Source organism: Nocardia sp. NPDC050435 (genome assembly GCF_040655395.1).
Taxonomy (GTDB): domain Bacteria; phylum Actinomycetota; class Actinomycetes; order Mycobacteriales; family Mycobacteriaceae; genus Nocardia.
This window is the reverse complement of record NZ_JBFAJW010000014.1, coordinates 1-114,607: the sequence shown is the minus strand read 5'-3', so window position 1 is coordinate 114,607 and position 114,607 is coordinate 1. Positions and strand designations below refer to the sequence as shown.

The 114,607-nt window shown below is 69.7% G+C and carries 104 protein-coding genes and 1 pseudogene (1 of these 105 cut by a window edge); 56 read left to right on the top strand and 49 right to left on the bottom strand.

What is annotated here, in order from left to right:
• A protein-coding gene (locus AB0I43_RS35220; RefSeq protein ID WP_356975968.1) for a cation:dicarboxylase symporter family transporter crosses the window boundary here: on the top strand, positions 1-158 show its 3' end. The gene continues 1,231 nt to the left of window position 1, outside the view; the window shows 158 of its 1,389 coding nt (coding positions 1,232-1,389); its start codon lies off the left edge, out of view; the stop codon is at positions 156-158.
• A 248-nt stretch (positions 159-406) separates the two neighbouring features.
• On the top strand, positions 407-976 hold the full coding sequence (locus AB0I43_RS35215) for a Uma2 family endonuclease (RefSeq protein ID WP_357433398.1): 570 nt from the start codon (positions 407-409) through the stop codon (positions 974-976).
• A gap of 13 nt (positions 977-989) precedes the next feature.
• Here AB0I43_RS35215 and AB0I43_RS35210 read toward each other — a convergent pair whose 3' ends face one another.
• Positions 990-1,208, bottom strand: coding sequence for a DUF4287 domain-containing protein (locus tag AB0I43_RS35210; RefSeq protein WP_356975964.1), 219 nt, complete (start codon positions 1,206-1,208; stop codon positions 990-992).
• 136 nt (positions 1,209-1,344) lie between these two features.
• A complete protein-coding gene (locus tag AB0I43_RS35205; protein WP_356975963.1) occupies positions 1,345-1,752 on the bottom strand; it encodes a DUF4267 domain-containing protein in 408 nt (135 codons plus the stop codon).
• A gap of 117 nt (positions 1,753-1,869) precedes the next feature.
• Between AB0I43_RS35205 and AB0I43_RS35200 the strand changes: the two genes are divergently transcribed.
• Both AB0I43_RS35200 and AB0I43_RS35195 read left to right on the top strand, forming a co-directional pair.
• The gene (locus AB0I43_RS35200) at positions 1,870-2,457 is read left to right on the top strand and encodes a TetR/AcrR family transcriptional regulator (protein WP_356975961.1); all 588 of its coding nucleotides are present in this window, start codon (positions 1,870-1,872) and stop codon (positions 2,455-2,457) included.
• 63 nt (positions 2,458-2,520) lie between these two features.
• Positions 2,521-3,993: an NAD(P)/FAD-dependent oxidoreductase gene (locus AB0I43_RS35195; RefSeq protein ID WP_356975960.1), complete on the top strand. Its 1,473-nt coding sequence runs from the start codon at positions 2,521-2,523 to the stop codon at positions 3,991-3,993.
• Between the two features lie 3 nt (positions 3,994-3,996).
• Here the strand turns inward: AB0I43_RS35195 and AB0I43_RS35190 are convergent, their stop codons facing one another.
• The 7 genes from AB0I43_RS35190 to AB0I43_RS35160 all read right to left on the bottom strand — a co-directional run bounded on the left by AB0I43_RS35190 (position 3,997) and on the right by AB0I43_RS35160 (position 10,281).
• Positions 3,997-4,917 (bottom strand): cation diffusion facilitator family transporter, encoded by a 921-nt coding sequence (locus tag AB0I43_RS35190; protein WP_356975958.1) that lies wholly within the window; start codon positions 4,915-4,917, stop codon positions 3,997-3,999.
• A 48-nt stretch (positions 4,918-4,965) separates the two neighbouring features.
• Positions 4,966-6,183, bottom strand: coding sequence for a mannose-6-phosphate isomerase, class I (manA, locus tag AB0I43_RS35185; RefSeq protein ID WP_356975956.1), 1,218 nt, complete (start codon positions 6,181-6,183; stop codon positions 4,966-4,968).
• On the bottom strand, positions 6,183-7,403 hold the full coding sequence (locus AB0I43_RS35180) for a tobH protein (RefSeq protein ID WP_356975955.1): 1,221 nt from the start codon (positions 7,401-7,403) through the stop codon (positions 6,183-6,185). Before AB0I43_RS35180 ends, manA begins: the two co-directional genes overlap by 1 nt.
• 156 nt (positions 7,404-7,559) lie before the next feature.
• The gene (locus tag AB0I43_RS35175; protein ID WP_356975953.1) at positions 7,560-8,936 is read right to left on the bottom strand and encodes a phosphomannomutase/phosphoglucomutase; all 1,377 of its coding nucleotides are present in this window, start codon (positions 8,934-8,936) and stop codon (positions 7,560-7,562) included.
• Positions 8,937-9,027: 91 nt separating this feature from the next.
• Entirely contained in the window at positions 9,028-9,423 is a 396-nt protein-coding gene (locus AB0I43_RS35170; protein ID WP_356975952.1) for a DUF3499 domain-containing protein, read from the bottom strand.
• A 65-nt stretch (positions 9,424-9,488) separates the two neighbouring features.
• Positions 9,489-9,962, bottom strand: a complete 474-nt coding sequence (locus AB0I43_RS35165; protein WP_356975950.1) for a metallopeptidase family protein — start codon at positions 9,960-9,962, stop codon at positions 9,489-9,491.
• 85 nt (positions 9,963-10,047) lie between these two features.
• Positions 10,048-10,281 (bottom strand): WhiB family transcriptional regulator, encoded by a 234-nt coding sequence (locus AB0I43_RS35160; protein ID WP_194815746.1) that lies wholly within the window; start codon positions 10,279-10,281, stop codon positions 10,048-10,050.
• A gap of 534 nt (positions 10,282-10,815) precedes the next feature.
• Between AB0I43_RS35160 and cofD the strand changes: the two genes are divergently transcribed.
• The 5 genes from cofD to ahcY all read left to right on the top strand — a co-directional run bounded on the left by cofD (position 10,816) and on the right by ahcY (position 16,937).
• Positions 10,816-11,784, top strand: coding sequence for a 2-phospho-L-lactate transferase (gene cofD, locus AB0I43_RS35155; protein WP_356976194.1), 969 nt, complete (start codon positions 10,816-10,818; stop codon positions 11,782-11,784).
• Positions 11,781-13,127 (top strand): coenzyme F420-0:L-glutamate ligase, encoded by a 1,347-nt coding sequence (locus AB0I43_RS35150; RefSeq protein WP_357433395.1) that lies wholly within the window; start codon positions 11,781-11,783, stop codon positions 13,125-13,127. The genes cofD and AB0I43_RS35150 overlap by 4 nt, the downstream gene beginning before the upstream one ends.
• Positions 13,128-13,268: 141 nt before the next feature.
• Entirely contained in the window at positions 13,269-13,787 is a 519-nt protein-coding gene (locus AB0I43_RS35145) for an NUDIX domain-containing protein (RefSeq protein WP_356975946.1), read from the top strand.
• A gap of 534 nt (positions 13,788-14,321) precedes the next feature.
• Entirely contained in the window at positions 14,322-15,395 is a 1,074-nt protein-coding gene (locus AB0I43_RS35140; RefSeq protein ID WP_356975944.1) for an alkane 1-monooxygenase, read from the top strand.
• 75 nt (positions 15,396-15,470) lie between these two features.
• Positions 15,471-16,937 (top strand): adenosylhomocysteinase, encoded by a 1,467-nt coding sequence (ahcY, locus tag AB0I43_RS35135; RefSeq protein WP_356975943.1) that lies wholly within the window; start codon positions 15,471-15,473, stop codon positions 16,935-16,937.
• 507 nt (positions 16,938-17,444) lie between these two features.
• Here the strand turns inward: ahcY and AB0I43_RS35130 are convergent.
• The gene (locus tag AB0I43_RS35130; RefSeq protein WP_357433394.1) at positions 17,445-17,690 is read right to left on the bottom strand and encodes a hypothetical protein; all 246 of its coding nucleotides are present in this window, start codon (positions 17,688-17,690) and stop codon (positions 17,445-17,447) included.
• Positions 17,691-17,767: 77 nt separating this feature from the next.
• On the opposite strand from AB0I43_RS35130, the gene AB0I43_RS35125 reads away from it, so the two are divergent.
• The 6 genes from AB0I43_RS35125 to raiA all read left to right on the top strand — a co-directional run bounded on the left by AB0I43_RS35125 (position 17,768) and on the right by raiA (position 24,658).
• Complete coding sequence (locus tag AB0I43_RS35125; protein ID WP_356975940.1) at positions 17,768-18,415, top strand: dTMP kinase; 648 nt, start codon at positions 17,768-17,770, stop codon at positions 18,413-18,415.
• Between the two features lie 69 nt (positions 18,416-18,484).
• The gene (mtrA, locus tag AB0I43_RS35120) at positions 18,485-19,171 is read left to right on the top strand and encodes an MtrAB system response regulator MtrA (RefSeq protein ID WP_209898210.1); all 687 of its coding nucleotides are present in this window, start codon (positions 18,485-18,487) and stop codon (positions 19,169-19,171) included.
• Between the two features lie 98 nt (positions 19,172-19,269).
• The gene (gene mtrB, locus AB0I43_RS35115) at positions 19,270-21,003 is read left to right on the top strand and encodes an MtrAB system histidine kinase MtrB (RefSeq protein WP_357433392.1); all 1,734 of its coding nucleotides are present in this window, start codon (positions 19,270-19,272) and stop codon (positions 21,001-21,003) included.
• Positions 21,000-22,817, top strand: a complete 1,818-nt coding sequence (gene lpqB / locus AB0I43_RS35110; RefSeq protein WP_357433390.1) for an MtrAB system accessory lipoprotein LpqB — start codon at positions 21,000-21,002, stop codon at positions 22,815-22,817. Before mtrB ends, lpqB begins: the two co-directional genes overlap by 4 nt.
• A 226-nt stretch (positions 22,818-23,043) precedes the next feature.
• Positions 23,044-23,685 carry a ComF family protein gene (locus AB0I43_RS35105; protein WP_357433389.1) on the top strand — a complete coding sequence of 214 codons (642 nt, stop codon included), beginning with the start codon at positions 23,044-23,046 and terminating at the stop codon, positions 23,683-23,685.
• Between the two features lie 283 nt (positions 23,686-23,968).
• On the top strand, positions 23,969-24,658 hold the full coding sequence (gene raiA / locus AB0I43_RS35100; RefSeq protein ID WP_357433444.1) for a ribosome-associated translation inhibitor RaiA: 690 nt from the start codon (positions 23,969-23,971) through the stop codon (positions 24,656-24,658).
• A gap of 52 nt (positions 24,659-24,710) precedes the next feature.
• On the opposite strand, the gene AB0I43_RS35095 is transcribed toward raiA, so the two are convergent.
• Genes AB0I43_RS35095 through AB0I43_RS35085 form a run of 3 tightly spaced genes read right to left on the bottom strand, consistent with a single transcriptional unit; the run spans position 24,711 to position 26,391 of the window.
• Positions 24,711-25,220 carry a hypothetical protein gene (locus AB0I43_RS35095; protein WP_357433387.1) on the bottom strand — a complete coding sequence of 170 codons (510 nt, stop codon included), beginning with the start codon at positions 25,218-25,220 and terminating at the stop codon, positions 24,711-24,713.
• A 54-nt stretch (positions 25,221-25,274) separates the two neighbouring features.
• The gene (locus AB0I43_RS35090; RefSeq protein WP_357433385.1) at positions 25,275-25,700 is read right to left on the bottom strand and encodes a hypothetical protein; all 426 of its coding nucleotides are present in this window, start codon (positions 25,698-25,700) and stop codon (positions 25,275-25,277) included.
• Positions 25,701-25,707: 7 nt separating this feature from the next.
• Complete coding sequence (locus AB0I43_RS35085) at positions 25,708-26,391, bottom strand: helix-turn-helix transcriptional regulator (protein ID WP_357433383.1); 684 nt, start codon at positions 26,389-26,391, stop codon at positions 25,708-25,710.
• A gap of 377 nt (positions 26,392-26,768) precedes the next feature.
• On the opposite strand from AB0I43_RS35085, the gene AB0I43_RS35080 reads away from it, so the two are divergent.
• Positions 26,769-28,061: an acetyl-CoA C-acyltransferase gene (locus AB0I43_RS35080; protein WP_357433381.1), complete on the top strand. Its 1,293-nt coding sequence runs from the start codon at positions 26,769-26,771 to the stop codon at positions 28,059-28,061.
• A 65-nt stretch (positions 28,062-28,126) separates the two neighbouring features.
• On the opposite strand, the gene secA is transcribed toward AB0I43_RS35080, so the two are convergent.
• The gene (secA, locus tag AB0I43_RS35075) at positions 28,127-30,958 is read right to left on the bottom strand and encodes a preprotein translocase subunit SecA (protein ID WP_357433379.1); all 2,832 of its coding nucleotides are present in this window, start codon (positions 30,956-30,958) and stop codon (positions 28,127-28,129) included.
• Between the two features lie 356 nt (positions 30,959-31,314).
• Here secA and AB0I43_RS35070 point away from each other — a divergent pair, with 356 nt between their 5' ends.
• The 6 genes from AB0I43_RS35070 (at position 31,315) to bluB (ending at position 38,147) form a co-directional block, all read left to right on the top strand.
• Positions 31,315-32,715 (top strand): wax ester/triacylglycerol synthase family O-acyltransferase, encoded by a 1,401-nt coding sequence (locus AB0I43_RS35070; RefSeq protein ID WP_357433377.1) that lies wholly within the window; start codon positions 31,315-31,317, stop codon positions 32,713-32,715.
• A 7-nt stretch (positions 32,716-32,722) separates the two neighbouring features.
• Positions 32,723-33,259 (top strand): hypothetical protein, encoded by a 537-nt coding sequence (locus tag AB0I43_RS35065; RefSeq protein ID WP_356976191.1) that lies wholly within the window; start codon positions 32,723-32,725, stop codon positions 33,257-33,259.
• Positions 33,260-33,348: 89 nt separating this feature from the next.
• On the top strand, positions 33,349-34,485 hold the full coding sequence (locus tag AB0I43_RS35060) for a ferredoxin reductase (protein WP_357433375.1): 1,137 nt from the start codon (positions 33,349-33,351) through the stop codon (positions 34,483-34,485).
• A 127-nt stretch (positions 34,486-34,612) separates the two neighbouring features.
• Entirely contained in the window at positions 34,613-36,064 is a 1,452-nt protein-coding gene (locus AB0I43_RS35055; RefSeq protein WP_356975924.1) for a fatty acid desaturase, read from the top strand.
• A 102-nt stretch (positions 36,065-36,166) separates the two neighbouring features.
• Entirely contained in the window at positions 36,167-37,420 is a 1,254-nt protein-coding gene (locus AB0I43_RS35050; RefSeq protein WP_356975922.1) for a fatty acid desaturase, read from the top strand.
• A 76-nt stretch (positions 37,421-37,496) separates the two neighbouring features.
• Positions 37,497-38,147 (top strand): 5,6-dimethylbenzimidazole synthase, encoded by a 651-nt coding sequence (gene bluB / locus AB0I43_RS35045; RefSeq protein ID WP_356975921.1) that lies wholly within the window; start codon positions 37,497-37,499, stop codon positions 38,145-38,147.
• Here the strand turns inward: bluB and AB0I43_RS35040 are convergent.
• Positions 38,141-38,350: a hypothetical protein gene (locus AB0I43_RS35040; protein ID WP_356975920.1), complete on the bottom strand. Its 210-nt coding sequence runs from the start codon at positions 38,348-38,350 to the stop codon at positions 38,141-38,143. The two genes, bluB and AB0I43_RS35040, sit on opposite strands and share 7 nt — an antisense overlap.
• Positions 38,351-38,493: 143 nt before the next feature.
• Between AB0I43_RS35040 and AB0I43_RS35035 the strand changes: the two genes are divergently transcribed.
• Positions 38,494-38,871 carry a nuclear transport factor 2 family protein gene (locus AB0I43_RS35035; RefSeq protein WP_356975918.1) on the top strand — a complete coding sequence of 126 codons (378 nt, stop codon included), beginning with the start codon at positions 38,494-38,496 and terminating at the stop codon, positions 38,869-38,871.
• Between the two features lie 35 nt (positions 38,872-38,906).
• Here AB0I43_RS35035 and rsgA read toward each other — a convergent pair whose 3' ends face one another.
• The 3 genes from rsgA to AB0I43_RS35020 form a co-directional block, all read right to left on the bottom strand.
• Positions 38,907-39,905, bottom strand: a complete 999-nt coding sequence (gene rsgA / locus AB0I43_RS35030; protein WP_356976189.1) for a ribosome small subunit-dependent GTPase A — start codon at positions 39,903-39,905, stop codon at positions 38,907-38,909.
• Positions 39,902-41,212 carry a 3-phosphoshikimate 1-carboxyvinyltransferase gene (gene aroA, locus AB0I43_RS35025; protein WP_356975916.1) on the bottom strand — a complete coding sequence of 437 codons (1,311 nt, stop codon included), beginning with the start codon at positions 41,210-41,212 and terminating at the stop codon, positions 39,902-39,904. Before aroA ends, rsgA begins: the two co-directional genes overlap by 4 nt.
• Positions 41,213-41,294: 82 nt before the next feature.
• A complete protein-coding gene (locus tag AB0I43_RS35020) occupies positions 41,295-42,794 on the bottom strand; it encodes an aldehyde dehydrogenase family protein (RefSeq protein ID WP_356975915.1) in 1,500 nt (499 codons plus the stop codon).
• 172 nt (positions 42,795-42,966) lie between these two features.
• Between AB0I43_RS35020 and AB0I43_RS35015 the strand changes: the two genes are divergently transcribed.
• The gene (locus tag AB0I43_RS35015) at positions 42,967-43,725 is read left to right on the top strand and encodes an SOS response-associated peptidase (RefSeq protein ID WP_356975914.1); all 759 of its coding nucleotides are present in this window, start codon (positions 42,967-42,969) and stop codon (positions 43,723-43,725) included.
• Positions 43,726-43,775: 50 nt separating this feature from the next.
• Here AB0I43_RS35015 and AB0I43_RS35010 read toward each other — a convergent pair whose 3' ends face one another.
• Together AB0I43_RS35010 and ybaK are read right to left on the bottom strand one after the other, a co-directional pair.
• Positions 43,776-44,072 carry a hypothetical protein gene (locus AB0I43_RS35010; RefSeq protein WP_356975913.1) on the bottom strand — a complete coding sequence of 99 codons (297 nt, stop codon included), beginning with the start codon at positions 44,070-44,072 and terminating at the stop codon, positions 43,776-43,778.
• Between the two features lie 103 nt (positions 44,073-44,175).
• Entirely contained in the window at positions 44,176-44,700 is a 525-nt protein-coding gene (gene ybaK / locus AB0I43_RS35005) for a Cys-tRNA(Pro) deacylase (RefSeq protein WP_356975911.1), read from the bottom strand.
• A gap of 203 nt (positions 44,701-44,903) precedes the next feature.
• Between ybaK and AB0I43_RS35000 the strand changes: the two genes are divergently transcribed.
• The 4 genes from AB0I43_RS35000 to AB0I43_RS34985 all read left to right on the top strand — a co-directional run bounded on the left by AB0I43_RS35000 (position 44,904) and on the right by AB0I43_RS34985 (position 47,851).
• Positions 44,904-45,539, top strand: a complete 636-nt coding sequence (locus tag AB0I43_RS35000; protein ID WP_356975910.1) for a sigma-70 family RNA polymerase sigma factor — start codon at positions 44,904-44,906, stop codon at positions 45,537-45,539.
• 8 nt (positions 45,540-45,547) lie between these two features.
• The gene (gene rsrA / locus AB0I43_RS34995; RefSeq protein WP_356976188.1) at positions 45,548-45,811 is read left to right on the top strand and encodes a mycothiol system anti-sigma-R factor; all 264 of its coding nucleotides are present in this window, start codon (positions 45,548-45,550) and stop codon (positions 45,809-45,811) included.
• Positions 45,812-46,101: 290 nt separating this feature from the next.
• Positions 46,102-46,317, top strand: coding sequence for a biotin/lipoyl-binding carrier protein (locus AB0I43_RS34990; RefSeq protein ID WP_356975908.1), 216 nt, complete (start codon positions 46,102-46,104; stop codon positions 46,315-46,317).
• Positions 46,318-46,336: 19 nt separating this feature from the next.
• On the top strand, positions 46,337-47,851 hold the full coding sequence (locus AB0I43_RS34985; RefSeq protein WP_356975906.1) for a histidine kinase N-terminal domain-containing protein: 1,515 nt from the start codon (positions 46,337-46,339) through the stop codon (positions 47,849-47,851).
• A 130-nt stretch (positions 47,852-47,981) separates the two neighbouring features.
• On the opposite strand, the gene AB0I43_RS34980 is transcribed toward AB0I43_RS34985, so the two are convergent.
• Both AB0I43_RS34980 and AB0I43_RS34975 read right to left on the bottom strand, forming a co-directional pair.
• Positions 47,982-48,236 (bottom strand): WhiB family transcriptional regulator, encoded by a 255-nt coding sequence (locus tag AB0I43_RS34980; protein ID WP_011211115.1) that lies wholly within the window; start codon positions 48,234-48,236, stop codon positions 47,982-47,984.
• A 253-nt stretch (positions 48,237-48,489) separates the two neighbouring features.
• Entirely contained in the window at positions 48,490-49,434 is a 945-nt protein-coding gene (locus tag AB0I43_RS34975) for a diacylglycerol kinase family protein (RefSeq protein ID WP_356975904.1), read from the bottom strand.
• Positions 49,435-49,507: 73 nt separating this feature from the next.
• On the opposite strand from AB0I43_RS34975, the gene AB0I43_RS34970 reads away from it, so the two are divergent.
• On the top strand, positions 49,508-49,948 hold the full coding sequence (locus AB0I43_RS34970; protein ID WP_356975902.1) for a hypothetical protein: 441 nt from the start codon (positions 49,508-49,510) through the stop codon (positions 49,946-49,948).
• Here the strand turns inward: AB0I43_RS34970 and AB0I43_RS34965 are convergent.
• The 6 genes and pseudogenes from AB0I43_RS34965 to AB0I43_RS34940 all read right to left on the bottom strand — a co-directional run.
• Positions 49,912-50,598 (bottom strand): endonuclease V, encoded by a 687-nt coding sequence (locus AB0I43_RS34965; RefSeq protein ID WP_356975900.1) that lies wholly within the window; start codon positions 50,596-50,598, stop codon positions 49,912-49,914. The two genes, AB0I43_RS34970 and AB0I43_RS34965, sit on opposite strands and share 37 nt — an antisense overlap.
• Positions 50,599-50,653: 55 nt before the next feature.
• Complete coding sequence (locus tag AB0I43_RS34960; protein ID WP_356975898.1) at positions 50,654-51,151, bottom strand: GNAT family N-acetyltransferase; 498 nt, start codon at positions 51,149-51,151, stop codon at positions 50,654-50,656.
• Positions 51,148-51,759 (bottom strand): acid phosphatase, encoded by a 612-nt coding sequence (locus AB0I43_RS34955; RefSeq protein WP_356975896.1) that lies wholly within the window; start codon positions 51,757-51,759, stop codon positions 51,148-51,150. Before AB0I43_RS34955 ends, AB0I43_RS34960 begins: the two co-directional genes overlap by 4 nt.
• A 50-nt stretch (positions 51,760-51,809) precedes the next feature.
• Complete coding sequence (locus AB0I43_RS34950; protein WP_356975895.1) at positions 51,810-52,256, bottom strand: nitroreductase/quinone reductase family protein; 447 nt, start codon at positions 52,254-52,256, stop codon at positions 51,810-51,812.
• Positions 52,257-52,303: 47 nt separating this feature from the next.
• Entirely contained in the window at positions 52,304-53,539 is a 1,236-nt protein-coding gene (locus AB0I43_RS34945; RefSeq protein WP_356975893.1) for a PQQ-binding-like beta-propeller repeat protein, read from the bottom strand.
• A gap of 1,266 nt (positions 53,540-54,805) precedes the next feature.
• A pseudogene (locus AB0I43_RS34940) lies at positions 54,806-56,326 on the bottom strand (DEAD/DEAH box helicase); the annotation flags it as partial.
• Between the two features lie 388 nt (positions 56,327-56,714).
• Here AB0I43_RS34940 and AB0I43_RS34935 point away from each other — a divergent pair.
• Together AB0I43_RS34935 and AB0I43_RS34930 are read left to right on the top strand one after the other, a co-directional pair.
• Positions 56,715-57,767 carry an alpha/beta fold hydrolase gene (locus tag AB0I43_RS34935; RefSeq protein ID WP_356975891.1) on the top strand — a complete coding sequence of 351 codons (1,053 nt, stop codon included), beginning with the start codon at positions 56,715-56,717 and terminating at the stop codon, positions 57,765-57,767.
• 50 nt (positions 57,768-57,817) lie between these two features.
• Positions 57,818-58,519, top strand: coding sequence for a ferritin-like fold-containing protein (locus tag AB0I43_RS34930; RefSeq protein WP_356975890.1), 702 nt, complete (start codon positions 57,818-57,820; stop codon positions 58,517-58,519).
• Positions 58,520-58,527: 8 nt separating this feature from the next.
• Here AB0I43_RS34930 and AB0I43_RS34925 read toward each other — a convergent pair whose 3' ends face one another.
• The 3 genes from AB0I43_RS34925 to AB0I43_RS34915 form a co-directional block, all read right to left on the bottom strand.
• On the bottom strand, positions 58,528-59,130 hold the full coding sequence (locus tag AB0I43_RS34925) for a sortase (protein WP_356975889.1): 603 nt from the start codon (positions 59,128-59,130) through the stop codon (positions 58,528-58,530).
• A complete protein-coding gene (locus AB0I43_RS34920; RefSeq protein WP_356975888.1) occupies positions 59,123-60,775 on the bottom strand; it encodes a hypothetical protein in 1,653 nt (550 codons plus the stop codon). Before AB0I43_RS34920 ends, AB0I43_RS34925 begins: the two co-directional genes overlap by 8 nt.
• 166 nt (positions 60,776-60,941) lie before the next feature.
• Positions 60,942-61,790: a helix-turn-helix transcriptional regulator gene (locus tag AB0I43_RS34915; RefSeq protein ID WP_356975886.1), complete on the bottom strand. Its 849-nt coding sequence runs from the start codon at positions 61,788-61,790 to the stop codon at positions 60,942-60,944.
• A 101-nt stretch (positions 61,791-61,891) separates the two neighbouring features.
• Between AB0I43_RS34915 and AB0I43_RS34910 the strand changes: the two genes are divergently transcribed.
• Positions 61,892-62,431, top strand: a complete 540-nt coding sequence (locus AB0I43_RS34910; RefSeq protein WP_356975884.1) for a YceI family protein — start codon at positions 61,892-61,894, stop codon at positions 62,429-62,431.
• Positions 62,432-62,532: 101 nt separating this feature from the next.
• Positions 62,533-62,760: a DUF3107 domain-containing protein gene (locus tag AB0I43_RS34905; RefSeq protein ID WP_356975883.1), complete on the top strand. Its 228-nt coding sequence runs from the start codon at positions 62,533-62,535 to the stop codon at positions 62,758-62,760.
• A gap of 70 nt (positions 62,761-62,830) precedes the next feature.
• Here AB0I43_RS34905 and AB0I43_RS34900 read toward each other — a convergent pair whose 3' ends face one another.
• Positions 62,831-63,523 (bottom strand): TetR/AcrR family transcriptional regulator, encoded by a 693-nt coding sequence (locus AB0I43_RS34900; protein ID WP_356975881.1) that lies wholly within the window; start codon positions 63,521-63,523, stop codon positions 62,831-62,833.
• Between the two features lie 314 nt (positions 63,524-63,837).
• Here AB0I43_RS34900 and AB0I43_RS34895 point away from each other — a divergent pair, with 314 nt between their 5' ends.
• From AB0I43_RS34895 to AB0I43_RS34885, 3 genes are all read left to right on the top strand, one after another.
• The gene (locus AB0I43_RS34895) at positions 63,838-64,842 is read left to right on the top strand and encodes a DUF3152 domain-containing protein (RefSeq protein WP_356975879.1); all 1,005 of its coding nucleotides are present in this window, start codon (positions 63,838-63,840) and stop codon (positions 64,840-64,842) included.
• Between the two features lie 114 nt (positions 64,843-64,956).
• Complete coding sequence (moeZ, locus tag AB0I43_RS34890) at positions 64,957-66,141, top strand: adenylyltransferase/sulfurtransferase MoeZ (RefSeq protein ID WP_356975878.1); 1,185 nt, start codon at positions 64,957-64,959, stop codon at positions 66,139-66,141.
• A 54-nt stretch (positions 66,142-66,195) separates the two neighbouring features.
• Complete coding sequence (locus AB0I43_RS34885) at positions 66,196-67,047, top strand: TIGR02569 family protein (RefSeq protein WP_356975876.1); 852 nt, start codon at positions 66,196-66,198, stop codon at positions 67,045-67,047.
• Between the two features lie 76 nt (positions 67,048-67,123).
• Here the strand turns inward: AB0I43_RS34885 and AB0I43_RS34880 are convergent, their stop codons facing one another.
• Together AB0I43_RS34880 and AB0I43_RS34875 are read right to left on the bottom strand one after the other, a co-directional pair.
• Positions 67,124-68,599 carry an MFS transporter gene (locus AB0I43_RS34880; protein ID WP_356975874.1) on the bottom strand — a complete coding sequence of 492 codons (1,476 nt, stop codon included), beginning with the start codon at positions 68,597-68,599 and terminating at the stop codon, positions 67,124-67,126.
• A gap of 197 nt (positions 68,600-68,796) precedes the next feature.
• Positions 68,797-69,468: a FadR/GntR family transcriptional regulator gene (locus tag AB0I43_RS34875; RefSeq protein ID WP_356975872.1), complete on the bottom strand. Its 672-nt coding sequence runs from the start codon at positions 69,466-69,468 to the stop codon at positions 68,797-68,799.
• Between the two features lie 182 nt (positions 69,469-69,650).
• Between AB0I43_RS34875 and AB0I43_RS34870 the strand changes: the two genes are divergently transcribed.
• The 10 genes from AB0I43_RS34870 to AB0I43_RS34825 all read left to right on the top strand — a co-directional run bounded on the left by AB0I43_RS34870 (position 69,651) and on the right by AB0I43_RS34825 (position 79,164).
• On the top strand, positions 69,651-70,823 hold the full coding sequence (locus AB0I43_RS34870) for an MFS transporter (protein ID WP_356976187.1): 1,173 nt from the start codon (positions 69,651-69,653) through the stop codon (positions 70,821-70,823).
• A gap of 248 nt (positions 70,824-71,071) precedes the next feature.
• Complete coding sequence (locus tag AB0I43_RS34865; RefSeq protein WP_356975870.1) at positions 71,072-72,520, top strand: nitrate/nitrite transporter; 1,449 nt, start codon at positions 71,072-71,074, stop codon at positions 72,518-72,520.
• A gap of 29 nt (positions 72,521-72,549) precedes the next feature.
• Positions 72,550-75,087, top strand: a complete 2,538-nt coding sequence (gene nirB / locus AB0I43_RS34860) for a nitrite reductase large subunit NirB (protein WP_356975868.1) — start codon at positions 72,550-72,552, stop codon at positions 75,085-75,087.
• Between the two features lie 64 nt (positions 75,088-75,151).
• Entirely contained in the window at positions 75,152-75,553 is a 402-nt protein-coding gene (gene nirD / locus AB0I43_RS34855) for a nitrite reductase small subunit NirD (protein ID WP_356975866.1), read from the top strand.
• Positions 75,550-76,791, top strand: a complete 1,242-nt coding sequence (locus tag AB0I43_RS34850; protein WP_356975864.1) for a uroporphyrinogen-III synthase — start codon at positions 75,550-75,552, stop codon at positions 76,789-76,791. Before nirD ends, AB0I43_RS34850 begins: the two co-directional genes overlap by 4 nt.
• The gene (locus AB0I43_RS34845; RefSeq protein ID WP_356975862.1) at positions 76,788-77,564 is read left to right on the top strand and encodes a sirohydrochlorin chelatase; all 777 of its coding nucleotides are present in this window, start codon (positions 76,788-76,790) and stop codon (positions 77,562-77,564) included. Before AB0I43_RS34850 ends, AB0I43_RS34845 begins: the two co-directional genes overlap by 4 nt.
• A 37-nt stretch (positions 77,565-77,601) precedes the next feature.
• Complete coding sequence (locus tag AB0I43_RS34840) at positions 77,602-77,940, top strand: TfoX/Sxy family protein (RefSeq protein ID WP_356975860.1); 339 nt, start codon at positions 77,602-77,604, stop codon at positions 77,938-77,940.
• 88 nt (positions 77,941-78,028) lie between these two features.
• Positions 78,029-78,481 (top strand): VOC family protein, encoded by a 453-nt coding sequence (locus AB0I43_RS34835; RefSeq protein WP_356975858.1) that lies wholly within the window; start codon positions 78,029-78,031, stop codon positions 78,479-78,481.
• Between the two features lie 63 nt (positions 78,482-78,544).
• Positions 78,545-78,766: a type II toxin-antitoxin system VapB family antitoxin gene (locus AB0I43_RS34830; protein ID WP_356975856.1), complete on the top strand. Its 222-nt coding sequence runs from the start codon at positions 78,545-78,547 to the stop codon at positions 78,764-78,766.
• Positions 78,763-79,164, top strand: a complete 402-nt coding sequence (locus tag AB0I43_RS34825) for a PIN domain nuclease (protein ID WP_356975854.1) — start codon at positions 78,763-78,765, stop codon at positions 79,162-79,164. Before AB0I43_RS34830 ends, AB0I43_RS34825 begins: the two co-directional genes overlap by 4 nt.
• A 6-nt stretch (positions 79,165-79,170) precedes the next feature.
• Here AB0I43_RS34825 and narI read toward each other — a convergent pair whose 3' ends face one another.
• From narI to AB0I43_RS34805, 4 genes are read right to left on the bottom strand one after another with little or no spacing between them, the layout of a single operon-like run.
• Positions 79,171-79,932, bottom strand: coding sequence for a respiratory nitrate reductase subunit gamma (narI, locus tag AB0I43_RS34820; RefSeq protein WP_356975853.1), 762 nt, complete (start codon positions 79,930-79,932; stop codon positions 79,171-79,173).
• Positions 79,929-80,609, bottom strand: coding sequence for a nitrate reductase molybdenum cofactor assembly chaperone (gene narJ, locus AB0I43_RS34815; RefSeq protein ID WP_356975852.1), 681 nt, complete (start codon positions 80,607-80,609; stop codon positions 79,929-79,931). The genes narI and narJ overlap by 4 nt, the downstream gene beginning before the upstream one ends.
• Positions 80,606-82,318, bottom strand: a complete 1,713-nt coding sequence (narH, locus tag AB0I43_RS34810; RefSeq protein WP_356975850.1) for a nitrate reductase subunit beta — start codon at positions 82,316-82,318, stop codon at positions 80,606-80,608. Before narH ends, narJ begins: the two co-directional genes overlap by 4 nt.
• 2 nt (positions 82,319-82,320) lie before the next feature.
• Positions 82,321-86,001, bottom strand: a complete 3,681-nt coding sequence (locus AB0I43_RS34805; protein WP_356976186.1) for a nitrate reductase subunit alpha — start codon at positions 85,999-86,001, stop codon at positions 82,321-82,323.
• Between the two features lie 536 nt (positions 86,002-86,537).
• Between AB0I43_RS34805 and AB0I43_RS34800 the strand changes: the two genes are divergently transcribed.
• Positions 86,538-86,690 (top strand): YdeI/OmpD-associated family protein, encoded by a 153-nt coding sequence (locus AB0I43_RS34800; protein ID WP_356975848.1) that lies wholly within the window; start codon positions 86,538-86,540, stop codon positions 86,688-86,690.
• 13 nt (positions 86,691-86,703) lie between these two features.
• Positions 86,704-87,507, top strand: coding sequence for a helix-turn-helix transcriptional regulator (locus AB0I43_RS34795; RefSeq protein ID WP_356975846.1), 804 nt, complete (start codon positions 86,704-86,706; stop codon positions 87,505-87,507).
• A gap of 55 nt (positions 87,508-87,562) precedes the next feature.
• Here AB0I43_RS34795 and mtnC read toward each other — a convergent pair whose 3' ends face one another.
• From mtnC to AB0I43_RS34775, 4 genes are all read right to left on the bottom strand, one after another.
• Complete coding sequence (gene mtnC, locus AB0I43_RS34790) at positions 87,563-88,243, bottom strand: acireductone synthase (RefSeq protein ID WP_356975845.1); 681 nt, start codon at positions 88,241-88,243, stop codon at positions 87,563-87,565.
• Positions 88,240-88,815, bottom strand: a complete 576-nt coding sequence (locus AB0I43_RS34785) for a cupin (protein ID WP_356975843.1) — start codon at positions 88,813-88,815, stop codon at positions 88,240-88,242. Before AB0I43_RS34785 ends, mtnC begins: the two co-directional genes overlap by 4 nt.
• 22 nt (positions 88,816-88,837) lie before the next feature.
• The gene (gene mtnA / locus AB0I43_RS34780) at positions 88,838-90,451 is read right to left on the bottom strand and encodes an S-methyl-5-thioribose-1-phosphate isomerase (RefSeq protein ID WP_356975842.1); all 1,614 of its coding nucleotides are present in this window, start codon (positions 90,449-90,451) and stop codon (positions 88,838-88,840) included.
• A gap of 81 nt (positions 90,452-90,532) precedes the next feature.
• Positions 90,533-92,839, bottom strand: a complete 2,307-nt coding sequence (locus AB0I43_RS34775) for an arylsulfatase (RefSeq protein WP_356975840.1) — start codon at positions 92,837-92,839, stop codon at positions 90,533-90,535.
• Between the two features lie 287 nt (positions 92,840-93,126).
• Between AB0I43_RS34775 and AB0I43_RS34770 the strand changes: the two genes are divergently transcribed.
• Genes AB0I43_RS34770 through AB0I43_RS34755 form a run of 4 tightly spaced genes read left to right on the top strand, consistent with a single transcriptional unit; the run spans position 93,127 to position 98,259 of the window.
• A complete protein-coding gene (locus AB0I43_RS34770; RefSeq protein ID WP_356975838.1) occupies positions 93,127-94,716 on the top strand; it encodes an ABC transporter substrate-binding protein in 1,590 nt (529 codons plus the stop codon).
• Positions 94,713-95,672 (top strand): ABC transporter permease, encoded by a 960-nt coding sequence (locus AB0I43_RS34765; RefSeq protein ID WP_357433373.1) that lies wholly within the window; start codon positions 94,713-94,715, stop codon positions 95,670-95,672. Before AB0I43_RS34770 ends, AB0I43_RS34765 begins: the two co-directional genes overlap by 4 nt.
• Positions 95,669-96,535 (top strand): ABC transporter permease, encoded by an 867-nt coding sequence (locus AB0I43_RS34760; RefSeq protein ID WP_356975834.1) that lies wholly within the window; start codon positions 95,669-95,671, stop codon positions 96,533-96,535. The genes AB0I43_RS34765 and AB0I43_RS34760 overlap by 4 nt, the downstream gene beginning before the upstream one ends.
• Positions 96,532-98,259: an ABC transporter ATP-binding protein gene (locus tag AB0I43_RS34755; protein WP_356975833.1), complete on the top strand. Its 1,728-nt coding sequence runs from the start codon at positions 96,532-96,534 to the stop codon at positions 98,257-98,259. Before AB0I43_RS34760 ends, AB0I43_RS34755 begins: the two co-directional genes overlap by 4 nt.
• Before the next feature lie 161 nt (positions 98,260-98,420).
• On the opposite strand, the gene AB0I43_RS34750 is transcribed toward AB0I43_RS34755, so the two are convergent.
• The 6 genes from AB0I43_RS34750 to AB0I43_RS34725 all read right to left on the bottom strand — a co-directional run bounded on the left by AB0I43_RS34750 (position 98,421) and on the right by AB0I43_RS34725 (position 103,585).
• On the bottom strand, positions 98,421-98,768 hold the full coding sequence (locus tag AB0I43_RS34750; RefSeq protein ID WP_356975831.1) for a DUF1330 domain-containing protein: 348 nt from the start codon (positions 98,766-98,768) through the stop codon (positions 98,421-98,423).
• 80 nt (positions 98,769-98,848) lie between these two features.
• The gene (locus AB0I43_RS34745; protein WP_357433371.1) at positions 98,849-100,612 is read right to left on the bottom strand and encodes an NTP transferase domain-containing protein; all 1,764 of its coding nucleotides are present in this window, start codon (positions 100,610-100,612) and stop codon (positions 98,849-98,851) included.
• A gap of 173 nt (positions 100,613-100,785) precedes the next feature.
• Positions 100,786-101,538, bottom strand: a complete 753-nt coding sequence (locus AB0I43_RS34740; RefSeq protein WP_356975827.1) for a VOC family protein — start codon at positions 101,536-101,538, stop codon at positions 100,786-100,788.
• A gap of 27 nt (positions 101,539-101,565) precedes the next feature.
• Complete coding sequence (locus tag AB0I43_RS34735) at positions 101,566-101,874, bottom strand: MGMT family protein (RefSeq protein ID WP_356975825.1); 309 nt, start codon at positions 101,872-101,874, stop codon at positions 101,566-101,568.
• On the bottom strand, positions 101,875-102,660 hold the full coding sequence (locus AB0I43_RS34730; RefSeq protein WP_357433369.1) for an alpha/beta fold hydrolase: 786 nt from the start codon (positions 102,658-102,660) through the stop codon (positions 101,875-101,877). It lies immediately after the preceding gene.
• Between the two features lie 37 nt (positions 102,661-102,697).
• Positions 102,698-103,585 (bottom strand): LpqB family beta-propeller domain-containing protein, encoded by an 888-nt coding sequence (locus AB0I43_RS34725; RefSeq protein WP_357433367.1) that lies wholly within the window; start codon positions 103,583-103,585, stop codon positions 102,698-102,700.
• 234 nt (positions 103,586-103,819) lie between these two features.
• Between AB0I43_RS34725 and AB0I43_RS34720 the strand changes: the two genes are divergently transcribed.
• Positions 103,820-107,452: an ATP-dependent DNA helicase gene (locus AB0I43_RS34720; RefSeq protein ID WP_357433442.1), complete on the top strand. Its 3,633-nt coding sequence runs from the start codon at positions 103,820-103,822 to the stop codon at positions 107,450-107,452.
• A 120-nt stretch (positions 107,453-107,572) separates the two neighbouring features.
• Positions 107,573-111,964 (top strand): UvrD-helicase domain-containing protein, encoded by a 4,392-nt coding sequence (locus AB0I43_RS34715; RefSeq protein WP_356975820.1) that lies wholly within the window; start codon positions 107,573-107,575, stop codon positions 111,962-111,964.
• Here AB0I43_RS34715 and AB0I43_RS34710 read toward each other — a convergent pair.
• Positions 111,927-112,322 carry a hypothetical protein gene (locus AB0I43_RS34710; RefSeq protein ID WP_357433365.1) on the bottom strand — a complete coding sequence of 132 codons (396 nt, stop codon included), beginning with the start codon at positions 112,320-112,322 and terminating at the stop codon, positions 111,927-111,929. The two genes, AB0I43_RS34715 and AB0I43_RS34710, sit on opposite strands and share 38 nt — an antisense overlap.
• A gap of 177 nt (positions 112,323-112,499) precedes the next feature.
• On the opposite strand from AB0I43_RS34710, the gene AB0I43_RS34705 reads away from it, so the two are divergent.
• Together AB0I43_RS34705 and nudC are read left to right on the top strand one after the other, a co-directional pair.
• Positions 112,500-113,564, top strand: a complete 1,065-nt coding sequence (locus AB0I43_RS34705) for a potassium channel family protein (protein ID WP_356975816.1) — start codon at positions 112,500-112,502, stop codon at positions 113,562-113,564.
• Positions 113,565-113,617: 53 nt separating this feature from the next.
• Positions 113,618-114,517 (top strand): NAD(+) diphosphatase, encoded by a 900-nt coding sequence (gene nudC / locus AB0I43_RS34700; protein WP_356975815.1) that lies wholly within the window; start codon positions 113,618-113,620, stop codon positions 114,515-114,517.
• Positions 114,518-114,607 lie beyond the last annotated feature (90 nt).

The window sequence follows — 114,607 nt, the reverse complement described above, 5'->3', positions numbered from 1 at the left end:
CCTGGACCAAGACCATCGACCCCGCCCGCGTCCAAGCGGTGCTGAACAAGGAGATCCCGTTCGACGAGCAGACCATGGTCGACGACCACGGCCCCGCCGACGAGACCCCCGAAGACCCCAAGCCGGGTGCACCCGAAAAATCCCTGCAACCGGCTTGACCCGGCCCTGACGCCCTGGCCATAAGCCGGGGCGACAGGGCAGCACCGAGGACCGGCCGCTCTACCGGCCCCCGGTGCCCCAACCACGAAGGGCCCGCGAATCCCGCGGGCCCTTCCTGGTTTTCCGGGCATACCGGACCACTTCCGGCAGGGTGGCCTAAGCCGCAGCTTTGGGCTATACGCTTTCGCTCTCAGGCACTTGTCTCGTGGGAGACTCAAGCCGGTCCTGGAACCAGTGGGGAGGAGGAATGGTGACTACCGTGCATTCACCCGATCATCTGCTCAGCCTCGAAGAGTGGGACGCACTGCCCGAAGACAACAGCCGTCACTACGAGCTTGTCGAGGGGGTGCTTGTTGTGTCACCGAAACCGAAGCCGCACCATCAGCGAGTCGGTGGGAGGCTTTTCGGGCAGTTGGACGCGCAGCTCAACGATGCATGGGTCGTCGTTCCGGAATGCGAGGTTGTCGTCGATCGGCGATCGCCGGCTACGGTTCGAGTGCCCGACCTCGTGGTGGTTCGCGCAGAAGTGTTCCGGGACAATCCGGCTCGTTTCGACCCCGCCGATGTCCTCGTCGCGGTCGAGATCTTCTCGAAAGGTACCAAGCGTGCCGATCGCGTCACCAAATACTTCGAGTACGCCGAGGCTGGTATCCGCCATTACTGGCTGATCGATCCGGAGGCACCGCTCAGTCTCACCGCATACCTACTGGTGGATGGTGAATACGAGCGGGTAGGCGAAAGCGCCGCACCGATGACCATCGAACTCGACGGCTTCCAAGTGCTCCTGGATCTGCCGATGCTGGACCCGGCGGCGTAACTTCGGAACAACCTCAGGAGGCCCACTTCTCGGGGTTGAGGTAGTGCTGGGTGAGGGCGGTGGCGTGGCCGTGACCGAAGCCGTGTTCGGTCTTGAGCCAGGCGACGAGGTCTTTGAAGGTGGTCAGGTCGGTATCGGCCATGGCGGATTTCCACTCGGCGATGGTGCGGCCGTACTTCGCTTCGATGGAGGGGAAGTAGGACGCGGGGCCGTGGGGCTTGGTGGCTGCCATGGGGTTCTCCTTGCTCGTGCTGGTTACCGATCTTGACGGAGTCGCGCCCGAGAAATCATCGCGCACACCGGGTTTGTGGCTCAGGACACAGCGACGGCGCCGACCCTGGGGTCGGCGCCGTTCGGAAAGCGCTGGGTCAGGCGGCGATCGGGGCTCGCGCGGTCCGGTGCTCCCGGATCAGCAGCGCGCCGGTGAGCGCGACGAACACGGCGGTCAGGCCGTGCACGAACAGGGCCGTGGTGGTGGAGCCGTCCCAGCGGAACACGGTGAGCATGTCGCCGAGCGGCGCCAGCGCGACCGCCAGCGTGGCGATCCCGAGGGCGTAGCGCTGCTTGGTGGCCAGCAGGACCAGGCCCACCACGCCGAAGGTGGCGTCGCGTACGCCCTTGAGGTTGAGGAACGCGGTGGCCTCGCCGTCCGGCCAGGCCGGCATGCCCATGCCGGGGGCGATGGTCTCGGGTGCGATCAGGTAGTTGATCCCGACGTAGAGGATGAACAGCGCCCAGGTGGCGGAGAAGACGGTGGCGAGACGAGAGACGTTCATGGTGACTCCTGGTGTGCCGCACCGACATTCCCGGTGCTCATTTATCTAGCATCGCTAGCTTCGGGAGCAACTGTAAACGAGCGTAGATAGTTTGTCTAGCGCTGCTAGTATTTCTGCATGAGCACCCAAGCCCGCAAGGAACGCGAACGCGCCGAACGCCATCAGCGCATCATCGACACCGCCCTGGAACTGGCCGAAACACACGGCTGGGAGGCGGTGACCGTGCGCAAACTGGCCGAGCGCATCGAATACAGCCAGCCCGTCCTCTACAGCCACTTCGCCGGCAAACAGGCCATCGTCTCCGCCGTCGCCGAACAGGGCTGCGCGGTCATGGCGACGGAACTGCGGGCCGCGCGCGAGGCCGCCGCCGACCCGGAGGCGGCGCTCGGCAATATCGCCCGCGCCTACCTGCGCTTCGCCTCGGAGCACCCCGCCCGCTACGACGCCATGTTCGTCCTCAAGACCGACCTGAACTTCGGTCCCGACGCCCCCCAGGCGCTGCGCGACGCCTTCGCCGAGATCCAGGCGCCGTTCCGCCCCTTCTATCAGGGGCCCGAACTCGCGGCGCGGACCGAGGTGGCCTGGTCCTCGATGCACGGCATCGCCACCCTGGACCGGGCCGGCCGACTGGTCGACGCCCTGCGCGAGCAGCGGCTGCGGGTCCTGATCGGCGAATGGCGCGCCGCTGTAGGCGCATCCGCCTGATCCGGCGCTGTGCGGTCGATTACGGCCGCCGACCACGGCCCGATTCAGCGGTAGCGTGGGGTCATGGCTGATGTCGCAGTGGTCGGATCCGGACCCAACGGCCTCGCCGCGGCGGTGATCCTGGCGCGGGCGGGGCTCTCGGTGGAGGTCTTCGAGGCCCAGCCCACCGCGGGCGGTGGTTCCCGCACCGCCGAGCTCACGCTGCCGGGCTTCCACCACGATGTCTGCGCGGGCGCACACCCAATGGCCTTGGCGTCGCCCTTCTTCCGGGCCTTCGACCTCGCCGCGCACGGGGTCGACCTGCTCACCCCCGAGGTGTCCTACGCCCATCCGCTCGACGGCGGCCGCGCGGGCCTGGCCTGGCGCGATCTGGATCGCACGGTGGCGGGCCTGGGCCGTGACGGCGCGGCCTGGCGCAACTTGTTCGCACCGCTGGTGCGGCACTGGGAGGCGGTCGTCGACGTCGCGATGGGTGATCTGCGCCGCCTGCCCCCGCCCGCCGAACTCGGCACCGCCGCCAGTTTCGGCCTGCGCGTGCTCGAGCAGGGTTCGCCCCTGTGGAACAGGCGTTTTCAGGACGACGTCGCCCCCGCCCTGCTCACCGGCGTCGCCACCCACGCCATCACCCCGCCCCGCGCCATCCCCGCCATGGGCGCGGGCATGCTGCTCGGCACGCTCGCGCACGCGGGCGGCTGGGTGCTGCCGCGCGGCGGCAGCCAGGCCATCCCGAACGCGCTCATCGCCGAACTCGAACGCCTGGGCGGCAAGGTCTACACCGGCCAGCGCGTCGACTCGCTCGACGAATTCGCCACGGCGCGTGCGGTCCTCTTCGACACCTCACCCGCGGAACTGCTCCGGATCGGCGGTGCCACCCTGCCGCGCCGCTACGCCAACCAGCTCGGCCGGGTGCACTACGGCGGCGCCGCGTGCAAGGTGGATTTCGCGCTGTCCGGCCCGGTGCCCTGGCGTGCCACGGACTGCGACCGCGCGGGCACGCTGCACCTGATCGGCACCCGCGAGGAAGCCATGGTGGCCGAGCGCACCGTGGCCGCGGGCCGGCACGCCGAGTCGCCCTACGTGCTGGCCATCCAGCCCGGCGTCGTCGACGACACTCGCGCGCCCGCGGGCAAACACACGTTCTACACCTACGCCCACGTCCCCAACGGCTCCACCCGCGACATCAGCGACCAGGTCATCGCGCAGGTGGAACGCTTCGCGCCCGGCTTCACCGATCTCATCCTGGACAAGCACGTCTGGACGGCCGCCGAGCTCCCCGCGCACAACGCCAACTACTTCGGCGGCGACATCTCCGCCGGCGCGATGAACCTGCGCCAGACGGTCTTTCGCCCGGTGGCGCGCTGGAACCCCTACGCCACACCGGTTTCCGGGCTCTACCTGTGCTCCTCGGCGACACCGCCCGGTCCGGGCGTGCACGGGATGAACGGGCTCAACGCCGCCCGGCACGTGCTGCGGCGCGAGTTCGGCATCCGGACGGATCCGCTGGAGCTGCTGGATCCCGGCAGGCAGGGGGCCTGACGATCACTCGCGTTCGGGCCGGGCGATCTCCGGCTCGAGATACATCACGTCCACGTTCGGCAGGGCCGTCCGCACCCGTGCCTCCGCGTCGTTGATCGCGTCGGCCACCTCGGTGACGTCCAGGAACGGCGTCATCCGGACCTTCGCGGCCACCATCAGCTGATCCGGCGCCAGGTACTCGGTGCGCATGCGCAGCACTCGCTCGATTCGATTGCCGTCGACCAGCAGCTCCCGGATCGCCGCGTCCTCGGTCGCGGTCGCACCCTCGCCGATGAGCAGGCTCTTCATCTCCACGATCAGCACCACGGCGATGCAGCCGAGCAGGATGCCGATGCCCAGCGTGCCCAGGCCGTCCCAGATCGGATCATCGGTCAGCACCGTCAGGCCGACGCCGGCGAAGGCGAAGCTCAACCCGATCAGGGCGCCGCTGTCCTCGAGCAGCACCACGGGCAGCTCGGGATTGCGCGATTCCCGGATGAAATGCCACCAGCTGCCCCGCCCCTTGAGGCCCCGGGATTCCCGCATGCCGGTGCGCAGGCTGAAGCCCTCCAGGCAGAGCGCGACCACCAGGATCGCGATCGCCACGAACGGCTTCTCCAGATGCTCGGGGTGCCGAATCTTGTTGATGCCGTCGTGGATCGCGGTGAGCGAACCCAGCGTGAACAGCACCAGCGCCACCACGAACGCGTAGAAGTAGCGGTTGCGCCCGTAACCGAAGGGGTGCTTGGCGTCCGGCTCCTGCTCGGAGCGCTTCTGCCCGAGCAGCAGCAGGCCCTGATTACCGGTGTCGGCGACCGAGTGGATGGCCTCGGCCATCATCGAGGACGAGCCGGTGATCAGCGCGCCCACGAACTTCGCCACGGTGATCCCGGCGTTCGCGCCCAGCGCCGCGAAGATCGCTGTCCTGCTGCCACCGGCTGACATTCCGCCAAACTACCGGCGCCGACGGCGAACCGGCCGCCGACACCCCGATCAGGCCGACCCGCCGACGCAGGCGCAGAACACCTGGGCGTCGCCGTCCACCGCGCCGGCGCGGATCTCCCCGTCCGAGGCCGAGATCCAGGCCGCGGCGCCGCGTTCGAGCCGCAACTCGTCGGTGCCCCGGCGCAGCAGCACCGTGCCCGCCGTGCAGAGCACGATGCCCGGCCCGGCGTCGGTGAGCGGCAACTCCTTGCCCGCGGGCAGGTCGAAGCGGCGCAGCGCGAACTCCGGGGCGGGTGTGCGGTAGTGCAGCGAGCCGTCGGCGGCGTATTCGGGCAGCACCACCGGCAGATCGATGGGCTCGAAATCCAGCACCCGCAACAGTTCCGGCACGTCCACGTGTTTGGGGGTGAGGCCGCCGCGCAGCACGTTGTCGGAGTTGGCCATGATCTCCACGCCGAGACCGCGCAGATAGGCGTGCAGGTTGCCGGCCGCGAGGAACAGGCCCTGCCCGGGCTCCAGGGTGAGCCGGTTGAGCAGCAGCGCGGCGAGGACGCCGGCGTCGCCGGGGTAGGCCTCGGCGAGCTCCAGCGCCGTCTGCACCTCGGCGAGGAACTCGCGCTCGCCGCGCCCGTGCAGGTAGCGCACGCAGCCGTCGAGCACCGCGGGCAGCAGCGATTCCAGCACGTTCTGCGGCAGCGTGATCCAGGTGGTGAACAAGGTGCGCAGACCAGCCGAATCCGGCTGCGCCGCAAGCAGGTCCGCGTACGGCATGAGGCCCGGAACATCGAGCGCCCGGAGCAGCGCGACGGTGCCGAGCGGATTGCGGAAACCGGCCAGGGCCTCGAACCGGTCCAGCGCGACCACCAGTTCCGGCTTGTGGTTGTCGTCGCGGTAGTTGCGCATCGGCGAATCCAGGGGCACCCGGGTGCGGTTCTCCCGCTCCCAGCCCGCCGCGGCCTGCTCCGCGCTCGGATGCGCCTGCAGCGACAGCGGCTCCTCGGCCGCCAGGATCTTCAGCAGGAACGGCAGCTTGCCACCGAATTCGGGTGCGGCCGAGCCGAGTTCGCGTTCCGGGTCGGCGGCCAAGTGCTCCAGCAGCGAGCGGGTGGACTCGCCGAGCCGCACCTGCGCCGGGTCGGCGGGGTGCGCGCCGAACCAGAGTTCGGCCTCCGGATGAGCCGACGGGACCGGTCGGCCGCACAGTTGCGCCAGCGCGGTGCGCGAACCCCAGGCGTAGGAACGCAGTGCACCAACGAGTTCGTGCACTAGTAGCGTCCCCCGTCGAAATGCTCACCGGTGCTCGCCGCGGCCTCGCCGCCGAGCAGCCGCAGGTAGGCGGCGGCCATCTCCAGGCGCAGCGACAGCACGGCCAGTTGTTCGAGTTCGGTGCCGTGCCCGGAGCTGCCGCCCGGCCGCTCCGCGCCCGGATCGTCCGGCTTGGCGGCGGCCGGCACGCTCGGATCGGCCAGGGTGGCCTGCAGCAGATCGACCTCGGCGCTCACCAGATCGGCGTCCACCAGGCCGGAACCGCCGCCGAACACCGCGATCCGGCGGCGCGCGGCGGATTGGTCCGGGTCGGCGCTGAGCACGAACACCCGCACCCGCTGCACCGGCGCCGGGCCGTCGAGTTCCTCGTCGTGGAACAGCGGATCGAAATCGGGGCCGGCGTTGCCGGCGGCGGCCGTGAGACGCGGCAGCGCCGCGACCGCCTCGGACAGCCCGGCCGCGGCCGACACCCGGCCCGCGGTCTGCAGCAGCACCTCGGCACCGTGCGCGGCCAGTTCCGTCGCGGCGGGGGAGTCACCGGCCAGCACGATGCCGCGCTCCTGCATGCGGGCGGCGAGGGTCTTGGCCGGATTGTGGAAGACATCGCTGTGCGGGCCGTCGCGTAACGCCTCGGCGTCCAGCACGTCGGCGAGCGCGGTCAGATCGGGGACGGCGTTCGCGGTGCGCGACGGATCGACCAGGCGCAGCACGGCGATGCCGGCGGCGAGGAAGCGCAGCATGCGGTTGTGCGCGAGCACCTGCACGCGCGGTTCCAGAATCGCGGCGCGCCCGGCCGCGGCGGCCCGCAGCGGACCCTCCAGCGGCGCGGCGACCACCACCTCGGCGCCCCGGCGCACGGCCCGGTCCACCGAATCGATCAGGCGCGGATCACCCGCGTCGTCGCCGGCCACCAGCACGACATCGAGCGGACCGACCCACGGCGGCAGGGTGGTGGCGGACACGATGGGCAGGCCGGCGCGGTCGCCGAGCGCGGCGATCAGCAGGCCCGCGGCGCGCGCGGCCCGGCCGGAGCCACAGACCAGCACCACACTGCGGGGGCGCAGCCCGGCGAGCCGGGCCAGCACATCCTCACCGACGGCTGCCGCGGTCGCACGGACCTGCGCGCCGCCGGAGGCGGCCGAGCGCAGGGCACCGCCGGTATCGGCGGCTTCGAGCGAAGCGGCATCGTCGAGGTCGAGCACCGGTGTTCCAGCGATCATCGGGCGTCCCACCTCCCCTCATCGCGCTGCTGTGATTCCACTATTCCAGTCCGGCGCGGACGACGCTCCGGATCTCAGCTACAAGCTGAACCGTCCGCCCTCCGGCCTCGGAGTGCTGCCGGATCGCATCACCCCTGTGTAATTCCACTATTCCAGTCAGCCTCGGACGATGCTCAGGATCTCAGTCACAAGTGCGTCTACTTCCTCGGGCGAACGCGCTTCCACATTGAGCCGGAGCAACGGTTCGGTATTCGACGCGCGCAAGTTGAACCAGGCGTCGTCGGCGAGCTGGACCGTCACGCCGTCGAGCCGGTCCACCGATTTCGCCCGATCACCGAAGGCCTCCAGCACAGCCATCGTCCGCTCCTTCGCGTCCGCCACCGTGGAGTTGATCTCACCGGAGGCCGCATATGTTTCATACGAGGCCATGAGCTCGGAGATCGGCCGGTCGGATTCGCCCAGCGCGGCCAGTACGTGCAGGGCCGCGAGCATGCCGGAGTCGGCGCCCCAGAAATCGCGGAAGTAGTAGTGCGCGGAATGCTCGCCGCCGAAAACCGCTCCGGTGGCGGCCATTTCCTGCTTGATGAAGGAGTGCCCGACCCGGGTGCGCACCGGCGTGCCGCCCAGCCGGGTGACCAGCTCGGGCACCGCGTGCGAGGTGATCAGATTGTGGATGACGACCGCGCCCGGCTCCTTGCTCAGCTCGCGCTCGGCGACCAGGGCCGTGATCGCCGACGGCGACACCGGTTCGCCGCGCTCGTCGACGACGAAGCAGCGGTCCGCGTCGCCGTCGAACGCCAGGCCGATATCGGCGCCGGTGGAGCGGACCAGGGCCTGCAGATCGACCAGGTTCTTCGGATCCAGCGGGTTGGCCTCGTGGTTGGGGAACGAGCCGTCCAGCTCGAAGTAGAGCGGCACGATCTTCAGCTGCGCGAGGGTGCCCAGCACCTCGGGCACGGTGTGCCCGCCCATGCCGTTGCCCGCGTCCACCGCGATGGTGAGCGGGCGGATGTCGTCCAGGTCGACCAGGCCGCGCAGATAGGCCGCGTAGGCGGCGAGCAGGTCGAGTTCGGTGGCGGAACCGCGGGCCCCGTCGTAGCCGGGCACGCCGTCGGTGACCTCGGCGGCGATGGTGGCCAGGCCGGTGTCCTGCCCGACCGGCAGCGCGTTGGCGCGGCACATCTTGATGCCGTTGTACCGGGCGGGGTTGTGGCTGGCGGTGAACATGGCGCCGGGGCAGGCCAGGTGACCGGAGGCGAAGTACAGCTGGTCGGTGGAGGCCAGGCCGATGTGCACCACGTCGAGACCCTGGTCGAGGACGCCGTCGGCGAAGGCGGCGGCCAGGCCGGGGGAGGATTCGCGCATATCGTGGCCGATGACCACGCGGGTGGCGCCCTCGGCCCGCATCAGTCGCGCGAACGAGGCGCCGACATCCTGGACGAACCGCGCGTCGATCTGTTCTCCGACAACACCGCGGACGTCATAGGCCTTGATGACCGCGTTCACGAACTCGGCAGAGCGGGCGACTGTCATGCGCACCACCCTAGTGTGCACAGCCGCACCGGAACTCAGCTGGGCGGCGTTGGGTGCGCGGAGACCGGCCGGCCCGGGTGGCGCGGGCGGATCAGCTCGGCGGGTCCGGCAGGACTCGCAGGTGGCCACGCCGGCCGGTGCGGGTGGCGCGGGGCTGCTGGGGAGCGGTGTAGTCGCGGTAGCCGCGATCGGCCGCCGGTTCCGGCGGCCGGCGGCGTAGGCCGGCCTCGCGCACTGCCTCGGCCAGCGCGGTCAGGTCGTCGTCATCCGGTGTGCTGGAGGAGAATCCGCCTTCGTGCCGGACCAGCTCCCACCCCTTGGGGGCGGTAATCCGGGACCCGTGGGTTTCACACAGATCCCAGGAGTGCGGTTCGGCGACGGTGGCCAGCGGGCCGACGACTGCCGTGGAGTCGGAGTACACATAGGTGAGCGTCGCGACGGCCGGGTTCTTGCAGCCGGGTCGGCAACAACGACGCATGGGGATCACGCCGAGAAGAGTAACCCCCCTGGCGCTTTCGCGGGCTCGGACACGCGGTAGATCACCGATTCGGGCTATTCCGGATCGATGATTTCCGGGTCGACGCCGAGGTAGGTGGCGATCTGCTGGACCAGCACCTCGCGCAGCAGGTCGACCAGGTCATCGGGGTCGCCGGCCCGCAATTCCAGCGGCTTGCGGAACAGCACCACCCGCGCGCGCGTGGCGGCGCCGTGACGATCGACACCCGCCGGGATCAATCGGGACAGCGGCACCGGGCCGTCGGCCACCACCTCGTCCGGCCAGGTCACCGAATCCGGATGCAGCGGACGAATTTTCGGCACGTCGTCGACGGCGATGTCGAGTTTGGTGAGGCGGTCGTGCCAGCGGCTGTCCAGGGGTGCGAAGGCCTCCAGCACGAGCCGGTCGAACTGCTGGCCGCGGGTACGCCAGGCCGGCACGGTGGGGGGCAGCATCGGCCCGCGCACACCACGGCCGCGGCGGATCACCGACCGGGCGGTCGGAGGTCGACGGTTGCGGGAACGTGCCATGCAGAGAAACTTACAGCGAACTCGCGCCGACCTCGTCAGTCGAGGTCGGCGCGAGTTCGAGTGAATCGGTACCGCGGGGGACTAACTAGCCGATGCCACGTTTCAGGCGGCGACGCTCCCGCTCGGAGAGCCCACCCCAGATGCCGAAGCGTTCGTCGTGGGCGAGCGCGTACTCCAAGCACTCGTCCCGAACCTCACAGCCCATGCAGATCCGTTTCGCCTCGCGGGTCGAGCCGCCCTTCTCGGGGAAGAACGCCTCCGGATCGGTCTGCGCGCACAGGGCACGTTCCTGCCACTGTTCTTCGATGGTCTCGAACATCTCGTCGAAGCCCGTCACGATCAGGCTCAGCCGCGGCGCTGCCGTGGCTTCCGGGGCCGAGGCTTCGTCACCGGCGTGTTCGATTCGGTCGATGTCTGCGCAGACGCCATGAACTGCGCCTGCTGTGGAATCGGTGGGCGTGACCATATCGTCGGCCATCGCTCAGCCTCCTCACTGTGTGTTAGCGCAGAATGATTCTTTCCGTCGGGCCAACACGCACACCGACGGCACTACCCCGCGACGTTGTCCCGCGGACATCCCCGAGCTCGTCACCCCAGTGCGAACATGCGTTCGAAAAGCTGTCCGCGCCTTGAGGTCTCGCGCGAACCCGGAATGACATGCCTGTGATTAGACACGCCGGACGTGTCGATGGTCAAGCTGCCGACACTATTCCGTTACTATCTGCCGCCGTTTTCTGTCCTGATCTTGGTGTTGGCCATAGCAAATGGTTGGCAAATAGGTAGTTGCGGTCGGGCGCGTCGGTTACGCCTAGGCTGTGCGGATGTGACTGCACAACAAGCGGACCGCACCCCGGTGCGCGCGCCCAAGATCGCCGTCCTGGTCGGCGGGGTGGGTGGCGCGCGCTTCCTGCAGGGCGTCCGGGAACTGCTGCCCGACGCCGATGTCTCGGCCATCGTGAACGTCGGCGACGACGTCTGGATGCACGGCCTCCGAATCTGTCCCGACCTCGATACCTGCATGTACACGCTGGGTGGCGGCATCGATACGGAGCGCGGCTGGGGCCGGGTCGGCGAAACCTGGCATGCCAAGGAAGAGCTCGCCAAATACAACGCCCAGCCGGATTGGTTCGGTCTCGGCGATCGAGATATCGCCACGCACTTGATTCGAACTGAAATGCTGCGTGCCGGATACCCGCTTTCGGCGGTCACCGAAGCCCTCTGCAATCGCTGGCAGCCGGGTGTCAAACTCATCCCGGCAACCGACGATCGATGTGAAACACATGTCGTTGTGAGTGATCCGGAGAACCCTGGCGAACGTCGCGCGATCCATTTCCAGGAGTGGTGGGTGCGCTATCGAGCGAACGTCGAAACGCACGGATTTGCCCCAATCGGGGCAGATGAAGCAAAACCGGCCCCAAATGTGACGGAGATCATAGCGGGGGCAGATGCCATCTTGCTGGCACCGTCGAACCCGGTTGTCAGCATCGGATCCATCCTCGCAGTGCCGGGCATCCGCGGCGCGCTGCGCACCACCGAGGCGAAGGTAATCGGCGTGTCGGGAGTCATCGACGGCAAGCCGCTGCGCGGCATGGCCGACGAGTGCCTGTCGGTGATCGGGGTGGAGACCACCGCCGAGGCGATCGGCCGGCACTACGGCGCCCGCTCGGCCACCGGCATCCTGGACGGCTGGCTGATCCACAGCACCGACACCGCCGACGTACCCGGCGTCGAGGTGCGCAGCGTGCCGCTGCTCATGACCGACCCGCCCACGACGGCCGAAATCGTCCGGGAGGCACTGGATCTCGCGGAGGTGAAGTGGTGACGGCGGTAACCGATCACGCGGCGGGCGAACTGCGGATCCTGCCGATCACCGGGCTGCCGGAGTTCCGCCCGGGCGCCGACCTGGCCGCCCATATCGCCGAGTGCGCCCCGTGGCTCGCCGACGGCGACATCCTGGTGGTCACCAGCAAGATCGTCGCCAAGGCCGAGGGCCGTATCGTCGCCGCGCCGACCGATCCCGAGGAACGCGACACCGCCCGCCGGGCCCTGGTCGACCAGGAGGCCGTGCGCGTGCTCGCGCGCAAGGGCCGCACCCTGATCACCGAGAACAAGCTCGGCATCGTGCAGGCCGCCTCCGGCGTCGACGGGTCCAATGTGGAGCAGGGCGAATTGGTGCTGCTGCCCGCCGACCCCGATGCCAGCGCCAAGGCGTTGCGCGCCGCGCTCGCGGAGCGGCTGGGCGTGGACGTCGCCGTCGTCATCACCGACACCATGGGCCGGGCCTGGCGCAACGGCCAGATCGACGCGGCCATCGGCGCGTCCGGGCTGCGCGTGCTGCACGACTACGCGGGCGCGGTGGACGGTCAGGGCAACGAGCTGCACGTCACCCAGATCGCCCTGGCCGACGAGCTCGCCGCCGCGGCGGATCTGGTCAAGGGCAAGCTCGGCGGGCTCCCGGTCGCGGTGGTGCGCGGGCTGGCGAGCGCCGACGACGGATCGACCGCGCGAGATCTGCTGCGCGGCGGCACCGACGATCTGTTCTGGCTCGGCACCGCCGAGGCCATCGAGCAGGGCCGGCGGGAGGCCATTTTGCTGCGGCGCTCGGTGCGCCGATTCGCCGACACCCCGGTCGATCCCGAACGCATCCGGGCCGCGGTGGGGGTGGCGCTGACCGCGCCCGCGCCGCACCACACCCGGCCGGTGCGCTTCGTCTGGCTGCGCGACCCGGCTCGCCGGGCCGCGCTGCTGGCCGCGATGGCCGACAAGTGGCGGGCCGATCTCAGCGGCGACGGCCGCACCCCGGACAGCGTCGAACGCCGGGTCGCGCGGGGGCAGATCCTGTTCGACGCCCCCGAGGTGATCATCCCGTTCTGCGTGCCCGACGGGGCGCACGACTATCCGGACGAGCGCCGCCGTGCCGCCGAGAAGACGATGTTCACCGTCGCCGTCGGCGCCGCGGTGCAGGGGCTGCTGGTGGCGCTGGCCACCGAGGGCATCGGCAGCTGCTGGATCGGGTCCACCATCTTCGCCCCCGAGGTCACCCGCGAGGTGCTCGGGTTGGCGGCGGACTGGAACCCGCTCGGCGCCATCGCGATCGGGCATCCGCTCGAGGAACTGGCGCCGCGCCCGGTGCCGGGCCCGGGGGCGGGGCTGGTCGAGTTGTGAGAACACGTCCGGCGGGCGCTTGAAACCCGCTGGACGCCGCCCGTGTTCGGTCGTTCCGCGCCCTCCGCCCCGTGGTTCGCCTGGACCGTCGATATCCGTTGTCGTCCCGGTGCACTCCGGGCCGGGCCGGGAAGGACCCCGATGACCGCCGAGTCCCTGCACGCCTCCGCCACGAAACTGCTCGAGACCTGGTCTCCGGGAACGGCTCCCGAGCAGTCACTGCGTGAGGCGCTGCTCGCGTTCCTGGGTTCCGCGCCGCGCGGGTGCCTGCGGGAGCACGCCCCCGGGCACATCACCGCGTCCACCGTGGTCTTCTCCCACGACGGTCGCGAGGTGCTGCTGACGCTGCACCCCCGGGTGGGCAAGTGGATTCAGCTCGGTGGGCACTGTGAGGCGACCGACGAGACCGTGGCCGACGCGGCCTACCGCGAGGCGACCGAGGAGTCCGGGATCCCGGGGCTGGTGCTGGACCCGGAACTGTATGGCGTGCAGGCCCATTCGATCACCTGTTCGCTCGGCGTCCCCACTCGGCACCTGGATCTGCTCTTCCGCGTGACCGCGCCGGCGGGCGCGGTGCCCGTGCGCAGTCACGAGTCGACGGATCTGCGCTGGTGGCCGGTGGACGCGCTGCCGCCGAATGCCGAAGTACTGCTGCGCTGATCGCTCCGGGGGCGGGCGTCCCCAAACATGTTGAGACCAAATCGTTGTACACGTGTTTCGCTCCGATGCCCGTCTGTTGCTCGGGGATTCGCCGCGGCCCGGACCCGGGCTGCGGGGCCGGGCGATACCCGGCGAGGAGCGCGTTTCGTGACCTCGCAGGCCGAGGCTCGCGGCCTGCGGCGGCTCCGCCCGGACGGCGGCGCAGCCCGATCGGCGCTGGTCCTCGCCCTTGACCCAAGGCTTTTGAAGTCAGGGCACCCTTGGTTAGCCGAGCGTGTGCCGTGACCCGGATCACATGTGCCCCAGCTTAAAAACCGACCGCCGTGGTTGTAACTGCTGCCACGTTTCCCCGCGAAGGGCTCCTGTAACAGACGTAAAGTCTGCAAGTATTCTCATGCGTCGGAGTTAGGGTTCATATTTAGCGGGGCAAACGTGCAATCGGCTGGCAAACCTGCGGGGTCTCCGGACCCCAAGCGCCACTTGTGGGTTCTGGGCCTCATCGCACCCGCCTCCGCCCTCCTGCCCTCCCAGCTGGTGCTTCACACGCAGCAGCCGGTGTTCTGGTGGATCGGGCCGATCATCGTGCTGATCGTCATCCCGCTGCTGGATTGGCTGGTCGGCGAGGACGGCAGCAACCCGCGTGACGAGGACTACGAGCTACTGTCCAACGATCGCTACTACCGTTGGTGCACCTACCTTTTCCTACCCATCCAGCTGATCGGGCTGGGCATCGCCTGTTTCATGTGGGCCGGCAATGACCTGAGCGTCGTCGACAAGCTCGGGCTCGCCGCGACGCTCGGCTTCGTCAGCGGAATCGGCATCAACGCCGCGCACGAACTCGGCCACCGGGTCGAGCACCTGGAGCGCTGGCTGGCGAAAATCGCGCTCGCACAGTCCTGCTACGGACATTTCTTCGTCGAACACAACCGCGGCCACCATGTGCGGGTGGCCACCCCCGAGGACCCGGCCAGCGGCCGGCTCGGCGAATCGCTCTGGGAGTTCCTGCCGCGCAGCGTGCTCGGCGGCTTCCGCTCGGCCATCGGCCTGGAGGGCGAACGCCTGGCGCGCAAGGGCAAGCGCTGGTGGAGCCCGCACAACCACATCCTGCAGGCCTGGTCGATGTCGCTGGTGCTCTTCGCCGGACTGCTCGCCGTGTTCGGGCTGGGCGCCCTGCCGTACCTGCTGCTGCAGGCGGTGATCGGCGCGGCCCTGCTCGAAACCGTGAACTACGTCGAGCATTACGGCCTGCTGCGCGAACGCCGGCCGAACGGGCTCTACGCGCGCTGCTCGCCGCGCGACAGCTGGAACAGCGACCGGCTCGTCACCAATATCTTCCTGTTCCACCTGCAGCGGCACAGCGACCACCACGCCAACCCGGGCCGGCGCTACCAGACCCTGCGCAGCTCCATGCAGGCGCCACAACTGCCCGCCGGGTACGCCTCGATGATCGTGCTCGCGGCCGTTCCGCCGCTGTGGCGCGCGGTCATGGACAACCGGGTGCTCGCGCACTACGACGGCGATATCAGCCGCGCGAATATCCAGCCCCGCAAGCGCCGTCGGATCATCGCGGCGCGGGCCCAGGGCCCGGAGGCCGCGGCCGAGGCGTGACCGCCCGACCAGGTGCCCACGTGAGCGCCGTCTCCGACTAGCCTTGTCCCCGGAACTGTCGACCAGGAGAGGCTGATGACGACCTCAGAACTTACCGCCGATGTGCGCAACGGCATCGATTACAAAGTGGCCGATCTGTCCTTGGCCGAGTTCGGCCGCAAGGAGATCCGCCTCGCCGAGCACGAGATGCCCGGCCTGATGGCCCTGCGCCGCGAATACCACGATGTCCAGCCGCTCAAGGGCGCGCGGATCTCGGGTTCACTGCACATGACCGTGCAGACCGCGGTGCTGATCGAAACCCTGGTCGCGCTCGGCGCGCAGGTGCGCTGGGCCTCCTGCAACATCTTCTCCACCCAGGACCACGCCGCCGCCGCGATCGTCGTCGGCCCGCACGGCACCGTCGAAGAGCCCAAGGGCACCCCGGTTTTCGCCTGGAAGGGCGAGAGCCTCGAGGAGTACTGGTGGGCCGCCGAGCAGATGCTCACCTGGCCCGAGGAACCGGCCAACATGATCCTCGACGACGGCGGCGACGCCACCATGCTGGTGCTGCGCGGCGCGCAGTTCGAGAAGGCCGGCGTGGTCCCGCCCGAGGACGAGGATCACTCCGCCGAGTACAAGGTCTTCCTCAACCTGCTGCGCGCCAGCCTCGAGGCCGACAAGTCCAAGTGGACCAAGATCGCCGAGAGCGTCAAGGGCGTCACCGAGGAGACCACCACCGGCGTGCTGCGGCTCTACCAGTTCGCCGCCGCGGGTGAGCTGGTGTTCCCGGCGATCAACGTCAACGACTCGGTCACCAAGTCCAAGTTCGACAACAAGTACGGCACCCGCCACTCCCTCATCGACGGCATCAACCGCGGCACCGACGTGCTGATCGGCGGCAAGAAGGTGCTGATCGCCGGCTACGGCGACGTCGGCAAGGGCTGCGCGGAATCGCTTGCCGGGCAGGGCGCGCGGGTGCAGGTCACCGAGATCGACCCGATCAACGCGCTGCAGGCGCTGATGGACGGCTTCGACGTGGTGACCGTCGAGCAGGCGATCGGTGAGGCCGACATCGTCATCACCTCGACCGGCAACAAGGACATCATCACCCTCGATCACATGAAGGCGATGAAGGATCACGCGATCCTGGGCAACATCGGCCACTTCGACAACGAGATCGATATGGCCGCGCTGGAGCGTTCGGGCGCCACCCGGATCGTGATCAAGCCGCAGGTCGACGAGTGGACCTTCAAGGAGTCCGGCAAGGCGATCATCGTGTTGTCCGAGGGTCGTCTGCTGAACCTGGGCAACGCCACCGGGCATCCGTCGTTCGTGATGTCCAACAGCTTCTCCAACCAGGTGATCGCCCAGATCGAGCTGTGGACCAAGCCGGAGAACTACGACAACGAGGTCTACCGCCTGCCCAAGGCGCTGGACGAGAAGGTCGCCAAGATCCATGTCGAGGCTCTGGGTGGCACGCTGACCAAGCTCACCAAGGATCAGGCCGAGTACATCGGTGTGGATGTCGAGGGCCCGTACAAGCCCGAGCACTACCGGTACTGACCTCTCGCCGATCGCTATCGAGGTCGGCGCCGGTCAAGTATCATCGAGTTCGTCACGCAAGTGATGTCGAGCGGTGGGGACCGCCCTGCATAGACGATCCCCACCTGATGGAGAACTAGCTAACCCATACTCGACGGACTAGCACCAGCGCCCCGGCGATTGCGGCAGCAACTGTGAGGATGATGCCGTAGTCGACCGGGGCCTTGCTTTTCCGTCGTCGATGCTTAGCCATTCCATCACCTCCTCCCTCGGCGCGACGTGGCTCGGACTAGCGAGTGCCACGCCGCCCCTCGGTGGGAGGTGGCATCACCCTACGCGGGCAATCCGACAGAAATAGCGAATCCGCATGAATTGCTCTGTGGGCCAGGTACGCTCGGAGCGCATCACGAAAGTGATGTGGATGGGACTCTTTCGCCCGGCGATGTTCGGCCGTCCCATCACCTCCTTCGGCGCGGTGTGGCCTGGACCAAAGCTTCGCTGCCACACCGCGCCTCGGTGTCGCAGCGCCTATCCGGCGTGAACGCCGTTGCGCGCGATGAGGTTTCGCCCGGCGTCGGGTGGCAGGCAGGTGGTCCCCGGGGAGAACACGCGCAGTAGGTTGCAGAGGCGGAAGCTGGTGGCGGGGCCGGAGCCGGGGTAGGTGGAGCCGGTGAACAATCCGACGGGGGCGGGTTCGGCCGCGGCGGAGGGGGTGGCCCAGAACAGGGTCGCGGCGAGGGCGAGACCGACCGCGCCGGCGGTGCGAGCGTGCATCACAGCATTCAAGCAGGCGAGCCGGTCCTGGCGAGGCCCCGAATTACGGCGGCTTGTGCGCCTGTAATCTCCTGGCCATGGGTGTCCTGGTGGCGGTGGAGGGTCTCGACGGCGCGGGCAAGCGCACGCTGATCGAGGCGACGTCCGCGCGGCTACAGGCGGGCGGGTCCCGGGTGGCGACCTTGGCTTTTCCCCGGTACGGCCGGTCGGTGCACGCCGACCTGGCCGCCGAGGCGCTCCGCGGCGCGCACGGCGACCTGGCCGCCTCGGTGAATGCGATGGCGTTGCTGTTCGCGCTGGACCGGGCCGACGCGCAGGCCGAACTGACGAAACTGTTGCTCGACAACGACATCGTCATCCTGGACCGCTATGTCGCCTCCAACGCGGCCTACAGCGCGGCGCGGCTGGAGCAGCCGGCCGGGGGCGAGATCGTCCGCTGGACAGCCGAATTGGAGTTCGCGCGTTTCGGCCTGCCGCGCCCGGACCTGCAGGTGTTGCTGGACGTGGATACCGAGCTCGCGGCCGAACGCGCCCGCAAGCGCGGCGAACTCGACGCGAACCGCGCGCTGGACGCCTACGAACGCGACGGCGGTCTGCAGCGGCGCACCCTCGAGGTCTATCGTGAGCTGGCCGAAAGCGCGTGGCACGGTCCGTGGTGGAGAATACGATCCGATGACGATCCGGCATCGCTGGCCGTGCGGTTGACCGAATTGGTTGCCGGATAAGGTTGGATGTGCGGCGGGTTCGCACCAGTGTTGGCGTGCCGCCCCGTTCCTGGCCTGGGAGATGACAACATAGTAATTATGAAGCCCAAGATTCTGGTCGTCGACGACGATATGGCACTCGCTGAGATGCTCACGATCGTCTTGCGCGGGGAAGGGTTCGACCCGCACGTGGTCGGCGACGGCACACAGGCCCTGGCGGCGGTTCGCGAGATCCGCCCCGATCTCGTGTTGCTGGACCTGATGCTGCCCGGCATGAACGGCATCGACGTGTGCCGCGTGCTGCGTGCCGATTCCGGCGTTCCGATCGTGATGCTCACCGCCAAGACCGACACGGTCGACGTGGTGCTCGGCCTGGAGTCCGGCGCCGACGATTACATCGTCAAGCCCTTCAAGCCGAAGGAGCTCGTCGCCCGCGTGCGCGCCCGGTTGCGGCGCACCGAGGAGGAGCCGGCCGAGCTGCTCTCCATCGCCGATATCGTCATCGATGTGCCTGCGCACAAGGTGACGCGCGGCGGTGCGCAGATCTCGCTGACGCCGCTGGAGTTCGACCTGCTGGTCGCCCTGGCGCGCAAGCCGCGCCAGGTGTTCACCCGTGAGGTCCTGCTGGAGCAGGTCTGGGGTTACCGGCACGCCGCCGATACCCGTCTGGTGAACGTGCACGTGCAGCGTTTGCGCGCGAAGGTCGAGAAAGATCCGGAGAACCCGGAGATCGTGCTGACCGTCCGCGGGGTCGGGTACAAGGCCGGACCTCCGTGACAGATAACCCGGAGCGCCCGGGCGACACTGCGGGGGGAGAGCGGTCGCCCGAGGCGCCTGGACTCGCCGCGCGCGTCGAACGATCGCTGGCACCGGCGGTGGCCTGGCTCAAAGAGGCAGGCACCGGGCTCGGTCATGTCTGGCGGCGCTCGTTGCAGCTGCGCGTCATCGTCTCGACGCTGACGCTGTCGCTGATCGTCATCACCATCCTCGGCGTGGTGCTGACCAGTCAGATCACCGATCGCCTGCTGGACGCGAAGATCAACGCGGCGGTCGAGGAGATGGATCGCGCCCGCAATACCGTCGAGGCGCAGCTGACCGGGGTGCACGATGCCGGCAGTCAGCAGCAACGTCTGAACGATGCCCGCAACGCCCTGTCCAATCGGGCGGGCGGCTCCGGCTCCTCGGGGGCGGCAGGCAGTTTCGATTCCGCGCTGGTCATGATCGGGGGCACGCCGCAGCAGCCCATCTCCGCCGGGCCGATCCAGGAGGTGCCTGAGGAACTGCGCCGGTTCGTCCAGCGCAACCAGGTCAGCTACCAGTTCGCGATGGTCTCCGATCCCGACGGCTACAACGGCCGCGCCCTCATCATCGGCAGCCCGAGCGCCGAGGTGCCGACGCTGGAGATCTACCTGATCTTCATGCTGTCCAGCGAGGAGCGCAGTCTCTCGCTGATGCGCGGCACGATGATGATCGGCGGTCTCGTGCTGCTGGTTCTGCTGGCCGCGATCACCGCGCTGGTCACCCGCCAGGTGGTGCTGCCGATCCGGTCGGCGGCGCGCATCGCCAGCCGGTTCGCCGACGGCCGCCTCAAGGAGCGCATGCTGGTGCGCGGCGAGGACGACATGGCCCGGCTGGCCCAGGCGTTCAACGAGATGGCCGAGAGTCTGTCGAATCAGATCACCCAGCTCGAGGAGTTCGGCAATCTGCAACGCCGGTTCACCTCCGATGTCAGCCACGAGCTGCGCACCCCGCTGACCACGGTGCGCATGGCCGCGGATCTGATCCACGGCAGCAGCGACGATCTCGATCCCGCCCTGGCCCGCAGCTCCGAACTCCTGGTCACCGAACTCGACCGGTTCGAGGGCCTGCTCAACGATCTGCTCGAGATCAGCCGGCACGACGCAGGCGTGGCCGAGTTGCAGGTGGAGTCGCTGGACCTGCGCATGTGCGCGCGGGCCGCCATCTCCACCGTCCGGCATCTGGCCAAGGACACCGGCGTCGAGGTCGTGGTCGACCTGCCCGAGGAACCGCTGGTCGCCGAGGTGGATCCGCGCCGCGTGGAACGGGTGCTGCGCAATCTGCTCGCCAACGCCCTGGACCACAGCGAGGGCAAGCCGGTGCTGATCCGGATGCGCGGTGACGTCGAGGCCAACTCGGTCGCGGTGGTGGTGCGCGACCAGGGTGTCGGCCTGCGGCCCGGCGAGGAGAAGCTGGTCTTCAACCGGTTCTGGCGCTCGGATCCGTCGCGGATGCGGCGTTCCGGCGGCACCGGCCTCGGTCTGTCGATCAGCGTCGAGGACGCGAATCTGCACGAGGGCCGGCTGGAAGCCTGGGGTGAGGCCGGCGTCGGCGCGAGCTTCCGGCTCACCCTGCCGCTGGTGCGCGGGCGCAAGCTCGGTCCGAGCCCGCTCCCGCTGGAGCCGCTGCAACGCAAGCCCTCGCTGCCGGTGGAACTCGACGCCGACGACAACGCCGATGTCGCGAGCCAGCCGTTCCATGTCGTGGAACCCGCCGCCAACGGTCATGCCGCGGACCCGGCCCAGCCCACGGACGGTGCCCCACCGCCCGGTCCCGACGTGCTCACCGAACCTGGAGACAAACAGGTATGACTGCGTCCACGCGATCCCGGAGAAAATCCCGGCTGCCGACGCTCGTGGCCGGCGCGCTGGCGGCGCTGACGGTGCTGTCGGGCTGTGCCAGCCTGCCGGAGAACTCCTCGCCGCAGGCCCTGGGCACGATCAACCGGGAGCCCACCAGCGAGGGCCCGCCGCAGCCCGCGGCCGATCGCGATCCGGACCTGCTGCTGCGGGATTTCCTGCAGGCCAACGCCGAACCCGCCAACCGGCATGTGGCCGCGCGGCAGTACATGACCGCGGCAGCCTCCACCACCTGGGACGACGAGACCAGCACCACCATCGTCGAGCGCCCCGACACGCTGCGGGAATCCCGCACGCCGGACAAGGCCACCTATGTGATCCGCGCGCGCAAGGTGGCCGAGTTGTCGGCGGACGGGTCCTACCGTGCGATCGAGGGCTCGCTGCTGGAGAACAAGATCGAGATGAGCAAGGTCGACGGGCAGTGGCGCATCGATGAGCTGCCCGACGGCGTGGTGATGGACGAGTCCGCCTTCGCCAAGACCTACCGGCGCTACCCGCTGTACTTCGTCGATCCGACCGGCAGCGTGCTGGTGCCGGATCTGCGCTGGATCGCCGCGCCCAAGAACGAGCTGGCCGCCCGGCTGCTGCAGCTGATGAGCGGCGGCAGTCAGCCCGCGCTGGCGCCGGTGATCCGCAACGAACTCACCGCCCCGGTGACCTTGCGCGGCGACATCACCAAGGCCAACGGCGACCCGGAGGAGGTCGGCGTCGGATTGGGCGGCGTGCGCATCGATTTCGCGGGCGCCGGGAACCTGAGTCCGCGTGATCGCGAACTGCTGGCCGGTCAGGTGGTGCTCACGCTGGCCGGAGCCGATGTGCTCGGCCCGTACATGCTGCTGGCCGACGGGAAACCCCTGGACGAGCGCTTCGCGGCGACGGGCTGGTCGGTCGCCGACGTGCAGCAGCTCAGCCCGGCGGTGCAGGCCCAGAACCGAATCGGCTTGCACGCGCTACGTGGCGGGGCGCTGACGCAGGTCACCGACACCGGTGTGGTCAACGCGCCCGGCTATTTCGGCACCGTCAACAATCTGCAGTCCGCGGCGATCTCCTCGGACGGCCAGATCGTCGCGGCGGTCGCCGAGTCCGGCCGGCCCGCCCCGGAGGCGCAGCGCACGCTGATGGTCGGCAGCTACGGCGGCACCGCCTTCCCGATCGCGGAGGGCGCCACCATCAGCCGCCCGTCCTGGAGCTCGGACGGCAGCGCGGCCTGGGTGGTGATCGATGGCGAGAAGGTGATCCGGGCGGTCAACGACCGCGCCACCGGGACGGTCTCGCCGCAGGAGGTCGACATCTCGGCGCTGAAGGCGGCGCAGGCGGATCCGATGCTGCGGCTGCCGATCACGGAGTTGCGGATCTCCCGGTCCGGGGTGCGCGCCGCGCTGATCGCCGACGGCAAGGTCTATGTCGCGGTGGTGGAGCGGCGGCCCAACGGCACCTTCGCGCTCACCTCGCCGCTGGCGATCGCCGCCGGGCTGAGCACCCGCGCGGTCTCGCTGAGCTGGCTGACCGCCGACACGATCATGATCGCCCGCGAGGGCAATATCGATCCGGTGAGCACCGTCTCGATCGACGGGTCCCAACTGACCTCGCAGATCAGCCAGAACCTCACCCCACCGATGCGACTGGTCAGCGCCTCACCGCAACACCAGTACGTCGCGGATTCGCGCGCGGTGCTGGAGCTCACGACGATTCCCGATGGCGGCGAATCGTATTGGCGCGAGGTGCCGGGGCTGGGTTCCAGCGCGGTGCCGGTGCTGCCGGGTTAGCCACGGCGACCGGTCCAGTGCTCGAGCGGGCGGACAAGTTGAGGCCCCGCGCCGTCTTGTGCCAGGTGCTCTTCGTGGCGGAGCCCTCTCCAGGTGACGTCCGATGCCGCTGGTGCCGTCTCGTGGCGGGCGTTGGTTGTGGCGGGACCAACGCCGGGCGATGTCCGATGCCGGTGCGTCGCCCGGCCTCGTGGGACCTGTCGGTGCCCGGGCGCAGACTCGGGCGATGGGGACGCTGCTGGATCTGATCCTGCCTGCCGCCTGCGCGGGGTGTGACCGCCCGGGCACCGGCTGGTGCGCGGCCTGCGCTGCCGAGCTCGGCCCGCCGGTGCGGGTGCGTCCGCGCACCGATCCGGGGGTTCCGTGCTGGGCGCTGAGCCCGTATTCGGGCCCCGCCCGGCGCGCGGTGCTGGCTGCCAAGGAGCGGGGGCGGCGGGATCTGTCCGACCCGCTCGGGCGGGCGCTGGCGGACGGGCTGACCCGGCTGCGATCCGAGCGCCGGATGCTGGTTCTGGTGCCCGCTCCGAGCCGCTCCGCGGCGGCCCGGCAACGCGGTGGCGACCCCGTGGTTCGCGCCGCGCGGGCGGCCGCGCGATGGCTGCCGGATTGCCGGGTGGCGCCCGTGTTGCGGGTGTGGCGGGGCGTCCGGGATTCGGTGGGGTTGACACCCTATGAGCGAAGACACAATCTGCGCGGCCGGATCTCCGTGGCGAGGGGCGGCGCCGATTTCGCCGCTTTGCCGGAAAAAGCCGAGGTAGTGCTGGTCGACGACGTGCTGACCACCGGCGCGACGGCCCGGGAGTCGGTGCGCGCGCTGGCCGCCGCGAGGGTCGTGACCCGGGCCGTTTTGGTGACATGTACTGCTTGACTCCGGGAAATTTGCGTGAACAGTGGCGCACTGGGCAATGTCGTATTAGCGTCGCGAACACACACCCGAACCGGAAGTTTGGAGGTGGCGCCTCGAACAATCATCGTGCCGCGCGATTCCCGCGCGATTTCCCCGCGAACGATGGAATCAGACACTGCTCGGCACGGCTCAAACCCGCCGCACGTGAGTCAACAGGTGCGGCCAGATCCGGGAGGTACGCGTGACGACTTCTTCACGACCTTCAGTGAAAGATGCAGATCCCACGGTGCGAAACGGCGCCGCTCTGGACACCACCGAATCCGAATCCGCGGCGGAGCGACCACGCGGTCCCCGGGCGGAGGTCGTGGTCAAGGGCCGCAACGTGGAGGTACCAGATCATTTTCGAATCTATGTCGCGGACAAACTTTCCCGACTCGAACGCTTCGATCCCTCGATCTTCATCTTCGACGTAGAGCTTTTCCACGAGCGCAACCGCCGGCAGCGCAAGGCGTGCCAGCGCGTGGAGATCACAGCGCGCGGCAAGGGCCCGATCGTCCGGGCCGAGGCCTGCGCCGACAGCTTCTATGCCGCACTGGAGTCGGTGACGGACAAACTGGAGAGCAGGCTGCGCCGCACCAAGGATCGGCGCAAGGTGCACTACGGCGAGAAGACGCCGGTCTCGGTCGCCGAGGCCACCGCCGATCTCATCGATGAATCGCTGTTCGCGCGCTCGAACGGCCATGTTGCGCACGACCATCCGGAAAGCAAGCGCGCCGAGGACCCCCAGGATGGTGCGGAGTACCAGCCCGCCGGGCCGGGTCACGTGGTGCGCACGAAGGTACACACCGCGACACCGATGACAGTCGACGACGCCCTCTACCAGATGGAACTCGTCGGCCACGATTTCTTCCTGTTCCAGGATCGAGAGACCGACCGACCGTCGGTTGTCTATCGTCGGCACGCGTTCGACTACGGCCTCATCCGGCTCGCGTAGATACGTCCGTGTTTCACCCGGCCGGAGGGGATCCGGCCGGGTGCCGTGACATTCAGCGGCCGCGGAAAAAGGTGCGATGCAACAGCGATTCGCGCCGCGGCGGCCGCATCGCCTCCAACATCACCAGATCCGCGAACGACTCCGCGTCGCGCTCCCGGGCAGTCCCGTAATCGGTGCGGCCGAGCACGTGCGTGATCGATTCCGCCGAAATCGACGGCAGCAGTTCGGTGATCGCCGAAAACGAGTGCGGCGCCTCGGAATCGGCGTTTTCCGGGCCGTGGCCGAGCAGCATGTGCCCGAGTTCGTGGGCGATGATGTGCTCGGCGTGCCACTGGGTGGTATCCGCGCCGTAGACGATGACATCGCTGTCGCGCTTGGCGATCCACAGGCCGCTGCCGGTGCCGCACCCGCTGCCGGCCAGCACGGCCGTGTCCACCGGATGCAGGGTGATCTCCCGGCCGCGATACTCCGCGACCGCCTCGAGATACCCGTGCAGGTTCCAAGGGTGGGGTATCGGTACGTCCCGGGAGACCTCCCGGAACCGGTCGTCCAAGCCCGGCATGTGTTGCGTTCTCCTACAGCAGTCTGCGATCCCGCCCCGTTGCAGGAACAGATGCTACCCAGTCGACCCAGACACCCGCTCGGTGTGCTGAATCACCTCGGCCAATCGGGCCGGATCGACGTCGGATCCGCGCAGGGCGATGCTGGCGACATTCGCGTCGCGCATGGTCGCGAGCAGTTCGAGTTCCCGGTCGATCGCGAGGGCCGCCGGCCCGGAGGTGGTGAGGTAATCGGGCTTGACGCCGAAGCAGTGCGCGAGCGCGGTCAGCACGTCGGCGCCGATGGCGACGGGGTCGCAGGCGTCGAAGACGCCGTCGCGCATGCGGTCCAGATGCTCGGGCGGAATCGGGCGCAGCAGTGCCCGGCTGACCTGCTCGGCGACGGAGGCGGTACTGCGCTCCGGCGCCGAACGCGGATGCATCGTGGCGAACAGGCGATTGATCTTGCGGCTCAGCGATAGTCGCGCGCGGTCTTCGGTCATCGTCTGTCTACCTTTCCATCCCACGGGCGTTGGCCGCCACCCAGCGCGCGTGGAAGCGCGCCTCGGTAGCGGCGTCCACGTCCGCGGAACGGCCGGCCAGCCAGCGCCGATAGCGGCGCTCGCGCACCTCGTCCGGGTCGCTGACCTCGGCGGGAATCTCCAGCAGGTGCGAGAACGCCATGGCCACCAGCGGATGCAGGTCGCGGCCGGGCCCGCCGTTGCGTTCCAGCATCATGGTCGCGTATCGCGCGGACAAACGCGAGACCACGCCGTTGAGCTCGGCGACGGCGGTGAGCACCGCGGGTTCGGTGACGCCGGTGAGCTCGACCGCGTCGTTCAGCCGGCCCGCCGAGGCCAGTAAACCGGTGAGGTCGGAGATGTCGAAGCGGATCGAATCGGGGCCGGCCACCACCGATTCCACGCCGGCCTCGGGCGCCGTCTCTCGCGCCGTGGGCGTGCCGCCGGCGTAGGTGCGCGCGGCGCTGCCCGGCAGCCAGCGCAGCGGCACGTCCAGCTTGTTGAGCGTGTGCGTGCTGATGGCGGCCGTGCCGTCCTCGATCTTGCGGATGGTCGGGGCGGACGGGCCGCCCAGGTCGCCGATCTGGATCTGGGTCAGGCCGAGCTCGTCTCGGCGTTCCTTGAGGATCCGGCCGAAGCGCTTCTGCCGCGACAGCTCCGAAGTGCTTTGCATAGTGCGCTTCATCGTAGGGTCCCCCCGCATTTCAAGACAAGTTTATAGAAAGTGTTTGAAAAGAACATAGAAAACTTGCTACTGTTCTCTCGCGCCGAGCGAGCGACGTCGGCCTCTGGATCTCCGAGAGTCGATTCCGGGGCGTGCAGGGGCGTTGCCGGAATCGGCCGCCAAGGTCTGCCCTCGCAACGGCGCGTGGGCAGACCCGGGGCTCAGCGGCTTGTGGAGGGGATCGCTGAGCCCTGGTGCTCGGCCCGAGGTTCGGTGGGAGCCTCCCTGCCCGGTGGGGTGTGGGGAGGCCGCTTCGGGCTGCCCGTGGACCTGAAACTTACTTCGAAGTAAGTTAATCTGGAATCAGGTCTCTCGAAGGGAATCCCATGGCTTCCGAAGCTGCTCGCCGTGCGGTGATCGTCTCCGGCGCGCGCACGCCGTTCCTGCGCGCGTTCACCGACTACACCCGCATGGACTCCATCGCCCTCGCCGACGCCGCCGTGCGCGGGCTGCTGGAGCGCACCGGCCTGCCGGGCGCGCAGGTGCAGGCCATCGTCTGGGGCGGGGTCATCCTGCCGAGCGCCGCGCCGAACATCGCGCGCGAAATCGCCCTCGACCTGGGCCTCGACGCGGGCTGCGAGGGCTACACCGTCACGCGGGCGTGCGCGTCCGGCCTGCAGGCCGTCACCTCGGCGGCGGCCGCCATCGAACGCGGCGAATACGACATCATGATCGCCGGCGGCAGCGATTCCACCAGCAACGCGGAGGTCAAACTGCCGCAGAAGCTGGTGCACGCGGGAGCGCCGCTGGCCCTGGGCAAGCCGAAGGTCAAGGACTACCTCTCCGCGGCCGCGCAGCTCGCCCCGTTCACCGACATTCTTCCGACCCGCCCCAAGATCGCCGAGCGCACCACCGGCGAAGTGATGGGGGAGTCCGCCGAGAAGATGGCCCGCATCCACGGCGTCACCCGGGTCGAGCAGGACGAATTCGCCGCGCGCTCACACCAGCGCGCCGCCGCCGCCATCGATTCCGGCCGCTTCGCCGACGAGGTGCTGCGCGTGCGCACGCCCGAGGGTCTGGACATCGACCGCGACGGCCTGGTCCGCGCCGATACCAATGCGGACAAACTGGCCAGGCTGAAGCCGGTTTTCGCCAAGGACGGCACCGTCACCGCCGGCAACGCCAGCCCGCTCACCGACGGCGCCTCGGCCGTGCTGCTGATGAGCGAGGAGAAGGCTCGCGAGCTCGGCTACCAGCCGCTGGCCGCGTTCCGCTCCTGGAGCTATGTCAGCGTCGACCCGGCCGATCAGGTCCTCATCGGCCCGGCGATCTCCATGCCGCGCGCGCTGGACAAGGCCGGAATGGCCCTGGCCGACATCGATCTCGTCGATATCCACGAGGCGTTCGCCGCGCAGACCCTGTCCGTGGTGCGCGCGCTGGAGAGCACCGACTGGGCCAAGACCCGGCTGGACCGCGACACCGCGGTCGGCGCGATCGACATCGACAAGCTGAACGTGCACGGCGGCTCGGTCTCGCTCGGTCACCCGTTCGGCGCCACCGGCGCGCGCATGGTCACCACCATGGCCAACGAACTCGCCCGCACCGGTAAGAGCACCGCGCTGCTCGGCATCTGCGCCGCGGGCGGCATCGGGGCTTCCGCCGTGCTGGAACGCGTCTGAGCTAGCGGCAGACGAACGACGAAGGCGCCCATGGATTCCCATGGGCGCCTTCGTGCTGTCCGAACTCAGTGCTTGCGGCGGGACTTCGGGCCGCGCTTACCCTTGCTCTCGGTGCGCGCCGCTTCGCGGCGTTCCCGGCGGGTGGTGTTGTCACCGCCGTACTCCTCGGCGTCGCTGTGCACCTCGGCGTTGCCGTCTTCGGCCGGGCCGTAGTAGCTCAGGCCGCGCTGGCTGCGCTCCTCGAGGCCCTTGCCGCGCAGCGCCGCCGGCACCGCGGTGCCCGCGGGCGGCGTCTCCTGGGTGGGCAGCGGGCGCGGGGCAGCGGAGCCGACCGGCGAACGCAGGCCCGGATCCACCGAGACGCCCTCGGGCTGCGGCTGCTGCACCTCCACCTGCAGGTTGAACAGGAAGCCGGCCGACTCCTCCTTCAGGCCCTCGAGCATCGCCGCGAACATGTCGAAGCCCTCGCGCTGGTACTCGACCAGCGGGTCGCGCTGCGCCATGGCGCGCAGGCCGATGCCCTCCTTGAGGTAGTCCATCTCGTAGAGGTGCTCGCGCCACTTGCGGTCCAGCACCGAAAGCAGCACCTGGCGTTCGAGATTGCGCATGGAACCCACGCCGGCCAGGCCGTCGATCTCCTGCTCGCGCTTCTCGTAGGCGCTGTGCGCGTCTTCGAGCAGGGCGTCGAGCAGCTCGTCGCGGGTCAGGTCGCCGGCTTCGCCGACGCCCGTCTCACCGGTCAGATCCTTGTAGTTCAGGCTCACCGGGTACAGCGTCTTGAGCGCCGTCCACAGCTTCTCCAGATCCCAGTCCTCGACGTAGCCCTCGGCGGTGGCGCCATCCACGTAGGCGGTGATCACGTCGGTGATCATCTCCTGGACCTGGCCCTCCATGTCCTCGCCGCGCAGGATCCGGTTGCGCTCGCCGTAGATGACGGTGCGCTGCTGGTTCATCACCTCGTCGTACTTGAGGACGTTCTTGCGGATCTCGAAGTTCTGCTGCTCGACCTGGGTCTGGGCGCTCTTGATGGCCTTGGAGACCATCTTCGCCTCGATCGGCACGTCGTCGGGCAGGTTGAGGCGGGTCATGATCGCCTCGAGGGCCGCGCCGTTGAAGCGCCGCATCAGTTCGTCGCCCAGCGACAGGTAGAACCGGGACTCGCCCGGGTCGCCCTGACGGCCGGAGCGGCCGCGCAGCTGGTTGTCGATACGCCGGGACTCGTGCCGTTCGGTGCCGAGCACGTACAGGCCACCGGCCTCCCGCACCGCCTCGGCGTCCTCCTCGACCTGCTGCTTGACCTGCGCGAGCGCCGAATGCCAGGCGGCCTCGTACTCGGCCGCCGTCTCCACCGGATCCAGGCCCTGCTTGCGCAGCAGGATGTCGGTGATGATGTCGGGGTTGCCGCCGAGCACGATGTCGGTACCACGACCGGCCATGTTGGTGGCGACGGTGACCGCGCCGGGGCGGCCGGCCTCGGCGATGATCGCCGCCTCGTTCTCGTGGAACTTGGCGTTCAGCACGTTGTGCGGGATACCGCGCTTGGTGAACTGCTTGGACAGGTACTCCGAGCGCTCGACCGAGGTGGTGCCGATCAGCACCGGCTGACCGTTCTCGTGCCGTTCGGTGCAGTCGTCGACGACGGCGGCGAACTTGGCCTCTTCGGTCTTGTAGATCAGGTCGGACTGATCCTGGCGGATCATCGGCTTGTTGGTCGGAATCGGGACGACGCCGAGGCCGTAGATCGAATGCAGCTCGGCCGCTTCGGTTTCGGCCGTACCGGTCATGCCGGACAGCTTGTCGTAGAGGCGGAAGTAGTTCTGCAGCGTGATGGTGGCCAGGGTCTGGTTCTCCGGCTGGATCTCGACCTTCTCCTTGGCCTCGATCGCCTGGTGCATGCCCTCGTTGTAGCGGCGGCCGACCAGGATGCGCCCGGTGAACTCGTCGACGATGATGACCTCGCCGTCGCGGACGATGTAGTCCTTGTCCTTCTGGTACAGCTCCTTGGCCTTGATGGAGTTGTTCAGGTAGCTGACCAGCGGCGAATTCGCGGCCTCGTAGAGGTTGTCGATGCCGAGCTGATCCTCGACGAACTCCACGCCCGCCTCGTGCACGCCGATGGTGCGCTTCTTGATGTCGACCTCGTAGTGCAGGTCCTTCTTCAGCAGCGGCGCGATGCGCGCGAACTCGGCGTACCACTTCGAGGAGGCGTCGGCCGGGCCCGAGATGATGAGCGGCGTACGGGCCTCGTCGATGAGGATGGAGTCGACCTCGTCGACCACGGCGAAGTTGTGCCCGCGCTGCACCAGATCGTCCAGCGAGTGCGTCATGTTGTCGCGCAGGTAGTCGAAGCCGAACTCGTTGTTAGTGCCGTAGGTGATGTCGGCGGCGTAGGCGACGCGGCGCTGGGCCGGATTCATGCCGCCGAGGATGACGTCGACCTCGAGCCCGAGGAAGCGGTGCACGCGGCCCATCCACTCGGAGTCGCGCTTGGCCAGGTAGTCGTTGACCGTGACGACGTGCACGCCGTCGCCGGAGAGCGCGTTCAGGTAGGCCGGGAGCACACAGGTCAGGGTCTTGCCCTCACCGGTCTTCATCTCCGAGATGTTGCCGAGGTGCAGCGCGGCGCCGCCCATGATCTGCACCTTGTAGTGCTTCTGGTTCAGCACGCGCCAGGACGCCTCACGGGCCACCGCGAACGCCTCCAGCAGCAGCTCGTCGAGGCTTTCGCCGTCGGCGTAGCGCTGCTTGAATTCGTCGGTCTTGGCCTGCAGCTCGGCGTCGGTGAGCGTCTCGATCTCCGGGCCGAGCGCGATCACCTCGTCGGCGAGATGGGCGAGCCGCTTGACCGTGCGGCCCTCACCAATCCGTAGCAACCTCGTCAGTGTCAGCGCAGGCACGGGTCTCGTCAGTCCTCTGGTCGGTGTGTCAAATGTCGGCCCCCACACCCGCCCGGTTTACCTGGCGGGTCCGCAGCACGCTCCATGGTAATTGCCGGGCCCATGGTAGGCACCGGTGACCAGCGGCGAACGTCTCGCCCCGGGTCTGTCGCGAGTGCGGCGGCTTTCCTCATTCACCGTAGCCGAGCGCGCCGACCCGCGTCGCTTACGATGGGATGCGTCCGCCGTGTCGAAGGCGGCGGGGCAGCGCAGCTCGCAGACCCTCTCTACCGGGTGAGCGAAAGCCGTTATGGGGCAGCATCGATCGGCGGGGGCGGCAGTCGTTCGGCCAGTTAGACGCGAGGAGTAGCGGCAGCGTGATCACGAGGTTGACGCCGCAGGACGCGTCCTTCTTCCGGCTGGAGTCCAGCAGCAATCCGATCCACATCGGCTCGCTCGCCATCGTGCAGCGCACCGATCGGCAGCCCGGGATCGATTACGACCGCCTGGTCGATCTGGTCGAAAGCCGGCTGGCGCTGGTGCCGCGCTACCGCCGCAAGGTGCGGGAGATCCCGTTCGCGCTGGGCCGCCCGGTCTGGGTGGAGGACAGCGCCTTCGACGTCACTTATCACATCCGGCGCTCGGCGCTGCCGCATCCGGGCAGCGACGAACAGCTGCACGACCTGGTCGCGCGGCTGGCCTCGCGCCCGCTGGACCAGACCCGCCCGCTGTGGGAGATGTATCTGATCGAGGGGCTGACCGACGGCCGCTCGGCCATCTTCACCAAGACGCACTCCGCGCTGGTCGACGGCGACAGCGCGCTCGAGATCGGCCACGTCATCCTGGACGCCGGCGTCGCGCCGCGCGATCTGGCCGACGACGCCTGGGTGGCGCCGCGCGAACCGCGCGACACCGAACTGCTGATCGGCGCGCTGGCCCGGCTGGCCGCGCAGCCGCGCGAAGCGCTGGAGGTGGCGCGCGACGCCAGCGCGGACGCGTTCGCCATGGTCGCCGCCGCGGGCAAGGCGCTGGACTCGGTGGTGTCCGCGGTGCGCGCCGCCACCGCGGGCGCGCCCGACAGCCCGCTCAACACCAAGACCTCGCGCCATCGCCGCTTCGACGTGGTGCGCACCGATCTGGAGGACTACCGCACCATCCGCAAGCGTTTCGACTGCTCGATCAACGACGCGATCCTCGCGGTTGTCACGGGGGCTTTGCGGAATTGGCTGCTCTCGCGCGGCGCGGCGCTCACCGAGTCGACGACGGTGCGCGCGGTGGTGCCGATGTCGGTCTATCTCGACGGCGGTGACGAGTTGAAACCGGTGAGCGAGGTGTCCTCGTTCCTGATCGATCTGCCGGTGGGCGAACCCAATCCGGTGATGCGCCTGTCGCACATCGCGCACGCCACCGACGCCAACGGCAAGCACCGGCGCGGGGTGCGGGCGCGCACCCTGGTGCACATGGCGGGATTCGCACCGGCGAGCCTTCACGCCATGAGCGTGCGGGCGGCGAGTACTTTCGCAGAGCACACGTTCAATTTGGTGATCACCAACGCGCCGGGTCCGCAGACGCCGATGTTCATCGGCGGCGCGCGGATGCTGGAGATGTACCCGGTGTCGCCGTTGCTGCGTAATCAGGCCTCGAGTATCGGGATCACGTCCTATGACGGGCGCGTCTACTACGGACTCAACGCCGATCGCGAAGCGATGGCCGACATCGGCGTGCTGGCCGCCGCGGTCCACGAGTCCATGGAGGAGATGCTCGGTGCCTGTGTCTGAGGAGAAGATGCGCGTCTACATTCCCGCCACGGTGCCGATGCTGCGCGCGCTGGTCGCCGATCGGCAGATCTTCCCGCTCGGCGCGACCGCGTTCGCGGTGACCCCGGCGCTGCGCGAGGCCTACGCCTCCGGCGACGACGACGAGCTGGCCGAGGTCGCGATGATGGAGGCGGCGCGCGCCTCGCTGCGCCTGCTGGCCGGGGAGCGCGACGACGTGGCGGAGGCCGCGGGCGCCGATCCGGCGGCGCCGGTGGGCCCGATCTATCGCCGCGCGGTGATCGCCGCCGACGTCCCCGGCGCCAAGCACCGGCCCGACCTCGACGACGCCGTGGTCAAGCTCGCGGGCCCGGTGAGCTACAACCAGATCGCCTCGGTGCACGTCGACCTGGCCGAGGCCGAACCGCAGGTGGCCAAGGCCGCGGAGGTCGTCGACGCCGCCGATCTCGGCGACACCGACGCGGAGTTCGTGCTCGGCGATGCCGAGGATCACCAGCTCGCCTGGTACGCCGCCCAGGAGTTGCCGTTCCTGCTCGATCTGCTCTGAGCCCAGCTCCGGCACCCGAACCTACGATGCCGTAACCTTGCTGCGAGACGGTTCGAAGAACCGCCACGACAGGGAGATGTTTGGCACTGATGGTGTTCAAGAATGTGCGGGAGTGGCTGGAGGCCCCGGCCGCGAGCGTCGCCGAGCGCGGCGGCCGGCTGAACATGTTGCGTGGGGCGGTCGCCCGGGTGACCACGCCGCTGCTGCCCGACGACTACCTCCATCTGGCCAATCCACTCTGGTCGGCGCGGGAGCTGCGCGGCCGGATCGTGGAGGTGCGCAAGGAAACCGCGGATTCGGCGACGCTGGTCATCCGACCGGGCTGGGGCTTCGACTTCAGATACCAGCCGGGTCAGTACATCGGCATCGGCATCCTGGTCGAGGGCCGCTGGCACTGGCGCTCCTACTCGCTGACCTGCCCGCCGAACTGGTCCGAGCCGGGCCACAACGGCAAGCGTGTGATCTCCATCGCGGTCAAGGCGATGCCGGAGGGCTTCCTGTCCAGCCACCTGGTCACCGGCGTGCAGGCGGGCGCGATCATTCGCCTGCAGGCGCCGCAGGGCGGCTTCGTCATGTCGTTCCCGCCGCCGCCGAAGGTGCTGTTCCTGACCGCGGGCAGCGGCATCACCCCGGTGATGTCGATGGTGCGGGCGATGGACCGCCGCGAGCACGTCACCGATGTGGTGCACCTGCATTCCGCGCGCACCGCCGAGGACGTGATGTTCGCCGGTGAGCTGCGCGCGCTGCACGACCGGCATCCCAGCTTCAGCACCCACCTGCATCTCACCGGCGAGAACGGCAAGTTCAAGCTGACCGATCTGGACGAGCGCTTCCCGGACTGGCGCGAGCGCGAGACCTGGGCCTGCGGCCCGGCCGCGATGCTGGACGAGATCGAACAGCATTGGCGCGACGCGGGTCTGTCGGACCGGCTGCACGTCGAGCGCTTCGAGGTGGAGCGTTCGGCGGTGGGCGAGGGCGGCACCGTCCGCTTCGCGAAGTCGGACCGCACCGTCGAGGTCGACGGCGCGACCAGCCTGCTCGAGGCGGGCGAGTCGGCCGGGGTTCAGATGCCGTTCGGCTGCCGGATGGGCATCTGCCAAACCTGTGTGCTGACATTGAGTTCCGGGCACGCGCGCGATCTGCGCAACGGCGACGAGAAGCGCGAAGGCGACAAGGTGCAGACCTGCATCTCGGCCGCCGCCGGGGACTGCACGCTCGATATCTGAGCGAACGGCGCTGGTAGAGCCGGCGCGGCCGGGGTATCCCCGGTGACAAGGGGTAGTGGCAGCGACGCCGCAGCGGGGAGGGTGACAGGTACGCTCGAAAACAGTTCGAGCCGACGAAGGGACCCGGGTGGCAATCACCGACATCAAGGCGTTCGCGCACCTCACCGAAGCCGATATCGAAATGCTCGGGCAGGAGCTCGATGCCGTCCGGCGATCGGTCGAGTTGTCGCGCGGCGAGCGTGATGCCCGCTACATCCGGCGCGCCATCGCCGCCCAGCGCGGGCTCGAGGTGGCCGGCCGGGCCATCCTGTTCGGCAGTCGCAACCGCTGGGCCTGGCTGGCCGGCACCGCGCTGCTCTCGGTCGCGAAGATCGTCGAGAACATGGAGCTCGGGCACAACATCAGCCACGGCCAGTGGGATTGGATGAACGACCCGGAGATCCACTCCACCAACTGGGAGTGGGATCAGACGGGTCCGTCCGCGCAGTGGCGGCGGGCGCACAACTACTCGCACCACACCTACACCAACGTGCTCGGCAAGGACGAGGATCTCGGCTTCGGCATCCTGCGGATGACGCGCGACGAGGCCTGGCGCCCCATCCATCTGGCGCAGCCGGTCAACAATCTCATCCTCGCCGCCACCTTCGAGTGGGGTATCGCCCTGCACGACTGGAGCATCGAGAAGGAGCTGTCCGGCGTCCCGGCCAAGCAGTGGGATTCCGAGCCCAACAAGGAGTTCGCGCGCAAGATCGTGCGCCAGGTCGGCAAGGATTTCGTGCTGTACCCGGCGCTCACCGGTCCGGCCTGGAAGTCCACGCTCAAGGCCAACGCCACGGCGAACCTGGCGCGCAATCTGTGGGCCTACGCGGTCATCTTCTGCGGTCACTTCCCCGACGGCGCCGAGAAGTTCACCATCGAACAGCTCGACGGCGAGACCAGGGGCGAGTGGTACCTGCGGCAGATGCTGGGCAGCGCCAACTTCAAGGCCGGCCCCGCGATGGCGTTCATGAGCGGCAACCTCTGCTACCAGATCGAGCACCATCTGTTCCCGGATCTGCCGAGCAATCGGTACGCCGAGGTCGCGGTGAAGGTGCGCGAGCTGTGCGACAAGTACGACCTGCCCTACACCACCGGCTCGCTGGGCAAGCAGTATCTGCTGGCCTTCCGCACCATCCACAAGCTGGCGCTGCCGGACAAGTGGCTCAAGCGCACCGCCGACGATGCCCCGGAGACGTCTTCGGAGCGCAAGTTCGCGGGCATCACGCTGCCCTCGCTGCCGACGGCCGCGGAGTTGCACGAGACGTGGGCCGAAACCCACATCATTCCGGTCGATCCCGCGACGGGGCAGCGCTACGGGTTGCGGTCGGCGATGCGGGAAGCCAAGGTAGTGCTCAAGGAAAAGGCCGAGCACGAGAAGCAGGTGCTGCGCGAGGCCAAGCAGTCCTTGAAGGAGAAGGCCCGCCAGGAGAAGCAGCTGCTCCGGGAAGCCGGTGCGGCGCTGCAGGAGCGGGCGCGCCACGAGCAGGAAACGTTGCGGCACAAGCCGTTCTGGGCAAAGGTGACACGCCGGTTCGCGTAATCGTTTAGCATCTCCGCAGCACGTTTTCAATGCGGGATTTGCCACACTGTGAGGTCGTATCTCACAACCTACGGTGTCGTAACTTACGGTACTGTAACCAGTATGGCGATCTCGGATGTCAAGGAATACGCACACCTCACCCCGGAGGATGTCGAAGCTATCGGGGCCGAACTCGATGCCATACGCCGTGAGGTCGAGTCCGCTCGAGGTGAAAGCGACGCCCGCTACATCCGCAACGTGATCCGGCTCCAGCGCGCGCTCGAAATCAGCGGCCGCGGTGTGCTGTTCTTCAGTCTCTTCCCGCCGGCCTGGCTCGCGGGCACCGCGCTGCTCGGCACGGCCAAGATCATCGAGAACATGGAGATCGGCCACAACGTCATGCACGGCCAGTGGGATTGGATGAACGATCCGGAGATCCACTCCACCAACTGGGAGTGGGACAACGCCGGCCCGTCCGAGCACTGGAAGATCACCCACAACTTCCTGCACCACAAGTACACCAACGTGCTCGGCATGGACGACGACATCGGCTACGGCCTGCTGCGCGTCACCCGCGATCAGCGGTGGAGCCCGTTCTACCTGGGGCAGCCGGTGTACAACCTGCTGCTGCAGATGTTCTTCGAATACGGCGTCGCCATCCAGCATCTGGAGCTGGGCAAGGTCGCCAAGAAGAAGTGGCCGGCCGGCAGCCCCGAGCGCGTCCAGTTCGAGGAAGACCGCAAGCTGGTGCTGAAGAAGATCGGCAAGCAGGCCGCGAAGGACTACCTGATCTTCCCGCTGCTCACCGGTCCCGCCTTCTTCGGCACGCTGAGCGCCAATTTCGCGGCCAACGTGATGCGCAACGTGTGGACCAACGCCGTCATCTTCTGCGGGCATTTCCCCGACGGCGCCGAGAAGTTCACCAAAGACGACGTGATCACCGAGACCCAGGGCGAGTGGTATCTGCGGCAGATGCTGGGCAGCGCCAATATCTCCGGCGGCAAGCTCATGCACTTCATGACCGGCAACCTGAGCCACCAGATCGAGCACCACCTGTTCCCGGACCTGCCGTCCAACCATCTGGCCTCGATCGCGGTGCGGGTGCGGGCGATGTGCGACAAGTACGACCTGCCCTACACCACCGGTTCGCTGCCGGTGCAGTACTTCAAGTCGTGGCGCACCATCATGAAGCTGTCGCTGCCCAACAAGTACCTGCGGGCCAGCACGCACGACGCGCCGGAAACCAAGTCGGAGAAGGCGTTCGGCGGCGCTCCGGTGATCGACCCGGCCACCGGCCGGCGCAGCGGGCTACGGACGGCCCTCGCTCAGGGCCGCCGTCGTATCTCGCGCCGCCGCGAGCCGGTCTCGGTCGGCTGATCCACGGCACGCAATAGCCCGGGCGTCGCGCCCGGGCCATTCTCGTGCCCGGACCACGGCCTGGTTGACTGGGCGGGTGAGTGCCGATCAGTTGTACGAGGTCATCCGGCGGCGGCGCGACGTGCGCGCGGAATTCACCGGTGCCCTGGTCGAGGAGGCCACGCTGCTGCGCATCCTCGATGCCGCGCACCGCGCGCCCAGCGTCGGGAACTCCCAGCCCTGGGATTTCATCGTGGTCCAGGATCCGGCGACGCTGCGCGCGTTCGCGGATCATGTCGCGCGGAAGCGCGCCGAGTTCCATGCCGCGCTGCCCGCCGACCGGGCCGCCACGTTCGACCCGATCAAGATCGAGGGCATCACCGAGAGCGGCACCGGCATCGTCGTCACCTATCGGCACGACCGCGGCGGCCCCCAGGTCCTGGGCCGCGCCACCGTCCCCGAAACCGGAATCTACTCAGCTGTTCTCGCCATCCAGAACCTGTGGCTCGCCGCCACCGCCGAGGGCATCGGCGTCGGCTGGGTCTCCTTCTACGACCCGGCCTTCCTCACCGACCTGGTCGCCCTCCCCGCCGACGTCCAACTCGTCGCCTGGCTCTGCGTCGGCCCCGTCCACGCCTTCCAGGAAGTCCCCGACCTGGAACGCTTCGGCTGGCGCACCGGCCGCCCCCTCACCGCCGCCATCCACCGGGAAGCCTTCGGCACTCAGGACGCGGCCGAGCCTCAGTAGTACAGCCACTTGGCGGCATGCCGATGCCGCGTCGGCTCCGGCTGTTCCCCACGCAGCAGCGCGAGGCGCGTGCGCTGACGTGCGCGCCGCTCGAGCACGCGGCAGTCCTCGCCGATTCCGGCGTACGCGCCGCCGCGCGTGAAGAACGTGCTGCCGTCCTCGATCTGGAGGCGGATCGGCATGGTGTTGTCGGTACGGGACACGGGAAACCTCTCGGCCCCGCCGGCGTCTCCGGCGCGGACCTAGAAGTCGGCCCCGCTGAATCGTGCGCTCATCTCCCCATCGAACCGCAAGAGTTTCGGCGCGGCAATCCATTTCGGGGCGGGGATCCGGTACCTTCTCCTGCGTGGACCGCGCTGCCGTGCAGTCATGGGTCGAGGAGTACGAGCGGGCTTGGCGAACGCCGGGTACCGAGCTACTCGACGGTCTTTTCGCGCCCGGGGTCGGGTATCTGGTGTCGCCCTGGGCCGAGCCGATCGATGGGCTCACGGCGTTGGCCGCGTTCTGGGAGCAGGGGCGGTCCGGGCCCGGCGAGGAATTCGCCATGGAAGCCGAAGTCGTTGCGGTGGAGGGTGATACGGCGGTGGTTCGGGTGGAGGTCGACTATCGGCACGACGACCCCGGGCACTGGCGAGATCTGTGGATCCTGTGTTTCGACGCCGTGGGCCGCTGCACCTGGTTCGAGGAGTGGCCCTTCGCCCCGGGGCAACCCGACGGCCACTAGTTCGCGGGTGCGACCGGCGGGCCGGGCTCGGGGGACTACCAGTTTTCGTTGGCGTTCAAGGCGGTCAAGAGCATGCGGATGGCCGCGACGCGACGTTCCTTGCCGGGCAGGAGATCCAGGGCGCATTCCGGATCGGCGGGCGGGCCCAGGTGGGTGCAGCCGCGGGGGCAGTCCTCGATGGCTTCGGCGAGGTCGGTGAAGGCGGCGATCACGTCGTCGGGGGTGATGTGCGCCAGGCCGAAGGAACGGACGCCGGGTGTATCGATGACCCAGCCTCCGGCGGGCAGGGGCAGCGCCACCGACTGGGTGGAGGTGTGCCGGCCCTTGCCGACGCCGGAGACGATGCCGACAGCCCGATCCGCGTCGGGCACAAGGCGATTCACCAGCGTGGACTTGCCGACACCGGAGTGCCCGATCAGCGCGGTGAGCCGATCGTCGAGCAGGGCGTGCACCGGCTCCAGCGGATCGTCGACCCCGCCGTAGACGATGGTGAGATCGAGATCGTCGAAGGCCGCCGCGAAATCGGACTCGGCGGCCAGATCATGTTTGGTCAGGCACAGAATCGGTTGCAGCCCACCGGCATACGCGGCGACCATGGCCCGCTCGACGAACCCGGTGCGCGGCGGCGGGTCGGCCAGCGCGACCACGATGAACAGCTGCTCGGCGTTGCCGACGACGATGCGCTCGAACGGATCGGTGTCATCGGCGGTGCGGCGCAACACGGTTCGGCGTTCGGCGACCCGCACGATGCGGGCCAGGGTGTCGGGCTTACCCGATAGGTCCCCGACCACATCCACCTGGTCGCCGACCACGATGGGCGTACGCCCGAGCTCGCGGGCCCGCATCGCCACGATCGGGCGATCCGGGTCACCGTCCAGCACACAACCCCAGCGCCCCCGATCCACCGACACCACCATGGCCGGTTCCGCATCACTGTGCTGCGGACGGGTTTTGGTGCGCGGCCGGGAACTCTTGCCGGGACGAACCCGGACATCGGTCTCGTCGTAGCTGGACGAACTGCGGCCGCGACTCAGTGTGCCGCTCCCGGTTCAGCCGGCGCCGAATCGAGCATGCCGCCCCACAGGTCGACGAAGTTGGGCAGGGTCTTGGCGGTGGTGCCGATGTCCTCGATCTCGATGCCGGGCACCTTCAGTCCGAGAATCGCACCCGCCGTCGCCATCCGGTGATCGGCGTAGGAATGCCAGCGCCCGCCGTGCAATTCGGCCGGCACGATCTCCAGCCCGTCCTCGGTCTCGGTGACCTTGCCGCCGAGCCGGTTGATCTCGGTGGACAGCGCCGCCAGCCGATCGGTCTCGTGCCCGCGCAGGTGCGCGATGCCGCGCAGCCAGGACGGGGAATCGGCCAGCGCGGCCAGCGCGGCCACCGTCGGTGTGAGTTCGCCGACGTCGTGCAGATCGATATCGATGCCGGCCAGCCGTTCGGGACCGGTGACGGTGAGCACGCCGTCGAAGATGCGGGCCTCCGCGCCCATCCGGACCAGGATCTCCCGGATGACGTCGCCGGGCTGGGTGGTGAACCGCGGCCAGTGCGGAATGCTCACCGAGCCGCCGGTGATCGCCGCGGCGGCCAGGAACGGCGTCGCGTTGGACAGGTCGGGTTCGACTTCCCAGTCGACCGCGCGGATCGCGCCGGGGTGCACGGTCCAAGTCTGCGCCTTGCGGCTGTCGGTGGGAGCCTCCACCGATACGTCGGCGCGCCGCAGCATTTCGACGGTCATCTCGATGTGCGGCATCGAGGGCAGCGCCTTGCCGTCGTGGTGCACGGTCAGCCCCTGCTCGAAACGCGCGCCGGAGAGCAGCAGGCCGGAGACGAACTGGGAGGAACCGGAGGCGTCGATGGTGACGGTGCCGCCGCGCAGCCCGCCCTTGCCGTGCACGACGAAGGGCAGCGCGTCACCGTCGATTTCGGCGCCGAGTCCGCGCAGCGCGTCCAGGATGGTGCGCAGCGGGCGCACCCGGGCCTGGGCGTCGCCGTCGAAGGCCACGTCACCGGCGGCCAGGGTCGCGGCCGGCGGCAGGAACCGCATGACGGTGCCGGCCAGGCCGCAGTCGAGGGAACCGGCCCCGAGCGGGCCCGGGGTGACGGTCAGGGTGTCGGAATCGCCCTCGATGCGGGCACCGAGGGCGCGCAACGCCTCGATCATGAGGTTGGTGTCGCGGCTGCGCAGCGCCCCGGTGATCGTCGAGGGACCGTCCGCGAGGGCCGCCAGGATCAGGGCCCGGTTGGTGATCGATTTCGATCCGGGCAGCGAAACGGTGGCGTGGACGGGAACATCGACATGGGGCGCTTGCCAATAAGTCACGGGTCCATCTTCGCCCATCGCGTCGACGGACACGCGAGCGGTTGCGAAATAAGACCAGCCACACCGGCTGGCTCCCGGTGCGGCTGGTCGAGACTACTGCTTACTTGTGCCGGCCGTGCAGGAACGGCACCAACTTGCGCAGCAGATTCATGGTGGAATCGGTGCGGCTGTAGGACAGCAGCGCCATACCGGGGACCGTGAACTTCTGCACCGCGATCGAATGCGGGCGGGCGAACTCGCGCAGGCCCGGCTCGCCGTGGATGCGGCCGATGCCCGATTCACCGACGCCGCCGAAGGGCAGGCCGGGGATGGCGGCGAAGGCCAGCACCGAGTTCACCGAGGTGGCGCCCACCCGCAGCCGGCGCGCGATCTCCAGGCCGCTCTTCTTCGAGTACACCGCGGAGGACAGGCCGTACTTGGACTTGTTGGCCAGCTCGACGGCCTCGTCGACGCCGTTCACGGTCTTGATGGTGACGGTCGGGCCGAAGGTCTCCTCGGCGACGGCCTCGGAATCCTCGTCCACGTCGACCAGCACGACCGGCTCGATGAACGGGCCCTTGACCGATTCCGGGCCGCCCAGCACCGCGGTGCCGCCCCGCTTCAGCGCGTCCTCGATGTGGCGGCGCACGATGTCGATCTGGCTCGGCATGGTCATCGGGCCGTAGTGCGCCTTGTCGCCGGAGCCGGGCTTGACCTCGGACAGGATCCGCTTGACCTCGGCGACGAACTCCTCGCGCACCGAGCGGTCGACGTAGACCCGCTCCACGCCGGCGCAGGTCTGGCCGCTGTTGGAGGTGGCGCCCCAGGCGACGGCGTCGGCGGCGGCCTTGACGTCGGCGTCACCCGCGACGATCACCGCGTCCTTGCCGCCGCATTCCAGCAGCACCGGGGTCAGGGTGTCGGCCGCGGCGGCCATGATCCGCTTGCCGGTGGCGGTGGAGCCGGTGAAGGCGATCTTGTCGACGCCGGAGCGGACCAGGGCCGCGCCCGTCTCGCCGTAGCCGTTGATGGTCTCGAAGATGCCGGCGGGCAGCTCCGGATTCGCCTTCTTGAACGCCTCGGCGAGGAAGTTGCCGATGCCCGTGGAGTACTCGCTCGGCTTGAACACGACGGTGTTGCCCGCGGCGAGCGCGTAGCCGATGGAGCCGTTGGGGGTGTAGACCGGGTAGTTCCACGGCCCGATCACGCCGACGACGCCGAGCGGGCGGTGTTCCAGGCGGGCGGAGAAGTTCGACATCAGCGCGCCGGGGGAGACCTTCTTGGGGCCGAGCACCTTCTTGGCGTTCTTGGCCGCCCAGGAGATGTGCTCGAGGGCCAGCATGAGTTCCAGGAAGGCGTCGTCGAGCGGCTTGCCGTTCTCCCGGTGGATCAGGGTGCAGAACGCCTCGGAGTCGGTCACCAGCTGGGATTCCCAGCGCTGCAGGTACTTCCGGCGTTCGGCGTAGCTCAGCGCGCCCCAGGTGGCGGCGGCGGTGCGTGCCTTGGCGACGGCCGCGCGCACCGCGTCCTCGTCGTCGACGGTGTAGGTGGCGATGACCTCCCCGGTGGCCGGATCGACCGATGTCAGCAACGTTTCGGGGGTGGTCTCGGTGGTGGTCACGGTGGGAATCTCCTCTTACCTCTGCGGCGGCCCGGTCGGTGCGCGCACCGGCGTGGATGAGGTGTGATCCACCCCATCCGATGAGAGGATGCTATGCCAAAACTCTCACCAGGTCACCTGGCTCCTTCAATTGTCCCCGGAAAGTGTCGGCCGGGAGTGGGACTATCGAGATATGTGCGGACGATATGCGACCACCACGAACCCCGGCAAGCTTGCCGCGGAACTGGATGCTCTCGATGAGACGGGTAGCGAAAATGGTTCGGGCGGAAACGGTTTCACCAATTACAACGTCGCGCCGACCACCCAGGTGCTGACCGTGGTGGAACGCCACGAACACGGGCACGAGGACGACGATCCGGCGTTGCGGATCCGCCGCATGCGCTGGGGCCTGATCCCGTTCTGGACGAAAGCCGCCGAGCCCGGCGTCCCGGCCAAAGGGAAACCGCTCTTCAACGCCCGCGCCGACAAGGCCGCCACGACGCCGTCCTTCCGGGACGCGGTCAAGTACCGCCGCTGCCTGGTCCCGATGGACGGCTGGTACGAGTGGCTGGTCGAACCGGACGCCACCCAGAAGGGCAAAGTGGCGAAGCAGCCCTATTTCATGGCCAACGCCGACGGTTCGCGGCTCTATATGGCTGGTCTGTGGTCGGTCTGGCGGGACAAATCCCTGCCCGACAGCGATCCGCTGCTGTCCTGCACCATCCTGACCACCGACGCGGTCGGCGAGCTGACCAAGATCCACGACCGGATGCCGCTGCCGATGCCGCGCGATCACTGGGACGCGTGGCTGGATCCGGACCATCCGGCCCCGGCCGAGTTGCTGGCCACCCCCACCGCGGACGTGGTCTCGGGAATCCTGGCCCGGCCGGTGTCGCCGCTGGTCAACAGCGTGCGCAACAACGGCCCCGAATTGCTGGAGGCCCCGGCCTGAAACGCGAAACGGCCGAGCGGTTGCCGCTCGGCCGTTCTCGTCGGAATGCTTCAGAGCTTGCAGGCCACCGAGTCCGACGCCATGCTGATGCCGCATTTGATCAGGCCGGCGCCCAGGTCGACCATCTTGCTGGCCAGCCCGCCGCCCATCTTCTCGGCTTTCTCGGCCTTCTTGTCGCTCTCGTCCGGCTTGGCCTTGCCGGGGTAGTCGGCCTGCTGGCCGGGGTTGACCTGTATGACAACCGGTTCCGCGCCGGCCGGGCCCACGGTCAGCGGGCCGAGAGCCAGTGCCGCGGCTCCGAGTGCCGCGACGAGTGTGCGGGAGACCAGGCGGTGCTGAGACAACATTGAGCATCACATCCTCGGGTCGGACGAATCGGACCTTGCTGGAGCTCTAGCGCAGCGCCGGTTTTGTCCGGTGCCGCGATTTCATTACCGCACAGATGGGCGGTCAGCTGTTGGATGCCACACGGTCTGTTTTCTGGCCGGCGACGATCGGCGCGGTCACCGCCGCCGCCAATCGCACCAGGTCACCCGGGGCCAGTTCGATCTCCAGCCCGCGCCGCCCCGCACTGCACAGCATCCGGTCCCAGCCCAGCGCCGACTCGTCCACCACGGTCGGCAACCGCTTGCGCTGACCGAGCGGGGAGATGCCGCCGAGCACGTATCCGGTGGTCTTCTCGGCCTTGGTCTTGTCGGCCATGGCCGCCTTCGGCACGCCGAGCGCGGCCGCGGCCGCCTTGAGCGACAACGTCTCGGGCACCGGCAGCACCGCCACCGCCAGCGTGCCGGTGGACAACTCGAGCACCAGGGTCTTGAAGATCTGCCCGGGCCGCACCCCCAGTTCCGCGCCGAGCGCGTCCACCGCCTCGGTGCCGTAGGAGTCGGCGCGCGGATCGTGGGTGTAGGCGTGCACGCGATGCGCCACCCCCGCCTTGGTCAGGGTGCGGATCGCCGGTGTCGAGGCTCCAGCCATGGCAGCGACTGTATCCGGCTCGGGAACACCGGGACCGCCGTGCCTGTTGCATGCCATACAGCCAGTTGTTGACGTGTAAGGAGAAGTCGGTGCCAGTACTGCTCGACGAACGTCCGGTCCTGACCGGGCCCTCTGACACGCAGTTCCCGATCGATGTGCGGATGCCGGTAGATTTGGCGGGTACCGCAATCGAAGGGACAGGTGTGACGAGCGACGAAGACGTGGTGGACGACGGTACGGCCGTCCCCGCAGTCGACGATGCGGAACTGGCACAGCGGTTCGAGCGCGACGCGCTCCCCATGCTGGACCAGCTCTACGGCGCCGCGCTGCGCATGACCAGGAACCCCGCCGACGCCGAGGACCTGGTGCAGGAGACCTACGTCAAGGCGTTCCAGGGCTTCAAGAGCTTCCGGGAGGGCACCAACCTGCGGGCCTGGCTCTACCGGATCCTCACCAACACCTACATCAACTCCTACCGCAAGAAGCAGCGGCAGCCCGCGCAGTACCCGACCGACGAGATCACCGACTGGCAGCTCGCGGCGACCGCCGAGCACACCTCCACGGGTCTGCGCTCGGCCGAGGTGGAGGCGCTGGACGCGCTCCCCGACGACGACATCAAGGCCGCGCTGCAGGAACTCCCCGAGGAGTTCCGGATGGCGGTCTACTACGCCGACGTCGAAGGTTTCCCGTACAAGGAGATCGCCGACATCATGGGCACCCCGATCGGTACCGTGATGTCCCGGCTGCACCGCGGCCGCAAGCAACTGAAGGGACTGCTCGCCGACGTGGCGCGCGAGCGCGGGTTCAACCGCGGTGAACGGCAGGAGGTCAAGCAGTGAGTGACGACATGGAGCTCGACTGCCGGGCCGTACTCGCCGACGTGTGGTTGATGCTCGACGGCGAGTGCGACGAGGCCACCCGAGCCCGCCTGCAACACCACATGGACCACTGCTCGCCCTGCATCGAGGCCTATGGCATCGAGGAGAAGGTCAAGGGCCTGCTCAGCCGCAAGTGTGGCGGCGACCGCGCGCCCGATTCGCTGCGCGACCGGCTGACCATCGAGATCCGGCGCTCGATCACGATAACCGAGATCGAGACCAAGGAGTCCTAGGCAAAACCCAAGGGACGGTTGAACATCGAGCGGCCCGCGCTTCCTGGTGGAAGTGCGGGCCGCTCGCTGTTCTACACGCTCACAACGCCTCAGGCGTTGGGCCGCTTGCCGTGGTTGGCTGCGCTTCCCTTGCGGCTGCGCTTCTTACGTCCACGCTTACCCATGAGTAGGCTCCCTTCTGCGGATCACCCCCGCATCCGCGGGGATCACTCTGATCGAAGCCCATTGTTTCACGTGTGGTTGGCTGTAGCTTCAGCGGATACAAGTCCCGAACCGGAGAATGGGGTGTCATGGCCGAGGAAGTGCGCGCCGAGATGGTCTCGACCGTCCTGACCGTCGACGTCGAGGTCGGTGACAAGGTGCACGTGGATCAGGCCCTCATCCTGCTCGAGTCCATGAAGATGGAGATTCCGGTGCTCACCGAGGTCGAGGGCGAGGTCACCGAGATCGCGGTGCGGCCCGGCCAGGTGTTGCAGGCGGGCGATCTGATCGCCGTGATCTCCTGATCGAAGGCGTGGATCCGACGTGTCGACCCTCAGCGAGCTACTAGCCGAGCACACCGATCTCCCGGGCATCGCCGTGGACCACCTGCAGCGGGTGGTGGGGGATTGGCAGTTGCTCGCCGACCTGTCCTTCGCCGATCTGCTGCTCTGGGTGGGCGCGGGCCCGGTCACCGACGGCGCCGACATCGTCTGCGTCGCGCAATGCCGCCCCACCACCGCGGCGACCGTGCACCTCGAGGACAAGGTCGGGACCACGGCCACCCCGGCCGACCATCCGCAGGTCTTCGACGCTCTGCTCAGCGGCAAGGTCGTCCGCGCGGACAGCGACGGCGAGGCGGCCGGCGTCTACCACCCGCACCCGGTGCACGCCATCCGCGAGGCCATCCCGGTGCGCTGCGGCGACGATGTGATCGCGGTGCTGTCCCGGGACACCGATACCCAGCGCTCCCGGGTCCGCAGCACCCTGGAGATGGCCTATGTGGCCTGCGCCGACGATCTGTGCCAGATGATCGCCGACGGCAGCTTCCCCACCACCGAGGACCGCGCGGCCACCCATTCCAGCCCGCGCGCCGGTGACGGCTTCATCCGCCTGGACACCGCGGGCACCGTGGTCTACGCCAGCCCGAACGCGCTCTCGGCCTATCACCGGATGGGCCTGCAGAGCGATCTGGCCGGGCAGGATCTCGCGGTCACGACCCGCTCGCTGATCACCGATCCGTTCGACGCCCAGGAGGTCGTCGGCGACATCCAGGCCGCGCTGGCCGGGCGCACCGGCCGCCGCATGGAGGTCGAGGCGCGCGGGGCGACGGTGCTGCTGCGCACCCTGGTGTTGCGCCCGCACGGCGAATTGGCCGGGGCCGCAGTGCTTGTCCGCGATGTCACCGAGGTCAAGCGCCGCGATCGCGCGCTGCTGTCCAAGGACGCCACCATCCGGGAGATCCATCACCGGGTGAAGAACAATCTGCAGACCGTGGCCGCGCTGCTGCGACTACAGGCCCGCCGGACCGAGAACGAGGAGGCGCAGGTCGCGCTGACCGAGTCGGTGCGCCGGGTGACCTCCATCGCCTCCGTGCACGAGATGCTGTCCATGTCGGTGGACGAAGAGGTGGATCTGGACGAGGTGGTCGATCGGCTGCTGCCGATCATGGCCGATGTCGCCACCGTGCACACCACGCGGATCAAGGTGCGCCGCGCGGGCTCGCTGGGCGTGTTCTCCGCCGAGCGCGCGACGCCGCTGGTGATGGTGCTCACCGAACTGGTGCAGAACGCCATCGAGCACGCCTTCGATTCGGGCGAAAACGGCACCGTGACAATCCGTTCCGAGCGTTCGGCGCGCTGGCTGGATGTGATCATCAGCGACGACGGCCGGGGCCTGCCCGCCGGTTTCAGCCTGGAATCCTCCGACCGGCTGGGCTTGCAGATCGTGCGCACGCTGGTCACGGCGGAGCTGGGCGGGTCCATCGGCCTGCATCCCGGCGCCGACGTCGGCACCGACGCGGTGCTGCGAGTTCCGTTGGGCCGCCGCTCCGGTCGCTGAGACCGGGCGGCGTCGCGCTGCGCCGCATCTGTTTTCGGGTGCAAATAAGCCCGGCACCTGAGGGTGCCGGGCCGAATGCGTTTCCGGGCCGGGGCTGTGCGTGGCCCGGTAACGCCGAGTCGTCTGGGTGTCAGACGACGGTGCGGGTCCGGGTGCGCGCGTTACGACGCTTGAGCGCCCGGCGCTCGTCTTCGCTCATACCACCCCACACGCCGGCATCCTGACCGGACTTCAGGGCCCAGGACAGGCAATCGGCAGTGACGGGGCAGCGAGCGCAGACCAGCTTGGCATCGGCAATCTGCGCGAGCGCAGGACCACTGTTACCCACCGGGAAGAACAGTTCAGGGTCCTCGTCACGACAGATGGCCTTGTGGCGCCAGTCCATTCCTCTGCTCCTTTGCTGGGCGCTCCAAAAAAGCGCCTTATGGTTTGTGGATCGTTCACTTGTGCGACTGGAAAGTTTCCGCACGGTTGCTTGTGAATGCTTTCACGAACACCGTAGATGTCAATAGGTATCCGGTGCACCGTGGGGAAGCTCACGCTCTCAAAGTTCCCAACGCGGGAACCTGCGGGCTCCTTTGTACTCGCTCCAACTGGTTTTCGCAGCGCAACGTGATGTTTCACATCGCGTTTCGTGTTCAACGAGGCTGTGGGGCCACCACTTCGAGTACCCCCGGCACCGAGGTGAAATCCACCACGTTGCGTTTTCCGATAAAGTCGCCATCGATTTGCAGGCCGATCGGCTCCGGTGACTCGATGCGCACCGACGGTACATCGTCTTCTCGAAAAAGGTTGCGGGACTTGGGATTTCCATCCGCTGCCAGGAGCTGTCGAGCGAGCAGCAGGGTCGGGATCACATCCATCGACCGCACCGCAAACACGCCGAGACCCGCCTCGAAGGTGGTGCCCGGATTGGTGTGCACCGGGGTGGCGTTCAGGTACGTCCACGGACTGGTGTTCGTTACGAAGGCGTAATGCACGGCGTCTACGGGCGCATGGCCCGGTATTTCAACCCGGACGGTCGGGTTCTTGCCTTTGGCGCGGAAGAATTGTCGAACAGTTGTGCGAACATAGCGCGCCGGAGTGGCCGGATGACCGTTCGCGCGGCTCGTGTCGATCGCCTCACACACATCCGCGTCCAGCCCCACACCGGCGCTGAAGGTGAACCAGCGATCATCGGCCAGACCCAGGCCGATCTTGCGATCCCGGTGCACGGTCAGCAGGTCGATCAGCTGATTGGTCGCGGTCACCGGGTCCGGTGAGATGCCGAGCGCGCGGGCGAAGACATTCGCCGACCCGCCCGGGATGACACCGAGCCGGGGCCGCCACACCTGGCCGTCGTCGACCTGCGGCAGCGGCAGGAACCCGTTGATCGTCTCGTTCACCGTCCCATCGCCGCCGTGCACGACGATCAGGTCCATCTCGTTGGTGGACGCCCACTGCGCCAGCTCGGCCGCGTGGCCGCGATGCTGGGTGTGCGCAACGGTCAGCTGCGTGCGGCTCTCCAGCGCGTGTGCCAGCAGATCCCTGGTCTCCGGTGTGGTGGAAGTGGCATTCGGATTCACGATCAGCAGGGTCCGCACGGTCGGAAGCCTAGTTGGCGACGGTGTGCGGTCCGACATGCCGTCCCCGGGGTCCGGCTCGTAGGCTTGGCGCGTGGTTGACAGCGACAGGAATGCGGCAAGCGCGGGCGTGCCCGGCACGGTACGCGGCGCGGGCGCGCTGGTGGCACTGGAGGGCGCCGTCGCGGTGACCGTCGCGATCGTGCTGATCGTGCGCGGGCTGCTCGGGCACGACCAGACCGCCACCAGTGGCTACGGCACGGCCGCCTGGTTCGGCATCCTCGGCGGCGCGGTGCTGGCCGCCGGCCTCGGGCTGCTCACCGGGCACCGGTGGGGGCGCGCCATCGCGGTGATCGCGCAGATCCTGATGCTGCCGGTGTCCTGGTCGCTGCTCACCGATTCGCACCAGCCGGTGTACGGCACCCTGCTGGGCCTGGTCGCGCTCGCCTCGCTCGGGCTGCTGTTCGCGCCGCCGTCCAACCGGTGGATGACCGAGGGCTACGGGGTCGACCCGAGCGCGGACCGCAGCGCCTGACGGCACAGCCGATCGGCCTGCCGGGTCGTCTCGGGCTGCCGGAAGTTCGGTGTGAGCGCCAGCACCTGCGCGCAGGCGGTGTCCAGATCGATGCGGTGCCCGACCGAGACGAACACCGGTTTCACCCCGGCGCGGGTGCGCAGCGCGCGGCCGACGACCTCGCCGTCGATCAGTAACTCGGTGCTCGCGCCGCGCTCGGGCCCGGGCTCGATGTAGTTGCCCCACACCGTCTTCGCGACGCCGATGGTGGGGACGCCGGTGAGAATGCCGAGATGGCAGGCGAATCCGAAGCGGCGCGGATGGGCCAGGCCCTGACTGTCACAGACCAGCAGATCCGGTGTGCGGCTCAGCTTTTCCAGAACCGCCAGCGAGGTGGGCAGCTCGCGGAAGGCGAGCAGGCCGGGCACGTACGGGAAGGTCGTGCTGCCGTGCGCCACGGCGGTTTCCAGCGGCGTCAGCGATGACGCGTCCAGCACGACCGCGGCGGCGGCCACCACGCCGGACTCGTCGTAGGCCGAATCGAGCCCGGCCACGGTGCGGAATTCCGGCGGTCGCGGGTTGACCGGGTCGACCTGCGGGCGCAGCTCGTCCTGCAGCGCCATCGCCTCCTCGGCGGTGGCGGGCCAGCTCTCCGGCATCGTCACCTGCATCGTCTTCCCCCCTGCGCACGCGGAAACAGCTCGCGATCATGGTAATTCGCGAGGATCAGCGGGCCTCGCGAGCCAGCTGGAGCAGCTCGCCGCCGGTCAGGCGGTAGCCGACCCAGTCGTTCTGCTCGACCGCGCCGAGCGAGCGGTAGAACTCGATCGACGGCGTGTTCCAGGTCAGCACCGCCCAGTCCACCCGGCTGTAACCGTTGTCGGCGGCCTCTTTCGCGAGCGCCGCGAGCAGCGCCTTGCCGTACCCCTTGCCGCGCGTCTCCGGCTTCACGTAGAGATCCTCCAGGTAGATCCCGTGCGTACCGGTCCAGGTGGAGAAGTTCAGGAACCAGATCGCGGTGCCGACGATCCCCGTCTCGTCGGCCACCACGTGCGCGAAAAGCGCCGGGGCCGTGCCGAACAGCGCGTCGTGCAGTTGCTCGACGGTCAGCGTGCACTCCGCGCGCGCCCGCTCGTACTCGGCGAGGTCGTAGACCAGCTCGACCATGGCGGGGACGTCCGCGGGCGTGGCACGGCGGACGACGGCGTGGCCGGGGTGGGTCATCGACGGGCTCCGCTCAGCTGGGGGACGAGATTGTGCGCGTGGATGGTGCGGGCGTCGTGGTCGTAGCCGAGGATGCTGGTCGCCGCGGTCGACATGGCGAAGCGGCGGCCCTCGACCAGATCCAGTTCGGCCCAGCGGGCGATCAGCGCGCGGGAGAAATGCCCGTGGCCGACCAATACGACATCGCGTTGCGCCAGTTCGGGTTCCGCCGCGGCCAGCACCCGATCGGCGCGGGCCCGCACCTGCGCAGCGGACTCGCCGCCGGGCACCGCGCCGGTCCAGATGGTCCAGCCCGGGGCGGACTCGCGGATCTGCGGGGTGGTCAGGCCCTCGTAGTCGCCGTAATCCCATTCGACGAGATCGTCGTCGACGGCGTAGCCGGACAGGCCGGCCAGCTCGGCGGTGCGCCGCGCCCGCTGCCGCGGGCTGACCAGCACCAGGGGATCGCGCAGTTTCAGCTCGGCGAGCAGGGGTCCGGCGGCGCGGGCCTGCTCCTCGCCGAGCTCGGTCAGCGGCAGATCGGTGTTGCCGGTGTGCCGGCGGTGCTTGGACCACTCGGTCTCACCGTGCCGGAGCAGGACCAGTCGGGCATCGTCGCGTACGGGCATGTCTCCATCATGCTGGACGGGCGACCGCGTGACCCCACCCCGCCACGGGGCTACTTGTCGAACGTGACGACCGCCAGCGGGAGCGGGCGCGCCACCTTGGCCTGGTGTTCGGCCAGCGGCGGGTTGTGGGCCAGCGCCCAGGCGGCGAACTCCTCGTACTCCGCGCCCTCGAGCACCGTGACCAGACCCGAGAACTGCTCGGGCCCGTGCTCGATGGTGACGCGCGGGTTCTTCTTGGCGTTGTAGTACCAGGCCGGGTACCTGTCTTCGATGAGCGAGCTGACGTAAAGGATGTCGCCCGCGCCGGAGGGGCGGCGCAGCAGTTCGAGCGGAACCACGTGCGGCCGGCCGCTCTCGGCCCCGATGGTGGTGAGCAGAATGAGCTCCGCGCCCGCGCAGGCGCCCCCGACTTCGCCCTCGTTCTCCCGGAATTCGGTGATGACGCTGTCCGGATCGTCGTACTCGGTGATCGCGTTGCCGGGCTCGTTCTCGCTCATGCTCCGGATTGTGCCGGAGTTCACCGACAAATTCCGGGCGTCGCCGCTCAGCTGCCGAGGGCGTAGAGAGTCCCGCCGCGCTTCTCCAGCACGACGCCGCCGACCACGGCCAGCGACATGGCCGCGCCGTCGTAACCGGGGCGCTGCACCGGAATGCGCTGCACCTCGGCGCCGGTGGCCGGATCGAGCGCCGCGATCCCGTCGGCCACGGGCAGCAGCAGTTTGCCCGCCATGGACGTCGGCGTACCGAGCGCGCCGGCCGCGGTCCACATCGGGTCGAAGGTGCCGGCGTTCAACGCGATCAGGCTGTTGCCGGTGAACACCAGGTAGGCCGAGCCGATCCGCACGGTGCTGGAATTCTCCGCCAGCGGTGCGGAAAGCTGGTGCACCACAACCGGATTCCCGGTCGAGTCGTAGATCGCCAGGCGCGGCGGCGAACTCTCGCCGCCGGGCAGGACGGCGCCGGGCAGATACACCGCGATCCGGCTGTCCGACACCGCGATGACCCGGGCCTCCGGCGCGTCCGCGCCGGGGCCGGTGAGCACCCGCGAGCCGTGCTCCTCGGGCACCGTGTTGTCCTTGGGCGCGGGGTTCAGCACGGTCAACCGGTTGGTGGCGTCCTCGGGACAGCGCTCCAGCACCGCCAGCCGCGCCGGGCTGGACCCGGCGGAGAGCAGCGTGCAGTCTTTGCGCGGCTGGGTTTTCACGTTCACCGGCGCGTCCACGTAGCCGTATTCGAGCGTGCGCACCAGATCCGACCGCCACATCTCCAGCCGCTTGCCGCCCAGGGCCAGCAGGTAGGTGCCGTCCACCGACAGCCGCAGCTCCGGATCCATGTAGCTGCTGCGCGCGGTGCGGCGGTCGCCGTTGTCCCCGGCCAGCATCGTGGCCTGGCTACAGCCGCGCTGGTCCTTGTACACGGCGATCACCGCGCCGAACTGGGACTCGATGCCGCACAGCGGCATATCGCGGCGGTAGCGCCACAGCTCCGCGCCGGTGCTCGGATCCCGTCCGGTGACGGTGCCGCCCTCGCCGGTGATCACCGCGCCCGCGGAGATCAGCGCCCGGCCCGCCGCGCCGTCCGGCGCGTGCCAGAGCTCGCGCAGGGCAGCGGGCAGCTTGTCCGCGGTGGGCGGCGCCGACGCCGGGGTCGCCGCGGTCACCGATTCGGTGCCGGTGGCATCGCCACGGGCCCACACCACCAGCGCCGCGACCACCACGAGCGTGGCGATCGCGACTGCGGAGATGATGTCGGCGCGCGTTCGCCGCTCGGGTGCGAGCACGATTGCGAGAGTAGCGGATCCGCCGAATTATGCCGAAGCGGTCGCCGCCGGAGACTCGACCGCACCGTTGTCGGCGGCGTCGGCCGCGGCCTTCCGGCGCCGCGGTGCGCGAGCCGGCTGCTCCGCCGAATCCGCTTCCGCCGCACCATTTTCCGCGTCCGCAGCTGCGGTTTTGCGAGTCCGGGTCCGCTTGGCCGGAGCCGGCTCGTCCGCAGCGGCGCCGGCGTCGGCGACCGCCTTCTTGCGAGTCCGCTTCACCGGCGCGGGCGCCTCCCCGTCGACGGCGGCGTCGGCGGCCACGCTCTTGCGAGCGCGGGTGCGCTTGACCGGAGCCTCGGCGGGCGAACCGGCCTCGGCGGCCTCGGCGGCCTTGCGGGTGCGCCGCTGCTTGACCGGTGCCTCCTCGGCCGTGCCTTCGGCCGCAGGTGCCTCGGCCACAGTGCTCGTGGCCTCGGTCGCGGTGGCCTGAGCGGAACCGGTGGCCCCGGGGGAACCGGCACCGTTCGTCACGGTCGCGCCGGTGGCCTCGGTGCCGTTCTTCCCGGCGGCCGAAGCACCCGGTGCCTCAGCGGTTGCGGTGGCCGGAGCGCCCGGTGCATCGACGGTCGCGGCGTTGCCTTCCGCCCCGGCGGTCGCGCCCTCGACGGTGTCGTTGCCTGTGGCTTCGGCACCCCCGGTGGTGGCCTTGCGCGTACGCCGACGTGCGGGCTTCTTCGCAGGGGCGTTGTCGCCCTGCGTGTCGGCAACCGCGGTGTCGGCGGTCGGCGCCCCGGTGGCCGAAGCGCCGTTGGCCGCCCCTGCCCCCGAAGCGGCGGTCGCGTCCGAAGCACTGTTGCCGGTCGCCGCATCAGAACCGGAGGTTGCGCTGGAAGCACTGTTGCCGGTCGCTGCGTTGGGGCCGGAGGTTGCGCTGGAAGCACCGTTGCCGGTCGCCGCGTCAGGGGCGGAGGTTGCGCTCGAAGCACCGTTGCCGGACCCCGCCTTCGCGGCGGAGGTTGCGCCCGAGGCGCTGTTGGCGGTCGCTACGCCGGAAGCGGAGGCGTCTGCGGCCGCGCCGTTGACGGTCACCGCCGTCTTGACCGAAGCGGCGTTGGCCGCAGCGTCGCTGACGGACGCGCGGTTCGCCGATTCGGTGCTCTCAGCGGCCGTACCCTCGCCACCGGACTTGCGGCGGCGACGGCGGCGGCGAGCGGGCTGATCGCCGCTTTCCGCCCCGTCCTCGGCGACCGGGGTGTCCTGCGGGGCGTCACCGTTGCCGGTGATCTCCGCTTCGCTACCGGAGCGGCGACGGCGGCGGCGACGACGGCCCGGAGCCTCGGACTCGTCCGCACCGGCCCCGGCGTCGGTCACGCCGTTCTCGGTGCTCGCCGAACCGTTGTCGGTGGTCTCGTCCAACGGCTGACCGCGCAGCGTGCGGCGGCGGTTGCGCTTGCGCGGCGTCCGCGCTTCGCGCTCGACGACGACGGCGTCCTCGTCCCGGGCCGGCTTGGGTTTGCGGACCTGGCCGGTCGCGTCGGTGGGGATGCCCAGATCGGAGAACAGGTGCGGTGAACGCGAGTAGGTCTCGACGGGCTCGGGAATGCCGAGGCCGAGCGCCTTGTCGATGCCCGCCCAGCGGTTCAGCTCGTCCCAGTCGATCAGCGTGACCGCGACGCCGGTGCGCCCGGCGCGGCCGGTGCGGCCGATCCGGTGCACGTAGGTCTTCTCGTCCTCGGGGCACTGGTAATTGATGACGTGGGTGACGTCGTCGATGTCGATACCGCGGGCCGCGACGTCGGTGGCGACCAGCACGTCGATCTTGCCGTTGCGGAACTTGGTCAGCGCCTTCTCGCGCGCGATCTGCCCGAGGTCGCCGTGTACCGCGCCGACGGCGAAGCCGCGATCGGCCAGTTCGTCGGCCACCTTCTGCGCGGTGCGCTTGGTGCGGGTGAAGATCATGGTCGCGCCGCGGCTCTCGGCCTGCAGCACCTTGGCCACCAGTTCGCTCTTGTCCAGCGCGTGCGCGCGGTAGACGAACTGGGCGGTGCGGTCGTGCACGGCCGAATCGTGCGGCTCCTCGGCCCGGATGTGGGTCGGGCGGGTGAGGAAGGTGCGGGCCAGGGTGATGATCGGGCCCGGCATGGTGGCCGAGAACAGCATGGTCTGGCGCTTGTCCGGAACCATGCCGAGGATGCGCTCGATATCGGGCAGGAAGCCCAGATCCAGCATTTCGTCGGCCTCGTCCAGGACCAGCACGCCGATCTTGCCGAGGATCAGGTGGTTCTGGTTGGCCAGGTCCAGCAGGCGGCCCGGGGTGCCGACGACCACGTCGACGCCCTGGCGCAGCGCGGCGATCTGGGTGTCGTAGGGGCGGCCGCCGTAGATCGAGGCGACCTTGAGCGCGCCCTGGTGGTTGCTCAGGTATTTGGCGGCGTTCTCCAGATCGGAGGTGACCTGGATGCAGAGCTCGCGGGTGGGGACGATGATCAGCGCGCGCGGCGTGCCGTCCAGCGGGGTGGTGCCGGTGTCGGCGGTGGCCACGCGGTGCAGCAGCGGGACGCCGAAGCCGAAGGTCTTGCCCATGCCGGTGCGGGCCTGGCCGATCAGGTCCTCGCCGGCCAGTGCGAGCGGCAGCGTCAGTTCCTGGATCGCGAAGGTGCGTTCGATACCGATCTCGCCGAGGGCGCGGACGATTTCCGCGCGCACGCCTAATTCGGCGAAAGTCGGCGCGGTGTGGGTCTCGTCCAGTTCGGCGGTCAACAGGGTGTCCGCTACGCCGGGTTCTTGTTCGACAGTGATCTTGCTCAGGGTTCGTGCCTTCCTCGTATCGCGTCACGCGCGCACGAGGCGTGGGGCGGGCCGGTCGGCCTGCGGTGACCACGTATCCGCCTGTGATGTTCACCGTCCGGGCCGCTGGCGCGATGTCCGCCCGGGTGCCGTGGTTACGGCAGCTACCTGGCACATCGGCGCGGCGCAAGGGTGATGCGGATCTGGTGCGCGCACATTTTCTCGGACATCGGTATCGCCGCTTGCAGCGCGAAATTTTCCGTTGTCCACGGTGATTGTAGCGTGATATGGTGCCCCGCCCGAATTGCAGGCTCCGCATTTCGGAATTGTGCCCGCGCACGGCGTCGGAAATCGTGACAAACCGGGCTTGCATGTTACCGCCGGTACCGGCATGTGAGACATTCTTCTGGTGAGTTTCGCTGACACCGTCTCAACCGCCGCGCGCAATGCCTGGGCGCTGACCTTCGGCCCGGGCGTCGAAGCCCCGAATCCCACGCCCGCCACCGTGCTCTCGGACGCGCCGCACCGCACCCTGCGCCGTTTCGATCGCCCCGAATCCGAGAGCGCCGCAACCGATTCCGCGGTGCTGCTGGTGCCGCCGCTGGCCGCGCCCGCCACCTGTTTCGATCTGCGCCCGGACCAGAGCCTGGCGCGCTTCCTGCTGGAGTCCGGCCGCGCGCCCTACCTCGTCGACTACGGCGAGATCAGCTTCGCCGACCGCCGCATGGGCTTCGAGGACTGGATCGACGACATCCTGCCCGACGCGATCCTGCGCACCTCCGCCGATCGGGGCGGCGCGCCCGTCGACCTGATCGGCTGGTCGCTCGGCGGCACTCTCGCGCTGCTCACCGCGGCCGCGCACGCGCACCTGCCGATCCGCTCGATCACCGCCGTCGGCGCGCCGCTGGACTACGACAAGATGACCGGCATCCCGCAACTGCGCGCGGTCGCGAAACTCACCGGCGGCATCGCCACCTCGACCGCGGTGCGCGCCGCGGGCGGCATCCCGGCCCGGCTCACCCGCGTCGCCTACCGGGTCACCGCCTGGGACCGCGAACTCACCCGGCCCTGGTTCGTCGCGAGCAACCTGACCCGCACCGAGACGCTGGCCAAGATGGAATCCATCGACCGGTTCATGGCCGAGATGCCCGGCTACCCGGGGCGCTTCTACGGGCAGCTGTGGGGCCGGCTGATCCTCAACAACGACATCGGCAAGGGCGTCGTGCGGCTGGGGGAGCGCGCGATCGCGCTCGCCGACGTCACCGCGCACGTGCTGCTGGTCGGCGGGCCCAGCGACGTCATCACCCCGGCGGCCGCCGTTCAGGCCGGTACCCGCACCCTCACCGGTGCGGCCAGCCTGCGCTACGAGACCGCCCCCGGCAGCCACCTGGGCATCCTGACCGGCGAAACCGCGCGCGACACCACCTGGACCTACCTGGACAAATTCCTGACCGAACTCTGAGGGGCGGCGGGCTCCGCAGGTTTCGGCGGACGCGACTACGCTGGGCGGCTATGGGAGCGCAGAGTTCGGAAGCACTGGGATATTCGTCGATCGATCAGGCGGTCGCGCCGATCGGTGCGGACCATCCCGGCGTCACCGATCTGTTCGCCGTGCTGGCCTACGGCGAGATCTCCGCGTTCTACCGGCTGGCCGAGGAGGCCAAGCTGTCGCCGTCGCTGCGCGGCAAGGTCGCCGTCGCGAAGATGGCCGCCTCGGAGATGCGCCACTTCCAGACCCTGGAATCGGCGCTGGCCGAGCGCGGCGCCGACGTGTTCGACGCGATGGCGCCGTTCGTGCGGGCCCTGGACGCCTACCACGATTCCACCGACCCCTCCACCTGGCTGGAGTCGATGGTGAAGTTCTACGTCGGTGACGGCATCGCCGCCGATTTCTACACCGAGATCGCGGGTTCGCTGCCGCCCGAGGTCGCCGACGTGGTGCGCGACGTGCTGGCCGAGACCAGCCACTCCGAGTTCGTCGTCGAAGAGGTGCGCCGCGCCGTCGAGACCAGCCGCTCCGAGCGCGACCGGCTCACCCTGTGGGGCCGCCGGCTGCTCGGCGAGGCGATCACCCAGGCCCAGTACGTCATGGCCCAGCGCGACGAGCTCACCGATCTGGTGCTCGGCTCGGCCGGCGATCTGAACGGCATCGCCATGCTGTTCGAGCGCATGCAGGACAGCCACGCCGAGCGCATGGCCGTCCTGGGCCTCTGAGTTCCGAATCAGCCCGGCGGCTGGGCCAATTGCGCGATCACGAGATAGTTGTTGTCGGTGGGTTCGCCGTCGACGACATCGCAGTTCGCGAGAATCAACCGGCCCGGCACCGCTTTTCGCAGCTCGTTGTCGCTGAGCAGCGCGCCCTTCCGTAGCGGCCCGGCGCTCTGCACCGTGTACTCCAGCACGCCGTTGGGCGTGCGCAGCAGGACCCGGTCGCCGGGGCGCACCACCCGCAACGCCCGGAAGGGCGCGGCGCGTTTCGAATAGTTGTGGCCGGCCACCAGCACGGTCTGCTCGGTTTCCGTTCCGGGAACGCCACTTTCGCCCCACCACACCGGCAACTCGTTCACCGGATTCAGCTGCTGCCCGCTCGCCCCGCCGCGCATCAGCTTCTCGGGGTACAGCGGGCTGCTCAGGTAGGTCTCGCCGGTGGCGGCACGCAATTCGATCGCGGTCGGCTCGGCGGGCGCGACCACCGTGCCCGCCGGGGTGGCATCGGCGAGCTGCGCCGGGACCGGCGCGCGGTCCGGGGGCGGCAGGGACACCTCGTCCGTGCCGCACCCGGCCAGCGCGGCGGCCAGGACCGCGATCAGCAGCCAGTTACGCATGGCCGCGCTTGCGGCGGATCACCACGGTGGCGGCGGTGGCGGCCGCGGCCGCGCCGAGCACGCCGGCGCCGATCAGCACGGCGATCGGCAACTCCGAGTCGCCGGCGGGGGAGTCGCCGAGCGCGAGATCCACCGGCGGCAGGCCGCCGGCCAGCGTCTCGCCACCGTTGCCGTCCGCCCGGAAGTAGTCGACGACCTCGAACTCACCCGCGCCGTTGAAGACGCCGACCAGCTTCAGCCCTGTCTCGCCGACGACCACCAGGGTCTCGCTGAGCTTGGTGATGTCAATGCCGGTGAACAGCTGACCGCCCAGATTGAGGGTCGCGACCAGGGCAACCCCGGCGGCGATCGCCGCCTCGAGCTGCGCCTTGAAATCGGTCTGCGCCTGCAGCGCCGCGGTGAGCGCCAGCTGCGCGGCGTCCAGCTTCAGCTGCCACTGCGAGACCAGCGCCGCCGCGGCGTCCGCGTCGAGCTTGGCCTGCAGGGCCAGGGCGGCGTCGGCCGCGCCCTGCAATTTCAGCGACGAATCCAGCGCCGCCTGGGCGGCGAGCTTCAGCTCACCGAGCTTGGCCGTGGCACCGGCCAGCACGGCCTGAGCGGTGGTGACCTCGGTGCTGAGCTTGGTGGCCAGCGCGACGCTCGCCTGCGCCGCGGCCTGCGCGGCGGTCTTGGCCAGGGCCAGCTGCGCCGCGAGCGCGGCGTCGACGGAAGCCTGTGCGGCAGCGGCCAATTGGGCCGCGGCGGCGGCGTCGACCTGGGCCTTGGCGGCCAGTTCGGCGGCGGCGGTGGCCTCCAGGCGGGCCTGCGCGGCGGCTTCCAGCTTGGCCGAGGCCTCCGCGCCGGCGGCGGCCGAAGCTTGCGCTTCCAGGGCGGCGGCCTTGTCGGCGGCCGCCTTCGCGGCGGCGGCCGCGTCCTCGGCGGCCTTCTTGGCCGCGGCCGCGGCTGTCTGCGCCGCCGCGGCGTCCACCTTCGCCCGCGCGGTGGTCTGCGTGGCGAGGACGAGATCCTGATCGGCCTGCGCGGACGCGGCCGCCGCGTGCGAGGCGTCCACCTTGGCCTGCGTCGACACGACCGCGGCCTGCGCGGCCGCATCGCCGGACGTGGCGGCCGCCACCGCGGCGGCGTGCTCCTGCTCGGCGCTCGCCGTGGCCCCGGCGGCGGCGTTCACCGCGAGCGAGGCCTGTGCACGGGCGTTCACCTCGGCCTCGGTCAGCGCCGCGGGATCGAGCTGGGGCGCGGTGATCACGGTCGTGGGCAGCTCGACCTGCGGGACCTGCACGGTGGGCAGGATCGTGGCCCCCGGCGGCAGCTGCGCCGCCGGGACTTGCACCGTCGCGCCGGGCACCGACACGTTCGGCGCCGGGACGGCGACGCTGGGCATCGACACGCTCGGTGCGGGGAGGTTCGCACCCGGCACCTGCACCGCCGGCACCTGGATATCCGGGGTGGGGACGTTCAGCTTCACGCCGGGGGCGGGCGCGCTCGTCGTTGGCGCGGCCGTGTCCGCGCCGGGCTCCGGCGCGGTGGTGCTCGTGGCGGGCTCGGCCGCCGCGAGCGGCCCGGAAACCGTGGCGGCCAATGCCACTACGGCGCCGGCGGCGGCCAGCCGCGCGAGTCGAGACATGGCGATAGAACGCTCCGACATCAGGTGTGACCCTCTCACTACGTTTGCTTCCGGCGCCGGGAAGCGGGGGTCACCCTTGCCCCGACAACGTCGGGCAACCGGTACGCAATCGCGCCGTGCAGGCGACTTGTCCAGCGCCTGCACCCATGTCGTCACACAGCGAACAGTTGTTACCGGGTTCTTACGATCAATCTCCGGAGACCAGGCGCAGCCCGCGCGCGCCGCTCTCGACCTTGTCGGTCAGCCACACGACGATGCTCTGGTCCCGGTCCGCGGACAGCATCTCGAACGGCACCGCGACGGGCCCGTGTTCGGGATGATCGAAATGCAGCGTGCCCGAGGCGTCTTCGCCGGGGCGATGCGACTTCCAGCGCTTGGCGAATTCCGGCTCCCGGCGCAGCGCGTCGATCGTTGCCCGCAACGTGTCGTCGGCGGGCCAGCGGGATTTCGCGCGGTGCAGCGCGGCCACGAAATGATCGGCGGCCGCCGACCAATCCCGAATTACGTTGCGCGCGTTCGGATTCATGAAAGTGAACCAGGCCAGATTGGGGGCGTGCTCGTCGTCGAGTAAACCGAGCGGCGTGACGAATTCCGCCCACGCCGAATTCCAGCCCAGCACATTCAATCGACGCCCGACCACGAAAGCGGGCGTGGGATTCAACGACCGCAGAATGAGCTCGATGGTGTCCGGCAGTTGCTCCTGCGGCGAGCTGGCGCCCGGGCACAGCGCGCCGTCCTCGCTGCAGGCCGCAGTGGTGCCGGAGGCCAGGGCCAGCATGGAGAAGTGCCGCCGATCGGTCTCGTCGAGCAGCAGGGCGTCGGCCAGCGCGCTGAGCACGGCCGCCGACGGATTGCGGTCGCGGCCCTGTTCCAGCCGGGACAGATAATCGACGCTGACGCCGGCGCGCACGGCGACCTCCTCGCGGCGCAGCCCGGGGGTGCGGCGACGGCCACCGGCGGGCAACCCGACATCGGCCGGTCGCAGTTCGTTGCGCCGGGCGATCAGGAAATCCGCGAACAACGTCTCCTCAGCCACCACTCCATGGTGCCCTGTCCGCCGAGCTTTATCCTGGCCCTGGCAGAGCCCGGATAACGGCGGTCTGGCTAGGCACCAGCGCCGACGCGATCGTGGTTGCCATGACTACTTCGGAAACCACGAGCACGCTCAAGGCCGGCTCCTGGCCCCTGGACGCCGCGCACTCCTCGGTCGCCTTCACCATTCGCCACCTCGGCATTTCCAAGGTCCGCGGCACCTTCGAGAAGTTCGAGACCGAATTCGTGGTCGACGAATCGGGCGCCGCCACGCTGGGCGCCACCATCTACCTGGACTCCTTCGAGACCGGCAACGCCGACCGTGACGCGCACGTCCGCAACGCCGACTTCCTCGACGTCGCCAACCGGCCCACCCTGACCTTCCGCGCGCTCGCGCCGGTGCAGATCACCGAGGAATTCACCGTGCAGGGCGAGGCCACCCTCGGCCAGATCACCAAGCCGATCACCCTCGACGTGGAGTGGGGCGGCGTAGCGCCGTTCTCGAACCCGGAGGACCGGCACGCGGGTTTCTCCGCCACCGGCACCATCAAGCGCACCGACTTCGGCGTCGGCGGCCCGCTGCCGGGCATGCTCAGCGACACCGTGAAGGTCGAACTCGAGATCCAGCTGATCGAGCCCAAGTAGGGGATTGTTCGCTGTCAGCGCAGGCAGGCTGCTGCCCTCGCGCACAGGCCCTGCACTAGCCTGGATTCGACAGCACAGGACACTAGGTTCGGAGGTTGGCCGTGGAGGTCAAGATCGGTATTTCGGATAGCCCGCGCGAGCTCATCATCAACAGCTCGCAGACGGCCGATGAGGTCGAGGCGCTGGTGTCCGGTGCGCTGAGCGGCGACGGCGGCATCGTGTCGCTGACCGACGACAAGGGGCGCAAGTTCCTGATCCAGGCCGCGAAGGTCTCCTACGTGGAGATCGGCACCCCGGCCAGCGGCCGCGTCGGCTTCGCCACGGTCTGAGCCTTCCGAAACACGACCGAGCCCCTGCCTCCGCGAGGAGGACAGGGGCTCGGTCGTTGGATAGGGGGGATCAGCTGCCGCCGAGGCTGCGCGGCACCCCGTCGATCGGGTGCAGCGGCACGTGCGACAGGCCACCCCAGGCCAGCGTGACGGTGGTGTCGATGGCGTCGTCCTTGGGGATCGGCCGATCGGCTTCCAGCCAGTAGCGGGCGGTGGTCTGGCTCGCCCCGACCAGGCCGACCGCGAGGATGCGGGCGCGGTAGGGATCCAGGCCGGAGTCGTGCGCGACCAGATCGAAGACCGCGTCGACACAGGCCTCGGTGGCCTGCTCGACCCGGCGCTGCACCTGCGGCTCGGAGGTCAGGTCGGACTCGAAAACCAGTCGGAAACCTTGCATCTCGTTGTCGACGAAGTCGAAGTACGCCGCCACCGCGGCGCGCACGCGCTGCTTGTTGTCGGTGGTGGAGCGCAGCGCCTGGCGCACGCTGGAGACCAGCATGTCGACGTAGTTCTGCAGCACCGCGAGATACAGCTCGAGTTTGCTGGTGAAGTGCTGGTAGAGGACCGGCTTGCTGACCCCGGCGCACTGGGAGATCTCGTCCATGCCCGCGGCGTGGTAGCCGCGCAGCACGAAAACCTCGCTCGCCGCATGGAGTAGCTGCTGTCGCCGTTCATCCCGGGGCAGCCTGGTCCCGCGTTTCGCAGGTGCCATGGCCTCGGACGATGATCTACGGGACGGCATCCGGTCCACGAGGTCGGTCATTTTCGGCTCTCCCAGTCGAAGCCCCGGCGGAAGGGGTGGTGCACCGGGTATCCCATGAACGATACCCGGTCGCAGGTCACAGTTGGCGGCGGGTTCGTCAAGACGACCCCGCGGATGAGATATCGCACAGCGAACCTCTGACTTATCTCGTAGCGAGTCTTTCGTACTCGCGGCGAGGCCCACTTGTCCACTGTGAGAGTCTGTTAGCCGTGACCGACCGAACGGAAACTCCGTCCGGAGGCGGGCGTGACGCGCACCGTCCCGGCTCTGTCACGTCTACTTCGGCACCGGAATCGCGGCGTGATCGCGACGGTGTGGAGATCTACGACCCCCTCGGGCTCTACTCGACCGGGGAAACGGACCAGACGGACCGCTCGCATCAGCCGCTGCGGGCCCGCTGGGATCCCACCGCGCCCGAGGGCGGCAAGGACCGCGCGCACCGTCCGGGCCGGGTGGTGAAGAAGCAGAGCCGGCTCGGCCGTTTCGTCTCCACCTACGGCTGGCGGGCCTACGCGCTGCCGGTGCTGGTCGTGGTCACCGTGCTGGTCGTGGTGGACGCCGTGCGCGGCGGCACCGACGTGGTCGGCGCCGGCGCCCCGGGCTTCGGCGCGCTGAGCCCGCGCGCGGCGTCGGCGGGCATCATCGGGGCGCCACCGGGCGACGGCCAGTTCCCCACCGACCTGCCCACCGGAGCGCTACCCCAGGGCGGCGCCTTCACCGACGCGGGCGCGGGCACCTGGCGGGTGGTGCCGGGCACCGCCGAGATCGGCCTGGACGCCGCGAGCGTGTTCACCTACACCGTGGAGATCGAGGACGGCATCGACACCTCCGGCATCGGCGGGGACGTCGCGGTCGCGAAGATGGTCGACTCCACCCTCGGCAATCCGAAGAGCTGGTCGCACGACAAGCAGTTCGGCTTCCGCCGCATCGACCAGGGCAAGCCGGATTTCCGGGTCTCGCTGACCTCGCGCCAGACCACCCGCAAGTCCTGCGGATTCGACATCCCGATCGACTCGTCCTGCTACAACGCCGACGCCGGGCGGGTGCTGCTCTCCGAGGTGCGCTGGGTGCGCGGCGCGCTCGCGTTCGAGGGCGACATCGGCTCCTACCGGCAGTACCAGATCAACCACGAGGTCGGCCACGCCATCGGCTACCACCAGCACCAGCCCTGCGAGACCGACGGCGGCCTGGCGCCGATCATGATGCAGCAGACCTTCGGCACCAAGAACAACGACATCGCCGCGCTCGACCCGTTCGGCGTGGTGCCGATGGACGGCAAGCGCTGCCGCTTCAACCCCTGGCCGTATCCGCGGGGCTGACCCCGCTGTGGTGCTGGGACGCGGGTACGGGACGATGGAGTGGGAAGAACGGCCCGGCTCCAGGCGTTGCACACGCTGAGCCACGAGGCCCACCGATTCGAGGAGAGTCCGGACGTGTCATCAGCAAAGTCCCTGCCGCCGCTGGTCGAGCCGGCCGCGGAGCTGACCCGTGACGAGGTCGCCCGCTACAGCCGTCACCTGATCATCCCGGATCTCGGGATGGACGGGCAGAAACGGCTGAAGAACGCCAAGGTGCTGGTGATCGGCGCCGGTGGCCTCGGTTCGCCCGCGCTGCTGTACCTGGCCGCCGCCGGTGTCGGCACGCTCGGCATCGTCGAGTTCGACGAGGTCGACGCCTCCAACCTGCAGCGCCAGATCATCCACGGCGAGTCCGACATCGGCCGCTCCAAGGCCGACAGCGCGCGCGATTCGATCCTGGAGATCAACTCCGGCATCACCGTGAACCTGCACAAGATCCGGCTGGAGCCGGACAACGCCGTCGAGCTGTTCGAACAGTACGACCTGATCGTCGACGGCACCGACAACTTCGCCACCCGCTACCTGGTGAACGACGCCGCGGTGCTGGCGCACAAGCCGTACGTGTGGGGTTCGATCTACCGCTTCGAGGGCCAGGTCTCGGTCTTCTGGGAGGACGCCCCCGACGGTCGCGGCCTGAACTACCGCGACCTCTACCCGGAGGCGCCGCCGCCGGGCATGGTCCCCTCTTGCGCCGAGGGCGGCGTGCTGGGCGTGCTGTGCGCGTCCATCGGCTCGATCATGGTGACCGAGGCGATCAAGCTGCTCACCGGCATGGGCGACCCGCTGCTGGGCCGGCTCATGGTCTACGACGCACTGGACATGACCTACCGCACCATCAAGCTGCGCCGGGATCCGGAGCGTCAGCCGATCACCGAGCTGATCGATTACGACGCGTTCTGCGGCGTGGTCTCGGAGGAGGGGCAGGCCGCGGCCGCCGACGCGACCATCACCGCGCGCGAGCTCAAGGAGCTGCTGGACGCGGGCAAGCAGGTCGAGCTGATCGACGTGCGGGAGCCGGTGGAGTGGGACATCGTGCACATCGAGGGCGCGAAGCTGATCCCGAAGGACCGCATCCTCTCCGGTGAGGCGCTCTCGGAGCTGCCGCAGAACCGCCCGATCGTCTTGCACTGCAAGACCGGTATCCGCTCGGCGGAGGCGCTGGCGGCGCTGAAGGCGGCGGGCTTCGCCGACGCCACCCACGTGCAGGGCGGAATTGTGGCCTGGGCCAACCAGGTCGACACTTCCCTGCCGGTTTACTAGCGGCTTGGGCGCGCCACGGGCGCGTCCTACCGGACTCGGCGGTACCGTACGGCCGTGACTTCTGTGGAACCTCCCGAGCACGTGCGCGCCACGTTCGGTCTGCGCGAAGTGACACCGGTTGCGTTGGGAGACTGGGACGGTGGCTGGCGCTGCGGTGACGTGGTGCTCAGCCCGGTGGCCGATCACGCGCGCGCGGCGTGGTCGGCGAAGATCCGCGAGACCTTGAAGGTGGACGGACTGCGGGTGGCCCGGCCCGTGCGCGCCACCGACGGCCGCTACGTCGTCTCCGGCTGGCGCGCCGACACCTATCTGGAGGGCACCCCGGAACCTCGCCACGACGAGGTGGTCTCGGTGTCGCTGCGCCTGCACCAGGCGACGGTGAAGCTGGAACGGCCGCGCTTCCTGGTGCAGCCGCCGGTCGCCCCCTGGGTGGACGTCGATGTCTTCGTCGCCGCCGACCGCGCCGCCTGGGAGCCGGTCCCGCTGCGCAGCCTGCGCGCGGGCGGCACGCTGCCGACCAGTTCGCCGGACGGTCAGCGCAGCATCGAGCTGATCGGCCAGCTCGCCACACTGCGTAAGCCGGTCCAGGCCCAGCCCCAGCTCGTGCACGGTGACCTGTTCGGCACAGTCCTTTTCGCGGGCGTCTTCACCCCGGGGCTGTCCGACATCACCCCGTACTGGCGTCCACCGGCCTGGGCCGCCGGCGTCGTCGTCATCGACGCGCTCGCCTGGGGCGGCGCCGACGACGGCCTGCTCGAGCGCTGGCGCTCCCTGCCCGAGTGGCCCCAGATGCTCTTACGCGCCGTGATGTTCCGCCTCGCCGTGCACGCCCTGCACCCCCGCTCCACCCCCGAAGCCTTCCCCGGCCTGGCCCGCACCGCCGACATGGTCCGCCTGATGCTCTGAGCGCCGATCCCGCACCACTGCCGAATGCCGCACCGAGACAACGAGTCTCGGCGCGGCATTCGGGGTTTTCAGCGGGTCAGACGTTGGCGTAGGCCAGGGAGGGCACCCGCTCGATGGCGAACGAGGAGCGCAGGTAGAAGAACCAGGTGATGCCCGCCATGACCAGGAAGGCGATGGCGTAGGCCCAGAAGGCGGGGTTCATCGAACCGAAGTTGATGTTGGACAGGCGCAGGGCCTGCTGCAGCAGGTAGCCGCCGGAGGCGCCGATCGCGCCGATGACGCCGATCGCCGCGCCCGCTTGGCGTTTCGCGGAGCCGAGGGCCTCGGTGAGTTCCATGCCGTGCTCGGAGGCGTGCTTCTTGGCGACGGCGGAGAAGATGGACGGGATCATGCGGTAGGTGGAGCCGTTGCCGATTCCGGTGAGCACGAACAGCATCAGGAACGCGGCCAGGTAGAGCGGGAAGCTCTTCATCTCCAGCGCCGCCATGATCAACGCCACCGCCACCGACATGCCGCCGAAGACGAACACGGTGATCTTCGCGCCGCCGATCTTGTCGGAGACCCACCCGCCGAACGGGCGGCTGAACGAGCCGACGAACGCGCCGAGGAAGGCGAGGTTGCCCAGGGTGGTGATCCAGCCGATCTTCGCCAGGTCCGGGAAGTTGGCCTTGATCAGGGTGGGGAAGGCGAAGGAGAACCCGATGAAGGATCCGAAGGTGCCGATGTACAGGAACGACATCACCCAGGTGTGCCGGTTGGTCAGCGCGAGCCGGTAGGACTTGCCGTCGGATTTCGCGGTGGCGATGGAATCCATGTACCGCAGCGCGCCGAAGGTGGCGATGAGGACGAACGGCACCCACACCAGGACCGAGAGCGTGATGCCGAACCGGTAGCCCGCGGCGTCCTTGGCGGTCAGATGCGTGCCGAGCGTGATCAGCAGGGGCAGCACCAGCTGGGTCTGCGCCACGCCCAGATTGCCGCCCGCGGCGTTGATGCCCAGCGCCGCACCCTTTTTCCCCTCGGGGAAGAAGAACGAGATGTTGGCCATCGACGAGGAGAAGTTGCCGCCGCCGAACCCGGCCAGCGCCGCCAGCACCAGGAACACCCACATCGGGGTGCCGGGCTGGTTGACGAAGTAGGCGAGCCCGAGGGTGGGGATGAGCAGCATGGCCGCGCTGAACGCGGTGAAGGCGCGCCCGCCGAATTTCGGGATGGCGAAGGTGTAGGGGATGCGCAGGGCCGCGCCGACCAGCGTCGGGGTGGAGGTGAGCAGCAGCGCGTTGCTCACCGCGACCGGGTCACCCTTGCCGAGCCCGGCCAGGAAGTCGAAGCCGGCCAGGCCCATGCTGGTCACCACGGTGCCCCAGATGACCCAGACCGAGAACCCCAGGTTCTCGGCGAACACCGAGAAGATCAGATTCTTGCGGGCGGTCTTGTTGCCGCCGGTTTCCCAGAATGTCGTGTTGTCGGGTTCCCAGTGCTCGAGCCAGCGCCCGCGCTTCTGGTGCTCGAACTCGGTCTGCCGGCCGGTGGCAGCAACTGTGGCAGTCATCGGCTTCCTCTCGATCGCCTCGCTGGTGGGTCGAGTCAAAAGGTAGGAGCCGGTTGTTGCGTCCCCGTGGCCTTCGGTGACGTTCCCGGCAAATCGGACTCACATTGGGGAAACGCTCTCGGTGACCGGTTGGTTACTTGTGTTTCCGGCTGCGGGACCAGTCGGACTTATGTTTGCCGCCCCGATAAAGAAAGTAACTAGCGATCCGGGTATTCGGCGATCAGCGCGGCGAGGAAACAGCGCGCGGCTTGCGCGGCCGCGTCCGGGTCGCCGTCGACGATCGCCTGCACGAGTTCGTTGTGCTCGGCGTCGTAGGAGTCGTCGGCGCGCGAGGTGCGCGAGCGGATGACCTCCTCGATGGTCGGCAGCAGCGAATCGTAGAACTCGAGGTACACCGCGTTGTGGCTGGCGACCACGATGGCGCGATGCAACTCCACGTCGGCGGCGATGGCCGCGTGGTTGTCCTCGTCCCACTTGTTCTCGCTGCGTTCGGCGAGCAGCCTGCGCAGGGTCGCGATGTCGGTGTCATCGCGGCGGCTGGCGGCCAGGGCGGCCGCGTTGGTGTCCAGGGCGAGACGCAGTTCGAGCACATCGCGCTCTTCGGCGTCGGCGAAGTACTTGCCGAGGGTGCCGCCCACCTCGGAGGCGGCGATCACGTAGGTGCCGGAGCCTTGACGCCGCTCCAGCATGCCGGCGTGCACCAGGGCCTGGACGGCCTCGCGCACGGTATTGCGGCCCGTCCCGGTGAGCTCGGTGAGCTCCGGTTCGGTGGGGATTCGTGAGCCGATAGGCCAACGCCCCGAACGTATTTCGGCACGCAGCTGCTCGGTTACCTGGGCAATGAGGCTGGTGCGCCGGACTGGTTGCACCGAAACAGAGTACCGCCCATCACAAATTGTTGCCTCCTATCATCGGGTCATCCTATGATTTCCGGGTGACAGCAACTCTCTCGAAAACCTCCAGCCGCGCCGACATCGCCACCTCCCGCCCCGACCCCAGCCCGGTCGCGGAGCAGGTAGAGGGGCGCCGACGCGGGCTGGTCGAGGGGCGGCTGCTGGTCTTGGCGGCGATCATCGTCTCCGCCCTCACGCTGCGCGTCGCCGTGACCGCCTTCAGCCCGCTCGCCGAGCGGATCGGCGCGGACATCGGCTATTCGACCGCCGTGATCGGCGTCTTCGGCATGGTTCCGGCCGCCATGTTCGCGCTCTCCGGTCTGCTCACCCCGCTGCTGGTGGGCCGGCTCGGACTGGAGCGCACCGCGCTGACGGCCATGCTGCTGGCGGGCGCGGGCATGCTGGTGCGGGCCCTGGTCCCGAACACCGGCGAACTCCTGGTTTTCTCGGCGGTGGCGCTGGCCGGCATGGGTGTCGGCAACGTGGTGATCCCGCCACTGGTCAAGCGCTACTTCTCCGACCGGCTGGCGATCGTCAGCTCGCTGTACATCACCATGGTCCAGCTCGGCACGGTGATCCCGGCGCTGATCGCGGTCCCGGTCGCCGACGCCGCGGGCTGGCGTGTCTCGCTGGGCCTGTGGGCCGCGCTCGGCTTCGCCGCCGCGCTGCCCTGGGTGTGGGTGCTGCGCGCCCGGCGCGGCCACGACCTGGCCGACACCACCGCCCTGCCCGCCGCGGACGAGCCCAAGGGCCAGGTCTGGCGCTCGCCGGTGGCCTGGGGCATGGCCGGCATGTTCGGCATGACCTCGCTGATCACCTATGCCATGTTCGCCTGGCTGCCGCGCATCCTGCAGGACGCCGGCGCCAGCGACGCCTTCGGCGGCACCATGGTCGCGCTGTTCGCACTGGTCGGGCTCTCGGCGGCGTTCACCGCGCCGACGCTGGTGGCCAAGGTGCGCAATCCCTTCCCGTACGTCCTGGCCTTCGCGGCGTGCTTCTTCATCTCCTTCGCCGGACTGCTGATCGCGCCGATGAGCGCCCCGCTGCTGTGGGTGATCCTGCTGGGCCTGGGCCCGAGCACCTTCCCGATGTGCCTGACGCTGATCAACACCCGCACCCGCACCGCGCAGGGTTCGGCCGCGCTGTCCGGTTTCGCGCAGGGCATGGGCTACGCCGTCGCCTGCACGGGCCCGCTGCTGTTCGGCATGCTGCACACCGCCACCGGCGGCTGGGGCGCGCCGTTCGCGATGCTCGTCGTCGCCGTGCTGATCCTGCTGACCGGCGCCTGGCAGGCGTGCAAGCCGCGCATGCTCGAGGACAGCTGGCACTGATCCGGCTCGAGTTGCACGCCGGTGGGTGTGGCCGCATGATGGTGCGCGTCACACCTCACCGGCTTTCGCGTTCGATTTAGGGTCTATTTCACCTGCGGAAACGCTTGTGTCACACCGGCGAAACATTCCGGCGAAACTCACCCCGCCGACCGGAGATTCGTGAGCAACCGTTGATTTAGCGGCAATTCGGGGCGACATTCCGGCAATACCTGTTTCCTACCGTTGGGCTAACCGATTTTGGGAGGCCCTTGTTGAGCACGCTGACGCGTAACCGCAACATCGAGCATTGGGATGCCGAGGATGTCGCCGCCTGGGAAGCCGGCGGCAAGGACATCGCCAAGCGCAACCTGATCTGGTCCGTCGTCGCCGAACACGTCGGCTTCTCGGTCTGGTCCATCTGGTCGGTGATGGTGCTGTTCATGCCCACCGACAAGTACGGCATCGACGCGGCCGGGAAGTTCTTCCTGATGGCCGTGCCCACGCTGACCGGCGCGGTGCTGCGCATTCCCTACACCGTGGCCACCGCCAAGTTCGGCGGCCGCAACTGGACCGTGTTCTCCGCGGCGATGCTGCTCGTCCCGACGCTGCTCACGCTGTACTTCATCAACCAGCCGGGCACCTCGTACACCACGTTCCTGATCGTGGCGGCCTTCGCCGGCTTCGGCGGCGGCAATTTCGCCTCCTCGATGACCAACATCAACGCCTTCTACCCGCAGCGGCTCAAGGGCTGGGCGCTGGGCCTGAACGCGGGTGGCGGCAATATCGGCGTCCCGGTCATCCAGCTGATCGGCCTGCTGGTCATCGCCACCCTGGGCAACGACTACGCCTCGCTGATCTGCGCGATCTACCTGGTCGCGGTGGCGGTCGCGGGCCTGGGCGCCGCGCTCTACATGGACAACCTGACCAACCAGAAGGCCGACCTGTCCTACATGGTCTCGGCGCTGAAGGTGCCGCAGTCCTGGGCGATCGCGTTCCTCTACATCGGCACCTTCGGTTCGTTCATCGGCTACAGCTTCGCCTTCGGCCAGGTGCTGCAGCTCAGCTTCAAGGCCGGCGGCGACACCGCCGTGCAGGCCACGCTGCACGCCGCGCAGATCGCCTTCATCGGCCCGCTGCTGGGTTCGCTGGCCCGGCCCTACGGCGGCAAGTGGGCGGATCGCATCGGCGGCTCCCGGGTCAGCCTCTTCGTGTTCGGCGCGATGATGGTCGCCGCGGTGCTGGTGATCACCGCGAGCTCGCTCGGCGACAGCAACGGCGGCGTGCCCTCCGGTGGGGCCATGATCGCGCTGGTGGTCGGCTTCATCGCCCTGTTCGTGCTCTCGGGCCTGGGCAACGGCGCGGTCACCAAGATCATCCCGTCGGTCTTCGAGGCCAAGTCGCGCGGGCTGGACCTGTCCGAGACCGCGCGCTCGGCCTGGTCGCAGAACTGCTCCGGCGCGCTCATCGGTTTCGTCGGCGCCATCGGCGCGCTCGGCGGCGTCGGCATCAACCTGGTGCTGCGCTCCTCCTATGCCTCCACCAACTCCGCGACCACCGCGTTCTGGGTCTTCCTGGGCTTCTACGTGGCCTGTGCCGCGGTGGTGTGGCTGGTCTTCCTGCGCCGGCCCACCGCCACCGATTCCGACATCGTCGCCGAGGCCGAGGCGCTCGTCCTCGAGGCCGAAAGCGCCTCTTCCAGCTCGTCGGCCCGCGCCTGACACCCGACCCACTCCAGGGAGGACACCTCATGAACAACGAATCCCGCAAGACCGCGGTGGTCGTCGGCCATGGCATGGTCGGGCACCGCTTCGTCGAAGCCCTGCGTGCGCGCGACGACGCCGGCCAGTGGCAGGTCGTCGTGCTCAGCGAGGAAGCCGAGCCCGCCTACGACCGGGTGGGACTGTCCTCCTACGTCGGCGCGTGGGACCCGAAAGAGCTCGCGCTGGCCGGCAACACCTACGACGGCGACCAGCTGGTGCGGCTGCGCCTGGGCGTCAAGGCCGACAGCATCGACCGCGCCGCGCGCAAGGTGACCACCTCCGCCGGCGACGTGCTCGGCTACGACGCCTTGGTGCTGGCCACCGGCTCCTACGCGTTCGTGCCGCCGGTGCCGGGCCACGACGTGCCGGGCTGCTACGTCTACCGCACCCTGGAGGACCTGGACGGCATCCGGGCCACGGCCGAGGCGGCCGGGCCGGGTGCGGTCGGCATCGTGGTCGGCGGCGGTCTGCTCGGATTGGAGGCGGCCAACGCGCTGCGCCTGCTCGGCATGACCCCGCACGTGGTGGAGTTCGCGCCGCGGCTGATGCCGGTCCAGGTCGACGAGGGCGGTGGCGCCATCCTGGAGAAGCTGGTCACCGATCTGGGCCTGCACGTGCACACCGGCGTCGGCACCTCGGCGATCGCGGTCGTGGACGACGCCCCGGTCGCGGAGCGGCTGGAGGTCACCCTGTCCGACGAGACCGCGGTGCGCGCCGCCGTGGTGGTCTTCGCGGCCGGCATCCGCCCGCGCGACGAGATCGCCAAGGCGGCCGGCCTGGAGGTCGGCCCGCGCGGCGGCGTCATCACCGATCTCGGTCTGCGGACCTCGGATCCGAACATCTACGCGGTCGGCGAGGTCGCCGCGATCGAGGGCGTCTGCTACGGCCTGGTGGCGCCCGGCTACACCACCGCCGAGATCGTGGCGGACCGATTGCTCGGCGGCGCGGGGGAATTCCCGGGCGCGGATCTCTCGACCAAGCTGAAGCTGCTCGGCGTGGACGTCGCCAGTTTCGGCGACGCGTTCGGGACCACCGAGGGCGCGCTGTCGGTGGTGCTGCACGACGCCGCCAAGGGCACCTACGCGAAACTCGTCGTCTCCGACGACGCGCAGACGCTGCTCGGCGGCATCCTGGTCGGCGACGCCTCGGCCTACGCGGCGCTGCGCCCGCTGGTCGGCTCGCCGCTGCCCGCCGACCCGGCCGCGCTGATCTCCCCGGCCGGTGCGGAACTCAGCGCCGACGCGCTGCCCGACGACGCCCAGATCTGCTCCTGCAACAACGTTTCCAAGGGCTCGATCTGCGGCGCGATCGCCGAGGGCGCCTGCGACGTGCCGGCCATCAAGAGTTGCACCAACGCCGGAACCTCTTGCGGCGGTTGCGTTCCCATGCTCAAGAAGCTGCTGGAGCAGTCCGGCGTCGAGGTCTCCAAGGCGCTGTGCGAGCACTTCACGCAGTCGCGCGCGGAGCTGTTCCACATCGTGCAGTCCACCGGCATTCGCAAGTTCTCCGAGCTGATCGCCAAGCACGGCAAGGGATCCGGCTGCGACATCTGCAAGCCGACCGTCGCCTCCATCCTGGCTTCCACCTCCAGCGACCACATCCTGGACGGTGAGCAGGCCGCGCTGCAGGACACCAACGATCACTTCCTGGCCAACCTGCAGAAGAACGGCACCTACTCGGTGGTGCCGCGGATGCCCGGCGGCGAGGTCACCGCCGAGCAGCTCATCACCATCGGCGAGGTGGCCAAGGAGTTCGGCCTCTACGTCAAGGTGACCGGCGGTCAGCGCATCGACCTGTTCGGCGCGCGGGTGGAGCAGCTGCCGCTGATCTGGAAGCGCCTGGTCGACGCCGGGATGGAATCCGGGCACGCGTACGGCAAGTCGCTGCGCACGGTGAAGTCCTGCGTCGGCTCGACCTGGTGCCGCTACGGTCAGCAGGATTCGGTCGGCATGGCCGTGCTGCTCGAAAAGCGTTACCGCGGTTTGCGTTCCCCGCACAAGCTGAAGCTGGCGGTCTCGGGTTGCGCCCGCGAGTGCGCGGAGGCGCGCGGCAAGGACGTCGGCGTGATCGCCACCGAGAACGGCTGGAACCTCTATGTCGGCGGCAACGGCGGTCTCACGCCCAAGCACGCCGTGCTGCTGGCCGGGGAGCTCGACGACGAGACGCTGATCCGCTACATCGACCGCTACCTGATGTTCTACATCCGCACCGCCGATCGTTTGCAGCGCACCGCTCCGTGGCAGGAGGCGCTGGAGGGCGGCCTGGATTACCTGAAGCAGGTCGTCTGCGAGGACAGCCTCGGCATCGCCGCGGATCTGGAGGCGGCCATGGCTCAGCACGTCGACGGCTACCGCGACGAATGGGCCGCGGTGCTCGACGACGAAGCCAAGCTGTCGCGCTTCGTGTCCTTCGTCAACGCCCCGGAGGAGGCCGATCCGACCATCTCCTTCGACGACAGCGGCGAGCGGATGGTGCCCGTGCTGTTGGGTACGCCACAATTCCCGGCTGCTACGCCCGGGAAATGACGACTTAACCGCATAGAAACAGGACGCCGGTACCAATGGGTAAGGCGTTTGGAGGATGACACCGATGACCGTGATCGATACCCCCGGCATTGCCACAGCTACCACCCGTGAGTGGACACAAGCCTGCCGATTCGACTACCTGATCCCCGGCCGCGGCGTTGCGGTGTTGCTGAAGGGTGGCCGGCAGGCCGCTCTGTTCCTGCATACCGACGGCACGCTGTACGCCGTCGGCAATATCGATCCGTTCGGCCGGGCCGCCGTGATGTCGCGCGGGCTGGTCGGTGACCGGGGCGGCGTGCCCGTGGTGGCCTCGCCGCTGCTCAAGCAGGCCTTCTCGCTGCTCGACGGGCACTGCCTGGACGACGCGTCGGCCGCGCTGCCGGTGTACGGCGTGCGCGTGATCGATGGCGTCGTGTCGGTGTCGAACACGGCGCTGTCCGCCGAAGAGCTGGCGGGTACCCCATGACCGCCACCGACCAGGGTGCGTGTCTGGCCGGGTTCACCATCGGCATCACCGCGGCCCGCCGCGCCGAGGAATTCGGCACGCTGCTGACCCGCCGCGGCGCGAATATCGTTTCCGCCCCGGCCATCCGGATCATTCCGCTGGCCGACGACACCGAGCTGGAGCGGGTCACCCGCAAGCTGGTCGAGGAGCCGCCGCAGATCGCCGTGGCCACCACCGGAATCGGCTTCCGGGGCTGGATGGAAGCCGCGGAAGGCTGGGGCTTGGCCGAGGACCTGCGCGTCACCCTGGCGGCGACGCGCATGCTGGCGCGCGGCCCGAAGGCCAAGGGCGCCATCCGGGCCGCCGAACTGCGCGAGGAGTGGTCGCCGGCCTCGGAGTCCTCGGCGGAGGTGCTCGACCACCTGCTCGCCGAAGGCGTGGAGGGCGTGCGGATCGCCGTGCAGTTGCACGGCGCGACCACGGAGTGGGAGCCGGTACCCGACTTCTGCGAGGTATTGCGCTGTGCCGGTGCGGATGTCGTGCCGGTTCCGGTGTACCGGTGGACCCCGCCCGCGGATCAGGGTCCGATGGATCAGCTGATCGAGTCGATCGTCACCGCGAACCTGGACTGCGTCACCTTCACCAGTGCGCCGGCCGTGGCGTCGATGTTGATGCGCGCCAAGGAAACCGGGCTGCTCGAAGGCGTGCTGCACGCGTTGCGCGGCCGGGTGCTGCCCGCCTGCGTGGGGCCGATCACCGCGGCGCCGCTGGAAGAGCTCGGCGTGCCGACCTCGATGCCGGGCCGGGCCCGGCTGGGTGCGCTGGCCCGGCACGTCGCCGAGGAACTGCCTCGGCGCGCCAACCGGATTCAGGCCGCCGGGCACCAGATCAGCGTGCGCGGCGCGTGTGTCGTGGTGGACGGGACGGTACGCCAGCTCGCGCCCGCGCCGATGGCGCTGATGCGTTCGCTGGCGCGGCAGCCCGGCCGCGTGGTCTCGCGTGAGGACCTGCTGGCCGCCCTGCCCGGCGGTGGTGACGACACGCACGCCGTGGAGACCGCCATCGCCCGGCTGCGCGCCGGTCTGGGTACGCCGAAAGCCATTCAGACCGTGGTCAAGCGGGGCTACCGGCTGGCGCTGGACGCCGCCGAGTGCGCCGACGACAATGTGCGCCCGGCCGCGCCCGTGGCGACTCGTCCGCACGGCATCGGCGCGCCGGTGCGCGCGCCGCGCTACGCCCAGCCGACGGGGACGTGGTGAACGCCCCGGCGCTGGTGCTCGTGGCGCACGGCACCAGGAGCGCGCGCGGCGTGGAGATGATCGCCGCGCTGGCCGAGGCGGTGTCGGTGGAGCTCGGCGTCGCGGTTTCGGGGCGTGACGCCGCCGGACCGCGCCGCGACGGCGCCGACGCGCCGTCCGCGGTGCGGACGGCGTTCGTGGACGTCCTCGGGCCGTCCCCGGCGGAGGTGCTGCGCGCACTGCGAACAGAATCGGAATCCGTTCCTGCGGTGGTGGTTCCGGCGTTCCTGGCCTCGGGGTATCACGTCTATCAGGACGTGCCGCGCGAGGTGGCCGAGAGCGCGCATCCGGCGGTGGTCGTCACCCCGGCGATGGGTCCGGATCCGGCACTGGCCCGGATCATGGCGATGCGCCTGCGCGCTGCGGGCTGGCGTCCCGGCGACGCGGTCGTCTTCGCGGCCGCGGGTTCCTCGGATGCCCGGGCCCGGCACGATGTGCGGCGCGCCGCGGCGATGCTCACCGAACGGCTGGGTGTGGCGGTGCGCATCGCCTACGTCGCCACGGGTGCCCCGCGCGTGCCGGAAGTGGTTGCCGACCTTCGGGATTCGGGTGCGGAGCGGGTGTTCGTCGCGTCCTATCTGCTGGCGCAGGGCCTGTTCCAGCAGCGGCTGCACGAGGCCGGCGCGGACGGTGTCGCCGAGCCGATCGGCGTCCATCCCGCCGTCGTGCGGCTGATCGCCGAGCGCTATCGCACGGCGGCCCGGGACGCGGCGCAGGCGCCGGTGCGCCGGTAGGCGGTTCTTGTCGGTGCCATGGTCCACACTGTGAGCCATGGCATACGACGAAGAGCTGGCCGAGCGGATTCGCGAGGTGATCGAGCCCCGTCCGCCCTTGGTCGAGAAGAAGATGTTCGGCGGGCTGGCCTTTCTGGTCGGCGGCCATATGGCCGTAGCAGCCAGCGGCAAGGGCGGCCTGCTGGTGCGGGTCGACCCGGCCGAGGAAGAGGAGCTGCTCGCGGCCGATCACGTCGAAGTGATGGTGATGGGCGGGCGCGAGGCTCACGGGTGGTTGCGTGTCGCGCCCGAGGCCCTGGCCGAGGCCGCTGTGCTGCGCGAATGGGTCGATCGCGGCCTCGCTTACGCCGGATCGCTCCCGCCGAAAAAGAAGTAGCGAAAATTTCCGCGCGACTGTGTCGAAAGCGGCGGACCGGCTCCGACCAGAGGGTGACAGTAGGTCACACCACACTCAGGAGCACATCATGTCTGTCCTTACTTTCTTCTGGTTCGAATCCCAGGCCGAAGAGGCCGGCCGGCGCTACGCCGAGATCGTCCCCGATTCGCGGATCCTGGATATCGTCCGGCATCCCGACGGTTCCGCCTTCACCGTCGATCTCGAACTCGACGGCCACCGCGTCACCCTGCTCAACGGCGGCCCCGGCCACCCGCTCTCCGACGCCGCCTCGCTGCAGGTGATCGTCGACACCCAGGACGAGGTCGACCGCCTCTGGGCCGCACTCACCGACGGCGGCGAGCCCGGCCCCTGCGGCTGGCTGACCGACCGCTACGGCCTGAGCTGGCAGGTCGTCCCCGCCACCCTGCCCCGCCTCCTGGCCGAAGGCACCCCCGCCCAGCGCCAGGCCGTCGCCGTGGCCCTGCAATCCATGACCAAGCCGGACACCAAGGTCCTCCAGGACGCCCACGACCAGGCGTGACCGGCGACGAGCACGGCGTTGATATCCTATTCTTGAATTGGATATCAACGGTGGGAGGCGGCTATGACACGCACGATCATCGATGTCGATGACGACGCGCTCGCTCTCGCGGCGCGCCATCTCGGCACCACCACCAAGAAAGACACGGTCAACGCCGCCTTGCGCGAGGTCGCCGATCGCCGGCGCCGTGCCGCGGCTATCAAGCGCATGCGCGAGATGGTGGCCGGCGGCGAAATCGATCTAGCCCGGTTCGACGAAGAGGAGCAACCCGGCAGCCGCGCATGAGCGAACTGTTCCTCGCCGACACCAGCGCCCTGGTCCGTTTCTTCCGCAACCAGACCGGCCCCGAGTGGAATCAGGTGTTCGACGCGGGCCTGGTCGGTATCTGTGAGCCGGTTCGTCAGGAGTTCCTGCGTGCGGTCGGTGGCCGTCCGGCGTTCTACGAGGCCGAAGCGCTACTGCGCGAGGTGTTCCCGTATTTCGCGATGCGCGACTCGGCCTGGGACGACACCGCCGATCTGCAGCGCCTGCTCGCCGACCAGGGGTGGCACCAGAGCGCCGGGCCGGTCGATCTGCTCGTGTCGGTGACCGCCGTGCATCACAAACTCACTGTGCTGCACGCGGACCGGGACTTCGACACGATCGCGAAGGTGACGGGTCAATCCGTGGAACGTATTCGCTAGCCGCGTTCAGGAGCGCCAGCGTTCCGGGGTGACCGGAGCATCCCAGGCGCGGGAGTAGCGGCGGGTGTCGGGGGTGTTGGGTTCCTTGGCGCGGTAGACGATGTAGGGGCGGGTGAGGTAGCCGAGGGGGGCGCTGAACATGTGGACCAGGCGGGTGTAGGGCCACAGGGCGATCAGGGCGAGGACGACCAGGCCGTGGGCCTGGAAGGTCCAGGGCGTGTCGACCATGAGTTCGGGCTGCGGGTTGAGGGTGAAAAGGCTGCGGAACCAAGGGGATACGGTTTCGCGGTAGTTGTAGGTGCCCCACAGCAGGTTGCTACCCCAGGTGTTGAGCAGTCCGGTCACCAGCGCCGCGGTGAGCAGGGTGTACATGAGCTTGTCGTTGCCGGTGGTGGCTTTGCGGACGGCGGTGGTGGTGATCCGGCGATAGAGCAGAATTCCCACTCCGGCCAGCACCGCAAGGCCCGCGATCGATCCCGCGCCGACAGCGATGATGTGGTACGTGTGCTCGCTGATCCCCACGGCGGCGGTCCAGGATTCGGGGATCAGGACGCCGAGCACGTGTCCGCCGAAGACGCCGAGCATCCCGAAGTGGAACAGCGGGCTGCCCAGGCGCAGCAGCCGGCTCTCGTAGATCTGGGAAGAGCGTGTGGTCCAGCCGAATTGGTCGTTGCGGTAGCGCCAGACGTGTCCGAGCACGAACGAGGTGAAGGCGACATAGGGCAGGATCAGCCACAGTTCGGTGGGCAGCTGCGGGACGAAATTCATCGACGGCCTCCGGCGGTGTCGAACAGGGCGGGGTCCATGGCGAAGGGGTCGAGGCCCACTTCTTCGTCCGGCGGGCCCTGGGCGGCGAGTTCGGCGATTTTGCGCCGGTCGGCGGTGGTCAGCGGCGGGAGGGTGGCGACGACGGCGGCGAGCAGGCCCGCGTAGGGAGATCCACTGTCGGACAGCGAGAGTCGCAGCAGTTCGATGACGGGCAGGTGCTCGCCGAGCAGCCGCTCGCCCCCGATCGGATCGACGGTGGCGGCGAATTCCAGGAGCACCGGCAGATGGTCGGGCAGTTCCTGGTCGTCGAGTTCGGTTCCGGCGTGGCGGTAGGCGTGCTTGAAACGCAGCAGCGCCATGCCGCGTTTCCGGGTGTCGCCGTAGGCGTAGTAGGTGAGGTGCAGGCTGGCGCGCCGGCGCAGGTCGAAGGTTTCGACGTAGGCGGCGGCCAGTTCCAGGGGCGGTGTCGCCCGCAGGTGCTCCAGCAGCGTCGTGAACTGCGCGCGCACGTGCTCCGGCAATTCCGTTGCGGCACGGTCGAGTTGGTCGAGCATCGCCAGAGTGGACTCGTTCGGGTAGTCCAGCAGCAAAGCGGCCATCCGCCAGATCAGTCGCCGGTCGTGCTCGGCGATCCGGATCGCGGGTTCGGGCCGCCGCCGGAGTTTCAGCAGGCTCATTGCGCGGCTCCGTTGACGGTGACAGCCGGCGATCCCGGCCCGGCGCCGTTGCCCGCCGGGATCGCCGAACCGTTCGCGGCAGCGCCGTTGCTGCCGTTGCTGTCCGCCGACCCCCCTGCGGTCGGCACCAGCCCGCTGGTGCTCTTCCCATCCCAGTTCAGCAGGTTGATCCGATTCGACTTCTCCTCCGGCGCAGCGCCGTTGCTGTCGGTGAGATGGAATTTCTCCACCATCTGATCGAACGCGGTCATGCCCGGGCCGCCGTCGTTGTCGAGGCTGCACCCGGTCGCGAGCGCGTCGAGTTGATGGGCTTCGGATCCCGCGCCGGAGGGGATCACGTACCGGTCTTCGTATTTCGCGATCGCGAGCAGCCGGTACAGGGCTTCGATCTGCTCGGGTTCCAGGCGCACGTTGGGGGCGATCTCGGGGTCGGGTTCCTCCCCGAGGTTGACCGAGCGCATGAACGAACGCATCCCGGCCAGGCGCTGCAGCGCCGCCCGCACCGGCCCGACGTCACCGGCGGTGAACAACTCGGCCAGGTATTCCACGGGGATCCGCAGCGCGTCGATGGCGCCGAAGAGGTTTCGCGCGTCCTCGCCGTCGTGCCCGGTCTCGGAGAGCACGTCGACCACCGGCGACAGCGGCGGCACGTACCAGACCATGGGCATGGTGCGGTATTCCGGGTGCAGCGGCAGCGCGATCTGGTAGTCGACGATCAGCTTGTAGACCGGCGAGTTCTGCGCGGCCTCGATCCATTCCGGCGAGATGCCGGCCCGTTCGGCCTCGGCGATCACCCTGGGATCGTGCGGATTCAGGAACACACCGAGCTGAGAGGGATACAGATCACGGGTGTCGGTGACCGAGGCGGCCTGCTGGACCTTGTCGGCGTCGTAGAGCATGACGCCGATGTAGCGCAGCCGTCCGACGCAGGTCTCCGAGCACACGGTCGGGATGCCGACCTCGACGCGGGGGTAGCAGAAGGTGCATTTCTCGGCTTTGCCGGTCTTGTGGTTGAAGTAGATCTTCTTGTAGGGGCAGCCGGTGACGCACTGTCGCCAGCCCCGGCATTTGTCCTGGTCGACGAGCACGATGCCGTCTTCGGCGCGCTTGTAGATAGCGCCCGAGGGGCAGGAGGCCGCGCAGGAGGGGTTGAGGCAGTGCTCGCAGATCCGCGGCAGGTAGAACATGAAGGTCTCTTCGAACTCCAGTTTCACCTTGTCCGAGAGGCGACCGAGCAATGGGTCCTTACCGACCTGCTCGGGCCCGGAGCCGAGGTCGTCGTCCCAGTTCGCGCCCCAGGTGACCTGCGTATCCTCGCCGGTGATCAATGATTTCGGCCGCGCCACCGGCACGGTGTCGGTGGGCGGGCTGGCGAGCAGGTTGTCGTAGTCGTAGCTCCACGGCTCGTAGTAGTCCGACACCGTGGGCATGTCGGGATTGGCGAAGATGTTCAGCAGCCGCTTCATTCGCGACCCCGACTTCAAGGTCAGCTTGCCGCGCTTGGTGAGCGTCCAGCCGCCCTTCCACTTCTCCTGATCCTGGTACTGGCGCGGATACCCCTGTCCGGGGCGGGTTTCCACATTGTTGAACCAGACGTATTCGGTGCCACCGCGATTGGTCCACGCCTGCTTGCAGGTGACGCTGCAGGTGTGACAGCCGATGCACTTGTCCAGGTTCATCACCATGGCCATCTGAGCCATAACGCGCATATCTAGTACTCCACCTTCTGCGAGCGGCGGCGAATGGTCGTGACTTCGTCGCGTTGATTTCCGGTGGGGCCGTGGTAGTTCAGCGCGAAGGACTGCTGGGCGTACCCGCCGATGAGATGTGACGGCTTGATCATGATCCGGGTCAGCGCGTTGTGGATGCCGCCGCGTTTGCCGCGCCCGGCCTGCTTCTCCGAGGTTCCTTCGATACGCGGCACGTCCACGGCCCGGTCCTGGGCGTGATACATGAACACGGTGCCCTCGGGCATGCGGTGCGAGACGATGGCGCGGGCCACCACGACACCGTTGCGGTTGACGGCCTCGATCCAATCATTGTCGGCGACACCAATTTTCGCGGCGTCCCGATCCGACATCCAGATCGACTGCCCGCCGCGCGAGAGCGTGAGCATGTGCAGGTTGTCCTGGTACGCGGAGTGGATGGACCACTTCGAATGCGGCGTCAGATAGCGCACGGTGACGCCGTGCTCGCCGACATCGCCCACCCCGGGTTCACTGAACAGGGCGGTCATGTCCAGCGGCGGCCGGAAGATCGGCAGCTGCTCGCCGAGTTCGATCATCCAGTCGTGGTCGAGGTAGAAGTGCTGCCGCCCGGTGAGGGTGTGCCAGGGCTTGAGCCGTTCGGTGTTGATCGTGAACGGGGAGTACCGCCGTCCGCCGGTCTCGCTGCCGGACCACTCCGGCGAGGTGATCACCGGAACCGGCCGGGCCTGGGTGTCCTTGAAGGTGATCTGCTTGCCCTCGTGCTCGGCGGCCAGATCGGCGAGCTCGGTGCCGGTGCGCCGTTCCAGCGCCTCGAATCCCTCGACGGCCAGGCGTCCGTTCGTGGTGCCGGACAGGGCGAGGATCGTCTCGGCGGCATGGGTGTCCTTGGCCAGGGACGGACGCCCCTGTGCCACACCGGAAACCACGGTGCCGTTCACGCCGGCGAGGTAGCCGACCTCCTTCTCGGGGTAGGTGGTGATGCCCTTGGTGGTGAGGCCGAGCGTTTCCACCAGCGGCCCCAGTGCCGCCATCTTCTCCGCGATGTTCGGGTAATCCCGTTCCACCACAACTAGTTTGGGCATGGTCCGGCCGGGAATCGGCTCGCACTCACCGGCTTTCCAGTCCAGCACGCGCCCACCGGCCTGGGCGAGCGCGTCCGGCGAATCGTGCTGCAACGGCACCGCGACGATGTCTTTGCGCTTGCCCAGGTGCTTTTCGGCCATCCAGGAGAAGCCGCGCGCGATCCGGTGGAACGCGTCGAAGTCGGTCTTGGCTTCCCAGGGCGGGGAGATGGCGGGGGAGAAGGCGTGCACGAACGGGTGCATGTCGGTCGAGGAGAGATCGTGCTTCTCGTACCAGGTGGCCGCGGGCAGCACGATGTCGGAGAACAGCGTCGTGCTGGTCATGCGGAAATCCAGCGACAGCAGCAGATCCAGTTTCCCGGTGGCGGCCTGGTCGCGCCACACCAGCTCCTTCGGGCGCACGCCGGTGGCGTCGGTGGTCTGCACATTGGAGTCCGCGCCGAGCAGGTGCTTGTGGAAGTACTCGTTGCCCTTGCCGGAGGAGCCGAGCAGGTTGGCCCGCCACACGGTCAGCACGCGCGGGAAGTTCTCCGGGGCGTCGGGGTCCTCGCAGGCGAAGCGCAATTCCTCGGACTTCAACCCGGCCACCACGTGCTCGGCGGCAGCGACACCGGCCGCGTCGGCTTCGTCGGCGAGGTCGAGGGGGTTGCGGTTGAAGGTGGGGTAGGACGGCATCCACCCCAGCCGGCTGGCCAGGGCGATGTTGTCGGCGGCGGTGCGTCCGGCGAAAGCACCCTTGCCCAGGGGCGAGGCGAAGGATTGGGAGGTGAAGGGGTCGTAGCGCCACTGGTCGTTGGTGAGGTACCAGAAGACGGTGCCCTGCATCTGGCGCGGCGGGCGCTGCCAGTCGAGGCCGAAGGCGAGGGTGGACCAGCCGGTCACGGGCCGGCACTTTTCCTGGCCGACGTAGTGCGCCCAGCCGCCGCCGTTGACGCCCTGGCAGCCGGTGAGCAGCGTGAGGGTGAAGAAGGCGCGGTAGATCTGATCGGAGTGGAACCAGTGGTTGGTGCCCGCGCCCATGAGAATCATCGAGCGCCCACCGGAACGGTCCGCGTTGTCGGCGAATTCACGCGCGATCCGGATCGCCTGCTGCGCCGGCACGCCGGTGACGGCTTCCTGCCAGGCGGGGGTGTAGGGCTGGGTGGCGTCGTCGTATCCGGTCGCCCAATCGCCGGGCAGGCCCGCGCGCCCGACGCCGTACTGGGCGAGCAGCAGATCGAACACCGTGGTCACCCGGCGTCCCGCGACGACGCGGGTGGGCACGCCGCGCACCAGCACACCCGCGGTGTCGGTGTCGAAGCGCGGCATCCGCACCGCGACCGGCTCCGCGTCGGCCGCGCCGTAGAGGGTCAGCAGCGGATCGACGCCCTCGAGGTCGAGATTCCACTTGCCCGCGTCACCCTCGGTGAAGCGGTGCCCGAGCGAGCCGTTGGGCACCACCGGCTGCCCGCCCTGGTCGAGCAGCACCGGCTTGTGCGCGGCGGTCTCGTCGGCCGAGCCCAGATCGGCCGCGGTGAGGAATTTCCCGGCCAGCGCGCCGTCGTGGTGGTAGTGGCCCTCGGCGTCCCAGCCCGCGGGATCGTCCAGGCAGACCAGGTACGGCAGGTCGGTGTACTTCTTGATGTAGTCCAGGAATCGCGGCACCTGCTTCTCGCAGAAGAACTCCCGCAGGATCACGTGCCCCATCGACATCGCCAGCGCCGCATCGGTTCCCGGGCGCGCCGCGACCCACTCGTCGGCGAACTTGGTGTTGTCGGCGTAGTCGGGCGATACCACCACGACCTTCTGGCCCCGGTAGCGCGCCTCGGTCATGTAGTGCGCGTCCGGGGTCCGGGTCACCGGAACATTGGAGCCCCACATGATCAGATAGCCGGCGTCGAACCAGTCCGCGGATTCGGGGACATCGGTCTGGTCGCCGAACACCTGCGGTGAGGCCACCGGCAGATCGGCGTACCAGTCGTAGAACGACAGCATCGACCCGCCGAGCAGCGAGATGAACCGGGCCCCGACCGCGTGGCTGACCATCGACATCGCCGGGATCGGGGAGAACCCGGCGACCCGGTCCGGTCCGTATTTCTTGATGGTGTGCACGTGGGCGGCGGCGGCGATCTCGGCCGCTTCCCACCATTCCGCGCGCACGAACCCGCCCTTGCCACGGGCGCTCTTGTAGCGGCGCGCCTGCTCCGGGTCTTCGACCACGGCCTCCCAGGCCAGCACCGGGTCCTTCAAGCGCTGCTTGGCGGCGCGGTAGAGCTCGAGCAGGGCGCCGCGGACATACGGGTAGCGCACCCGGGCCGGAGAGTAGGTGTACCAGGAGAACGACGCGCCGCGCGGACAGCCGCGGGGTTCGTATTCGGGCTTGTCCGCGCCCACCGAGGGATAGTCGGTTTGCTGGGATTCCCAGGTGATGACGCCGTCTTTGACGTAGATCTTCCAGGAACAGGATCCGGTGCAGTTGACGCCGTGGGTCGAGCGGACGACTTTGTCGTGGGCCCAGCGGTCGCGGTAGAACTCGTCCGCGCCGCGCCCGCCGATCTTGTGCAGGCTGCGCTGATCCCGGGAGATCTCGCCGGTCTGGAAATACTTGCCCAGCCGGAGCAGCGCTTGGCCGTCGCCGGCGGCTGGAGCGGAGCCCGCGGAGCGACCAGAAGATTCCGTTGGCAGGCTTGCAGAATTAACCACGACGCCCCTTCGGGTGAGTAATCGGGCTGATTGCACCGACTGTAAGGAGGCTTGGGCGCGCGGCCAAATGATTCTCTCACAGCGCTCGGCCGCCCACTGTGCGTTGTGAGGACGGCGCAACACACAGGTCACTGTGTGGTTGCGACCAAAGTCACCGGCCGTAGATGCGACCAGGCTATATCCGGGCTGACCGGGTGAAACACGGCGTCCGGCAGGTGTTTCGGGGGCTTGGCGGTGAATGTTTGGAAACCGGGGGTTCTCGATCGCGCAACATTTGTTTACAAAACCGGCGGGCCTCCCGGCGGCGCTGCGGGCCGGTCCGGCGAGGCCGAGAGTAGCCGCCCGGAGCATCGAATTTATCGATCTTCTATCTAATAGCTCCAGGTTTGCCGATTATTCGGGGTCGGCAGATTATTCTGCATTCATGCAGCGATTCGAGGCGACGATCGAGGCGGGTGCTGGCACGGTGTCACCGTGCCCGTCCTGGACGCGATCGTCGCCGGCTGTCCCGTACCGACCGGCGTCAGCTGGTTGCCGCGATCACCGAGGCCAAACGCCCGGAAACCCGAGCCCGCCGTATCGAGAAAGCTGTCGCCGCGTCTAGCTGAAGGAGCCAGTGCTGTGCCACGCAAAATGACCGACACCGCCGACGATCGCCTACTCCGGCCGCCGAGCTTCGGCGGCCTCCTCCGCAGACTCCGGGACGAGCGCCATATGTCCCGGGAGAAATTGGCCTTCGCCGCCGGGGTGAGCGCCAGTTACATCACCCACCTCGAGGGCGGGGATCGCGAACACCCCACCAGAGCCGTGGTGGACGCGCTGATCGGCTACCTCGACGGCATCCGCCCGCTGCTGCCGGTCGAACGGCGGCACCTCTACGATCTGGCCGGGCTGGTCGAGGACGCGTTCCCGAGTGTCGAGAAGCTGCGCTCGGCGATCGACGAGGATATGCGCCGCGGCCTGCTGGTGCACCGCCCCAATGCCGCCGGCTACATCGATACTCGCTGGAATGTGCTGTCCTGCAACGATGTCTACGCCGACATGTTCCCCGGCCTGGTCGAGGACGTGAACGTGCTGCGCTGGTTCTTCGGCAACGAGATGTCCAAAGAGGTCATGGTCGAGTGGGAGCGCGAGGCCGGGAACACCGTCGCCTGGCTGCGCGGGCTGATCGGCCAGACCGGCGACACCGCGTGGTCCACCTCGTTGCTGGAGGAGCTCGGCGGCTACGCCGATTTCCGCAGCATGTGGGCCGCGGGCGGCACCGCCTACGGCCGCGAGACCCCCGACATGCTGCTGCGCGATCCGCGCACCGGCGAGACCTACAGCCTGTCGGTGCAGATGTTCCGCGTGGACTCCACCAACCATCCGAACCGGATGCAGTTCTTCCTGGGCATCCGGCAGCCCAGTCTGACGCCCTCGACCTAGACGGCCGCACCGCGCTGCGTCCCGGCCCACCCCGGCCGGGACGCACGGTCGTGTCTCAGGCCGGGTGGACGTCGGCGAACGAGTCGACCCAGCGGTGCGGTGGCCGCGGCGGGTTGGGTTCACCGGCCCGGTGCACGCCGACCGCCGACCAGCCCGCCGCCACGGCGGCGTCGAGTTCGTCGGGGTGATCGGACAGGAACAGGATCTGCCCCGGCTCCACGCCGAGCACGCTCGCGATCTTCTCGTAGGATCCGGCCTCGCGCTTGGGGCCCGCGGTGTTCAGATCGAAGTACCCCTCGATCAGCGGACTCAGCGCGCCGCCGCGCGCGAACTCGAACCAATCCTGTTGGTTGCGTACCGAACCCGAGGAGTACACCGCCAGCTGCAGGCCCGCCGCGTGCCACTGCGCCAGCGCGGGGGCGACGTCCGGGAAGAACTCGCCGTGCAGCGCGCCGGAGCGGAACCCCGCCGCGCAGATGACGCCCTGCGCGGTCTTCAGCGGTTCGGCCTTCACATCCGAATCCAGCCAGCCGCGCAGGATTTCGGCCACCTCGGCCGGATCCGCGCCGGGGCGCCCGGCCAGCTCGCGGGTGCCGGCGAGCACGGCGGCCGCTGCCCCGTCGGCGTTCTCGGCCAGCCACCGCGGCAGCCGGGCCCGGGTGTACCCGTAGAGGTCCTCGCGCACCGAGCTGGTCGGGCTGGTCGTCCCCTCGATATCGACGACGACGGCCTTCATCGAGCCGCCAGCAGTTCGTCGAGGGTCGGGAACCCGGAGCTGATCTTGTCGCCGGTGAAGTCGCCGATCCAGCCGTCCTCCTCCTCGAAGAAGCGCACGGCCACGAAATCCGGGCGGGTGCCCATGTCGAACCAGTGCAGCGTGCCCGCGGGCACCGAGACCAGATCGCCCGCCTCACACACCGTGGCCAGCACCTCGTCGCCGATGTGCAGGTAGAAGCAGCCGCGGCCGGCGGCGAAGAAGCGCACCTCGTCCTCGGCGTGCCGGTGCTCGTCCAGGAACTTCGCGCGGGCGCCCGCGGCGACGGCGGGCCACTCCGGGTCGGACTCGTTCGGGTGGATGCGGGCGATATCGATGTGGCGGTAGCGGCCGGTGGCGTTCAGCGTGGCGATCCGCTCGGCGTATTCGGCCAGCAGCTCCTCCGACGGGACGGCAGCGGCGTTGTCCAGGACCGGCCAGTGATCGAAAGCGACTCCGCGCGCGGCCAATTCGGCGGTGATCACCGCGTCGTCGGTGGTGCGGACCTTGACATCGGCGGCGTCGCCGGCGGCCATTACCTGTAGCAAAGTCATTGTCCTGTCCAATCTTCGAGGTCTAGGCGGGTTCGTAGGCGTGCCGGCGCCCGGTGCGGGCGACCAGCTCGCACAGCGCCTCCAGGCATTCGGCGCGATCGCGGGCCCTGGAGAGATTGTCCCCCCACACGGTGATCCCGTGGCCCGCGATGCCCAATACCGGCGGGGCGTCCGGGTGCTCGCCGAGATAGCGCTCGATATCCGCGCCGATCCGGGGCACGTCGGCCCAGTTCGGGAAGATCGGGATGTCGATGGCGTTGGTGCGGCCCAGGCCCTTGATCAACTCGAAGCCGGTGATCCGCAGCATGGTCAGCGTGTCGCGCGCACCGGCCTGCGTGCACAGCGTGGTGGCGTACGGCGGATGGATGTGCACCACCGCCCGCGCGTCGGTGCGGCGGTAGACGGCGGTGTGGATCGTGGTCTCCGCCGACGGCTTGCGCCGCTGCGCGCCGATCGGTCTCGCGTCGGCGATCGCCACGGTCACCATGTCGTCCGCGGTCAGTTCGCCCTTGGCCAGCCCGCTGCCGGTGACCACGGCCGACTCGCCGCTGCGCACCGAGATATTGCCCGCGGTGCCGGGCATCCAGCCGCGCCGGTGCAGCTCGGCGGCCGTGCCGGCGATCGCCGCTGCCGAATCCCCGGCGCTGTAGACCACACCCAGTTCGGTGACGACCGCCGTGACCAGGGCCGCGGGCGTCACGTCGAAGGCGGGATTGAACGCGGCGGTACCCGCGGGAGCGGTGGCGACACCGCCGAATCCGGTGACCTCCGCGGCGGCTCGCTGCTCGACGACGATCTCCGCGCCGGTGGCCATGCCCGGATCGCGGGTCGACTCCGGCGCCACCACGATGAACGGAATCCCGTGGTGGCGGGCCGCGAGGGCCAGGGCGTAGGTGCCGATCTTGTTGGCCACGTCGCCGTTGGCGGTGACGCGGTCCGCGCCGACGACCACGCAGTCGACCTGGCCGGTCGCCACCGCCCAGGCCGCGGCGGAATCCATGGTGAGCCGGTGCGGGATCCCCGCCTCGGCCAGTTCCCACGTGGTCAGCCGCGCGCCCTGCAACAGCGGGCGGGTCTCGTCGACGAGCACGTCGGCGATCAGGCCGCGGTCGTGCAGTACCCGCAGCGCGCCGATCGCGGTGCCGAACGCGCTGGTGGCCAGCCGCCCGGTATTGCAGTGTGTGAGCAGCCGCAGCGGCCGGTCCGGCAGCAGGCGCTGGACGAGGTCGGCGGCGTGCGTGGCGGCGGCCCGGTTGACGCGGCCGTCCTCGGCCAGCATGTCCAGGGTTTCGGCGAGCACCGCGTCCGCGCCGGCGGGCACCCGGGCCAGGACCCGGCGCACGGCCCAGGCCAGGTTCACCGCGGTGGGCCGGGCCGCGGCGAGGCGTGCGGCGTCGGCCTCGGCGGCGGCCACGTCCACGACGCCGGCCACGGTGTGCGCGGCGGTGGCGATGACCACGCCGAAGGCCCCCGCGATGCCGATCGCGGGGGCGCCGCGGATCGCCAGCGCCTGGATCGCGTCGATGATCTGATCGACCGTGGACAACCGCAGTTCCCGCACCTCGTGCGGCAAACCCCGCTGGTCGATGGTGACCAGCGCGCCGTCGTCCCAGATCAGTGAACTGTCAGTCGTCAACCGTCATCCTTTACCGCACAAGCCCGCAAAATGCCTGGTAAACGGTATCCGACCGGGCCTGACGGCCGGTAACCGGCTCCGTCACTCCGCGACGTACTCCGCCTCGCGCTCCACCGCCTCGACGGTGGCCTGCGGGACCCCGATCGGGCCGGGGGTGTAGGTCACCGCGCGCAGCGCGCCGCTGTAGCGGAACGGGCCGCGGCGTTCGCGCAATTCCCAGGAGACCGGGCCGCGGGCGTCGACGCCGACGGAGATGCCGGTCCAGGGCGCCATGCCGACCAGCTGGACCTGGTCGCGCAGCTCGGCCGACCCGGCGCCCGCCGTCAGGCGGAAATCCCAGCGCAGATGCGGGCGCACCGTCGCGGTGACGGTGACGCGTTCCGTGCCGGGCGCCAGGTCCACCGCGACGTCGTGGTAGACGCCATAGCTGTTGACGCCCAGTACGACTCGGCCGTTCTCGACATAGAGCAGGTAGCCGCCCAGCGGGTCGCCGTGCGCTACCAGCACGCCTTCCGCACCCGGTGTGTAGCCGCCGAGTTCGGCCTCGATGGTGAAGTCACGGAAGGCGATCAGGCGCTGCGATCGGTAGCGCTCCAGGGTCGGGGTGCCGGGCAGCAGCCGCACCGGCGCGGTGAGGCGCGCCTCCGCCGGACGCCGCCGGGCCAGGTCCTGCCGGGTGAGCAACGGGAAAACGGTGTTGTTCCACGCGGATTCGTCCCAGGCGGCGGCGAGCTCGGCGGCTTTGTCCGGGTATCGCGCGGCCAGGTCGTGCAGTTCGGTGGGATCGGCGCGCACGTCGAACAGCTGCCAGTTCGGGGCGTCCACGTCCCGGCCGGGTTCGTGCAGCGACAACAGTTTCCAGCCGTCGCGGTAGAAGCCGCGGTGGCCGGTCATCTCCGAGTACTGCTCGGTGTGCGCGGTGACGGCCGCCGGATCGCGCAGCAGCGCGGCGGCGGAGACACCGTCGAAGTCCTTGGCGGGCAACCCGTTGCGCACCGTCGGCCGGTGCAGTCCGGCCAGCTCGAGCAGGGTCGGCGCGAGGTCGGTGACGTAGGCGTACTCCTGCCGGATGCCGTTGTCGCCCGCGGCGCGCGGCAGCCCCCTGGGCCAGGACACGATCAGCGGCACCCGGACGCCGCCCGCGAAGGTCTGGCCCTTGTAGAAGCGGAACGGGGTGTTGGAGGCCTGCCCCCAGCCGCGCGGGTAGTGCACGCCGAGCCGGGCGGTGCCGATCAGGTCCTCGTCGTGCGGGATGTCGCCGACCCAGTCCGGGTCGTCGATCTGCGCGAACTCGGCGAAGTAGGTGCGCGTGCCCTCGGGCCCGCCCTCGGCCGTGCCGCCGTTGTCGGAGGTGAACACCACGATGGTGTTGTCCAGCTCGCCGAACTCCTCGACCGTGTCGAGCAGACGGCCCAGGCTCTGGTCGATGCTGTCGACCATCGCCGCGTAGACCTCCATGTACCGCGCGAACCGGCGCTGTTCCGCGGGAGTCAGCGAATCCCATTCGGCCGCTTCGTATCCCGGCTCGGTGTTGCGCGGCTTCTGCTGCGTGCCGGGCGGGAACAGCCCGGCGGCGAGCTGGGCGGCGAACCGGCTGCGGCGCAGCTTGTCCCAGCCCTCGGCGTAGCGGCCGCGGTACTTGGCCAGGTCGACGGGTTTGGCCTGGAGCGGGCCGTGCATGGCCACGTGCGCGAAGTACAGGAAAAAGGGCTTGTTCGCGTCGTGCGCGCGCAGATCCTTCAGGTAGGAGATCGCCTTGTCGGTCAGGTCGTCGGTGAGGTAGTAGTCCTCCGGATACGCCTCGACGTCGACCACGGAGGAATCCGAGACCAGCTGATTGGGGTAGTAGAAGGAGTTCAGGCCCTCCAGCGACCCGTAGTAGCGGTCGAAACCGCGCTGCGTCGGCCAAGAATCGCGATGCGCCGCGGGATTCATCGTGGCGTCCCGCACCAGGTGCCATTTGCCGACCGCGTAGGTGGCGTAGCCGTTGCCGCGCAGGATCTCCGGCAGCGTGAGCACGTCGTCGGCCAGTTCCAGCCGCAGGCCGGGGTAGCCCGGGTCGGCGTTGGCAACGAAGCCGAAACCCGCACGGTGCGCGTTGATTCCGGTGAGCAGCGACGCGCGCGAGGGCGAGCACAGCGGAGTGGTGTGGTAGTTCGCGAACCGGACGCCGCCGGCGGCCAGCCGGTCCAGGGTGGGCGTCTCGATCTCCGAGCCGAACGGGCCGATGTCGCTGTATCCCATGTCGTCGACCAGCACCACGATGATGTTGGGCGCGTCCGCCGGGGCGGTCGGCGGAGCGGTCCACTCGGGCGTCGAGGTCGCGGTGGTGCGGCCGGCTTCGCCGCCGAAGGATTCGTAGCCGCGGGCATGGGGTGGGACAGGCATCGGATCAGTAGAAGCCGGAAAGTGCCAGGTCACCATGGTTTGACGCACGGTGCGTGGAACCGGTGCCCGCAGCTTGCCCGCGGTGTTAGCGTCACCGCCATGATCCCGGACCAGCTCTGTGCGCCGCACGCCGCCGGCGCTCTCGGCTGCTGTCCCCGCCGGGTTCGCGGCCGTCGCTTCTGACGGCTATCCGCGCGCCCGGATTCTGTTCCCCCGCGCCGACTTTCAGACGCCACCAGCGCGCTCCACGCTCCGACCGCGCTTTGATCTCCGAGGATTCGTTCACCATGAGCTCTACCCAGGCTGCGCCCATCGGCCGCCGAAACTTCCTGCGCAACACCGGTATCGCCGCATTCGCGATCCTCGGCACCGGTGCGCTGGCCGCCTGCACGTCCGCGGTGAACCAGCAGCGCGGCGGCGACGACAACGCGGCCCCGGTCCGGGGCGGCACCCTGAAGTACGGCGTCCAGCTGGACCTGGTGCCCGCGAACATCCTCACCAATACCGGCACCACGCCCTACGTGATCGGCCTGGTCTTCGAATCCCTGGTGCGCTACCCGCACGACAAGCTCGAGCCGCGGCCGCTGCTGGCCGAGCGGTGGACGCTCGCGCCGGACGGCACCTCGATCGCGCTGGACCTGCGCAAGGACGTGAAGTTCCACAGCGGCCGCCCCCTCACCTCCGCGGACGTCGAGTTCGCGCTGCGCACCTATGCCGACCCGAAGTGGTCGGCGCAGCTCAAGAGCACCGCCGCGGCCATCACCGGATTCGACACCACCGACCCGCACCGGATCGTGCTCACCTTCGCGCACCCGCTGGGCAACATCTTCGATCTGCTCGACACCGTCCCGATCCTGGACCGCGAATCCATCGATCAGCTCGGCACCGGCGACAAGATCGTCGGCACCGGTCCGTTCCGCTTCGTGCAGCGGGTGCCGAACGCGCAGATCGTCTTCGAACGGAACCCGGACTACTGGGTGCCGGAGCGGCCCTACCTGGACCGGGTCGAACTCACCGTGGTGCCCGACAGCCAGGCCCAGCTCAACGCGCTCAAGACCGGGCAACTGCACTACGCCGACGGGATCACCTACCGCGACATCGAAAATCTCGCCACCGCCGACGGTTTCCGGACCTTCGCGTTCGAGGGCGCGGAGTTGCAGGTGTATGTCGGTGTGAACGTGCAGGATCCGGCGCTCGCGGACGTGCGCCTGCGCCAGGCCATCGCCTACGCCATCGATCGCGAGCGCATCGTCAGCGAAGTCTTCCGCGGCTCGGGCTACGCGGTGAACGTGCCGTGGCCCAAGGGCTCTCCGGCCTACGACGCGGGCCGCAACAGCCGCTACGCCCGCGATCTGACCAAGGCCCGGGAGCTGATCGCGCAGCTGCCCAAGCCGCCGAAGATCCCGCTGACCTACACCGGCTCGACGGGCACGCATGAGGCGTCCGCACAGATCGTGCAGGCCAACCTCGCCGAGATCGGCGTCGAGGTGGAGTTGGTGCCCGTGGACAACGCGGGCTTCATCCGGCAGTTGATCGGCGCGCAGTTCCCCGGCCTGTGGCTCACCGACCACTCCTGGGCCCAGTTCGTGCCGTCCACGCTGACCGTGAGCGCCTATCCGTTCAACGCGCGCAAGAACGCCTCCCGCTACGAGTCGCCCGCTTACGTCGCCGCCGCCGACGGCGCGTGGAAACTGAAGCAGGGCACCGGTCCGGAGGCCGTCCAGGCGTACCGGGCGCTGAGCGATCAACTGCTGGAGAGCCTGTTCCTGATCGAGATCGGGGTGCGGCTGCCGCAGGGCGCGCAGACCAGGAAGCTGCACGGCTTCGACTGGACCAAGCGCCGGGAATCGCTGCTCACCGAGGCATTCCTGGCATGACCGCCTACCTGCTGCGCCGGGTGCCCTCGGCGGTGGCGGTGCTGTTCGGCGCCTCGGTGCTGATCTTCCTGCTGCTGCGCGCGGTCCCCGGCGATCCCGCGAGCACCCTGGCGGGCCCCGATGCCACGCCGGAATCCATCGCCGCCATCCGGCACCAGCTCGGCCTCGACCGCTCGGTGCCGGCGCAGTACGCGAGCTGGCTGCACGGCGTGCTCACCGGTGACCTGGGCCGCTCCTACATCATCGGCGGGCAGATCGGCGAGCTGATCGGGCGCGGGCTCACCAACACCCTGGTGCTGGCCGGATCGGCGCTGGCGCTCGCGGTGCTGGTGAGTCTGGCGCTGAGCGTCTCGGCCGTGCTGTGGGATCGCCGCTGGCTCAATGCCGTTGTGGCGGCGGCCAATACGGTCGCGGTCGCGATTCCGACCTTCGTCACCGGTGTGCTGCTGGTACTGGTGTTCGCGGTCGCGCTCCCCGTCCTGCCGTCCGGCGGCGTGCCGCCGGACGGCTTCGCCGCGCATCCCGACATCTCGGTGCAGTACCTGCTGCTGCCCTCGATCTGCCTGGCGTTGCCGGTCGGCGCCGCGCTGACCCGCTTCCTCACCGAGGCGCTGCGTACCGAGCTCGGCAAACCGTATGTGCTCACCGCGCGTTCGCTCGGCGTGCCGCACCGCGAGATCGTCACCCGGGGCGCGCTGCGCAACGCGCTGCCCACCATGCTGACCGTGCTCGGCCTGCAGTCCGGCGCGCTGCTCGGCGGCGCGGTGCTGGTCGAGGCGACCTTCTCCTGGCCCGGCATCGGGCAGCTCATCGAACAGGGCATCAACCGGCGCGACTATCCGGTGGTGCAGGCCCTGCTGCTGTTCTCGGTGGCGGTGTTCGTGGTCATTCAGCTGGCCACCGACATCGTGCACGCCGCTCTCGATCCGCGGATCCGTATCGGAGGCAAGGCATGACCGCGACCGTGCCGCTCGGGGAAACCGCCGCACCCGAGCCGGTTTCGGCCCGGCGGCTGTGGCACGCCCTGCGCAGGGGGCAGGGCTTGGCCGGGGTGCTCCTGGTCGGCTTCATCGCGCTGCTCGGCCTGGGCGCCGGAGTGCTCGCGAGCTACGATCCGCTGCAGCAGATCCCGGCCGCGAACCTGCTCGGTCCCAGCGGCACGCACTGGTTCGGCACCGACAACGTCAACCGCGACCTGTTCGCGCGGGTGCTGCACGGCATCCGCGTGAACCTGTTCGTCGCGTTCGTCGCGGTGCCGATCGGGGCCGTGCTCGGCTCCCTCGCCGGGCTGCTGTCCAGCCTGAACCCCGTCGCGGACGTGATCACCCAGCGGGTGTTCGATCTGCTGCTGGCGTTTCCGGCCCTGATCCTGGCGATCGCGCTGGCCGCGGTCACCGGGCCGGGCGCGCACACGGTGATCATCGTGATCGTGGCGGTGGAGGTGCCGCTGTTCGGGCGCCAGATCCGCACCGCCGTGCTCGCGGTGCGCGAGCAGCCGTTCGTGGAGGCCGCGGAGGTGATCGGCGCGCACCCGTGGTGGACGCTGCGCAAGCACGTGCTGCCCAACGTGCTCGAGCCGCTCGCGGTGCAACTGGCGCTGTCGTTGTCGCTCGCGGTGTTCGTCGAGGCGGCGATGAGTTTCATCGGCATCGGGGTGCGGCCGCCGCAACCCTCGCTCGGCGGGATCATCGCCGACTCGACCAGCTACCTGGACGCCAATCCGGCGTTCGCCGTCGGGCCGCTGCTGGTGGTCTCCGGCCTCACCCTCGGGTTCCTATTGATCGCTCAGGCACTCGGCCGGGCCAGGAGGATCGAATGAAAACGGCAGTGCAGGAGCGGGTTTCGACTGAAAGGGTGACGGCCGCGCCGGTGCTGGCGATCCGCGAGCTACGCGTGCGCTTCGGATCCCGGACCGTGGTGGACGGCGTCGACGTCGAGGTCCGCCCCGGGGAGGTGGTCGCGCTGGTCGGCGAATCCGGCTCCGGCAAGTCGCTCACCGCCCGCGCCGCGCTCGGGCTGCTGCCCGCCGGCGCCACCGCCGAGGGCTCGATCCGCCTGGTGGGCACCGAGGTCGTCGGTGCGGCCGAAGCCGAGTTGCAGGGCCTGCGCGGTACCCGGGCCGCCATGGTCTTCCAGGAGCCGCAGACCGCGCTGAACCCGGTGCAGAAGATCGGCACCCAGCTGGCGCAGGCGCTGCGCGCGCAGCGGGCCCGCACCGGTACGGGCCCGTCGTCGAAGTCCGCGATCCGGGCCCGCGCCGTGGAACTGCTGCGGATGGTGGAGATCCCGGATCCGGAACGCCGCGTCGACTGGTATCCGCACCAGCTCTCGGGCGGCCAGAAGCAGCGCGTCGTCATCGCGCTCGCGCTCTCCGGCCAACCCGATCTGCTCATCGCCGACGAGCCGACGACGGCCCTGGACGTCACCGTCCAGGCCGAGATCCTGGACCTGCTGCGCTCCCTGCGCGCCGCCCACGGCACCGCGGTCCTGTTCATCACCCACAATCTGGGCGTGGTCGCCGAGATCGCCGACCGGGTCGTGGTGTTGCGCGCGGGGCGCGTGGTCGAGCAGCAGCCGGTCCGCGCGCTGTTCGCCGCGCCCGAGGCCGGATACACGCGGGAACTGCTGGCCGCCGTGCCGCGCCTGCCCGGGCCGGATCGGGCGGGGTCGACCCGGGCCGATTCGCCGGGGGAGGTCACGGACTCGCCGAGTGCGGACCGGGTGGTGCGCTCAGGCGCACCGGCGGCCGACGATCGTGCGGTATTGCGGCTCAGTGAGGTCAGCGTTGTTTACCGGGGGCGCGGTGGGGCCCCGGACTTTTCGGCGCTGCGGGACATCTCGTTCGGTCTGGCGCCCGGCGAGGTGGTCGGACTGGTCGGTGAATCCGGTTCCGGGAAAAGCACACTCGGCCGGACCGCGCTGGGACTCGTTCCGGCGCACAGCGGCCGGGTCGAATTGACCGGGATCGCGCTGGGCGATCTGCGCAAGCGGGAACTGCGCGGGCTGCGCAAGCATGTGGCGCTGGTGCACCAGGACGTCACGGCCTCGCTCGATCCGCGCCGCAGCATCGCGGACGCGATCGGGGAACCCTTGGTCGTGCACCGGGCCGCCTCGGGCGCGCTGCTGCGCGAAAAAGTCGGTGCGCTACTGGAATCCGTGCGACTACCCCGGGACTACGCCGGGCGGCGGCCCGGCGAACTGTCCGGCGGTCAGCGACAGCGGGTGGCACTCGCCCGCGCGTTGGCGCTCTCCCCGCGGCTGCTGGTCGCCGACGAGCCGACCAGTGCCCTGGACGTCTCGGTGCAGGCGGCCGTGCTGGAGCTGTTCACCGACCTGCGCGCCGAATACGGTTTCGCCTGCCTGTTCATCAGCCACGACCTCGCGGTGGTGCACCAGGTCGCCGATCGCGTGCTGGTGCTGCGCGGTGGCGAACAGGTCGAAACCGGTTCGGTCGCGGAGGTTTTCCGCAGTCCGGCGCACGAGTACACCCGCGCGTTGCTCGAGGCGGTGCCCATTCCGGACCCCGAGCACGCGCGCCGCTGACAGGGGCTGTTCCCGGCTGGGCCTGGGCGGTCGAGCCGAGGTAGGGCGCCGCGCGGCCAGGTCGTTCCCGTGCTGGGCGCGGGCGGCGTCGTCGAGTGCGGCACTGCGTGTGGGCGGGGTCGTTTCCGGCTGGGTGCGCGCTGGTCGCCAACGCGCAGCACTCAGACCGCGGGCAGCTCCGCGCGTAATTGCGCGGCGCGCTTCTTCGGGTCGTAGTCGGGCCCGACGCCGTCGACCAGCACCAGGTCGCCGTCGATGTGGTCGGCGCGCAGCGCCAGGATCTCCTGGTAGGCAGGGGAGTGGTACCAGGCGCGGGCCTGGTCCAGGTCCGGGAATTCCAGCAGCACCATGCTGCCCGGCCAGGCGCCCTCGAGCACCTCGAGCGGCGGGCCGTGGACCAGGAAGCGGCCGTGGAACGGGTCCAGGGTGGCCTGGATCCGTTCCAGGTACACCAGGATGTCGGGGTGCGGGCGGCGGGTGTGCAAATGCGCGAAACCATAGGCGGGCATGGGATTTTCCCTTCGACTAGCGGGTCGTTCGAAGGTATGCCCGCCGCCGTACGCCCGGCAATTACCCCGGAGGTAAGCGTTCAGCCGTGCATCGGCAGGAATTCCACCTGGGTCCCGTCGGTGGCGTGCGCGGGCACGATGACCAGTCCGTCGCGGTCGATCAGGCTGCCCAGGTGGGCGGTGGAGTTGTGCGGCTCGGCCAGGAAGCCGCCGAAGGGCCCGCGCCGGGCCGGCAGCACCCGGGGCATCGGCCCCGCGACCGAGTAGGCGTTGTGCAGCGGCCCCAGATAGGGCCGGGAGGCATGGGCGCCCGTGCGGCCCTCGACGATCGCGGGCGCCACCGCCATCAGTGTCGCGATCGCCGCGAACGGATTGCCCGGCAGCCCGAGCAGCGTTGTGCGGTGCGGCAATTCGGCGATCAGGGTGGATCCGCCGGGCCGCAGTTCCAGGCGCGGCACCAGCACCTCGGCTTCGGCCCGCTGCACCGCGCCGCGTAGCTGGTCCGCGGCGCCGCCGCCGGTCGCGCCGACGATCACCAGCACGTCGAATTCGCCGGTACTGGCCAGGACGTCGTCGAAGCCGGTCGGGGTGTCCCGCAGATGAACCCGATCGACGGTGTGAATGCCGTACCAGGACAGCACATCCGGGAGCACCGGCCCGATCGAGTCCCGGGTCTGGCCGGGCTGCAGCGGCCCGTCGCTGCGAATCTCGTCGCCGGTCATCACGATGCGCGCCCGCACCGGCCCGCGCACCAGCGCCTCGGTGACCTCGACGCTCGCCGCGGCCGAGATCAGGCCGGAGGTCACGGGCGTGGCCTCGGCGGCGATCAGATCACCGGGCTTGCGATCCTCGCCGCGGCGCCGGATATCGTCGCGCTGCGGGCTCTCCGGCAGACGCGCCAGCACCTTATCCGTTGCCACCGTGACGAATTCGTCGCGCAGCACCTCCGTGGTGCCGTCCGGCACATGCGCGCCGGTGGCGATGCGCACCGCCTCGCCGGGCAGCAGGCCGACCGGCCGCTGGCCGCCGGCGAAGCCGATATCGCGGCGCAGCTGCCAGGGTCCGGTACCGGCCACGGCGTAGCCGTCCATGGCAGAGACATCGAAGCGAGGCAGCGCTCCGGCCGCGAGCAGGGGTGCGGCCAGCGCAGCGCCCCGGACGGCGCGCAGCTCGGTGGTGTAGGCCGTAAGACGGGAAAGTCTGGTGCGCAGCAGGTTCCGGGCCTCGTCGAGCGGCAGCGCGCGGATGGCGGGCGGCTGCTGGTCCGGGCCCGGCTGTGCGGCGGCCTGCGCGGCCCGCACCTCCTCGGTGGTGTCGCAGTCCGCGACGCCCGCCAGGTGCACGGTCACCGTCTCGTCCGGAATCAGCGCCTTCATCGGCTGGTTGACCAGCGATTCCAGCTGCGCCAGGGCGGCGACCAGCGCGCTGCGCCGCCACACGCCGATCAGGTACTGCGGCCGACCGGAGTTGTCCGCCGCGAAGACCGCGTCCGCGCCGGTTTCGGTTTCCTGTCTGCGCAATTCACCGATCGCGTTCTCGGTGAGGAACGGCATGTCCGCCGCCAGCACCACCACCAGCGGCGCGGGATTCGGCTGTAGCGCGTGCAGCCCCGCCTCGATCGCCGCCACCGGCCCCGACCCCGGCGGCACCTCCCGGACCTGCAGGATCGCGGGGTTCAGCTCGGGCCGATGCGGGCCGACCACCACGGTGCGCGCGCAGCCGGCCACGGCCGCCAGGGCGGCGTCCAGCATGGACCGCCCGCCGATCACGATCGCGGGTTTGTCCACCCCGCCCATCCGGCTGGCCCGCCCGCCGGCGAGCACGATCGCGTCGGCGGCGGTCACGGTAGCCGCGTCGGGGCTAGAGACAACATGGCCGACATGCTAATTCGTCCGGCCGCCCGACCTCGCGCACCGGGCCGCCCCGCGGCACGCCGCCGCAGGTCACCGGGCATAAACCGGCGGGTCGAGCCACCCGGCGCGCCGCGGGCGGCGCGGCTGCCGGGCGTGGCGCCGGCTCACACCGGCGTGAAGTCGGAAGTGGTTGTCAGAATGCCGAATTCGTTGGTCTCGGGATCGGCCAGGGTGAACGCGTCGGTGGTGAAATCGGGTTCGGCGGTGATCAGCGGCGTGGCGCCGGCGGCGCGCAGGCGCCGGACGTCGTCCGCGGGGTTTCCGGCGGGCAGGGAGGTGAGGGTGAGTCGTAGTCGGTTGCGGCCCGACTTCTCCTCCGGTGTCCGGACGAACTCCAGCCAGCAGCCCAGACCGGTCGCCGACCGCAGGCCCGCCGTCTCCGCGCCGGCGTGGCCGACCGGCCAGCCGGACGCGGTGGACCAGAACTCCGAGAGCCGGGCCGGATCGCGGGTGTCGACGACGATGGCCGCCACCGCGCCGGTGTCGACATAGTGCTCGCGCGGCTCCAGCACGCAGAATTCGTTGCCCTCGGGGTCGGTGAGCACCACCCACGGCACCGTGCCCTGGCCGATATCGATCCGCCGGGCGCCCAGCGACAGCGCCCGATCCACCTGGACGCGTTGGTGATCCAGCGATCGGCTGGCCAGATCCAGGTGGATGCGGTTCTTGCCCGTCTTGGTCTGGGCGGCGGGTAGGAAGGTCAGCGCGATGTCCATGCCCGCGGGGTCGGGTGCCGCGACATCGACCTCGTGCGGGCGGTCCAGGGTCACCGACCAGCCCAGCAATTCGGCCCAGAAATCCGCGACGGCCCGGGGCCGGTCTGCCTCGAACACGACACACGCCAGTCGAGTGGACATCCGACAACGGTAACCCGAACCGCCTGGCTAATCCGGAAGTTCGGAAAACCGGAAACGCGCGTCGCGCAAGTCCACTCGCCCGTCCCGGATCGGGACGCCCTCCTCCGCGAGCCGCCGCAACTGCCGGTGCGCCAGGTGTGCCGCGGGTTTGCCGCCGGCTCCCAGCACCCGGTGCCAGGGCAGGTCGGCGGAGTCGGTGCGCATGATCCAGCCGACCGTGCGCGGCGTGGACAAACCGGCGGCCGCGGCGATGTCGCCGTAGGTCGCGACGCGACCCGGCGGAATCCGGGCCACCAGGGCGCGCACCAGCTCGATCTGCGCGTCGGTGGTCGGCATCTAGAGCGCCGCCCGGATGAGCGCCGCCGTTTCGGCGGGCCGGGCCTGGGCGACCATGTGATCGCAGTCGAATTCGTGCACCGTGAGCCAGTCGCCGAGATGCGCCGCCAGCGCCGCGCGGAAGTCCGGGGTCACGAACGGCGGCTGCACCTTCATCGCCTGCACCAGCACCGTGGGCAGCCGGGCGGGCGGCAGCACGAACGCCCGCGCCAGCTGACCCCAGTAGGACGTGATCGCGGGCAGCCCGAGCCGCCACGCCACCCGGCCGTCGCCGGTGGGCTCGAGATGCTCGGCCAGTTCGGCCTCCAGCATCCGGGGCTCGACGTCGTGCCAGGCGCTGGCCAGCTTGTCGCTACGCGCCGCCGCGACGTCGGGGTAGTCCGGATGGGTGATCCCGCGCAGCGCGATGTCGTGCAGCAGGCCCGGATCGAGCGCGATCGCGGGATCCAGCAGCACCAGCCCGCGCACCAGCTCCGGGTGCCGGTGCGCCAGATGCAGCCCGGACGCGCCACCGAAGGAATGACCCACCACGAGCACCGGATCGGTCGTCTCCGCGGCCAGCAGCGTCACCAGATCGGCGACGATCGTCTCGAAATCCCACGGCGGCAGGGCGGTGGACCGGCCGTGCCCGCGCAGATCCGGCGCGAGGATCCGGACCTCGGGCAGGTACTCGCCGGCGAGTGCGGCCCAGCGCTGCCCGTGCCCGGTCAACCCGTGCAGGGCCAGCACCACCGGCCCGCTCGCCGGGCCGAATCGATGAACATTCAGAGTGGACACCGGGCCCATTCTGTCGGCTGTCCGCGCGGCGCGCACGGCCGCCCGCTCAGCGCTCGGAGCCAGCACCCCAACTGGCGTGCTGGGCAACCCGATTCGGGTCGGTCAGCCGGCGCTGGTCGCTGCCGTCGCGGTTCATCACCCAGAGCTCGGCGCCGGACTCCGGCGCGGAACGCGGGCGGGTGTACACGATCCTGGTCCCGTCGGGGGAGAACGCGGGGCCCACGCTCCACTCGGTGGTCAGCGCGCGGACATTGCCGCCGTCGGCGTCCATCACATGGATCGTGGCGCGCTTCCCGCCGGCCCGGTTGCTGCTGAAGACGATGCTCGCGCCGTCCGGAGCGAAGACCGGATCGGTGTTCTGATGCGCGTCGGTGAGCAGCGGCCGGGGGTTCGTCCCGTCGGCGGCCATCACCCAGATGGTGTTGGCGCGGGTGAAAGCGATCGTCGAGCCGTCGGGCGAGAACACCGGGCTCTGCGAGGAGGGTTGATTGGGACCGGTCGGGCCGGGCAGCTCGCCGAGCCGCCGCACCTCGGCGCCGTCGGCGTTCATCACGTAGAGGGCGCCGCCGCGCGCGAACACGATCCGGGAGCCGTCGGGGGAGAAGCTGGGGCCGTAGCCGCCCTCGGTGAGCTCGCGGACCTCGCTGCCGTCGGCCGCCGCGGTGGCGATCGAGCCGCCGCCGAAGACCAGCTTGGTGCCGTCGGCGGCGAAGCGCGGTTCCCGGCCCGCGGCGATCCGGGCGACCCCGGTGCCGTCGGCGTTCATCAGGAAGATCGACTCCGAGTCGTCGAACGCGATCTTCGCCGGCCGCGCCAGCGCGGGCTGGAGCGCGTTCCGCTCCGGCTCCGCGTCCGCACCACACCCGGCCAGCAACCCCGACAAGACAGCAATGACGGCGGCGGCTCGCAGTGCCCCACCCCTTCGCACGAGCATGGCGTCCAACCTATCCGGTTCGGCTCCTGTGCGCCCCCGGGCGGCGGGGATGACCCGGGCGCGACCGCCGGATGAACGAGCGGCGACGGTGATGTCGACTACGTCTGTACGGAGTGGCCGCCCGGTGTGTCGGTCGTGTCTGTTGCAATAGCCCGCGTGGTGCGATCGGATAGCGCGGTGCGACTAGTTCGCCGGAACGCAGCGGCACCCGGAGCGCGGCTCTGGGGCGCCGAGGTGCGCGCGCTGTTCGAAGCCCACGCCGCGGGCGAGGCGGTGCGACCGGGGTGGCGCCCGTGGCAGGTGCTCGGCGGGCCGGGCACCGGCAAGACATCGTTGCTGATCGACTTGGCGGCCGAACGGATCGCGGCGGGCGCGGATCCGGAATCCGTGCTGCTCCTGACCCATTCCAAGCAGGCGGCGCGCACCGTGCGCGACGCCGTGACGGCGCGGTTGGCCGGGCCCGACGGGGTCGAGGGCGGCGTGCCCGGCGCCACCCGGGAGCCGCTGGTGCGCACCCTGCACTCCTACGCGTTCTCGGTGCTGCGCAGACACGCTCTGGTGCACGGCAACCCGCCGCCGCGTTTGCTGACCGGTGCCGAGCAGGATGCCGTGCTGCGCGAAATGCTGCGCGGGGACTTGACGGACATCGCCGACGGCAACGACGCGCTGTGGCCGCAGCGGCTCCAGCCCGCGCTCGCGCTCGGCGGCTTCGCCGAACAGTTGCGCGATCTGATGCTGCGGGCCACCGAACGCGGCATCGGCCCCGAGGATCTGATCAAGCTGGGCCGTGAGCACGGCAAGTCCGAGTGGGTCGCGGCCGGCCGCTTCGCGGTGCGCTACGAGCAGGCGATGCTGCTGCGCTGGTCGGTCGGCGTGGAGGCGCCCGAGGCCACCGCTCCGGCGCTGGACGCCGCCGAACTGATCGGCGCCGCCCTGGACGCGCTCGCCGCCGACCCGAATCTGCTCGCCGCCGAACGCAATCGCATCCGGTACCTGCTGGTCGACGACGCCCAGCACCTGGACCCGCAGGCCGCGCTGCTGGTCCGGGTGATCGGCACCGCCGCGCACACCGCCGTCGTCGCGGGCGATCCGGATCAAGCCGTGTTCACCTTCCGGGGCGCGGACGCCGGCTTCGTCGCCGACCTGGACGTGCCCGCCGAGCGCCGGATCGTGCTGCGCCGCAACCAGCGCTCCGGCGCCACCGTGCACCTCGCGCTCGCCCGGGTCGCCGCCAGGTTGCCGGGCAGCGCGCCGCAGCGTTTCACGCTGCCGTCCCGCGCCGAGGAACCGGACCCGGACGGCAGCACGGTCCGGGTGCGCGTGCTGGCCACGCCCGCCAAGGAGGCCGCGCTGATCGCTGACCATTTGCGCCGGGCCCACCTCACCCAGGGGGTGCCGTGGTCGCGCATGGCGGTGATCGTGCGCTCGGTGCCGCTGTCGCTGGCCCCGCTGCGCCGCGCGCTGCTCGCGGCCGGCGTCCCGGTGCAGCAGCCCGCGCTCGACGTGCCGCTGGCGCGGCGGCGCGGCGCGGCCTGGATGCTGCTCGCGCTGCGCGCGCTGCTGGCCGCCGAGCGGTCGCGCGGTGCCGCCGCGGAGTTGTTCACCGCCGACGACGCGCTGGATCTGCTCGGCGGACCGCTCGGCGGCGCCGACCAGATCACGTTGCGGCGGTTGCGGCGCGGTATCCGGCGCAGCGTGCTGGAGTCGCAGCGTAAGGGCGCGCGGGGTGCGGGGGAGCCCGAGCTGTCCGCCGCCGACACCGCCCCGCCGACTTCGCAGGAGGCCCCTGCCGGACTCGACGAACCGGACGACCCGGAATGGGCCGCCTACGATCCGGATCAGTGGGTCAGCGAATCCGATTGGTACGGCGGCGATCTGGACTGGGGGCTGGAGGTCGCCGAGCACGCCGACGACAGCAGGCGCGGACGCCCGCCGGTGGTGCCGGTCGAACCGGAGCGGCGCGCGCCGGGACCGGGTGTGCCCGAGGACGAAACCGGGGCCACCCTGGACCTCGCCGCGCTGCTCGAGTTGTCCTCGGCGGAAGTGCTGCGCGGCTTGCTGATCGGCGAGATCGATCGCGCGATCATGGACAAGCTCACCGATGTCGAGGCGCGTCCGCTGCGCCGGGTGCTGGACGCGCTGGATCGGGCGCAGACGGCGCGCAAGGGCGGATCCGGGCTCGAAGACGTGATGTGGGCGCTGTGGAGCGCTTCGCAGCTGGAGCGGCGCTGGGTGACGCAGTCCGAACGCGGCGGCGCGTCCGGCATGCAGGCCGACCGCGATCTCGACGCCGCCGTCGGCCTCTTCGACGCGGCCGCCGCCTACGTGGATCGTCTGCCCCGGGCCGGTATCGAGGGTTTCGTCGATTATCTTGTGCAGCAGGAGATTCCGCAGGACACCGCGCCGCTCACCGCTCCGGGTGCGGCGATCGCGCTGCTGAGCGCGCACGCCGCGGCGGGCCGGGAGTGGGATGTGGTCGCGGTCGCCGCCGTGCAGGAGGGGATCTGGCCCAACACCCGTCCGCGCGGCACGCTCCTGCACACCGAGGATCTGGTCGATCTCACCGCGGGCATCGAACTCGGCGAACAGGTAAGCCGGGCCGCGCCGATTCTGGCCGAGGAACGCCGGCTGCTGCTCGTCGCGTGCAGCCGGGCCCGGCGCTCCCTGCTGGTGACCGCGGTCGAATCCGTCTCGGGGGAACGCGATCTCGTGCCCTCGCGCTTCCTCGCCGAACTGCTCGGCCACGACGACGACAGCGAACCCGGCGTGCTGCCCATCGCCGACCCGGGTCGCGCGCTGGTGATGCATTCGCTGGTCGCCGAATTGCGGGGCGTGGTCTGCGATCCCGGCGCCGACCCGGAGCGCCGCGGCCGCGCCGCGCACCAGCTGGCCCGGCTCGCACAGGCCGGGGTGCCCGGCACCCACCCCGAAGACTGGTACGGCACCGCCGATCTCAGCTCCGAGAGCAGCCTGTGGGCCGACGGCGACAGCGCCGTGGCACTGTCGCCGTCCACCGTGGAGCTGCTGCGCACCTGCCCGCTGCGCTGGGCGCTGGAACGCCACGGCGGCACCGACGGCGACAACCCGCACGCGGTCAAGGGCAACCTGGTGCACACGCTGGTGCAGGCGCTCGCGGGCCGCGTCCCCGAATCCCAGGTGCGCGCCGCCCTCGACAAGGCCTGGCGTGCCATCGATCCCGGCACCGGCTGGCATTCCCGCCAGGAACTGCGCCGCACCGAGGCCATGCTGCAAACCTTCATGGCCTGGGTGCACAACACGCGCGGCGAACTCACCCAGGCGGGCGTCGAGATCCCCGTCGACTGCGAGTTGCCCGCCCGCGCCGAGGGCGAGCGCGCCGTCCGCATTCGCGGCCGGGTCGACCGCCTCGAGCGCGATGCCCAGGGCCGCTTCGTGATCGTCGACGTGAAAACCGGCAAGACGCCGATCACCAAGCAGGCCGCCGTCGATCACGCTCAGCTGGCCACCTATCAGGTCGCCGCGGCGATGGGCGCGCTCGACGCCGCCCTCGCCGAGGCGGACGCGGCTACGGATACCACCGAGACCTCCAGCGATCCCGCCGAGTCCGGCGCCGCCGACGCGGCGGCGGATTCCGCCCCCATGTCCGAACCGGGCGGCGCGCGCCTCGTCTACGTCGCGAAGCCCAGCGCCAAGGAGGGTGCCACCCAGCGCCTGCAACCCCCGCTGGACCCCGAGGCCCTGAACGAGTGGCGCACCACCATCCACGATGCCGCCTCCGCCACCCGCGGCCCCAGCTACCTCGCCATGCGCAACGACGGCTGCCGCCACTGCGCGGTCTCCGGCTCCTGTCCCGTGCAGGACAGCGGCCGACAGGTGACCGACGAATGAGCGTCGCATCCCCGCCCGCCGGCCCGGGGGTGATGGAATGACTCGGGTGACCCCGACCCCGCCCGCCACGCCACCCCCGGGGGAGCGCTCGACCGAGTCCGCCGGTGCGGAGGCCGCGTCGTGACGCGAGTGACGCCGCAGCAGCTGGCGGAGGCGCTGGGGCTGCCGCCGCCGACCGAGGAGCAGGCGGCGGTGATCGCCGCGCCCGCCGGGCCGACGCTGGTGGTGGCCGGTGCCGGGGCGGGCAAGACCGAGACGATGGCGGCTCGGGTGGTGTGGATGGTCGCCAATCGGCTGGTGCTGCCGGATCAGGTGCTCGGGCTGACGTTCACCCGCAAAGCCGCGCAGCAGCTGACCTCCCGGATCCGGACCAGGCTCGCGCGGCTGGCGGGCGCGCCGCTGCTGCGCGAACTGGATTCCAGCGGTGAGTTGCGTTCGCGGCTGGCCGGCGCCGAACCCGAGATCAGTACCTACCACTCCTACGCGGGGCGGCTGCTGACCGAACACGGTCTGCTGCTGCCGGTGGAACCGTCGGCCACGTTGCTCACCCAGACCCAGCTGTGGCAGCTGGCGCACCAGGTGGTCCGCAATTGGGACGGCGATCTGGACACCGACCGCACCCCGGTGTCGGTGACCGAGGCGGTGCTGGCGCTGTCCGGTCAGCTCGCCGAGCATCTGGTGGAGGCCGAGCAACTCGCCGAGGCACACACCGAACTGGAAAAGCTGGTGTACAGCCTGCCGCCCGGCCCGCGACAGCGCGGCGGGCCCAGCCAGACCCTGCGTGGCATCCTCGAGGTCCAGCAGGAACGCGTCGCGCTGCTGCCGCTGGTGCAGCAGCTGGCCGAGGCCCTGCGCCGCCGCGGCGCCCTGGATTTCGGCGCCCAGATGTCGCTCGCGGCCCGTCTCGCCGCCGAACACCCCGAGGTCGCGGTCGCCGAACGCGCCCGCTTCCGCCTGGTGCTGCTCGACGAGTACCAGGACACGGGCCACGCCCAACGTGTCCTGCTCGCTTCACTTTTCGGCGGGAACGCGCCGATTGCCGAGGCTCGCCCGTCCCGCGGCCCCGCGGGGACTCCTGGCTCCGAGTCGTCCGCGCAGAGCTCGGACGCGGACCCGGGCTTGCCGCGGCTGGCGGTCACGGCGGTGGGCGACCCGATGCAGTCGATCTACGGCTGGCGCGGCGCCTCGGCCGCGAATCTGCCCCGATTCGCCACCGACTTCCCCAGTGCGCCAGGCATTCCCGCGCCGACGCTGCCGCTGCTCACCAGCTGGCGGAACCCGCCCGAGGCGCTCGCCGTGGCCAATCTGGTGGCGGATCCCCTGCGCCGCAGTGCTCTCGACAAGGGCGGTGTGACCGTCGACGCGCTGCGCGCCAAGCCGGGTGCGGGGCCGGGGGTCGTCGAGCTGGCGTTGACCGAAACCGTTGCCGAGGAACGGGTCCGGGTCGCGGAACGGATCGCCGAGGAGTGGGCGCTGCGCCGGGCCGCCGGGGAGCCGCCACCCACCTCCGCGGTTCTGGTCCGGCGCAATGCCGATGCCTCTCCACTGGCCGAAGCCTTGCGCGCGCAAGGACTTCCGGTGGAGATCGTGGGCCTGGGCGGCCTCCTCGCCACCCCGGAGGTGGCCGACATCGTGGCGACGCTGCGCCTGATCGCCGAGCCCGCCGCGGGCAGCGCCGCCATGCGCATTCTCACCGGCGCCCGCTGGCGCATCGGCGTCGCGGACATTGCCGCGCTCGCCCGCCGGGCGCGCGACCTCTCGATCAGCAGGCTGTCCGGCGGCGACTCGGGCGAGATCACCGACAGTGCCACGCTCGCCGCGGCGCTGCGCGAGGTGGCGCCCGAGCCCACCGAGCAGGCCGGACTCGCCGACGCGATCGCCGATCCCGGTGACGCGGAGAACTATTCGGAGACCGGATTCGTCAGAATCGAGGCGCTCGGGCGGGAGCTGGGCGCCCTGCGCGAGCGCAGCGGTCAGCCGCTGGCCGAGTTGGTCGCCGACGTGGAGCGCACCATCGGCGTCGGGGTGGAGACCCAGGCGCGCCGGGCCATGGCCGGAACCGGCGCCGGCCGTGAGCATTTGGACGCCTTCGCCGAGGTCGTCGCGGGCTACGCCGCCGATACGGGCGCCTCGCTGAGCGGCCTGCTGGCCTTCTTCGCCGCCGCCGAATCCGTCGAGAACGGTTTGGAGCCGGGCGAAGTGGAGGTCGCGAAGGACCGCGTGCAGGTGCTGACCGTGCATGCCGCCAAGGGCCTGGAATGGGAGATCGTCGCGGTGCCGCACGTGGTGCGCGGCGTGTTCCCCTCCGGCGCCGCGTCCGGCACCTGGCTCGGCGCCCTGGCCGAACTGCCCACCACCCTGCGCGGTGACCGCATCCAGGAGGACGCCGCCGAGGGTGTCCCGGTCCTGGAACTGTCCGATCTCTACGATCGCGCCGATCTGGAACGCGCCATCAAGGCCCACAAGGAAGCCCTGGAGCGCCGCCGCCTCGACGAGGACCGCCGCCTGTTCTATGTCGCCCTCACCAGAACCGAACGCGTCCTGCTGGTTTCGGCCCACCACTGGGCCGAAACCGGCTCCGCCCCCAAGGGCCCCTCCGACTTCCTCCTGGAGCTCGAGCACGCCGCCCGCGCCACCGGCGACATCGACATCCCCCGCTGGGACGACCCGCCCGCCCCCGACGCCGTCAACCCCTTCACCGACAACCCCGCCACCGCCGAATGGCCCCGCGACCCCCTCGGCCCCCGCCGCGACCCGATCGAACAGGGCGCCGCGATGGTCCGCGCCGCCCTGGCCGAACTCCGCACCCGGGCCCGCCAACCCGCGGCCTCGGGCAGCCAACCACCGTCGCCCGGCGCACCGGGACCCGATCACACCGGGTCGGCGGATCCGGCGGCCGCGCGAGCAGAGCAGTCTGCGGATCCAGCGGCCGCGCGAGCAGAGCAGTCTGCGGATCCAGTCGCCGCGCGAGCAGAGCAGCCTGCGGGTCCGGCGGCCGCGCGAGCAGGCCAGTCAGCGGGTCCGGCCGCCGCGCGAGCAGAGCAGTCTGCGGGTCCGGCGGCCACGGAAGCAGATCAGCCTGCGGAACCGGCCGCCACGCACACAGCCGGCTCAGCTGCGCTCCCGGAATCCGCACAGCTGTCCGACCAGCCGGGCAGCGCGGACACCAGCGCCGCTGCGCCGAACGACGCGAAGTCCGGCGCGGGCAAGCTCCCGGAATCGCTCTTCCCGCGCTTCAGCGGCTCGGCCCCGCGACCCCGCCTGGCCACGCCGTGGGAGCGTGCGCAGTTGTCCACCGTCTCGGTCCCGCTGCCCCCGGATTTCGTGCGCCCCGGGCAATCTCCCACATCAGCCGGCACCGGCGAGAATCCGGGGGAGGGCGACGCCGCACAAGAGGAGAACCTGAGGCCCGATTCCACGTCGAGCGACCCCGCGTCGAGCGACTTCGCGGCGGCGGATCCTGGGGTGACCGATCCCGCGTCGAGCGACCCCGCGGCGGCCGACCCCGCGACGACGGATCCCACTGTGACCGATTCGGCAGCGCTGGGGGAGATTCCGCCGCCGGACGAGCACGAGCACGCGATGCCCGCACCCGAGGATCTCGTCCCCCCGGACGATTTCGAACCCCCACCCGACGACTTCGCGCACCCCTTGGTGACTTTCGCCGACCCCGACGACCTCCCGCCGCTCCTCGACGAATACGCCCCTCTACCGGACGATTTCGTCTTCCCTCCGGACGAATACGCCCCACCGTCCGACCCGGACGACCCGGACGGCTGGGCCGCCGACGTCGACGCCCTGCTGGCCGAGTTCGAAGCCGACCAAGCCGCGGCGGAGGAGGTGGAACTCCCGGGCCAGATTCCGGCGACCGCGCTGGTGGAGATGCGCGCGGATCCGGCGAAACTCGCTCGGCGCCTGCGCCGCCCGCTCCCGTTCCCGCCGAATCCGCTGGCCCGCCGGGGCACCGCGTTCCACGCGTGGGTGCAGCGCTGGTTCAGTGACAGCCGCCTGGTCGGCCTGGATCAGCTGCCCGGCGGCGGCGAACCGGAGACCGCGGACGCGGGCTTGGACGCCGAGCTGACCCGCATGCAGGACGCGTTCCTGAATTCCCCGTGGGCGCATCGCAGCCCGATCGAAGTCGAGATCCCGTTCGAGACCTCGATCGCGGGCACCGTGATCCGCGGCCGGATGGACGCCGTGTTCACCGAGCCCGGCGGCGGCTGGGTCGTGGTCGACTGGAAGACCGGCGCCGTGCCCACCCCCGCCGACGAACCCGCCGTCGCGATGCAGCTGGCAATCTACCGGCTGGCCTGGGCCCGCCTGATGGCCGCGCGCACCGGCGGCACCGAGACCGAAATCCTCGAGAAGATCAGCGCCGCTTTCCATTACGTCCGGACCGGCCGCACCGTCCGGCCGCGCGCACTACCGGGCGCGGCCGAATTGGCCGAGCTGATCCGCAACTCGGCCCCGCCGCCTACCGGGCTCGGCGACTCACCTTCAGCGCCTGCGTGATCAGCGGGATCTGCAACGGAAGCCGCAGCACCGTACCCACTTTCAGGAATCCGGGCGCCTTCTCGCTGCGCAGCGTGTCGACGCAGTGCTGCACGTTGGCGGGGAACACCGCCAGGAACAGCAGCGCCGCCAGCCGCCCGCCGAAGCCGCGGGTGCGCGGCAGCGCCAGCGCGGCGGCCACGCCGATCTCGGCCGCGCCGGAGGCGTAGGTGTAGGTCCGGGCGGGGCCGGGCAGCGCGCGGGGCACGATCGTGTCCCACGGGTTCGGAAAGGCGAAGTGCAGGACACCGCTGCCGAACAGCACCGCGGCCAAGGCCAGCGCGGGGCGGCGCCCGGTGTCGGTTTCGATCTGAGCCATGGCTCACCCTGACATCCGCGGGCCCCTCCCGTCGAGCCGCCCGGCCGCGGCGGGCCCGGAATCGGGTGGTGCGCCTCGGCCGGGAAACGAGCCGATCTCGCGGTAGGCTCCCGGTCGTGCCGGAGCGAGATGTCATGCCGGAGTTCGTCGAGAGCAGCGTCAGGGGTGGTGAGACCGGTGTTGAGTGAGTTCGAGGAGAACGCGAACAAACGCGGTGTCTCCTCCCGCCCGCACTTCGCGCTGGTGGGCGTGCTGCGCATCCCGGAGATACAGATCAGCCCGTGGACGCAGCTGCTGCGCCGGGTGCTCTTCGCGATCGGCCTGCTGTTCACCGCCGCCATGGTGGTGTACCTGGGCCGCGCCGGGTACCGCGATGTCTCCGAGGACGAATTGTCCTTCCTGGACGCGTTCTACTACGCGACGGTGTCGCTGTCGACCACCGGCTACGGCGATATCTCCCCGGTCTCGCCGGCCGCCCGGCTGGCCAACATCATCATCATCACGCCGCTGCGCGTTCTGTTCCTCATCGTGCTCGTCGGCACCACCCTCGGCGTGCTCACCGAACGTTCCCGGCAGGCATTCAAGATTCAGCGTTGGAGGCGCAGCGTGCGTAATCACACCGTGGTCGTCGGATACGGCACGAAGGGTCGTACCGCGATCGACGCCATGCTCGGCGACGCCGTGCAGCCGGCCGACATCGTGGTGGTCGACACCGATCTGGTGGCGCTGGAGGCCGCCGCGAACGCGGGGCTGGTCACGGTGCACGGCTCCGCCACCCAATCCGACGTGCTGCGACTGGCGGGCGTGCAGAACGCGTCCTCGGTGGTGGTCGCCGCCAACCGCGACGACACCGCCGTGCTGGTGACCCTGACCGCCCGGGAGCTCAACAAGGCGGCCAAGATCGTGGTCGCGGTCCGCGAGGCCGAGAACACCCATCTGCTGCGGCAATCCGGCGCGGACTCGGTCGTGGTCTCCTCGGAGACGGCGGGCCGGCTGCTCGGCGTCGCCACCACCACGCCGAACGTCGTGGAGATCATGGAGGATCTGCTCACGCCGGAGCAGGGTTTCGCGATCGACGAGCGCGCGGTGGAGCCGTCCGAAATCGGCGGTTCGCCACGGCATCTCAGCGATATCGTGCTGGGTGTGGTGCGCGGCGGCACGCTGATCCGGGTCGGGGAGCCGGAGGTCGACGCGATCGAGGCGGGCGACAAACTGCTCTACATTCGCCGTACGCAGAAGTGACACCGCGGTGGCCACCGCCCCTCAGCGAGACACTGCCGCGCCGCTAGTCTCTAGTGGTGTCCTTTCAGCTGAATGGTGTCCCCCTGCTCTCCCGTGCCGCCGTCGACCGTGCCGAGGAGACGCGCGCCGATGAACAGGCGCTGAAGGAAGGCTGGGCGCAGGCCCGGCTGCTGCGGGTCAACAAGCGCGGTCAGGTGCGATTCGACGCGGGCGCCCTGGTGCTGGACGCGGCCACCACGCTGTCCGCCGAGCCGAGTCCGGTCGCGGTGTTCCTGGGGCTGGGCGCGGACAGCCACGTGTGGGCGGTGCGCGACAACGAGATCACCGGCACGCTGATGGACCTGCGGGTCGCCGCCGCCGAGGTGGACGACTACACCGCGAACCTGCTCTCCACCGCCATCGCCCTGCTGAACTGGCACGACAAGGCCGGCTTCAGCGCCGCCGACGGCTCGGCCACGGCCGCGGTCAAGGGCGGCTGGTCACGGATCACCGAGGGCGGCCACGAGGAGTTCCCGCGCATCGATCCCGCGGTGATCTGCCTGATCCACGACGGCGGCGACCGCGTGCTGCTGGGTCGCCAGCACACCTGGCCGAAGACGCTGTTCTCGCTGCTGGCCGGTTTCGTCGAGGCGGGCGAATCGCTGGAGCGCTGTGTGGAACGCGAGGTGAAGGAGGAGGTCGGTGTCGATGTCCGCGACATCCACTACCTGGGCAGCCAGCCCTGGCCGTTCCCGCGCTCGCTGATGCTGGGCTTCGCGGCGGTCGCCGATCCGGAGCAGCCGCTGGCCTTCTCCGACGGGGAGATCGCCGAGGCCTACTGGTTCACGCGCGCGGAGGTGCGCGAGGCGCTGGCGCTGGGCGACTGGTCGGCGCAGCAGGAGGGCGTGCGCCTGCTGCTGCCCGGGTCGATCTCCATCGCCCGCACCATCGTGGAATCCTGGGCCGAGCTCTAGGTGTACTGACCATGGACGTTGGTGACGGCGTGGCGAGCTGGACATGACGAAGACCTCCGAGTGAAGTGCGAGCTGTCTAGGAACGCATCC

Bases quoted from the DNA above. Each gene is read 5' to 3' on its own strand.
- AB0I43_RS35215 (WP_357433398.1), top strand. From the start codon at position 407: ATGGTGACTACCGTGCATTCACCCGATCATCTGCTCAGCCTCGAAGAG.
- AB0I43_RS35210 (WP_356975964.1), bottom strand. From the start codon at position 1,208: ATGGCAGCCACCAAGCCCCACGGCCCCGCGTCCTACTTCCCCTCCATC.
- AB0I43_RS35205 (WP_356975963.1), bottom strand. From the start codon at position 1,752: ATGAACGTCTCTCGTCTCGCCACCGTCTTCTCCGCCACCTGGGCGCTG.
- AB0I43_RS35200 (WP_356975961.1), top strand. From the start codon at position 1,870: ATGAGCACCCAAGCCCGCAAGGAACGCGAACGCGCCGAACGCCATCAG.
- AB0I43_RS35195 (WP_356975960.1), top strand. From the start codon at position 2,521: ATGGCTGATGTCGCAGTGGTCGGATCCGGACCCAACGGCCTCGCCGCG.
- AB0I43_RS35190 (WP_356975958.1), bottom strand. From the start codon at position 4,917: ATGTCAGCCGGTGGCAGCAGGACAGCGATCTTCGCGGCGCTGGGCGCG.
- AB0I43_RS35180 (WP_356975955.1), bottom strand. From the start codon at position 7,403: ATGATCGCTGGAACACCGGTGCTCGACCTCGACGATGCCGCTTCGCTC.
- AB0I43_RS35175 (WP_356975953.1), bottom strand. From the start codon at position 8,936: ATGACAGTCGCCCGCTCTGCCGAGTTCGTGAACGCGGTCATCAAGGCC.
- AB0I43_RS35165 (WP_356975950.1), bottom strand. From the start codon at position 9,962: ATGGCACGTTCCCGCAACCGTCGACCTCCGACCGCCCGGTCGGTGATC.
- AB0I43_RS35160 (WP_194815746.1), bottom strand. From the start codon at position 10,281: ATGTTCGAGACCATCGAAGAACAGTGGCAGGAACGTGCCCTGTGCGCG.
- AB0I43_RS35145 (WP_356975946.1), top strand. From the start codon at position 13,269: ATGACCGCCGAGTCCCTGCACGCCTCCGCCACGAAACTGCTCGAGACC.
- ahcY (WP_356975943.1), top strand. From the start codon at position 15,471: ATGACGACCTCAGAACTTACCGCCGATGTGCGCAACGGCATCGATTAC.
- AB0I43_RS35130 (WP_357433394.1), bottom strand. From the start codon at position 17,690: ATGCACGCTCGCACCGCCGGCGCGGTCGGTCTCGCCCTCGCCGCGACC.
- AB0I43_RS35125 (WP_356975940.1), top strand. From the start codon at position 17,768: ATGGGTGTCCTGGTGGCGGTGGAGGGTCTCGACGGCGCGGGCAAGCGC.
- lpqB (WP_357433390.1), top strand. From the start codon at position 21,000: ATGACTGCGTCCACGCGATCCCGGAGAAAATCCCGGCTGCCGACGCTC.
- AB0I43_RS35105 (WP_357433389.1), top strand. From the start codon at position 23,044: ATGGGGACGCTGCTGGATCTGATCCTGCCTGCCGCCTGCGCGGGGTGT.
- AB0I43_RS35095 (WP_357433387.1), bottom strand. From the start codon at position 25,220: ATGCCGGGCTTGGACGACCGGTTCCGGGAGGTCTCCCGGGACGTACCG.
- AB0I43_RS35090 (WP_357433385.1), bottom strand. From the start codon at position 25,700: ATGACCGAAGACCGCGCGCGACTATCGCTGAGCCGCAAGATCAATCGC.
- AB0I43_RS35085 (WP_357433383.1), bottom strand. From the start codon at position 26,391: ATGCAAAGCACTTCGGAGCTGTCGCGGCAGAAGCGCTTCGGCCGGATC.
- AB0I43_RS35080 (WP_357433381.1), top strand. From the start codon at position 26,769: ATGGCTTCCGAAGCTGCTCGCCGTGCGGTGATCGTCTCCGGCGCGCGC.
- AB0I43_RS35065 (WP_356976191.1), top strand. From the start codon at position 32,723: ATGCGCGTCTACATTCCCGCCACGGTGCCGATGCTGCGCGCGCTGGTC.
- AB0I43_RS35060 (WP_357433375.1), top strand. From the start codon at position 33,349: ATGGTGTTCAAGAATGTGCGGGAGTGGCTGGAGGCCCCGGCCGCGAGC.
- AB0I43_RS35050 (WP_356975922.1), top strand. From the start codon at position 36,167: ATGGCGATCTCGGATGTCAAGGAATACGCACACCTCACCCCGGAGGAT.
- aroA (WP_356975916.1), bottom strand. From the start codon at position 41,212: ATGGGCGAAGATGGACCCGTGACTTATTGGCAAGCGCCCCATGTCGAT.
- AB0I43_RS35015 (WP_356975914.1), top strand. From the start codon at position 42,967: ATGTGCGGACGATATGCGACCACCACGAACCCCGGCAAGCTTGCCGCG.
- AB0I43_RS35010 (WP_356975913.1), bottom strand. From the start codon at position 44,072: ATGTTGTCTCAGCACCGCCTGGTCTCCCGCACACTCGTCGCGGCACTC.
- ybaK (WP_356975911.1), bottom strand. From the start codon at position 44,700: ATGGCTGGAGCCTCGACACCGGCGATCCGCACCCTGACCAAGGCGGGG.
- rsrA (WP_356976188.1), top strand. From the start codon at position 45,548: ATGGAGCTCGACTGCCGGGCCGTACTCGCCGACGTGTGGTTGATGCTC.
- AB0I43_RS34990 (WP_356975908.1), top strand. From the start codon at position 46,102: ATGGCCGAGGAAGTGCGCGCCGAGATGGTCTCGACCGTCCTGACCGTC.
- AB0I43_RS34980 (WP_011211115.1), bottom strand. From the start codon at position 48,236: ATGGACTGGCGCCACAAGGCCATCTGTCGTGACGAGGACCCTGAACTG.
- AB0I43_RS34965 (WP_356975900.1), bottom strand. From the start codon at position 50,598: ATGCAGGTGACGATGCCGGAGAGCTGGCCCGCCACCGCCGAGGAGGCG.
- AB0I43_RS34960 (WP_356975898.1), bottom strand. From the start codon at position 51,151: ATGACCCACCCCGGCCACGCCGTCGTCCGCCGTGCCACGCCCGCGGAC.
- AB0I43_RS34955 (WP_356975896.1), bottom strand. From the start codon at position 51,759: ATGCCCGTACGCGACGATGCCCGACTGGTCCTGCTCCGGCACGGTGAG.
- AB0I43_RS34950 (WP_356975895.1), bottom strand. From the start codon at position 52,256: ATGAGCGAGAACGAGCCCGGCAACGCGATCACCGAGTACGACGATCCG.
- AB0I43_RS34930 (WP_356975890.1), top strand. From the start codon at position 57,818: ATGGGAGCGCAGAGTTCGGAAGCACTGGGATATTCGTCGATCGATCAG.
- AB0I43_RS34925 (WP_356975889.1), bottom strand. From the start codon at position 59,130: ATGCGTAACTGGCTGCTGATCGCGGTCCTGGCCGCCGCGCTGGCCGGG.
- AB0I43_RS34920 (WP_356975888.1), bottom strand. From the start codon at position 60,775: ATGTCGGAGCGTTCTATCGCCATGTCTCGACTCGCGCGGCTGGCCGCC.
- AB0I43_RS34910 (WP_356975884.1), top strand. From the start codon at position 61,892: ATGACTACTTCGGAAACCACGAGCACGCTCAAGGCCGGCTCCTGGCCC.
- AB0I43_RS34900 (WP_356975881.1), bottom strand. From the start codon at position 63,523: ATGACCGACCTCGTGGACCGGATGCCGTCCCGTAGATCATCGTCCGAG.
- AB0I43_RS34880 (WP_356975874.1), bottom strand. From the start codon at position 68,599: ATGACTGCCACAGTTGCTGCCACCGGCCGGCAGACCGAGTTCGAGCAC.
- nirB (WP_356975868.1), top strand. From the start codon at position 72,550: ATGAACAACGAATCCCGCAAGACCGCGGTGGTCGTCGGCCATGGCATG.
- nirD (WP_356975866.1), top strand. From the start codon at position 75,152: ATGACCGTGATCGATACCCCCGGCATTGCCACAGCTACCACCCGTGAG.
- AB0I43_RS34850 (WP_356975864.1), top strand. From the start codon at position 75,550: ATGACCGCCACCGACCAGGGTGCGTGTCTGGCCGGGTTCACCATCGGC.
- AB0I43_RS34840 (WP_356975860.1), top strand. From the start codon at position 77,602: ATGGCATACGACGAAGAGCTGGCCGAGCGGATTCGCGAGGTGATCGAG.
- AB0I43_RS34835 (WP_356975858.1), top strand. From the start codon at position 78,029: ATGTCTGTCCTTACTTTCTTCTGGTTCGAATCCCAGGCCGAAGAGGCC.
- AB0I43_RS34830 (WP_356975856.1), top strand. From the start codon at position 78,545: ATGACACGCACGATCATCGATGTCGATGACGACGCGCTCGCTCTCGCG.
- AB0I43_RS34825 (WP_356975854.1), top strand. From the start codon at position 78,763: ATGAGCGAACTGTTCCTCGCCGACACCAGCGCCCTGGTCCGTTTCTTC.
- narI (WP_356975853.1), bottom strand. From the start codon at position 79,932: ATGAATTTCGTCCCGCAGCTGCCCACCGAACTGTGGCTGATCCTGCCC.
- narJ (WP_356975852.1), bottom strand. From the start codon at position 80,609: ATGAGCCTGCTGAAACTCCGGCGGCGGCCCGAACCCGCGATCCGGATC.
- narH (WP_356975850.1), bottom strand. From the start codon at position 82,318: ATGCGCGTTATGGCTCAGATGGCCATGGTGATGAACCTGGACAAGTGC.
- mtnC (WP_356975845.1), bottom strand. From the start codon at position 88,243: ATGAAGGCCGTCGTCGTCGATATCGAGGGGACGACCAGCCCGACCAGC.
- AB0I43_RS34785 (WP_356975843.1), bottom strand. From the start codon at position 88,815: ATGACTTTGCTACAGGTAATGGCCGCCGGCGACGCCGCCGATGTCAAG.
- AB0I43_RS34775 (WP_356975840.1), bottom strand. From the start codon at position 92,839: ATGCCTGTCCCACCCCATGCCCGCGGCTACGAATCCTTCGGCGGCGAA.
- AB0I43_RS34770 (WP_356975838.1), top strand. From the start codon at position 93,127: ATGAGCTCTACCCAGGCTGCGCCCATCGGCCGCCGAAACTTCCTGCGC.
- AB0I43_RS34765 (WP_357433373.1), top strand. From the start codon at position 94,713: ATGACCGCCTACCTGCTGCGCCGGGTGCCCTCGGCGGTGGCGGTGCTG.
- AB0I43_RS34760 (WP_356975834.1), top strand. From the start codon at position 95,669: ATGACCGCGACCGTGCCGCTCGGGGAAACCGCCGCACCCGAGCCGGTT.
- AB0I43_RS34755 (WP_356975833.1), top strand. From the start codon at position 96,532: ATGAAAACGGCAGTGCAGGAGCGGGTTTCGACTGAAAGGGTGACGGCC.
- AB0I43_RS34750 (WP_356975831.1), bottom strand. From the start codon at position 98,768: ATGCCCGCCTATGGTTTCGCGCATTTGCACACCCGCCGCCCGCACCCC.
- AB0I43_RS34740 (WP_356975827.1), bottom strand. From the start codon at position 101,538: ATGTCCACTCGACTGGCGTGTGTCGTGTTCGAGGCAGACCGGCCCCGG.
- AB0I43_RS34735 (WP_356975825.1), bottom strand. From the start codon at position 101,874: ATGCCGACCACCGACGCGCAGATCGAGCTGGTGCGCGCCCTGGTGGCC.
- AB0I43_RS34730 (WP_357433369.1), bottom strand. From the start codon at position 102,660: ATGGGCCCGGTGTCCACTCTGAATGTTCATCGATTCGGCCCGGCGAGC.
- AB0I43_RS34725 (WP_357433367.1), bottom strand. From the start codon at position 103,585: ATGCTCGTGCGAAGGGGTGGGGCACTGCGAGCCGCCGCCGTCATTGCT.
- AB0I43_RS34710 (WP_357433365.1), bottom strand. From the start codon at position 112,322: ATGGCTCAGATCGAAACCGACACCGGGCGCCGCCCCGCGCTGGCCTTG.